This is a genomic window from Collinsella ihumii, assembly GCF_900046475.1.
Lineage (GTDB): Bacteria > Actinomycetota > Coriobacteriia > Coriobacteriales > Coriobacteriaceae > Collinsella > Collinsella ihumii.
The window spans coordinates 1-115,140 of sequence record NZ_FCOU01000008.1; the positions used below are offsets into that span (position 1 = coordinate 1).

The window sequence follows — 115,140 nt, forward strand, 5'->3', positions numbered from 1 at the left end:
GCACGTCGACGCCGGCCGCGGCGCCGTGGGGCGCGACGATGACCGTGCATCCGGTCGCGGCTTCGCGGTTTGTCCAGTGGCCGAAGGAGAACCCTTCGACATCGGTTATGGAAATCGGCTCCAAAGAATCGCTCATGGTCAACTCATTTCTCAACAGGCTCAGCGGGCGCGGAAGGACGGATGCAGAGAGGGCCGGATTGCGTCAGCTGCCGGTCGCCAAGGCGTAGCGGCGGATGGCTCGGACGGTCTTGGCGATGGGGAGGCCCACGACGTTGTAGAAGTCGCCATCGATGCCGCGGACGAGCAGGCGTCCGCCGACGCCCTGGATGCCGTAGGCTCCCGCCTTGTCGAGCGGCTCGCCGCTCGCGACGTAGGCGTCGATCTCCTCATCGGTCAGGTCGTAGAAGGTCACGTCGGTGACGTCGACGAACGAATGGGGCGCGCGGGCGCTGTCGCCGGCGACGATCAGGCATACGCCGGTCGCCACCTGATGGGTGCGCCCGGACAGCTCGCGCAGCATGCGGTGGGCGTCGGCGGCGTCCGCAGGCTTTCCCAGCAGCTCGCCGTCGATGGCGACGATGGTGTCTGCGGCGACGACCAGCTCGCCGGGCTCGGCGACGGTGCCCGCGATGCACGCGGCCTTTGAGACGGCCAGGCGCTCGACCAGCTCGAAGGGCGTCTCGCCCTCACGCGGCGACTCGTCGATATCCGCGGGGGCGACCCGGAAGTCAAAACCCGCCTCGCGCATGAGCTCGATGCGGCGCGGGGATTGCGATGCCAAGATCATGGGCGCGTCCTAGAGCTGGATGCCCTGGCGGACCTTGTCCACCGCCACGTCGCCCGCGATGTCGCCGAGAACGGCCAGGGCGAAGGGGAGCGCCTGCCCCATGGCCGATGCCGTGATGATGTTGCCGTCGACCACAACGGTCTTGGGACCTGCGAAGGTGCCCTCCGGGAAGGTCTTCTCGTAGCCGGGGAAGCACGTCGCGCGGCGCCCCTCGAGCAGGCCGAGCTCGCCCAAGATCGAGGGCGCGGCGCAGATGGCGGCGACGTGCTTGGTCGCGGCGAACTCGCGGACCAGGTCGCATACGCGCTCGTCGGCGCGCAGGTGGGCGGTGCCCGGCATGCCGCCCGGCAGCACGATGTAGTCGAACTCGGCGAAATCGATCTCGTCCAGGGTGCAGTCGCAGGTGACGGAGATCTGCTGGGCGGTCACGACATCGCGCGTCGACATCACCGACACCAGGGCCACGCGCACCCCGCCCCTCCTCAGCACATCGACGATGGTCAGGCACTCGATGGTCTCGAAGCCATCAGCGGCAAGAACGGCAACGGCGGACATGATGCATCCTTTCATCGGGGATATTGACTGTTTATACCCTGTTTCGCGCGGGCGAGTATGGGGGTGCGGCAACGTTGGGGGAGCGTCCGGCCACCGGGGACCCGGGCGCCCCTAGGCGCGGGTGAGATGGGCGACCGTCTCGCAGTGGAACGTCTGCGGGAACAGGTCGACCGGCGTGGCGGAGACGACCTTGAAGGTGCCCTCGTCGAGGAAGCGCCGCAGGTCGCGCGCGAGCGTGGCGGGGTCGCACGAGACGTAGGCCACGTCGCGCACCGACGTGCCCGCGATCAGGTCGATGGCGGCGGGGTCGAGTCCCGCGCGCGGCGGGTCGACGACGAGCACGTCGGCGTCCTCGTCGGGGAACTCGCGCACCGCGTCGCCGCCGATGGGGTCGACGTTGTCCAGTCGTGCGATCTCGAGGTTACGGCGCAGGTCACGGATGGCGGGGCCGTAGGCCTCGACGGCCGCCACGTAGGCGCAGCGGCGGGCGAGCGGGAGGGTGAACGTGCCGGCTCCGCAGTACAGGTCGATGGCGACGTCGTCGGCACCGGGGTCGAGCGCGTCCATGACCAGCTCGATGAGGATCTCGGCAGCAGCGGTGTTCACCTGGAAGAACGAGGGAGCGGATAGGCGCATCTCGCCGTCGGCGATTTTCTCGGTCCACGAGCCCTCGCCTGCAAGCGCCTCTACGCCGGCGACCTTGCGAGCGCGCCGGTCGCCCTTGGACATGACGCGCACGACGCTCGTGGGGTGTACGGCGTCGGTGAGCACGCGCGAGACCTGGGCGCGCGGGAAAGCGCCGGTGGGGGTCCACAGCGCGATCTCGAGGGCCTTGGTCCTGCGGCTGGCGCGGATGCCGACGCGCTCGAGGCCCAAATCGCGGGAATTGCCGAGATAGGACAGGGCGCCGGCGACCGCCTTCACCGCGCGCGGGTACTTCTTCTCAAAAAGCGGGCAGCTGTCCACCTTGATGATCTGGTCGGGGTCGACCCCGTGCATGCCGAGGCGGAAGCGGTTGTTGTCCCACGAGGGCGCAAGCTCGACCTTGTTGCGGTAGCCCCAGGCGTCTTTCGCATGGCGGATGGGCCTGACGATCGCGTTGACCTCCTCGTCGGAGAAGCGGCCGATGCGCCGCAGCGTCGAGCGCAGGTTGCCCTCCTTGGCCGCGCGCTGGGCGTCCATCGAGAGGTTGCCCCATGGGCAGCCGCCGCAGATGCCCACAAAGGGGCAGGGCGCCTGCACGCGCTGGTTCGAGGGCTCGAGGATCTCGGAGACGACGGCGCGGTCGAACGAGGAGCCCGTGCTCACCACGTCGGCCTCCACGACGTCGCCCACGACACCTCCCGACACGAAGACGGCCTTGCCGTCCTCGGTGCGCGCGAGGCCGTCCGGGCCGTAGGTCATGCTGTCGACGGTGAGTTTCATGAGGGAACCTTCCATTACGTGATATGTGCTATGCGCAGCTTAGCGAAAGCGCTGGTAGATGTCGACGGATTCACGAGCCGACCACGGATTTGCCCGCCCTGTTCGCGTCATCGGCGCCTCCCCTCGGTCTCGATGGGTTGAAGCGAACCCGTCCCCAACGAACCCATGGGTGCCAAAACGAGGCCGCCCGCGCGGGGGAGCGCACGGGCGGCCGATGCGGTGCGGAAAGCGGGCTTATCGCTAGCGCATGTCGCGCTTCTTCTGCTTCAGCTCCTTTTTCTGCTGCTTGAGGGCCTTCTTCTGCTGGTCGAGCATCTGCTGGCGCTGCTTTTGCTGCTGCTTCTGCTGGCGCAGGGCCTGCTTGCGCTGCTTGTTCTCGATCCGCTGCGCCTTGAGCATCTGGTCCTGCTGGCGCTGCTGGATGCGCTGCAGCCTCTCGGCCTCGCGCTCATGCTCCTGCTTGCTGCCGAACAGCAAGGTCTTGAAGCCCATGCCGATGAGCGCGAAGCCCGTGGCGACGCGGCCGATGCGGCGGATGACGATGGTCTTCGTGCCGCCGTCCTTCTCGTCGAGATCCTCGTCGGCCTCGTCGGCATCCTCCTGCGGGTCGATGATCGTGGCCTTGACCGACGTTGCGCGCGGCTGCGCGGGCTCAGGTTCGGGCTCGGGCTCGAAGGCGGGCTCCGGCGTCGGCCTGTCTCTTATACACATCTAGAGGTGTATAAGAGACAGGTTATGTCCGGCGTCATCGGAACCGCCAGACCGTCACGGTCACGACGGCGGTGCCCGCGGATATTCAATGCTCTTTTGCACAGTGTGGATAGATTTGACTCCATATATGCCGCCTAGCTGCGGCCTCCTCCATAGAAGTCCCGGTACCTCAGCGTACCGGGGCACTCCATGGCGCGACCGAGCACCATCGCGGCCTTCTCCATGGCGCCTGACGGCGGGTTGGCGATGACGCTGAACAGGTCGAGCCATCCCTTCAGGTCGGCGCGGTCGAAGCCCTTGTGGGCGTCCAGGAACGACTTCAGCAGGAAGTGCAGCCGGTTCACGTCCGCCAGCGGGTTCTCCCGGTCGGGCAGGCTCTTCAGCCGCCTCGAGTCGTACTCGACGCTGGCGAGCCCGAGCTCGCGGACCAGGGCGCGGTGGGACTTCTCCTTGTCGTGCAGGAGCGTCGAGCCCCGCGCGACGTGGCCCGAGTAGGCCGCGAGCGCCCTCCGCGCGCTCGGCTTGCCCCGTCCGCACGGCTCGAAGGCGGACCGGCCCCGGCCGTCGGTCGCGACCGCGATGCACAGCTTGTTGCGCGACAGGCCCCGCTTGAGGGAGCCGTCGGCGTTGCGCTCGGCCTCCGCCGCGGGGACCGGGTAGTACGTCTCGTCAATCTGGACGCGCCCGGAGAGGACGGTGCCGTCCTGGATCCCGTCGAGCACGAGGAAGAGCTTGGCGAGCCACCAGGGCGGGGTGGTCGGCGACCTGCGGTTCGAGCGGGCTATCTCGCGGACGCTGTCGAAGGAGAGCAGCTGGATGACGAACTCGCACCAATCCGAGACCGGCACCTTGCGCCCCTCGAAGATGGTCCCCGTGGCGGGCGTGAACGTCCTGCCGCAGGACCGGCAGGCCCAGCGCCTGACGCCGCGCGAGTCGAAACCGTCGCGCACGATGTCGGGCGACGCGCACCGCGGGCAGGATGCCCGCTCGTACCCGTTGAGGAACTCCGCGTCCCCGGCGGTCGGGGCGTGCCTGGCGGCGTAGGCCTCGCGGTGGGCCCGGGCGACGAGCGCCTGGGCGGGCGTGACGTCCGATTCGGGGACGCCGTCCCACGGCGTCGCGGACGCCGAGGGCATCTTCTTCCTTGCGCGCATGGTGGTGGTCCGATCCCGTCCCGCGGGATGCCGCGCGATCCGGACCACCACGTCGCGAGAGCGCGGCACCCCGCGGGACGCTCTCGCGGGCGTGCTATGTCATCTCGGATTATACGACCGAGGCAGTCGGGACGGCGAATCTATCCACACTGTGCAAAAGATCATTTTTTCTATTTTGCTGTCAGCCAACCCGGATGAGGGCGCCCGCCTTGGCCGTCATGTCCGCATCGGCCGCCCATGACGCGGGCGCCAAGGTCCCAAACGCCTCGAATACGGCCTCAACAGGGTGAGCGGCGGCGGCGCGGCGGGCCTTCGGGCCCAATCGCGCGGCGCCGCTACAGCAAAACAGAAATTTCTAGCCACTTTCGCCGGAAGAGGGTGCAAACGGGGCGGCGCAGGAACCGCGGGCTCGGCATCGGACCCTACCCGAGGGCGGCGAGCGCCTCCGGGAACGGGGCCAGGCTTCGGCGCAGGATGCCGTGCATGTGTGCGATGGCCACGCCGTAGTTCGTCATGGGCACCCCCGCCTCGGCGGCCGCGGCCTGGCGGCTGCGCATCTCGCGCGCGTTCAGCATGCACCCGCCGCAGTGCACCACCGCGTCGAAGGCGGACAGGCCCTGCGCCTGCGGGAACTCGGTGCCGCTCGTGAATGCGAAGTCGAGCCTTGCGCCCGCATGCTCCTGCAGCCAGCGCGGCATCTTGACGGTCCCGATGTCCTCGCATTGGCGATGGTGGGTGCACCCCTCGCTGATGAGCACCCGGCTGCCCTCATGCAGCCGATCGAGCGCGGCGGCGCCGCGGACCGCCTCCACCAAATCCGCCTTGTAGCGCAGCATCAGGATGGAAAACGACGTGAGCGGCACCCGCTCGGGTACGGTACGGGCGACTTGGCCGAACACCTGCGAGTCGGTCACCACGAGCGCGGGCGGGCGAACGAGCGATCCGAGCGCGTCCTCGAGCTCCGTCTCGCGGCACACGACCGGCAGGCAGCCGTGGTCGAGTAGATCGCGAATCGTCAGCTGCTGGGGCATGATCAGGCGCCCCTTGGGTGCCGAGGCGTCGATGGGGCAGACGAGCACCACCGCAGAGCCCGTGTCCACGAGGTCCGCGACCACACAGCGCTCGCGCGCCGACGGCGTCGCCATATGCGCCAGGCGCTCCTTGAGCGCGTCCACCCCCGCGCCCGTCTGGGCGCTGACGGCGATCGCATGCTCCGCGAGGTCGGTATCGCTCGCGGCAAGCGATGCCAGGCCCTCGCGCGCCTGGGGCACGTCGCACTTGTTCCACGCGATGGCAAAAGGGACCTGCCGCGCCCGAAACTGGCCGATCAGCTCGCGGTCCGCCCTTGTGAGCCCGCGCCCGCCATCGACCACGAGCACCGCGATATCGCAGCTCGCGAGCATGCGGCGCGCCCGCTCGACACGCTTTTGACCCAATTCGCCCTCGTCATCGATACCGGGTGTGTCGATGATCACCACCGGCCCCAGCGGCAACAGCTCCATCGCCTTCTTGACCGGATCGGTCGTGGTGCCGCGCACGTCGGACACCACGCAGAGCTCCTGCCCGGTCACCGCGTTCACCACGCTCGACTTGCCGGCGTTGCGCACGCCGAAAAACCCGATATGCACGCGCTCCGCCGAAGCGGCGTCGTTCAGCCCCATGTCGCCCACCTCTCTCGTCTTTCACCACGTCGTATACGGACGGGAACTCCGCCCCCCCGGCGACACCGCGACGCCGCCGGTGCCGCCCTAAAACCTGAAATCGCGACGGTTGGAGTTGCGGATGTCCGCGATGTGCTCGGTTGCGATCGCGCGTGTCTTGTCCTTGGGGATGCGCCCCAGCTCTCGCTCGATCAGCGGCCAGCCGACCGCGGCGGTCTCGGGAGACGCGTAGTCGACCAGATATTCGGCGAGCGTCATGAGCGCGTTGGGGTGGCAGCAGTTCAGGATCTGCCCGCTCTTGCACAGGCTCATGAAGCGGTCGCCGGTGCGGCCCTCGCGATAGCACGCCGTGCAGAAGCTCGGGATATGGTCGAGCTGCATGAGCCAGCGCACCACCTCGTCAAGCGAGCGCTGATCGGACACGTCGAACTGCTCCGAATCGTGCGGACGGACCTCCTCCTCGTATCCGCCCACGCTCGTGCGCGAGCCGCCCGAGATCTGCGAGATGCCCAGCTCCAGCGCGCGGGCGCGCACGGCCTCGTTCTCGCGCGTGGAGATGATCATGCCCGTGTAGGGCACCGCGATGCGGATGCACGCGATGATCTTGGCGAAGATGTCGTCGTCGATGCCGTTGTCGAACTCGTCGGGATCGATATCGTCGGCGCGCTTCAGGCGCGGCACGCTGATGGTGTGCGGCCCGACCCCGTGCACCGCCTCGAGGTGCTCGGCGTGGCAGAGGAGCCCGGCGAACTCGTAGCGGTATTTCTCCAGGCCGAACAGCACGCCCAGCCCCACGTCGTCGATGCCGCCGTCCATGGCGCGATCCATCGCCTCGGTATGGTAGTCGTAGTCGTGCTTGGGTCCTGTCGGATGCAGCTCCAGGTAGCTCTTCTTGTCGTAGGTCTCCTGGAACAGGATGTAAGTGCCGATGCCCGCGTCTTTGAGCATGCGGTACTCCTCCACCGTCGTGGCCGCGATGTTCACGTTCACGCGGCGGATGGCCCCGTTTTTGTGCTTGATGGAGTAGATGGTGTCGATGCACTCCAGGATGTACTCGATGGGGTTCATCTTGGGATCCTCGCCCGCCTCGATGGCAAGGCGCTTGTGGCCCATGTCCTGCAGGGCGATGACCTCGCGACGGACCTCGTCCTGCGTGAGCTTCTTGCGCGCGATGTGCTTGTTCTTGGCGTGATACGGGCAGTACGTGCAGCCGTTCACGCAATAGTTCGACAGGTAGAGCGGCGCGAACATCACGATGCGGTTGCCGTAGTAGGCCAGCTTGATCTGACGCGCGAGCTCGAAGATGCGCTCGTTCAGCTCGGGGATGTCGCAGGCGAGCAGCACGCTGGCCTCGCGGTGGTTCAGCCCCGCGCACCGGTACCCGTTGCCGGATCGGCGCGGCTTCGCCTTCTCGAGCAGGCTCTCGATGAGCTCCCTGTTGTGCTTGTTGGCCTCCGCGTAGTCGAGCGTCTCGCGGATCTCACCATCGTTGATGAACTCCTCGGCATACCGGGAGCCCAGATCGAACTTCGCCATATGTTCCTCCCCTTCGCGGTCAGGCGAAAAGCCTTCCCTCTCAGATTCGTGCGCGGCAGGCGATTGCCGCGAAAGCGGTTAGTCGGCGCTTCCCTCGCGCCCCGCTTCCATGCGACGCTTTGCGTCCCCGCGATCGACCACCACGCGATAGCCGATCGCCTCCATGCGCCGCGACAGGTCGGCCAGCCCCTCGGCAGCCTCGCTTCCGGCGCACGCCTTATTATCATACAGCTCGTACTTTTTTCGAACGTCGGTCGGCGAAAGGTTGGGCATCACGACGTTCGCGCCCGCCTGCATCCCGCGCTCGCGGCCGTGCGGATCGATGGTGCCGAGGGCCGTCGTGGCGGGCAGGAGCAGCTCCGGACCGATCAGGCGCAGAAGGCTCAGCAGATAGCAGGTCATATCCGCCGTGCCCGCGGGTTCGTGCGCGAACGGCGTCGCATGATGCGGCACGAACGGCCCGATGCCGACCATCGCCGGCTGGAACTCCTCGATGAACTTGAGATCCGCCGCGAGCGTGGCCGGCGTCTGGAAGGGAGACCCGACCATGAAGCCGCATCCCACCTGATACCCGATGTCCTTGAGGTCGCGCAGGCACGCCATGCGGCGGTCCCATGAGAGGTCCGCCGGATGCAGGCGCGCATAGTGCGCGGGGTCCGCCGTCTCATGACGCAGCAGGTAGCGGTCGGCCCCGGCATCGAAGAGCGCCTGGTAGCTGTCGCGATCCCGCTCACCGAGCGAAAGCGTGAGGGCGCAGTCGGGGTGTGCTTGCTTGATCGATGAGACGATGCCGCACGCGACCTCGTCGGTAAACGCCGCATCCTCCCCGCCCTGCAGCACGAACGTGCGGAACCCGAGCTCGTATCCGGCGTCACAGCAGGCAAGGATCTCCTCGGCATCCAGGCGGTACCGCTCCGCCATGCGATTCGAACGGCGCAGCCCGCAGTACAGGCAGTCGTTTTTGCAGTAGCTCGAGATCTCGATCAGCCCGCGGATGTAGACGTCTGTGCCGTAGACCTGGGTGCGCAGCTCCACGGCGCGCTCGGCGGCATAGGCGGCGATCTTTGGCGTGAACCCCTCGACTAGCTCCTCGTATTCCTTGAGATCCAAGCGATGCTCGACCGCAAGCCGGTCGATGAGCTCGCGGGTCCGCGCGGGAGCGCTATTCCGCATCGGCGCCGTCCCCCTCGGACACCACGTTGGAATACAGGGTCTTGACGCTGACGCCCGGCAGGGCGCCGATCTTGCCCGCCAACGCCGACGTCTTGTCCTGCGGGGCGTCGAGCGCCACCGACATGACGCTCACCTGACGCTGACGGTACGGCACGCCCATACGCCCGATCACATAGCGGCGGTACTCGTGCAGCAGCTCGTTGAGCTCCTCCACCGCGTCCATGTTCTCCACGATGATCCCCATGATGGCGACGCGTGTCTTCTCCATTGGATCCTCCGCTCATTTGCTTCGTGTTGTCTGACAGCGCGATTATACCCATGCCGCCCCCCTGCGGCGGGCTGTCGGCCATCGGACGTGGGAGTGCGGATGCCGGGAATGCCCGGCGCACCCGGCGCCATGACCCCGACAATATGTATAACCGCAAGATGTACCCAAAAGTCCCTTTTTTGTTTCGTCACCGGTGCCTTGGCGATGCTTCTAGAGCAGAATGCCCGTCATATGGGTATCAGCACCATAAGAATCGTGCGAGGGGAGGCGCCATGAAACCCCGTCCACCGCAGCAACGTCGAAAAACCGCCGTTATCGCCATCATCGTCGCGGCCGTCGCGCTGGCCGTCGTCGGCATCGGGCTTACCCGGGGATTCCTCCTGCCGGGCGGCCCGCCTCGCCCCGCATTGAAGGCGACCGAGCTGACCCGCGCGAACAGCGGAGGCGCTCCCGCCGTGGACGGCCCCCATGACGACCAGGGCGCCCGCGCCCTCGCGGGGCTCGGGATCGCCTCCTGCAGCAAGAGGACGCCGTTCAGGCGGCGGACAACGCCCTCGTCTCCCCCATCTCGATCGCAAGCGCTCTCGGCATGACGGCGAACGGGGCGGAAGGCGCCACGAAGGAGCAGATGGAGTCCGTGCTCGGCATCGAGACGGACGCGCTCAACGAATACCTTGCGGCCCTGCGGCTCGACTCCCCCAGCGAACCGGAACAAGAAGGCGACCCCGCGCTTCGCCTCTCAAACTCGATCTGGCTGCGCGATACGCCCGAGCTCGACGTCGAGCAGTCGTTTTTGGATGCCGCCTCGGCGTGGTACGCAGCATCGGTCTTCAGCGCCCCCTTTGACTCCTCGACCGCACACGACATCAACGAATGGGTCGGCTACGGGACCGACGGCATGATCGACCGGCTTCTCGACGAGGATAAGCCGCTTCCCGAAGACGCCATGCTCTACCTCATCAACGCGCTGGCCTTCGAGGGCGCATGGCAGGACCCCTACAGCGACGCATTCGTTGAGACGGCACCTTTTACCTGCGAGGACGGATCCCAGCAGCGCGTCGACCTCATGTATAGCTACGAGGACACCTATCTCGAGGCGGACCTTGCAAACGGGACGGTCGCCACAGACGGACAGGCCTCCGCCGCGATTCCGGACGCATCGCGCATCACGGGCTTCATGAAGCGCTATCAGGGCGGGACCTATGCGTTCGCGGCGCTGCTGCCGCCCGAAGGGACCACGGTCGCCGACACGGTCTCGCGCCTGAGCGGCGAGGTGCTTGCCTCCATGCTCGAACAGCCCTGGTCGACACCGGTCGATGCCTACCTGCCCGCGTTCAGCTACGATTACAGCACCGATTTGGCCGAGTCGCTCAAATCCCTCGGCATGACCGACGCGTTCGACCGGTACGTCGCGGACTTCTCCGGTATGACGGAGAGCATGCCGCTCCACATCTCGAAGGTGCTGCACAAGACCCATATCGACGTCGATCGCAAGGGAACGCGCGCCGCCGCCATCACCTCGGTGCAGATGGAAGCGGGGGCGTCCGCCCCGGGAGAGCCGGTCGAGCCGAAGACGGTGCGCCTCGACCGCCCGTTCATCTACCTGATCGTCGACACGCGGACCAACACGCCGCTGTTCATCGGCACATACCTGCATGGCGATGAAGGCGCCGCCTGATTCGACCCGCACCCTTCGCCCCGCGGCCCTAGTGGGAACATGGGCGAACACGGCCCCGTCCAACGCGTCCCAAAACGTATCAGCCCCCGTGTCTTGCATGGGACACGGGGGCTGGTTTCCTAGTTGAACTTGAAAATCTTGCTCGCAAGATGGTATGCACCGATGGTCAGCTTGTCGCCGGCGCGCGTGGGAAGGTTCGTCCCTACGCCCAAGACGCCGTATCGCGCGTGGCGATACATCCGCTCGTCATAGGCCTTGAGGTCATGCCACAGCTCGCGGATCCAAGTCTTGGCCTCGGGGTTGTCCGAAAGCTTGGAGAACACCGAGCAGATGGTCATCATCATGGTGAAGTAGTGCATCATGTACGAGCGCAGGCGCGCGGGCTCCACGTCGTCGTAGAGATGGTAGGCCTCCATCATGATGCGCGTGATGCGGAACTGCTGGTCCAGACGCCTGACCATCGTGGCCTCGTTGACGCTTTGGCCCTCGCGGCCGATGAAGTACCGGTACAGGTCGATATCGGCGTAGTAGAGCGTCTTGCAGCGCGGCAGGGGCACGTACGCATAGATGTTATCCACGTAGAACGTGTGCGCGGGAAGCGGGAGATCGGCCTCGCGCAGCACGTCGGTACGATAGCACAGGCTGTGCATGAGCAGGTTCTGGTCGGGGCGGAAGCGTCCCACCTCGTCCCACGAGAACACGCGCTTGCGCGGCAGCGCCGAACGGTAGCTGATCGCCGTATGCGTGCCCTCGTGCAGCTTCTCGTACACGTAGTTCGAGATGAACAGGTCGACGCGGTTGCCGCGCTCCTCGAAACCGCGCAGGATCGTGAGCATGGTCGACAGCGCGGACGCATCGAGCCAGTCGTCGGAGTCGACCACCTTGTAATAGGTGCCCGTCGCCTCGCGCAGGCCGGAGAGGACGGCGATGCCGTGACCGCCGTTCTCCTGATGCACCGCGCGGATGATGCCCGGGTAGCGGGCCTCCCACTCGTCGGCCTTGACGGGCGTCTCGTCGACGCTGCCGTCATCGACGATGATGATCTCGACGTCGGACGCATAGCTGGACCCCTCCAGGATGGAGGAGATGCAGCGATCCATATCTCCCGCCGCGTTGAACGACGGGATGCCGAACGTGATGACCTTGTGCGAAGCGCTCTTAGGCATGGCAGGCAATAATCTCATCCGACAGCGTGAGGGCGGAATCCGTCACGGCGTCCATGTCGTAGTAGCGGTACTCGGCCAGACGGCCCACCGGGTGGAAGTTCGTGAGGTTCACCACGCGGTCGAGATAGCGCTCGTACAGGGCGCGGTTCTCGGGATCGAGGATCGCGTAGTACGGCGTCTGGCCGCTTCCGGGCTCGTAGGAGTGGCTGTACTCCTTCATGATGGTGGTCTTGCCGGGCACGACCTGGCCGGTCATGTTCTTGAACTCGGTGATGCGCGTGAAGTCCTCGCTCGTGGTGTAGTTCACGGTGCCTACGGGCTGGTACTGGTCCATGTCGAGGGTCTCGAACTTCATGTCGAGCGTGCGGTACGGCAGCGCGCCGAGGTCGAGGCCGAACAGCTCGTCGAGCGGGCCGGTGTAGACGATCTCGCCGCCGTAGACCTTGCCGCAAACCGACACGGTCGTCTCGCCGATCTCGAAGATGTCGCGGGCGTCGACGTCGCAGAACACGTCGATCAGGTCATGGTCGAGCATGTTCTCGAACATATGGGTGTAGCCCTTGGCAGGCATGCCCTGGAACGGGGCCTGCGGGAAGTAGCGATCGTCGTCGCCGATGAAGATGGGCACGCGACCGGTCACCGACGGGTCTATCTGGTCGGGCGTCTGGCCCCACTGCTTCATGGTGTAGTGCAGGAAAACGTTCTCGTACACGTAGTCGGCGACCTCGACGAGCTCGGGGTCGTTCTTGGCGCGCAGCTCCATGATGGGGACCTTCTTGTCCTCACCGAAGGTCTCGACGAGCTTGCGGTACAGCTGCTCGCCGCGCTCCTCGCCAAACGCGAGCTTCAGGCTCTTGTGGTTGAACGGAACGGGCATGAGGGTGCCGTGGATGTTCGCAAGGACCTTGTGCTGATAGTCGGTCCACTCGGTGAAGCGCGACAGGAAGTTGTGGACGCGCTCGTTGAACGTGTGGTAGATGTGCGGACCGTACTCATGGATGAGGATGCCCGCATCGTCCAGGCAATCGTATGCGTTGCCGGCGATATGGTTGCGCCTCTCGAGCACGGCGACGCGGAAACCAGAGGTCTCGGCCAGGCGGCGAGCGCACACCGCGCCTGCGTATCCGGCACCCACGACGATCATGTCGTACGAATCGGGATTGAACGTCTCAGGTAGACCAGACGTGATCTGCATCGAAGCTCCTTGCAAATAAGTCCCTATACCAAAAAACACTTGCAACGCATCTCGCGGCAAAATGTTTCAAGGATTATAGCGCTCAAATCCTATAATGAACCTTGCCACACAAGGAAAGCTCAACACGCTAACAATCGTGCTGGGCGCTGTACATGAGGAGAATCATGAGCGATTTCCTGAACCGTATGAAGGCCGCCGCCAAATCCGACCTCAAGACCATCGTGCTCCCCGAGGGTGAAGACCCCCGCACCATCGAGGCCGCCAAGAAGATCGTCGAGGAGGGCCTGGCGAAGCTCGTCATCCTCGGCAACCCCGAGGAGATCGACATCGAAGGCGTGACCGTCATCGATCCGACGAGCGCCGACGCCCCCAACCATGAGGCCTATGCGCAGAAGTTCGCCGAGCTCCGCGCCAAGAAGGGTGTCACCATCGAGCAGGCTCGCGCCCAGATCATGGACGCCACCTACTACGGCACCATGATGGTCAAGATGGGTGACGCCGACGGCCTGGTCTCGGGCGCCTGCCACTCCACCGCCAACACCCTGCGCCCGGCGCTGCAGATCCTGAAGACCGCCCCGGGCACCAAGCTCGTCTCCGCCTTCATGGTCATGTGCACCAAGACTCCCGAGTTCGGCGCCGACGGCACGCTCGTGTTCGCCGACTGCGGCCTGAACATCGACCCGACCTCCGACGAGCTCTCCGAGATCGCCATCGCCTCCGCGAACTCCTTCAAGACCTTCATGGGCGACGTCGAGCCCAAGGTCGCCATGCTCTCCTACTCCACCATGGGCTCCGCCGGCGGCGACACCGCCAAGAAGGTCCAGGAGGCCACCGCGTTCGCCAAGGAGAAGGCGCCCGAGCTCGCCGTCGACGGCGACCTGCAGCTTGACGCCGCCATCGTGCCGAGCGTCGCCGCGCTCAAGGCTCCCGAGTCCACCGTCGCCGGCCACGCCAACGTGCTCGTGTTCCCGAACCTTGAGACCGGCAACATCGGCTACAAGCTGGTCCAGCGCTTCGGTCAGGCCGAGGCGTACGGCCCCATCCTGCAGGGCATCGCCAAGCCGGTGAACGACCTGTCCCGCGGCTGCTCCGCCGACGACATCGTGGGCGTCGTCGCCATCACCGCTGTCCAGGCCCAGATGGCCGAGTAGCGCACCGCACGACTCGCACTGACCAGCGCCCCGAGAGCTTGCTCTCGGGGCGCTTTTTCTTTTGGGGACGCCGGCTTCGCTGCCGACAGCTCGATACGGGTATCGCCGCCCATTCGTTCATGAATGAGTGACGACTTGAGCCCGGGGTGTCGGTCGGCCTCCTGTCCGCGCCCGCCGACCGCCCTCAAGCAGGAAGCGGCCCCGACCGGACCCCCGCGAAGGAGTGAATACGAGTTTGTCATTGTTTTTGAGTGCCATCTCGCCACACGCGCTGCACCCCTCGACATTTCCGCAGAATTCAACTGGGGAAATGTCGAGGGGTGCGGCGCATGTGCAGAAAGGGCACTCAAAAACAATGAAAAACTCAACCTATGACCCTTATGGGTTTTATTTTGAGCAGATTATAATGCATTATCGAGACGTATCGAGACGGAAATATGCAGTCTGCGCCACGAGAGCTCTTCAGTCGGCTTCCCGACCATCGGCCTTGGCGTTTTACGCACGTCGCAACAGGCTGAACACGCAATATCGAGTACGGTCATCAAGCTGGATGAGCGCATTCGTTAGCGCACCGGTCGCCATTGGTGCACGGCATTCCGATCCTGCGGACCTGTCGGCATTCTGGCACGTAGAATCATCGATAATGCTCGCGACGCGCCCGGTGCGCGTCCGCATCGTCCAATACGGAAACGAGGTCGATTTCATGAAACTCAAAGACGGATTCGTGCTCCGCGAGGTCGCGGGTTCTTTCATGGTCGTCCCCGTGGGCAAGCGCACCGCCGAGATCCCCGGCGTCATCGCCCTGACCGAGACCGGCGCCGTGCTCTGGAAGCTCCTTGAACAAGGAGCCACCGAGGACAAGCTCGTTTCCGCCCTGCTCGACGAGTACGAAGTCTCTGCTGACCAAGCCGCCGCCGATGTGCATTCCTTCATCGAGAAGGCGGGTGCCCAGGGTCTGCTCGAGGAGTAGCGCATGGACTCCATCGAGGAGCTCACTTGGCATGGGCTCAATGATGAGCTCTGGCTCAAAGCCCGTCGTGAATGCCTTCCCCTGTCGGGAACGTTCGAGCTGCTCCCTTTGTGCAATTTTCGGTGCCGCATGTGCTATGTGCGTCTTGACGCCGAGAAGGTCGAGCAATTCGGACGCATCCGCACAGGAAAAGAATGGCTCGACCTTGGACGTCAAGCTCAGCAGGCTGGCGTGCTCTCACTCACCCTATCTGGAGGAGAGCCGCTCTTGCACCCAGACTTTATGGAAATCTATACCGGCCTATCACAGATGGGATTCATGGTCTCAGTTCTCAGCAACGGCTCTCTTGTCACCGACGAGCACCTGAAACTGTTCACCGAGTATCGACCCACCCGTATCCGATTCACCCTGTACGGTGCCTCGAATGAAACCTATGAGAGACTCTGCGGGGCACCCAACGGTTTCGACCGCGTCATGAGCTCCATAAGGAGGCTGCTCGATGCCGGCATGCCGTTATCGCTTTCGTTCACCGAGACGCAAGAGAATGTCGACGACTTCGACGATGTCATGGCCATCGCCAAACAGCTCGATATCCCTCTTATGGTCTGCACCGATCTCGACAACCCGGTACGCGGAGCCGTTAGCGATGCCGCAAATCTTCGCGTTCCCCCACAAAACCAGCGCCTACCTCAAGATGACGAGCGGCTTCAAACGGCACGAGCGAATCACCTGATCAAACAAGCGCAGAAAGAAGGCCTTCTTGACGGTCTTTTCAGCGATTGCAAGCCGTATCGAACGAGCTTCTTTGTCACATGGAACGGCCACATGGAAAACTGCGGATCTATGTCGTATTGCCGCAGCGCCCCTTTTGAAGATGGGTTCATGGCGGCATGGGCCGATATGCACGATAAGCTATCCCGCCTGCAGCTTCCTCAACCCTGCAGGACGTGCCCCTCTCTTCACTTCTGCACCGCATGCCCGGCAAAACGGGATGCGGAGACCGGAAGACCCGATGGGATTCCCCGACGATACTGCGAGGAAGCCCATTGGTGGCAACAGCAATCATTCCATACGTAACTAGGAGGTGAGCATAGATGAAGAAAGACTACACCGCTCCCAACATGGCGGTCCTCGAGGTCCGCGCAGACGAGCGGTTCACCGCCGAATGCGGCCCTGTCAAGGAATTCGGCAACGTTGGCGATACGGTTAACCGCTGCACGATCACCCATGGTGGTCCCCAGTACATCCCGAATAACTCCTAGAAGCGTGTCCGGGAAATCAAAACCGTCCGCACATTCAACCTCAGACGGTTTTCAATTGAGGTCCGCAGGGTTTCTGGCATCCATCGCAATGCCTCCTGTGGACCTCTCCTGAGCACACTGGTTTATTCCAGCACTATCCTTCGTTCACAACAGTATCGAGTTGTCCATTATTGCAATAGAAGCTTCATAAAATGAGAGCCTAGCATCCTGCTGGAACCAAAGATTACGCGGGAGGCGAGACATGGGACAACTCAAAGCGATGGGCTGGAAGGGCTTCAGCGGTGACATGTGGGCCAACGCCCGCAGGAACTGCATACCGATTTCCGGCACGTTCGAGCTCACCCCGCTGTGCAACTTCCGTTGTCGCATGTGCTATGTGCGCTTGGATGCCAGCGAGGTCGCCCGGCATGGTCGACTTTTGAATACCGAGGAATGGCTCGATATCGCCACCCAGGCGATGGAGCTTGGCACCTACCACCTCACCCTCACCGGCGGCGAGGTGCTCACACGGCAGGACTTTCCGGAACTCTATCGCAAGCTTATCGAGAAGGGGCTGTTGACTTCCGTTCTGAGCAACGGCTCGCTGGTTGACGACGCGATGGTCGAGCTCTTCCGCACATACGCGCCGACCCACCTCCGCTTCACGCTCTACGGATCGTCCAACGAGACCTACGAGCGCCTCTGCGGCATCTCGGACGGATTCGACCGCGTCATGGCATCGCTGAAAGCGCTCAAACGCGCCAAGGTGGCGTTCTCCCTCGCCTTCACGGTGACCACGGAAAATGTCAACGATACGGAAGCCGTGCTGGATATTGCGGAATCCCTCGGGGTCAACATCGGGGTCACCGCAAACCTGCTCCCTGCCGTGCGCCACGCGAAAAGCGACGCCGAAACCCTACGTCTGTCTCGAAGCGAGGAGCCCCGGATCACGCGGCCCATAGACAACTATCGCCCCAATCCCCTCGGAACCCATCGGCATGAGCTGGCAGATGACCTGTTCAGATGCTGCAAATCATATAGAACGTCGTTTTTCGTTGACTGGAACGGTCGGATGGAAAGCTGCGCGTTCATGAGCGGTCACGGAGCGAACCTGCTGAACGAACCGTTTGAGCTCGCATGGAAACATCTTAACGACCGCCTTTCGTCCCTCATCGTCCCCGAAACGTGCCGCGCTTGCCCGGCATGGGAGCGATGCCCGATATGCCCGGGAATGCGCCAGGCAGAAACAGGGTCGGCGAATGGGATTCCTTCCAGCCGGTGCGAAGAGATTCGCGCCCAGCTGAGGAATAGCGAATGTACATGCGATCCCAAGGAGGTGAACTGCAATGAAGAAGACGTACGTGACACCGGAGCTGGAGCTGTTCTCGGTTAGGCCTGACGAGCAGATTGCCGCTACCTGCATGTGGGAGAACAACGGCTATGACCCAAGCGCCCCCGGAGGAGCAAGCGGCTACGACTGCTTTATGGGAAGCGATCCGGGTCTTAACTACGGAATGCAGGGCTCATGATCAGACGGATCAGGCCGTCCGCAACACGCATGCGGACGGCCTGATGCATCCGCATAGGGGATGCCCAGACGATTGCCTGCTATTTCCGAAGCGGCTTCGATATCGACGTGTGCAGGTGGACGAATTCGCGGCAGTCGTCCTCCCAGCGCAGCACCGCGGTGACATATTCCGTGTACCTGCAGGGCGCCTCGCCTTGATAGCCGTCTTCGAGCTCGATCTTTCCGGCGACGACGCGCAAAGGGCCGCTCGGGACCGTCTCCTCGAAGCACTCGTCGACGATCTTGAAGCCCCTAAACGAATCGCGGCGCGCAATATAGACCTCTTGCGCTTGAGCGCGGTCGAGGCACGACTCCTCCTCCGCCAGAGCGATCCAAATGAAATCTTCCGCAGTCGCACCGACAAGCCAGTCGAGCCCGTCGCCTTCCCACAATGCGTGAACGAACGCGCTCGTCATCTCGGTTGGAGACCGATGTGCCAGTGGTACCCGCATGCCGCCCCAATAGTTCCATGCGCATGCGACGCGCACGCCCGTAGACAGGCGGCCGCAAGCGCCTCCCAACAAGACGGCCCGCCGCACAACGCAAGCACTGAGACTCTGCGGTACAAACGGGCCGCCCTCTTTCCATCACTTGGAGTCATTGTAACCTACGTTTTTCTTCCCATTGCAATGATTGGTATTAATTTGCGGCAAAAGGCACTATTTTTAGCTTACTTCAGCCTTACAAAACCATGATGTTCGCGAAACAATGCGCCGCCCTGAAGCGGTCGATCATGCAAGCACGCCGCATCCATTTCAAGGTTTCCGCACGAATGCAACGCAAGACCCCTTGCTCGTCAATGCACGAGCAAGGGGTCGGGATGCACATATCGAATCGCTCAGCCGGCAACCGGTTGATTACCGACCGTCCGTCTCACATGGGTCATCGAGCTGCCCCAAGTTCCGCTGGGAGACCCCCCCCCGCCTATCACTAATTGGCGAAGCTGCTCGATCTTCTCGCGCACCTTCATCGACCTGCGGACTGGTATGGGGATCTCCACGCCGCCGGTCAGGCGGACCGAATCGGCATCCCACGAGATGACATGCAGGATGTTCGCGATGCTTCCGCGCCGCACCTCAAAGAACCGGTCGGCAGGGAACTTCTTCGACAGCTCGCCGATGCCCTGACGCGCGCGCAGGGTCTTGCTCAGGCAGTGGATCATCGTGTATTGACGGTCCGCCTCGAGATACACGACGTCGAACGTGCGCAGCACATGGGTCGCGCCGCCGATCTCGCGCACCTCGATGCTCTCGCGATCGCTGTACTGGCTCGCGAGCATGCGCACGTAGCGATACGCCTCGCGTGAGAACCCTACCGGAAAGTACTCCCCTTTCCTCGAGATCGTCACCGGATTCGACATGTGCAGATGCACGATCTCGAACGGCTGGTCGCCGACGAGGTCGCGCAGGATCACCGTCAGGCGCTGGCGCGACCCGAACGCCGAGCCCATCTCGGGATTGTTAATGCCGTAGTACCATCCCGTCACGACCGTGACGCCGCCCTCCGAGGCAATCGCCTCATAGCTCTCATCGACGAGCACGACCTCGGGCGTGCTCTGGCAGATGTTGCGGTACAGGTCGACCGACTCGTCCCGATCGAGCCGGTACTGGTCCTCCTGGGCCGCAATCCAGACGAAGTCCGCGGCGAGGACCTTCTCGAAAAACGCGAAGTCGTTACTCCAGAACCTGTGCATGAATTCACGGACGAACGACTCCGCTGCGCGACAATGCTTTGCCGTATCCATCTTCATCACTCCCGACCTATCGTGTCGACTACAGTTTCCCACCTTTACTCCCCTGTTCGCTGCACAGGGGAATGAAGGGCGGGGAATTAGAAATAAAAGACGGCCCGAGGCGCGCCAGCCCCTCACGAGGTGGGGACGGACTCCTCCACCAGGCATCCCCCGCCATCCGGCCCCGAGCGCAGGGCGAGCACCCGGTCGCAGAAGGGAAGCACCTCCCGGCGATGCGTGATGAGCACGCAGGTGGGACGGGGCTTGCGCTCTCTCAGCGACCGCATGATCGAAAGCTCCGTCGCCTCGTCGAGCGCAGAAGTCGCCTCGTCGAGCAGCAGAAGCCCCGATCGCCGCAGCAGGGCGCGCGCGATGGAGATGCGCTGCGCCTGACCCTCGGACAGCCCGAGCGCCCGCTCGCCGATGCGCGTGCCGAGCCCCTCGGGCAGGCCGCGCACGAAGTCGAGGGCGGATACGTCCGCCAGCGCGCGCTCGATCTCCCCGTCACTCGCATCGGCGTTCCCCACCTGCAGGTTCTCGCGAATCGTCCCCGAGAACAACGTGTTGCCCTGCGGCACGTAGCCCACACGGGGACGCGCCTCGATGCAGGATTGCGGCACGCCGTCGCACGTGAGGGTGAGCGTGCCCGACGTGGGCTCAAGCAGCCCGAGCAGGAGCCGAACGAGCGTCGTCTTGCCCGCACCCGACAGACCCATGAGGGCAACGATCTCACCAGGGGCGATTGAGCAGGAAAGGCCGCTGAGCACCGCTTGGCTCTGGCCTCCCGCGCCGCCTGCGCCATAGGAGAAGCCCATATCGCGCGCCTCGATACCCAACGCGGGCCAGGACGCACCGCTCGGGGCATCCGTGCGCACGGGGGCCTCCTGCTCAAAAGCAGCCACCTCGCGCACGCGCGCCACCGAGGCCATGACCGACGCGGCGCGCGGAAGGATGCCGCCCAAGCTTGCAAGCGAGGACTGCACCTGCGACACGAGCGACAGGAACGCCACGAAGGTGCCGTAGGTGACCGTGCCCCCCATGATGCCCAAGATCCCGTGCAGGAAGGCGAAGAGATAGGCGCCCACGAAGGTGAACGACATGACGCCGTTGGCGACGGCAGACAAAAGGGCGCGCTGGGCGACGAGCCGCTCGTGCTCCCCCTGCAGCTTCGAGAGGGTCTCGGCCTCGTCCGACTCGGCTCCGAACGCCTTGACGACCTCGACGTGCGCGATGGTCTCCTGGGCGCGCTGGCGGTAGTCCGCCTCGGCTTGCTGGACCTTCTGCTGCAGCATGCGCAAGCGGATGCTCAAGACGGCGCTCGTCAGCACGGCGACCGGCGTGAGCACCGCCACAAACAACGCGAGCGACGCGTCGTAGTGGATAAGGAGCGCGAAGGCGGCGACCGCCTGCACGACCATCGCCAGCAGACTCACGGCGGTGCCGGTGAGCCCCGACGAGATGGAAGACACGTCGCTGGTCAGCCGGCTCAGCAGCTGCTCGCTATGGTGGCCCGTCAGGGCATCCCACCGTCCGCCGAGCAGACGGCGGTAAAGCTCTTCGCGAAGATGGTTGGACAACCGCTCGCCGAGCATCGTGGAGAACCACGACAGGCCGATCGAGACCGCGCTCGTCGACACCTGGACGACGATGAACAGGCCGATGGCGAGCCAGATACCGTCAGCGTGAGACACCGCCGCATCGATGACGCCGCGGTTGACCGCCGCCGAGGCGACGCCCAGCAGCACCGTCAACGTGCGCAGGGCGCTCAGCAGACCCAAGCGGGCGCGGTAGCCGCCGAGCATGCCGAGCAGCCAGCGCGCGGCGCCAATCCAGTCATCGGGAAGCTGCCCGAGCTTCTGATCCAGCCAGCCCTTGAGTTCGCTCATGCGCCGCCACCGCCCCTCACCAGGCTTCCGACGCGGCGCACGGCGCGCTTGATCGGCGCCGGCAGCCTCCACAGCCGGCTGCGGATGGGCAGGCAGCGCAGCCAGAGCGCGCCCCAGACATACATGATGCCCGTCCGCATGGGCAGCACGCGGCGGCCGCGCTTGACGCGCTCGACGACGGCGAACACCCGGGCGCGCGGGACCTCTTCGCACCAGAGCTGGCCGTCGCCGTTGATGCGCAGGATATCCGGCGCCGCCATGCCCACAATGCGATGGAGCACCACCTGGCTCCCGCGCCAGAAAAACACGACGTCGCCGATGTGCAGGGGCTCGTCGGCGTCGACGGCGCGCAGGTAGACCGTATCGCGGCCTTCGCGGAGCGTCGGCACCATGCTGGTGCCCTTCACCACGAGCGGGCACAGCGCGCCATCCGCCCCGAGCGCCGCGACCAGCGCGGCGAGCTCGTCTGCGCGATATGCATGGCGCTCGATATGTCTGTCGCGGGCGCCCATCGCTACGCTCCGAACACCGCATCGCGCGTCATGCGCGCCGCCTCCTCGTCGGGACGACATGACAGCAGGTAGATCGGGACCTCCTTCATCATGGCATCAAGCGTGGCGAGCGAGGCTTCCGTTGCCGCCTGATCCCAGAACGGATAGCGGATGTTGTTGTAGAGGCGCGGCATCATCTCCAGGGCGCCCAGCGGACGAATCCGGTTGCGCGGCGCCTGCTCGAGCACGACCACGGCCGCCAAAGGGGCCCACACGTTGCGCACATAGGGCGACGAGCCGGACCACGGTGAACCGTAGGCGTTCCATTGGCCGTCGATGCGGCGGATGAATGCGCGGTCGCCGTTCATGATCTGGGCCCCGAGGTGCTCGACCCACAGGTCGGCCTGCGTCGACTTTCCGGTTCCCGACGCCGCCGTGAACGCGACGGCGCGCCCGTCGTACTCAACCAGCGAGGCATGGACCAACAGGGTCTCGGCGCGCGACACGACCGGCAGCAGGGAGAGCATCACCATGTTGAGAACGGAGCACTCCCAGGTGCGCGGGCCTATGAGGACGGTGGCGCGGGCGCCGTCGAACTCGAGGGCGGCGGTGCGGTCGGACATGCCCTCGTAGGTGTTCCAGCCCACGAGGACATCGCCCCGATGCGCCATGGCCGTGACCCCCGTCACCACTTCCGGCTCCGGAACGTCGGGCAGGGCGTCTACGGAGCGGCCCTCGATGATTGAGTATTCGTCCGCAGAGAAGCCACTAAATATTGCCAACTGGAGCCGGGGGTATTGCGCGTGAGAGCCGGGCGCGGTGCCGCAGGGAGCCGCGCCCGGCATCAGCTCGTCAGCCGGATCCGCTGCCGAGCTTCCTCCTCATGTTGAGCTCGCCCATCTCGACCCACGCGGTGCCGTGCACGATGCGGTCCATGATCGCGTCGGCGTGCACGCCGCCCCCGAGCCGCGCGTGCCAGTCCTTCTGCCTGAACTGGGTGCAGAGAACCGTCGAGCACGAGCCGTAGCGCGCCTCCATGAGCTCGAGCAGGAAGCCCCGGAACAGCTCGCCGGGGCGGTCGAGCAGCCACTCGTCCAGCACGAGCACCTGGAAGGCGGCGTACTTGCGGGTGAGCTTGCGCTCGCCGCCCGTTCGCTCGCGCGCCTCGCGCCACGCCTCCTCGAGGTCGGGGCAGCGTATGTAGCAGGCGCGCATCCGTCGCTGGCAGGCGGCCTTCGCGAGCGCGCAGGCCAGGTAGGTCTTCCCCGTGCCCGTCGGCCCCTGGAGCACGACGTTCTGGCCGCGCTCGGCGAACCCGCAGGTCGAAAGCTCGGTGACGAGCAGCCGGTCGAGCCCGCGCTCCTCCGAGAAGTCTATGGAGCGCACGTCCGCCTCGGGATAGCGCAGGCCCGCGCGCTTGGTGAGGTTGCGCACCTTGGACGTCAAGAAGGACGAGTGGGCCTCGTCCACGGCCATCTGCACGCGCTCGGCGCAGGTCATGCCCATGCACATGCCCTCGTCCTGCGCCGCGAAGGCGTCGAGCAGGTCGGATGCGCCCATGTCGCGCAGCTTGCGCCTGGTCTCCACGGAGAGGTCCATCTCCCTACACCTCCCCGTAGAAGTCCGCGCCCCGGACGTATCCGGCCTCGTCCTCGCCCGGCCCGCCGTCGTCGCCCGCCCGGGCGTCGGCGAGCCTGTCCTGGTTGCTCCTGAGTATCGGCTCCACATCCCGGTAGCGCGGTGAGCGCCTCCCCGTCGCCAGCGCCATCTCGCACGCCCTCTCGAGCCGCGGGGCGGAGTACTTGTGCGAGAGCCTCAGCACCGCGAGCGCGGCGTTGAACCCCTGCTCCTCGAACTCCACGGACTGGAATATCCGCTCGACGACGCCGGCGCACGACGGGCCGACCCTCTCCGCCCAGCGCCGGATTCGCCCGGCGTCCCAGTCCGAGTACGACCCCCCGTCCGGCAGGTCGGCCTCGTGCGTCGAGTACCTGTTGCGCGCGTATGCCGGGAACAGCGGGTGGGTCGCGAGCCGCTCTCCGCCCAGGAAGACCTCGACGGTGGACTCAGTGACGCGCAGGTCGACCGTCCTGCCGACGGCGAGATGGGTCACCGAGTAGAAGTTGCGCTTGTACGACACGTGGCAGTTGCGCTGGACCTTGCGCCCGTACACCCACTCGCAGACCTCGTAGGGGACGGCCGGCAGCGGCCTCAGGAGCGGGCGTTCCTGCTCCTCGAAGACCTGCCTCCGCGTGCCCTCCCGTTTGGAGAAGGGGCGGGAGTTGTGCTCGTCGACCTTCTTCCTGACGGCCTCCTTGAGCGCGCCGAAGTCCGTGAAGACCGTTTCGCGCAGCGCCGCTATCACCTCGGTGGCCGCCTGCCACACCTCGTTCTCCACGCTGGGCTTGTCGCGCGGCCTCCTCACGCGCGCGGGCATCACCGCCGCCCCGTAATGGGCTGCCATCTCCCGGTATGCGTCGTTGATGACGACCTCGCCCTCGCGGGGATGGCGCTTGACGCCCGTCTTGAGGTTGTCCGGCACGATGCAGGGAGCCGCGCCGCCGAAGTAGCCGAATGCGTGCACGTGGCAGCGAAGCCATGTATCCTGCTTCATGTCGAGCGTCGGCTCGACCCACGACATGCGGCTGAAGGGCAGGCAGGCCACGAACAGGTAGACCTTGGAGACCTCGCCCGTCGCCGGGTCGACGACCGCCATCGTCGGCCCGGCCCAGTCGACCTCCATGATCCTTCCCGCCTTGTGCCCGACGCGGCTCACGACGCTTTTCCTCACGGTGAACTCGCGGTAGCGCTTGCAGAAGCGGTCGTAACCCATCGACGCCTCGCCCCTCGCGGAGCACGCGTCCCGGTACTCGGCGTGCAGGCGCTTGAGCGTCACCCCGTCGCGGGCGAGCTCCCTGTGGATGCGCCCCCAGTCGGGATCGGGGTAGACGGTGGCCTCGTGCGCCCTCTCGGGGAAAAGGCGGTCGTAGACCTCGCGGTCCGAGAGCGGGCGGGCGTCCTCCCACCCGAAGCCCTCCCGCTTGGCCGCGGCGAGCACCGCGGTCACGCTGTTGCGCGACACGCCGAGGGACGCTGCGATGGTGCGCCCCGACAGCCCGGACCCGTCGAGCCTCAAGATGTCCTTGGCCCTGATTCTATTCGCCATGCTGAAAACCTCCTTCGTCTTGACTCCGACATGGCAAGACGAAGGTAGCAGCAGGCGGCTCCCTTGCGAAATATCGATGGCTCTCTATGCCAATATCTGACGTTGGCCACCAGCGGCTCCCATTCGCAATATCGCATGCTCTGAAGCGGGCGATTACTCAATGATCAACCGGGGACGGTCGTGCCCCGCATCGGCCCGGCCGAAGACCGCCAGATCACGCGGGCAGTCGGTGCCCCTCCATTCAATAGGTATGTCGCAAAGTGTCAAGTACATATGCAACCTCTTGCGTCATGTCCTCAACGATAACCGGTCAAAACTGACTCATAGCAGAACGACTTTCGTGTTTGAATCATTGTATGTACGCAACCTTGAGCCGACCTTAAGACTGAAAAGGTGTTAACGAATGTGTGGCACGGCCGAAACGAATGGGCGCCCCGAAACCCCACATGGGGCGGATTCAAAACCAGATGAGCCTCGTTCGTATCGTTTCGCCTGTACAAAGGGCCTGATGATGAACGGCGACGACTTGAATTTGAAATCTGCGCCGAACGAACGGTCAGCATCTCGAGAGACGAAGGGCATCTCGTTCGTTCACAATTGATAACGTTCGTTCCTGTAGGCAAGAACGGGCCGCCGGTGCCCGGTGCCGGGCGAGGAAGCGGTTAGTCGGCGCTTCCCTCGGATGCAGCGGCCTCGCTTGCGCGCTCGATGAACGTCGCGCGCTTGAGGCGCAGCTCGCGGCGAATCTCCTCGGAACGGCGAGAGGGCAGCCTCACCGTCACGTCACCGGTAAGCAGCACCTCATCGGCATTCCAACCTCGCACATGGGCGATGTTGGCCACGCACCCGCGCCTCAGAAGAACGAAGTCGTTTTGAGGAAGACTGCTCCCGACGGCACCGATGCCCATTCGGATGCAAAAGGACCCATCGATGCAATGAACGTATGTGCGCTGCCGGTCCGCCTCGAGCCGAACGATGTCAAACGGCCTCAGCACATGGGACCGCCCCGTCACGTCGCGCATTTCAATCGACTCGTCATCATGGTACTGCGCGGCCAGCAACGCGATATGCCAGTATGAATCCTTCGATAGGTCTAAGGGCAGCTCCTTGCCCTTGTGCAGGAGCGCCGTCGGATTCGACGCATGCTGATGCACGAGCTCGTAACCGTCCTCGGTCTCGCGCAGCACCGCCGTGGTGCGCTGGCGCACGCGATATGCATGCCCTTCCTTCGGATTGCTCGTTACGACAAATGTCCCGATCACCACATGCACGCCGTCTTCAGATGCGATTTCACGAAAGTCCTCGTCGGAGATCACGACGGCCGGAAGCGTCTTTGAGATGCCCCCTTCGTACATAGCCTTCGTCTGCTCGCGATTGAGCAGGTACTGGCTCTCGAGAGACCCCACCCATGACAGGTCCCGTGCGGCCAGAAACGCATCATCCCAGTCGATCGCCCCGGTCCAGGATGCCCTGCAGAATGAACGCACCAGCTCAACGGGCTTGCTGCTCCTATCGGATTCGCGCATACACCTCGCCTCTCATGCAGGCATGCCTGCACACCGCATCGTTTTCCTATGCATACCAAAAGATGGCTCGCGCGCCTCGCGTTATGTCAGCCATTCTAGAAGAATCCTATACGCAACCGCATAAAAGCGATATGCACGACACGGGAATGAAACCGTTTGCCGCTCCAAGGGGGGCGCGAAGATGCGCACCCTTTGGGCGCCTCTCACGTTTCGGGGGTCATGCGCTCGTCAAATCCCGATGGTCCCCATCAAAGCCCTGCAGATCCCAAGAGCTTCCCGACACCGATTTTCGAAGGTCCTCGATTCGCTCGCGAACCTCGGAGGACCGGCGAATCGGAATGGGGATCTCGATATCGCCGGTGAGAACGACTTTGGCGGCATCCCACGACAGCACGTGCAAGATGTTCACGATGCAGCCGCGACGCACCTCGAAGAAGCGATTCGCCGGAAAGCGCTTGGACAGCGCGCCGATTCCCTGGCGGGAGCGCAGGGTCTTCGAAAGGCAGTGGATCATGGTGTACTGACGGTCCGCCTCAAGGAACACGACGTCAAAGATGCGCAGCACATGCATGGCGCCCCCGATCTCGCGTACCTCGATGCTCGCGCGGTCGCTGTGCTGGCTCGACAGCATGCGCACGTAGCGATATGCCTCGTGCGAGAAATTCACGGGATAGTACTCCCCTTTGCGCGAGATCGACAGAGGATTCGAGATATGGAGGTGAACGACCTGAAACGTATCGCCGGGGGCGTCGCGCAGCACGGCGGTCACGCGCTGGCGCGCGCTGAAGGCGACGCCGGAATCCGGATTGCTGACGCCGTAAAACGAGCCCGACACGACCGTGACCTCGCCTTTCGTCATCACGGTGGTATAGTCCTCGTCGATGATGGCGATATCCGACACCGAGCGCATCAGGTCTCGATACAACGCAAGCGCCTGGTCGCGGTCGAGACAGTATTGATCATCCTGCGCCGCGATCATCACGAAATCGCTCGCCGCGACGCGCTCGATGTACGCCTCGTCGTTTTCCCAAAATCGACGAAAGAAGTCGCGTACGAACGCCTCCGCCATCTGGCGCTTGTCCACCATCTCAGAGCGCATACCTTCACACCACCTTTTATTTCGACCAGATGTACGTTGCAACGCGAGCGGCATCGAGCTGCCCGCCGGCACCGACGGCGGACTTATGCAGATGGTCCGCCCTGCGTAAAGATCGAATCTCGTCAAGGCACGTTTGATTACCTCATGTTCTTACCCACCGGCGCGCGTTCTGGTTCAGCAAAACGCCCGACAACACAAGTCGGCCCATCGCGACGCATGGACTCCAACCTGGCGCAGACCCGCGCATCGAGCCTCGGAATTGGTACGCGTGCTATGACGTGTGCCGCATGTTTGCGCCCCGGACCGCTTCCAACCATGTTGACCGTGCGTAAGGGCGCTTGGACGGCCCGTCCAAGCGCCCTTTGCTGTAATTTGGTATCAACAGTCTTCCGGTTTTCGGCCGTTGGCCGGAACCAGGCGTCCTTTAGCCCATGGTCGTTTTGCGTTACCGCAGGTCATACGGTATGACACATCGATGTGCCCCGTACCAAGGCGGGAGATTTGATACCAGATTTCCCCAGATGTTAAAACCATCACCGCACGAAACGGCAAAAGGGCTTTTTACGCCGTGCTATGCAGACCCTTGGTTCATCGTTCCGAACGTGCAAGAACAGTCGCTCGCGCCACCAACCAGAATCTCCGAACAGCCGTCGACGATCTGCGTATAGCAGGATCCTCCGTAACACGCCGCCGTAACGCGTTCGTCCGCGTCAATCACATAGATTTTCATGATAGGATCCGTGTATTCCCTCTTCATGCTCTTCAACTCCTTTCTTGAGGCGTCCAACCTCTTGTGCCAATGTTCGAGCCGCGCTGCACATCCGATCGCACACGCACTCAGGTGAGCCAGTTTCTGCCTCCAAAACGCCCGGACACGCAGCACACAGATATCGATGATTGCAGTCCGCGCATTCGCTGGGAGACCGGATGCCGTCTAGGTACTCGAGAAGCTGCCGCCATGCAAGCGCAAACCCATCTTCAAAGGGCTTGGCTTTACATGAGGACATGAAGCTGCACATCTCCATATCCCCATTCCAGTCAATCCAAAACGAGTTGCGATACGAACGGCACCGCGCGAACGGATGCATAGCAGGTAGCCTATCCTTACAATCGCCCCCAGTCCGATTCGTTCCAAACGAAACGTTGGATCGAAGTACCTTCGGCTTCTCAACCCGCAGGTTATCGACTGAATTCGCCGCGCCCCGCACACCGGGAACAAGTCCTGTGCCAAAAACAATCGGAACATCAAAATCTTGCGCTATGGCGCACACGCCATCGAAATCCTGAATATTGATGGACGTCTCGGTAAACGCAAGAGAAAACCTGATGCCGGCATCCTGCAACATGCGCAAAGCGCTCATCACTCGGTCAAATCCGTTATCGACCCCGCAAAGCAGCTCATACGTCTCGTTCGAAGCGCCGTACAGCGTGAAGCGCAGATGCGCTGGAGGACGCGTGGAGAACAGCCTGACGATGCTCCCATCGACCAGGGACCCGTTGCTCAAAACCGACACCAGGGCACCCTGATCGACGATTCCCTCGTAAATCTCAGCGAAATCCGGACGGGTCAACACCTCGCCGCCGGTCAGCGTGATTCCGATCGCTCCGGCGCTCAAGACCTGCCGCGCCATATCGATCCACTCGTCCGCCGTGCGCAGGCGACCGAGCTCACGCATGCGCCCCGGATCGAGCCGAACGTAGCACATCTTGCAGACGAAGTTACACAACGGCGTCAGCTCGAACGTTCCGAACGCCGGCGTACCGAGCTCGCGTGCCTGGCTGCGCACGTAATCCTGGAACTCGACCCATCCCTTGTCCGAGAAGTCGAACATCGCTAGTCCTCCAGCCAGCCCTTGTCGGCGAGCTCTGCCACAAAGCCGCGAACCCCCGCTTCGGCACGCTGCCTATCCACGTCATACTCTGCGAGCAACGCATCGACAAGCTCTTCCTCGGTGGCACCGTTCTCCAGTTTCCGCCAAATGAAGTCTCCCGTTTCTGAAAGCGCTATCACACCGGGGATGTCTTGTGTCCGCATGCCGACCGGCACAACCATGTACGAATCGCCGACCGCCCGACGAACGAATCCTTTGGCAATTTTCATAGGCACCTCCTTCCGAGGAGCTGGTGAATTCATTGTATGGATGGTCGAAGTCGACATCGTGTCACATTATTCGACGTGACACGGATGGTGAGCAATTGCGAAACGAACGGCAGCCTGTCCCTAAAAACATAGGAACCCGTGTGGACAGCTGAGCTGCAGATGCCCACGTCATCTTCCGCAAACATACTCCTCAAGTCGCAGTTCCCAGTCGGGCGCGCAGAATCCCGTCGCCTCGATCTTCGACAGGCTGAGCGTCGAATGCGTGGGACGAGGCGAATACGGCCCCGCAATGCCCGAGCGATAGCGCTCGGTATTCACGGGAACCACCCTTTCCTCATTCTTGTGCTTCAAGGCAAATACACACCGCGCGATATCCGCCCACGATGCAACCCTGCCGGTATTGGTCATGTTGTAGATGCCATAAGGGGCGGATGTGTCCAGAAGATGCATGATTGCCCGAGCCAAATCCGATGCAAACGTCAGGCGCCCAAGCTGGTCGTCAACAACCTGCACCTCATCCAGCCCATCATCTTCGTCCGCGCAGCGATCAGAGAGAGATTCCATGGTCCTTACGAAATTATGCCCCTCACCGACCACCCATCCCGTGCGAACGATGTAATGATGCGGGCAGACCGAAACCGCAGCGTCTCCCGCGGCCTTGCTCTGCCCATACGCGCCGAGCGGCGCAGGCGGCTCACGTTCGTCATGGAGGTCTCTCACGCCATCGAACACGTAGTCGCTCGAGATGTGCACCAAGATGGCACCGCTTTCTGAGCACGCGCGGGCAAGCAGGGCAGGCCCGGTCGCATTGGCTCTCCAACAGGATGCACGGCCCTCTTCCGTCTCGGCACGGTCGACGGCCGTCCAAGCCGCGCAATTGATAACCGCGCCGTACCTACTCCAGACAATGCGGTCGTAGGCCGATGGATCAGCGATATCGAACGTATCGATATCGACGAAATCGCAGCGCCCCGCCTCTCCCCGCAATTCGATCTCGCGTCGCAACGCACGGCCAACCTGCCCAGAGCATCCCGTAACAAGCATGCGACGAGGAGCCATGGGCGCCACCTCGCACAAAGGCGGATGATGCCGGTCCGCCGCGGACAACGAGCAACGGTCAAGCGGAATGGGCCATGGGATCTTGAGCGTCGGGTCGGCAAGATTGACATATGTATACAGGCCCCTGCTGTCTGCAGACCAGTGGTCGTTGACCAGATACGAGTAGATCGTCTCGTCCTCGAGCGCTTGGAATGAGTTCCCGACGCCGCGCGGGACGAACGCCGCGCGACTCGGATCGAGAACGCACGTGTACACCCGCCCAAAGCACGGGCTATCCTCCCGCAGGTCGACCCACGCGCAAAAGGCAGAACCACGTGCCAGCGAGATAAACTTGTCCCACGGCTCCGCATGGATGCCGCGCGTCACTCCCCGTCGGAAGTTGAAGCTGACATTGTTCTGCACCGGCCTGAAGTCCGGAACACCAAGCGCCACCATCTTCTCCCGCTGCCAATTCTCCTTAAACCATCCGCGCTCATCACCATGAACGGGGAGCTCAAGAATCATGAGCCCGGGGATGTCCGTTTGCTCAGCGCTCAGGCGCTTTTCAAATTCCCATGACGTCATCCGTGCCACCTGATCTCTATTACCGCTGTTCACCGAATGATCTCCCCTGCTGCAACGCGTTCGAGATGCCTGCCGTACACGCTTTTTCCGTACGCGTGCGCCGCATTCAGCAAATCCTCGGTAGAAATCCACCCGTTTTCCCAAGCGATTTCCTCCGGAACGCTCACCGGAAGCCCTTGACTTCGCTCGACGGACCGAACGAACTCGGAAGCCTCGTGAAGGCTCTCCATCGTCCCCGTATCCAACCATGCGAATCCACGCCCGAGTGTCTCGACGGAAAGAGCCCCTGCCTTGAGATATAGTTGGTTCAGATCTGTAATCTCAAGCTCCCCGCGCGCTGAAGGCTTCACGCGACGCGCGTAGTCGCACACGCGCTCATCGTAGAAATACAAGCCGGTCACCGCATAATGGGATTTAGGCTGCTCCGGCTTCTCCTCGATGGACACCGCCTGCCCGCGCTCGTTGAACTCCACGACGCCAAAACGCTGCGGATCGTCGACGTGGTAGCCGAAAATCGTAGCGACACCCTGCTGCGCCCGCGCCACGGCGCTGCGCAGCCTTGCCGACAGCCCGCCTCCATAAAAAATGTTGTCTCCGAGCACGAGGGCGCACGGTCCTCCACCGGCAAACTCCTCACCGATGATGAACGCTTGGGCAAGGCCGTCCGGCGAAGGCTGCTCGGCGTAGCTCAATGAAAGACCGAACCGAGCGCCGTCGCCGAGCAGCCTCTGGAAATTCGGAACGTCCCATGGCGTCGAGATAATCAGAATGTCTCGAATGCCCGCAAGCATGAGCGTTGAGAGCGGGTAGTAGATCATGGGCTTATCGTAGACGGGCAGAAGTTGCTTCGACGTCACAAGCGTGAGCGGATACAGCCTCGTACCCGTTCCGCCCGCTAGAATGATTCCCCTCATGAGACCTCCCTGCTGATGGGGTAGACAAGAGAATCCGACGGCCTGCCATGCGCCCGTCCGCCCGCTCTGCGCGCACGACGTTTCCTGCGTCCACGTGCGCAGCCGTTTTCGAGGTAGGACCGGCTATCGATGTGTGAACAGGCGCACAACGTAGGAGCGCTCTCCTTCGTTGGAAGAAACTGTCCAGAACACGGCAACAAACGCAACGACGTACATCGCGCCGAAAAGAAGGAAGGCGAGCCAACCAAGGTGCTCGCATGGCACAACGGCACGCAGGACAATGAAGGAAGCGACCGTTGCGACAAGCGGAGCTCCCACCGAAAAGATCTCCCGCCAGAACAATCCGATATCGACACCGAGCTTGACTGCGTAATACCAGTTCATAACGATGCCATTGCCGACAATCATGCAGAGCGCAGTCACCACCACAACGCCGATGATGCCCGAAGTCGGAGCGACAACCAAACAGGCGACGATGTTGATGACTGATAGCGAGAAATACACGACGCCGCGGAATCGGTATCTATCGAGAACCTGCATAATCGTAATGCCCATGTTTTGGACGACCTCGATGGTCATCGCACCCATGAGTATCAGCGCAATCCAAAATGCGTCCTCATACCCAGGGCCCGCCCAAAGATGGACAAAATCTCTTCCGAGCACCGCGAAGCCGCCAAGAATAAGCATGCAGACAACAAAAGCAACGCGCCCAACCCGAGCGAACAGCGAAGAAACCGCCTTCATATCGTGATTATCATGAATCAGCTCGGTTACACGTTGAAAGAACACGCCGCTGACCGTGAGACCGGCAGATTGGTAAGCGGTATAAATCTGAGAGCCCACACCATAAACCGCAACAGCGCCTGCTCCCAAATAGTAGCCTATGATTAATTTTCCCGAATTCCAGAACAGCTGATCGGCGGCACTCACCAGCACCACAGCAGACGAAAAGCCGAGGATGCATTTTACGAGCTGGCGATCCCATCCGTGGAACGTGAACCGGGCCTGCAAAACATGACACACATACAAGCGCTGAACAGCCGACCAGATGGCATTCGTCGCAAACGCGACAAGAGCGATGGTCAACGCGTGCGGATACCATTGCGTGAGGACCAAGATCAACAACGGCTGGGAAATAAGCCCCACGAGCTGCGTGACTTTGGGAAACGTGAAGCATTCATGAGCGGTGGCCACGGCAAGGCTGATGGAATTATGAAACGTCACGACCATGTTGGCAGCCAAAACGGCAAGCATGGCCACGCATTCGTTAATCTGAGACTCGGTAAAGGACGAGGAGTAGACGAATCGCACTGCCGGAATCAACGCCGCGATGATCGCAACGGCGACAAAGGAGACGCCCCAGAACAGACGCCTCGCGATTGCAAGCGTATTCTCCATCATGCGGGTGTCGCCGTCGGCAGTATAGATACTGTAGAACCGCCCGACGCTCGCAGACAGCACGCCGTTGACCGAAACGAGATACGCCATGATAGACCCGACGAACTGGTAGAGTCCGTACTCTTCCTGCCCGATCGTCGAAAGCAAAAGCGGCACATAAGCGAGATTGACGACGATCTGGACCACCATATTGACATACGAGGCAATGACGCCCCGTTGACGCCGCACGGACGCATCGGGCAAGGCGCCGCCACGAACCGTCATCTTTCACCCTGCCCGAACAGCAGATAACGGATCTTGCGCAATTGCTCGTGAGGATGCGCAATCGCTTTCGACAGGAACATCGCTATGCGCGCAAAGGGGAAGAGGGGGCGCAGCAATCCTCGTTGCGCAAAAGGACGCAACGAGCGAGGGCACGCCTCTTCAGGTGAAAAGAATCGTCGGATCTCGGAAAAGAGCATGTTGCCAGATTTGGCTTCATCGGATTTCCGCAGGAGACGCAAACGAAACTGTTCGTCCTCCGTGCCGTACGTGCCGCAGGCAATCATGTAATGCAGCGCACGCTCCGCATCTTCATCGAATGGCCCGTCCGCCACTACCGCACATGCCAGACTCCATAATTCGCGCTCAAAATCGAGCAGGCCGAGCACCGCGAGCTCGCGATGGACATATTCCATGTCGAGCTCATGTGTATATGCCCGGCGATAGGCGATTACATCTGCCAGTATCCGAATCCCCGCCCCGCTTCTCCTGAAATGCTTTGCCGCATGGGTGACGAGGTAGACGTAATGATCCTCAAGAGAGAAATGGAATTCTCCGGATACGTCCCCCGGCGTCCCGTCTGTTTTGCGGGCGCGTCTCCATGGGTTGGCATAATAGGAATAGAAGGGGGAATCGATCTCCATCAACGCATGATGCAGCTCAAAGGACAAAAACGGCGGCTTGGCAAAATGAATGTCGCATGCATCGGGAAGCTGCTCAACAACTGTATACCCCAGTTCTCCCATTATCTTTTGCACAGTGACCTGGGAACGTTCGATCGTGCAACGTCGATCGCGCTCGGTCATTCCTGCAACGCGATACTCCCCCGACGATGGATCTGCTTCAATGATGCCATACAGGATATCGTTATCCGCCATGGAACGCTGCTCCATGGCGTCGTATGCCCCAGCAACAACCGGCCCCTTGATGACGACGTATCCGAAACCGGCACGCGCAAGCGATTCGCAGACGACAGCCCGTTCCGCCTCGAATTGCACCGCGCGGAGCATGGTCATGTTCGCGGATGCGGCCCATGCGGACGCGACATCGTCCGGGATCGACGATACGTGTTTTATGGATGAATAGAGAAGACCTGGGATGCTGTTCTGGCAAGCGAGGTCGAATATGGAGCGCCATGTGCAGCTGTCAGGCAGATCACGCGCCGTCGCCCCCGAAAACGCGCACGATACCAGGTGGATCAGATACCGTTCCGCAGGATTCAGACCTCCTCTGATTGGACTGCTAGACACGGGCATCCTCTCTGTCCCCATGCAACGAGAGACTCACGACCGACTGTTCCCGCTCAGCTTGCTTTGCATCGACGCTGGAGAATTGCGTAACCCCCGGAAGCGGGGATGCGCAATTGAGCACGATGCCGACATGCTCAACGTGAGCGCGGCGCAGTTGCTTGGTCGCTGCGCGCAGATCCGCTTTCGTCGAGTGGCCCTCGCGAACCACCAGCAGCACAGCATCCGCTTGGAAGGCAAGCAGGGACGCGTCTGCATACGCGTTGAGCGGAGCGGTGTCGATGACGACATAATCGAATCTCTTTTCGAGCGCATTCATCATGTCGGCAAAGGCCGTCGAGGCGATGAACTCGGTGGGGTTCGTGATGCGAAGCTCAGCATCCAACAGATACAGGTTCTTCTGTCTCGTCTTCGATACGGAATCGAGCACGACTGTCTCACCCGTCGTGAGCCCGATCATGCCTTTCCGCGCATGAACATCGAGAAGGTCTGCAAGGGCGGGGTCACGCAGGTTGCATTCGACGAGCAACGTATTGCTCCCGCCACGTGCCATGGCCTGAGCCAGCAAAAACGCGACGGTCGATTTTCCCTCGTCTGCCGCAGGTGAACAGACGACAACGCTGCACGGTCTACTCCCCTCTTTGAAGAACAGCAGGTTTGCCAGCAATCGCCTCGCCGCGTCTTGAATGTCTCCTATTGTGGCCACATGTTTATTCGTCTTCTTTTTTGCGTGGCCATCCGTTACCGCAAGACGAGGGATCAAGCCGAGCAGGGGGAAACCGCTTATGTTCTCCACCGTACGACCATCGCGAACCTTTTTGTCCAGCGCACCCGCAAGACAAATGCCCACCACAGAGAGTCCCAAACCACCGATTGCGCCAAGAACTACATAGCGAATTCTGTTCGGTCCACTCGGAGACCGAGGCTCGGTCGCCAAATCGATGACATTTATGCTTCGAACACCCATGATATCGCGGGCAAGTTCAGAAGACACCTCTCCGATGGCGTTTGCGACATCGGCAACGCCAACGGAATCATAGCCCGTTACGTACACGCGCAGGATGCGTGAGTCCTCGTCGCCGGACATAACAGAGATGCTATAACCAGATAGAGATGATCTACCAAGCAGCTCAGCCGCCTGGCTTCTTACCCGATCGCTTGAAATCAGCTGTGAAACATCATTTGAAATCTGTGCGCTCACGCTGAAATTGTTCGACAGAAGATTGTACGCTGCTTCCTCGGAATAGTCTTGAGATATAAGGACATACAGTGTCGTTGATGCTCTATAGGTATCACGCAGCATGGTATATGCATAGGCTCCAGCTGCCAGAGCACCAAGCATCGTTACGATAACCACGAACGCCACGTGCTTTCTGAGCAAGCGCAGATAATCAAGAACGGTCATATCGACTCCCCAAAGTCATTATTTGGTCATCCTCCACGCTGCAATCGCACCATACGGAAACGAGCAGACCGTCTAGCATCAAATCGTTAGGGAGCTTCAGCATCTCCCACTCCCCCCGATGCGACGGGCCGCATGTTTCATGCAAACCAAGGCATCCGTCACGCCCAATCTCCCCGCAAGTAGCGCACGAACTGCCATCACCTTATCTGCGCGCAGCCCGCTGACTCGACGAATCGCGCGAGCGCGGCCCATTCCGTCAAGCGAGGCGATCTGCCGATACAGCTCCAAACGCTCCCCGCGATCAGGTACGGTCTCTCCAATAGCATGCAAACCCGCATATACGATGTCATACAGCAGCGTATCGCGTTCCCCGCTATCGACTCCGAGACTACGGGCATACGGTTCAACTAGATCCTCGACATACAGCTGATCGATCAGATTGTTGATTGAGAACCGTTTTCTGGTTATCGACTGGTCACTAGGTCGATAGAAGTAGAACAGCTCGTCGATAAGGGCAACGGATGAACTGCTACGTAGCAAATCGAGCGTCTGGAATCGGTCTTCAACCATCTGAAGGCGCGGAGGATCGTCCAACACGGTCGCCACGGCGCGTCTGTACGCTTTGAACGCGACGCTGTTGATATCGTAATGCGTGCAGAAAAACCTTGCGACGGTTCTTTTATCCATAAGGCCCTGTCGAGTCCCGGATATTCGTCGGTAATCGATATAGGGGGTCCGATCGACAAGCGACCTGGTCCCGTTGAACATCACGATGTCGCAGCCCAGGCGATTAAACGTTTCGTGAATAATCTCCAACGCCCGGTCGTCCATGAAGAAATCATCGGCATCAAGAGGGCAGATCGCAACGCCGCGTGCGCATTTCAGCAACCTCATGCGCGTCGACAACAGCCCTTCATGAGGACCGCGAATAAAGCGGTAGCGTTCAGGGGGCAGAATTCGTTGCGTTTCGCATATGAGTGACGTATCGTCAGTCGATCCGTCATCGTACACGACGACTTCCCAGTCATTGAACGACTGCTTCGCGACGGATTCAAGCGCCTCGAGCACAACGGCGCCGCAGTTATACACAGGAATGCAGATAGAAAAAAACGGCTCATGAGCAGCAACGGTTGAGAGCTCCTTCATTGCCAGACCCCCAATATGTCGGAAACATACGGCAGCGTATCGTGGTTGCCCCACACGACGATCTGGAGGTACCACAGGCCAAGCACGATGAAGACGATCGCCGCAATAGCCATGAACTCGCGATCGACGACACGCAGCAGGTACCCCGCGCGCGACCGCTCCGCTGGCGCAAGGCCGACAACACCCAAGATCAATGGATACATGAAGTAGGTTCCAAATCGCCACAGATGCTCGGAGTAACTCACGAGTAGATACATGACAATTCCGTAGAGAAAGGCGAGTGCGGTGAATCTGCCCTCGATGACTCTATCCCGTTCAATCCATTGAATTCCAAGAATGACCAAGTAGGCAACGATCAACGATTGAGGCAATGCGGTACCCCCGCCGGTGAGGTAGATCGTGAACCGCTCCGGAACGATGCCCAACGACTCGGCAAACGACATGACAGACGCGAAAGATACGGAAAACACGACCGGCAACGCCACCATACCCGTAAGCATCAAAGCACGCGCGGGCCTCATGTGAACGATATGCTTTCTGTCGAAGGTGAGCATTTCGATCAAATAAAGGATTGGCGGGTACATCAGTCCAATCACCGCGCTCAGGTGAAACCCGATTCCGCACAGCAGGCAGGCGGCATATAGCGCGAACCGACGTTGATACAGAAACGCCAGAGCAAGTAGAAGGAAGCCCATGGCAAGCGACTGGCGCATCATGTTAAGCGACTCATTGAAATGGAGAAGCAGGTAGAGAAGATACCCAAGGGACATACCGCGCCCCTTGCCCGTGACGTAAAGCGCGGCGACCACGGTCACGCAGTTAAGCAGCTCCATGAAGAACAGGGGCGCTTCAATCGAGCCGAACATGTTGACGCTGCAGTAGACCAGCAGAAGGAAGAGGGGTTCGAAGCGTGCGAGCTGATCGGCGAAAAATGCCGGCAGCGAGGACGCGGAGCCCGCAGCGTCATACAGCTCGACCACATACCCGCTGGTATCGGTCCCCACTGACGTGCTGCGCAGACCCGCCACAAGCGAGGGGATGAGGACGGCGCAGCCAAGCAGCACGAAACCCCAGGCGCGCTGTTCACACCGCTGCAGCGCCGTCGCGATGGAGGCGCATATTGCAGCGAGGGCAAATGTCGACAGATACAGAATCATCGGGTCACGCGCGGCCTTCGCACCAAGAGTGCCGTCATATGGATCGTGCTCCCATACGCACGCTCTCGACTACACCGAAACGAATGTCTTCATGTTCGCTTTCAATCGCAGCAGCACTGCAGCCTGGAATAGCGCGCTCGGCAAGCCACGTTTCCAGAAGCCATACTTGCATGCAACCGATATCCTGCGGAGGACCCCACACTGGGGCAATCTTGCGTAAGCGGAAACGACCTCACGCGCATCGTTCGGCATATCATTTCCGTATATCTCTAAAAACGATACGGCCTGCCGAACGGAAGACACCGCAAGACGTCGCGAGAATGCAAGGTTGCCAAGCTTGCTGAGCAAACGGTCTTCCACGGCACCGGCCTCGTTCGCACCATGCTGCCTGTACTGAACCAGCTGATCGTCGATTCCAACCAGCTTTCCAAATGATGCGGCGAGCAGCGCGAGCCACCAGTCATGCATGACCATATAGGACTTCGCGGGAGTCGCACGGGCAAGCTTGACGAGCGCAGCATTCATCATAGAGGCGCATCCGGTGACAGGGTTTCTCACCAAAAGGTCGGAAACTGCCGTACGCTTCGAATCGAGACCGGTAAAGCTCCAAAAGGATGGGGAAATCCTTCTCAACTTGTCATCGACGACTTCAAGATCGCAAAACACCAGTACGGGAACTTCAGGGTCCTGGGATTCGGCTTTTCGCATGCAATCGAGCATTGCCTCGATTTTATGCGGAAGCCAGACATCATCCTGATCGCATAGCATGACATAGGGAGCATCTGACAACGTAAGCAAATGCATGAAATGCGCGCGAGCAGAACCGAACGGCTTGTGCTGGGGAAGCACCCGGATGCGCGTATCATCGTCCCCCGCTGTGCGCGCCACATCAAGCGTGCCATCGCTCGACCCGTCGTCAGAAATCAATAATCTCCAATTCCTATATGTCTGAGCTCTGATCGAAGCGATTTGCTCGGCAAGGAACGGTGAGCCGTTGAATGCCGCCAGCAGAATGTCCACACGATCAGCCATGCTGCGCCCCTTCAAAAGCCGGAACACGTTCCGCGCACCGGGGGATATAGGGATCAACAGCGGTCGCCCTGCCGTCACGAATGCCCCTCATGAACTGCTTGAGCTTCGCCCTCTTGTCGCTCTCGAACAACAGTGTCAGGATGATCTGGACGGCGATTTGCCTTGTCCCCTCAAAGCCCTTGTTGCCTCCGCACAACCGGTATTTCTTGGTGAACAGCACTCTGTTTCGAGCTTTGTAATAGCAGCGGAACGCCTCATGTCCGAACGTGCAGAAACGTTCAAGACACCAGCGCCCGTCCTGCCCCCTGCGAGGAACGATAAGAAACGTCGGCACCGCTTTGCCGCATTCGTGAAGGAGATAGGTCTCCCCTGTCCTGATGAGGCTAAACCCCTCAAGGAGCAACCGCTTATTCAAGTCATAATCCACGTAGTCGATGAAAAAGCGTTCGTCATAACCGCCAACGAGGAAAAAAGCCCTCAGGTCAACCAAGGCCCCCGATGTGATGATGCCCTTACGCGCAGCCGATGCCACCTTGTACGTCTTGCGATCGAGGCAGGCGGCGGGGTCGGAAGCACCCTCTTTATTCCGATCGACAATCTGGGGAGCCACAATTGCGATACCAGGGCCTTGGTATCGCGCAAGCACCCGAACCATTCCGGGGGCGGAGACGCTGTCCTGATCAAGATAGAGCATTGAGCGGGACCCGTCTCGCACGGCCTGCCGCGACGCCACGTTCATCGCGGCAGCCAGGCCTCGATTCTCATCGAGCTTTATCAGCGCGGCATTTTCATACCCTTTTACGAGCAAGGCGATCTCATCGGCGTTTTTCGATCCGTTGTCAACGAGGTACACAGCATGCACCTGCGGCGATATGGCATCGAGATTCTCTTTGAGACGATCGATGCCAGGGTTGAACGTTACGATGCTTGCACTGATACGAGTCACGGTAAGCACGCTCATCGACCGCTCGGTTTATAGAACATGACGGAAAACGTCTTGAAGAAGATCCGGACATCTCGACCGATTGAGGGGCAGGCGCAATACGAAAGCTCAAGCTTCTGCCGCTCTCCGCTTTCAAATGACGCATCAGTCCGAACGCCGACCTGCCATTCGCCCGTGATTCCACAAGGACAGGAAAGCAGCAGGCTCGCGTCGTCGCCGAACCAGGAGAGCTCTTCGCGCGTGATGGGACGCGGACCGATAACGCTCATATCTCCTTTGAGGACATTGATGAATTGCGGGAGCTCATCGAGACTCATGCGCCTCATGACAGCACCCCAGCGTGTTATCCGTGGGTCGCCGTCGACCTTGCGTTCGCTTTTCCACTGAGCCATCTGCTCGGCATCCAGGTATTTTTCAACGTTATCAGCATCGCTCACCATCGTTCGTAGCTTGTAGATGGAAAACGACCGCCCGTATTGTCCGATACGTTCTTGGGAGTACACCGGAAACGCTTTTGAGGATATCGCTGTGATGGCTAAAACTAAGACGGTTATGGGAAGCAGAATCACGCACAACGCGACGAACACCATGCTGAACGCGATATCGAACCCGCGTTTCACCACACGGTAGCCACGCGTCCTTCTGTCTCGCGATCTACTTACCCGAGCGAAACCATCGCTTCCGATTGCGAATTGAGAGCGCGTGCCTCCTGCATGCGCAGCATGAGTCCCTCGATATTCCACGTGCAATCGTTCGGAAGGCGAACAGCCCTTAACGAATGCAGCCTCTCCGGCAAACATGATGGCTGGCAATCCGGAATCGAACGGCGCCGCTTCCGCGACGTTAGAGCGTTTTTTTGACAATTTCCAATCCGACTCTGATCGATTTAGTTCTGCCCAAGATGTGAATCTCGAGCGTCGCCAAACGCTTATGGCGATCTATCTTGCGAATCATGCCTTCGAGGCCCGCCAGCGGGCCGCTTTGCACGATCACCTTGTCGTGCTCGATAATCCCCTGCGAGATATCGATGACCCGGTGACCGACCTTCGTCAGAGCATCGATCCAAGCAACTTCGTCCATATTGAGAGGAACGAACGATCCGTTTGTGCCGAGCAGGCGCGTGAACGCCGGAACCTCGTGCAGCGCATGCGCAACATGCTCGATGTCCTGCGAGACGACGAACAGGTAGCCGGGCGTCAACTTCTTTTCGACCATGCGCCACTCGCGCTTATAGCTCTTTTTGACGACATAGGTCGGATAGAAGCACTCCTCGACCGAGGGTGCCCCCACCATGCGCTCGACAAGATGCTTCACGTGGCGTTCTTGACCGTTGATGGTCTGAATGACGTACATCCCCATGAGGCACCCCTTGCTTCTCATGTCGCATAGGCACGCCTACGGCCACGACCTGGGGCCCTTGCGACAAACGGATATTCATCCTCTCTTGGACGATGTGCAACGTGCTCAAAGGCAGCGATTCCACGGTCCGCAAGATATGTAAAGCCGGTTGCCCGTCTATCGCAGCACTCGAACGCGCTGCAGGTATGGCAGGAAAACCAGCTCACAAGATATTATGCAGCAGCGGTAGCAGGCCCGCTTTGCTCGAAAACGAATGAGGGGTGAGGAGAAAACCAATGTATTACGTACTGTCGTTCACACTCAAAACCGCCACTTCCATGCGCCGAAGCCGCGCGCGATTGCGGCCGCGCCTCCTCGGCGCATAAAAAACGAGCCCCTGCGTCATCGCAGAGGCTCGTACGGTGAGCTTCAGATGCGGGCTGTACCCTACTTGCCCAGCAGCTCCTCGACGTCGAGGGCGATCATGAGCTCCTCGTTGGTGGGAACCACGAGGACGGTGATCGCGGAGTCCGGCGTGGAGATGACACGCGGCTCGTCGGAGCGGATCTTGTTGAGCTCGGGGTCGATCTCGACGCCCATCCACTTGAGGCGCTCGGCGACGCCGGCACGCATGGTGACGGAGTTCTCGCCGATGCCCGCGGTGAAGGCCATGGTGTCGACGCCCTCCATGGACGCGGCCATCTCGGCGAACAGCTGGGAGGTGCGATAGTAGAACATGTCCATGGCCATCTGGCAGTTGGCGTCGCCGCTGTTGGCACCCTCCTCGATGTCACGGGAGTCGGAGGACTTGGCGGAGACGGCCAGCAGACCGGACTGCTTGTTCATCATGGTGTCGATGTCGTCGATGCTCATGCCGGCGACGCGGTTGAGGTAGAAGACGGTGGCCGGGTCGACGGTGCCGCAGCGGGTGCCCATGATCAGGCCGTCGAGCGGGGTGAGGCCCATGGTGGTGTCCATGCACTTGCCGTCCTCGATGGCGCAGAGGCTGGCGCCGGAACCCAGGTGGCAGGAGACGAGCTTGTGGGTCTTGTCGCCCATCATCTCGTGCACGGTGCGCCAGATGAAGCGGTGGCTCGTGCCGTGGGCGCCGTACTTGCGCACGTGGTACTTGTCGACGACGTCACGCGGAATGGCGTAGCGCCAGGCCTTCTCGGGCATGTTGTAGTGGAACGCGGTATCCGGGACGATGACGTTGCCCAGCTCGGGGAACATCTCGCGGCAGATCTCGATGACGTCGGCCTCGGCATAGTTGTGCAGCGGCGCGAGGGGCGCGACCTCGCGGACCCAGCCGAGCGTCTCGTCGGTCACGACGGCAGACTCGGGGAAATACCAACCACCCTGAACGACGCGGTGGCCGATGCCCTCGATGGGAGCGTCGACGGTCTTCAGGATGTCGAACACGTGCTTGATAGCGGTGCGGTGATCGGGCAGCTCGACCTCGAGCTTGTCCTTCACGCCGTTCTCCTCATGACCGATGAAGGAACCGTCGATGCCGATACGCTCGCAGTTACCCTTGGCGAAAACCTCGCGCGTATCGGTGTTGAGCAGCTGGTACTTAAGGCTCGAGCTGCCTGCGTTGACAACGAGAACGTTCATGGATCTCCCATCTCATCAATTCTGTTCCGCCATACATCCGACGGATAACACAACACCTTTTATCATACGCCCATTTGGGGCTTTGCGTCCAAAAAGAACCACGCCCGGGACAATTTGATTACCGAAACCGCGCTTCCCCCTTACCGAATGGTACAGAGCGCAGCACACGGTGCGCAGCGAGAGCTACAGCAGGTTCTCGCCCAGATCTTTGCCGCCCAGCACGTGCATGTGGAAGTGCATGACGGTCTGACCTGCCGCAGCGCCCGTGTTCGCGATGACGCGGAAGCCGTCGTCGAGGCCCTTCGCCTTCGCGACCTCCTGGATGGCATGCGTCATGGCCGCAAGCGTCTCGGCGGGAACGCCGTCGACGATGTTGGCGTAGTGCTGCTTGGGGATGACGAGCGTGTGCACCGGGGCCTGGGGATTCAGGTCATCGAACGCCATGACCAGGTCGTCCTCGTACACGACGGTCGAGGGGACCTCGTGCGCCGCGATCTTGCAGAAGATGCAATCGTCCATGATTCGTCCTTTCTGTCGAATGACGGCTCCATTGTATAAGAGCAGATGGGTTGAAACGAACCCGTCCCCAACCAACCCATCTAGGGTTTCCCTAGAAACTCAGGCGATCGGAGGTGTCCGCCGCCTCGCCCGCCACGAGCTTATCCGTACCGTCGACATCCTTGAGCAGCACGCTCACCTTCTGCTCGGCGTCCTCCAGACGCGCGCGCAGGCTGCGGAGCAGCTCGACGCCGCGCGTATAGCTCTCGAGCGACTCCTCGAGCTCCATATCGCCGGACTCGAGGTTGCGGATGATGAGCTCGAGCTCCGTGGAAGCCTCCTTGTAGGTCAGCTCGTCGACGTTCTTCTTGCTGGTTGCCATATCTATCTCCAATCTCGGGTCGCGCACGGGCGCGCGTCCCCGTTGTCCTTTTCCACCGAAAGGGCGCGAGCGCGCACATCTCCATCAGCGAGCCTGATGCGCAGCTCGTCATCGGGCTTGACGTCGGCGGCGCTCGTCACCACCCCGGACGGGCCGTAGGCGATGGAGTATCCGCGGGCGAGGACCTTGAGCGGCGAGAGCGCGTCGAGCGAAGCCGCCCGGGCCCCCAGCTGTCTCTTCTCCACACCTAGATGTGTATAAGAGGCCGCTCCCGTCGTCCTCCCCCCCGCCGTCTTCATCCCCCACATGCCGCCGCCACCTCCTCCCCCGCCCCCCCCACCACCACTCCGCCACCCCACCCACTTCCTCACCGTCCTCTACGGATAGCACCCACTCCACCACACCCACCGCCGCACCGCCTCACGCGCCTCCACGCTCCACCCCACCTCGCGCCGCAGCGCCGCCCAGGCGGTCTGCGCTCTGCTCGAGGTCCGCGAGGCGACGGTCGACCATCCATGCCGGATCGCGCAGGCACGGCCGTGCGGCCGCCGCATCGAGCGCCATGGCGAGCCGGCTCATGTAGCCTCCGAATGCGCGGTCGGCGCGCTCGCGGAGCGCGGCGACATCGGAGGACGCGGCACGCACCGTGCCCGTGAGCGCCGTCACCATACGACGTTCACGCGCATCAAGCACATCGACCAGGTCGCTCATGGCAGGCGCCACCGACTCCGCCGCCGCTGTGGGCGTCGAGCAGCGCCGATCGCTCACCATGTCGCAGATCGACGTGTCGGGCTCGTGTCCGATACCGGTCACCACGGGCACCGGGCAGGATGCCACGGCGCGGGCGAGCGCCTCGTCGTTGAAGGTCATGAGATCCTCGAACGAACCGCCGCCGCGCACGAGCAGGATGCAGTCGGGCGCGGGATCTATGGCCGCCGCGCGCGCAAGCCCCTCGATGAGCTCGGCGGGTGCCCCGTCGCCCTGCACCTTCGCGCCGACGCAGATGAGCTCCACGAGCGGGTTGCGGCGGCGCAGCGTGCGCTTCACGTCGTCGATAACCGCGCCCGACAGCGAGGTGACCACCGCCACACGCGTGCAGAACACGGGGATGCGGAGCTTGCGGGCGTCGTCGCACAGGCCCTCGAGCCGCAGCTTCTCGGCAAGCGCCGCGACCTGCTGGCGCAGCAGCCCCTCCCCTGCCAACGTGAACGACTTGGCCACGAAGCTCATGCGGCCGGTCGCCTTGTACAGGTTGAAGTTGCCCGTGAACTGGACCTGCATACCGTCGCGCAGCTCGAAGCTCCGCTTGGCGTACGATCCGCGCCAGATGATGCAATCGACCGCGCAGGCATCGTCTTTGATCTGGAAATAGCAATGGCCGCTGCGGGCGTTCGGGCCGCGGAACCCCGTGACCTCGCCGATGACCGTGAGCAGCGGAAGCGCGTCGAGCGCCGATGCCGCCATCTCCACCGCCTGCGAGACGGACAGCGCCTCGTCGCCCTCGGACGCGCCCTGGGCGCGCGGGGCGGTGCCCGTTAGATTCCATCCCGGCATGGTTCCCCCTTTCATCTGATCGATGGGTCCGCTCAACGATACCGCGTCGCGCGGACATGCTCCCCGCTCGACGCGCGCACGCTACTCGGAATCGTTATTCGTGCGTCCGAGCAGGTAGAGCAGCTGCAGGATGGAGGTGAGCGCCGCCGCGACGTACGTGAGGGCCGCCGCGGTCAGGACCTTGCGCGCCCCGCGAACGTTGATTTCGCTCATGCCCGATTCGCGGATATAGGCCACGGCCCTGCGGCTCGCGTCGATCTCGACGGGCAGCGTCACCACCTGGAACAGGACCGAGAAGGCGAACAGGATGATGGCGAGCGTGGTCAGGCCCGCGATGTTCATGGCGACGCCCGCGATGAACACGATCATCCACATGCTCTGCGAGAAGTTGACCACCGGCACGAGGGCAGTGCGCACGCGCATCATGAGAAAACCGCGCTCCCGCTGCACGGCGTGGCCCGCCTCATGGCAGGCGACGGCGACGCTCGCCACCGAACCGCCCGACAGGTTATCGTTCGAGAGGTAGAGGTTGTTGTCGCGCGGATCGTAATGGTCGGTGAGATGGCCGGCGACGCGCCTGATCCCCACCGTCGAGCAGCCGCTCTCATCGAGCATGCGGCGCGCGACGTCGGCACCGGACTCGCCGTCGCTTCTCACCTTGGACCATGTCCGGTACGTGCTGTTGATGTAGCTCTGCGTGGCAAGTCCGAGCACGAGCGAGACCACCACGAGCACCAGGTAGGACGGGTCGATTCCAAAGCCGTACCCGAATCCATAGCCCATATACGGCATATTGAGCACCTTTCATAGAGCGTTTCCTTGCACCCGTTGTACCCAAACGACGCGCCCGTCGGGACCGGCGTTGAAAAAAAAGGCACGGTTCGGCAGGGCGCCGGGCGCCTCATACCGGGGTGGGCGAACACGGCCCCGTCCCAAAACGAGCTGGCTTAGAGGATCTCGACGGCGCCGTCTTTCACGGTGAGGCCGATGTTGCCGGCGAGCAGGTCGTCGAGCAGCGATCCCACGAGCTCGAAGCGCCATCCCTCGCGCAGGCGGCTGCGCGCGGGCTGTTCGATGTAGTCGAGCAGCTCGTCGCGGCTCGCGATGAACGCGGTGGCGACGCCCGAACGGTCGGACACGAGGCGCAGCAGCGCGTAGAGCAGGTCGCATACGCTCTCGGCTTCGGGGCTCGGCGCGTGCCGCGCATGACCGGGCGTCGGCATGTTGGCGACCGGGCATCGGGCCCCGTTGGCGATCGCGGTGAGCGCCGCCTCGACATCGCGGTCGCTCAGCTGCTCGGTCCCGCGCACGCGACGGAAATCGCCCGCGTCGCGCGGGGCGCGCTTGACGAGCGCCACGAGCACCTCGTCCGAGATGATCCACTTGCGCGGCACGTCGTTTTGGATCGCGCGCCGCTCGCGCCAGGCGGCGAGCTCGCGCGCGATCGCCAGCTGGCGCCGCGTGCACGCGTTGATGCGCTTGACGCGCTTGTAGGCCTGACGGGGCTCGACGACGTAGTGCGCGGCGTTTTTCAGCGGTCGCATCTCGTCTTCGACCCAGCCCATGCGGCCGAGCTTGGAAAGCCGCTGCTCGATGACGGCGTACGCCTCGATGAGATAGCGGACGTCATCGAGGGCGTACTCGATCTGGCGCTCGGTCAGAGGACGGCACGACCAGTCGGTCAAAGACTCGCTTTTGGGCAGCGTGACGCCGCAGAACGCGTGCACGAGCCCGTTGTAGGAGATCTGCACGCGCTCCCCCAGAAACGCCGCCGCGATCTGCGTATCGAAGATCGGCGTCGGCAGCACGCCCAGCGTATGGTAGAGCACCTCCATGTCCTGCGAGCACGCGTGGAAGACCTTGACGGTCTCGGGACGCACCAGCAGGTCGGATAGCGGCGAGAGGTCCTCGATCGCCATCGGATCGATGACCGCGCACTCGTCGTGCGTCGCGACCTGCACGAGGCACAGCTTCGCATGGTAGGTCTTCTCGCGCAAAAACTCGGTATCGATGGCGACGGCGGGAACCTCCCCCGCGCGTCGGCAGAACGAATCCAGCTCCTCGTATGTGGAGATATACATACCTCACCCGTAGTTTGGCTCAACCTCCGCATGGAGGGTATAACGACATTCATCGACTACTATACTCGGCTTCACAAGATCGGGAAACACATGCGCTGCCTCATCATCCATAACCCAGCATCCGGCCCCAGCTCCGACGAGATCTTCGCGTTTTCCCGCGCCCTCTCGAGGGCGGGCGACGAGATCTGCATGCGCTTCATCGGCGCGGGCATGGAGGCGAGCGACGCGACCGCCGACGCCACGTCGTTCGACCGCATCGTGGTCTCGGGCGGCGACGGCACCGTATCCAACGTGCTCGACTGCCTGCGCGGAACGCATATCCCGCTGCTGGTGTTCCCCTCGGGCACGGCGAACCTGTTCTTCAACAACATCGGCAACGCGCCCGAGGCGGCCGCGCTCGCCGCCGCATGCCGGCGCGGGTGCACGGCGAGCGTCGACATGGGAGAGCTGTTCTGGAAAGACGAGGCGGGAGACATCCAGCGCCACGGCTTCATCATCATCGCCGGCTCGGGCTTCGACGCCGCGATCATGGAGAAGGCCGCGCCGAGCAAAAACGACATCGGCGAGATAGCCTATGCGTTCGCGGCGCTCGCCACGCCCGAACCGCAGGTCGCCCACTTCACCATCGAGCACGACGGCCAGATTGACGAGCTCGACGGCATCGGCTGCATGGTGGGCAACACCGCCGTCATCCAAAACGACATCAACCTGTTCCCCGACTGCCGCATGGACGACGGCCTCATCGACATCACGGTCATCGAGCCGGCGAAGACCGTCGAGCTGCTGCCGACGCTGCTCGCCGCGGCGCTCGACCCCGTGGGCAAGGGTCTCGGCAGGCCCCAGTTCAAGATGTTCCAGGCCAAGGAGGCGCGCATCACCTGCAAGCCATCGCTCGGTATGCAGTTCGACGGCGAGCTCATTCCCAACAACTCCGGCGTCTTCGGGGCGCGCGTGCTCCCCCGCTGCCTGGACATCATCATCGACGACTTCTCGAAACTCAACGCGCGAAACGCCGGGTGACGCCCGGAAAGACGCCGCCGAGCAGGCGCACCGTAACATCGCGGAAATAATCCCCTGACCGGCCTTCCTTGAGGCGCTCCACTGTGCTATAGTGCAGCGCAACACAAACTACCTCGTGATTTCCCGAGTTACCGAAAGGAGCCACCAGAATGAAGACCATGAACCTCGCTCTCAACAACTGGTGGTGGCGTGATGCGATGTCGGCTGGTCGACGGTGAGTCCCTCACGCCTCCTTTGTATGTAGCGCGCAGAAGGCCTCCGGTTTGACCGGGGGCCTTTTTTCGTTCGCGCCCGCGCCGCCGCACCGCATCACGCGCCTCCACGTTCCACCCCACCTCGCACAGAACAGGATGATCACCATGGCACAGTCCCCCAAGTCCTCCCAGGCCCGCTCCGTCAACACCACCGACCACGGCAAGCTCGACATCAAGGCCCTCGTTCTTCTCGCCGTCCTGCTCGCAGCCGGCTTCATCCTCAACATGACGCTCGGCAAGGCGATCGGCGCCATGTCCGCCGGCATGATCAACCCCGAGTTCATCATCTCGGCGTTCTGCATCACCATCCTCGTCGTGCGCCCCGGCGTGCTGCAGGCCCTCGTCATCGGTCTGGTCTCCGCCGCCGTCATCCAGCTCACCACGAGCCTCCCCGGCGCGGACTTCGTGGCCGAGGGCGTGGCCGCCATGCTCATGGCGCTCATCGTCAACGCGGGCATGAAGACCGGCGCCAAGGCGATCATCCCCACCGTGGGCACCTTCGTCACCACCTTCGTCTCGGGCTTCATCTTCATGCTCATCCGCATGGCCCTCATGCAGTTCGACATGAGCATCGCCGCCGCCATGCTGCCCGTCGTCGCCCTCACGGCCGTGTTCAACGCCATCCTCGTCGGCGCCCTGTACGTGCCCATCAAGAAGGCCCTGAAGCTCAACGACTAGGACCGGCCGGCGCGCATCGCGCGTCCGACCCGGCGGCCGATCGCCCCGGGTGCTGCGGCACCCGGGCATCGGAAGAAGCATCAGCTCGAACATCAATCAATCGCACCACACGCTCGCGAACGCGGAACGTGAACGACTCGCACGTCTTCCGGCTCGCTCCCTGACGCATACCCATTTCCCTTGAGAAAGGATTCCATCATGACCCAGCGCACCGTCACCGCTCGCTCCGGCGCCCTCGACATCTCCGCCCTCATCCTGCTCGCCGTGCTGCTCGCGGCAGGCCTCATCCTCAACATGACCCTCGGCAACGCGCTCGCCATGACCGGCATCAAGCCCCAGTTCATCATCGCCGCCTACGCGCTGGCGATCCTGCTCACGCGCGGCGGGTTCGCGCAGGCCGCCGTCTTCGGCCTCATCTCCGCCGCCGTCATCCAGATCAACACGTCCATTCCCGGCCTCAACTTCGCGACCGAGGTCGCCGGCGCCCTCACCATGGCGGCGCTCGTGCGCAGCGACATCCGCATCGCCGGGCGCTCCGTCACGCCGCTGGTCGCCGCCTTCGCGGCCACCCTCGTCAGCGGCGCGCTGTTCGCGGTGGCGGGCACCGTGCTTTCGGGCTTCGCCATCGAGGCCGCCCTCGTCAAGGTGCCGATCGTCGCGGGCACCGCGGTCTTCAACGCCATCGTGGTCCAGGCGCTGTATCTGCCCCTGCGCGCGGCCCGCAGGCAGTAACACTCGGGTATGATGGAGCGGGCGCCCCGTGCGCCCGCGTTTCCACGCGCCGCGCCGGCAGGCGCACATATCGACGGAAAGGCACTCATGTCAGCAATCATCGAGATGGAAGGCGTCTCGTTCAGTTACGGTTCGGATGCCGCCCACGCCCTCGACAACGTCTCGCTCACGGTCAACGAGGGGGACTTCATCGGCATCATCGGCCCCTCGGGCGCCGGCAAGTCGACCCTTGCCGCCTGCCTGTCAGGGGCCATCCCGCACCACTACACCGGCGAGCTGTTCGGCACCACGGTCGTCGACGGCGCGGACACCTGCGACATCACGCTGACCGACATCTCGCGCATCGTGGGATCGGTCAACCAGGACATCGACGCGCAGATGGTCGCCTCGGTCGTCGAGGACGAGCTGCTCTTCGGCCTCGAGAACTTCGGCGTGCCCCATGACGAGATCGAGGGCCGCATCGAGCGCACGCTTGCCACCGTCGGTATCTCCGAGCTGCGCCATCGCGAGATCGCCACGCTGTCGGGCGGCCAGAAGCAGAAGGTCGCCATCGCCGCGATCCTGGCCCTCGAGCCCCGCGTGCTCGTGCTCGACGAGCCCACGGCGGCGCTCGACCCGGTCAGCTCGCGCATCGTCTTCGAGACGCTCGCCGACATCAACCGCCGCCTCGGCGTCACGGTCATCGTCATCGAGCAGAAGGTCGCCCTGCTCTCCACCTACTGCAGCCGCATCCTCGTCATGGACCACGGCTCCATCGCGCTCACGGGCACGCCGCACGAGGTCTTCGGACACAGCGGCAACCTGCGCGCCATCGGCGTCGACAGCCCGCGCACCGTCCGCATCTCCAACAGCCTCGTCCGCGACGGCCTGACCGACCGAAGCGAGCCGTGCCTGAACGTGGACGAGGCCTATGGGCTCATCCGCGACATCCTGGCCGGCGTCGAGGGCATCGCGGACACCGCGGCCGACGCTCCCGAGCCCTCGCCCCACACGCCCGCGCGACCGCATGCGGACGGTACCGCCCCCATCCTCACCCTCGAGCACGTCGGGTTCACCTATCCCGGCGGCGGCGCCAGCGTGGAAGACCTCTCCATGACGGTCTATCCCGGGGAGCTCGTGGGCATCGTCGGCCAGAACGGCGCCGGCAAGACCACGCTCACCAAGCTGCTGAACGGCCTGCTCAAGCCGAGCGCCGGCACCGTGCGCGTCGCCGGCCTCGATACGCGCGAGACCCCGGTGTCGACCATCGCCGCCCACGTCGCCACGCTGTTCCAGAACCCCGACCGGCAGATCTGCAAGAACACGGTCATCGACGAGGTCGCCTTCGGACTCGAGCTCACCGGCGTCGACGGCGCCGAGGCGCGCGAGCGGGCCCGCGCGGTCATCAAGCGCTTCGGCCTGCCCGCCACCGAGGCGCCCTTCTCGCTGTCGCGCGGTCAGCGCCAGATGGTGGCGCTCGCGGGCGTCGTGGTCATGGAACCCGAGATCGTGCTGCTCGACGAGCCCACGAGCGGCCTGGACTACCGCGAGTGCATGACCGTCATGGAGACCGTGAGCGACATGGCCGACCATGGCTGCGCCGTCATCATGGTCTGCCACGACATGGAGGTCGTCAGCGACTTCGCCGAGCGCATCGTCGTCATGGCGAACGGGCGCATCCTCGGCCGCGGCCCGGCGGCCCCCCTGTTCGCCGACCGCGCCCTCATGGACCAGGCGAGCGTCACGCCGCCGCAGGTCATCGACCTCTCCGAACGCCTGGCGCGCGACGTCTCGCCCGCGTTCGCCCACATCACCGAAGTCAGCGACATCGTGCGCACCGTAAAGGAGCTGATGGGCCGTGCTTAACGTCATCGATTACGTCCCCGGCGACACCCTGCTGCATCGCCTGAACCCCGTGACCAAGCTCGCGCTCGCCGCGGCCATCATCGCGGCGACGTTCTTGTCCGACGGCTATGCCGCGCTCGTGGGCCTGCTCGTGCTCACGCTGGCGCTCGCCGCCTATGCGGGCGTGTTCGGGAGGCTCGCGCGCCTGCTCAAGCTGCTCGTGCCCGTCGCGCTCATCATGCTCGTGCTCCAGCTCGTGTTCGTGCGCTCCGGCACCGCGCTGCTCGCCTTCGTGACCGACGAGGGTCTCATCACCGGCGGCAAGGCCTGCCTGCGCCTGCTCGGCGTGGCGCTGCCGCTCGTGCTGATGCTCATGGTCACCAAGCTCACCGACCTCGCTAACGCGTGCGTCGAGAAGCTGCACATCCCCTACAAGTACGCGTTCACCTTCACGACGGCGCTGCGCTTCGTGCCGGTGTTCTCGCAGGAGATGAACGCCATCATGGAGGCCCAGACGGCGCGCGGCGTGGAATACGACACCAACAACCCCTTCAAGAAGATGCAGCTCATGCTTCCGCTGTGCATCCCGCTGCTCATCTCGAGCGTGAGCAAGACCGACGCGACGGCCCTTGCCGCCGAGCAGCGCGGCTTCTATCTGCGCACGCGCGAGAGCAGCTACCGGCGCTATCCGTTCTCCGCGGCGGACTTCGCGGCCTTCGCCCTGTGCATCGCTCTCATCGCCCTCGGCATCGTGCTGTAGACGGCCCGTCGGCACCCGCACGCACAACCCCGCACGCACGAACAGCCCCGTTGTGTTTCAATGGGGCTGTTCCTATTGAGAGCACACGCTGCCACGACCATCTGGAGATGCGACATGCCCGAACTTGAGATTCCCGCCTTTGTGCGCCAGCAGATTGCCGAGAGCTACGGAGCGGACAAGGCGTCGCTCGTGGAGCGCGGCTTCGACGAGGCGTGCACCCGCCCGGTGACGCTGCGGGCGAACACGCTCAAGGCGCAGCCGGACGATATCGCCGACGCGCTCGATGCGGCGCACATCGCATACCGCCGAGTCCCGTGGTACCGCGACGCGTTCGTGCTCGAGGACGTGCGCGAGAAGGCCGTCTGGAATCTGGACATCTACCGGGAGGGCCGAGTGTACCTGCAGAGCCTCTCCTCCATGATGCCGCCACTCGTCCTGGAGCCCCGCCCGGGAGCCGACATCTTGGACATGTGTGCCGCACCGGGCGGCAAGACCAGCCAGGTCGTCGCGCTGTCCGACGGCGCCGCGCACATGACGGCCTGCGAGATGAACGGCCCGCGCGCCGAGAAGCTCCAGTACAACCTCGACAAGCTCGGCTGCCGCAACGTGCAGGTCATGCGCGTGGACGCCCGGCGCCTCGACAAGTTCTTCTCCTTCGACCAGATCCTTCTCGACGCCCCCTGCACCGGATCGGGCACCATCTGCTCAGGCGACGAGCGCGCCGGCAGGCGCATCACCGAGGCGCTGCTGAGCAAGGTCACCCGCTCGCAGCGCGCGCTGCTCGACCGCGCGCTCGACGTGCTCAAGCCCGGCGGCACCCTCGTCTACTCGACCTGCTCCATCTTCCCCGCGGAAAACGAGGAGCAGGTCGCAGCGGCACTCAAGCGCCATCGAGACTGCGAGGTCGCGCCCGTGGAGCTCGCCGGCGCCGACGGCGAAACCGATGCCCCGATCATGCTCCCCGGCCGCATCGAGGGCACCTGCACCATCTGCCCCTCGCGCCTGTACGAGGGATTCTTCATCGCGCGCATCACCAAGAAGGACCCGAAGAAGCGCAAGCGGTAACCGGGATGGGTTGATTGGGGACGGGGTCGTTTCAACCCATGGCAGCGAAATGCTCAGCCGTGGGTTGAAACGACCCCGTCTTGCAAAGTACCAGTACGCGTTAGCGGCTGTGCTTGCCGCGATAGGCCGTGTCGGAACGCCTCGGCGCACGGTGGGCGCCCGGCGTCTGGGGGCGCGGCGAGCCCTGGCTCCTATAGGCGCGCCAGGCCTCCTCTTCCCGCCTCTGGTCTGCCCGCTCGCGCAGCTTCGTCACGATGGAATAGGCGATCGCGGCGACGATAATGGCCCCGATGCACAGCGCTATCGGCACAATAGCTCCGGCCTCCACGTGATCACCGCCTTCCTTCCGCCTTCTTCGGTCCCGACAAGCTTACCAAATCGGCCCTGCCGCGCCCATGCGCTCGATAAAACAACAGGAACCGCAGGAGCGTCCCATGCGGGCCCAACGTAAGCAGCTTGTAAACCTGATTGGGAGGTGTGGCGCCCGGGTACAAGAGGGGCGCCGCCATACGGTCAAATCAATCGCTGACATGAATCACGAGGTTGCCATCATGAACCCGAACGATATGCATACGCCCGTGCCCGTCTCGGCCGACGTGCCCGAAAACGTCGAGGCGTCCGTGGACTTCTCCGAGATCGACATCGCGCCGGAGTTCGCCGAGCCGGCACACGCCGTCACCCCGGCCGGCGTGCTCCCCATGGAGCCGGCGCCCATCGAGGGACACCTGCGCAAGGCGGCCCTGCGCGTCCCCGAGGGCATCGAGGAGACCGGCGGCTTCACGCTGTTCGGCCGCCGCATCAAATCGATGCTCTACTCCACCGACGTCGCCGTGATACGAAACGCCAACGCCGACGCGGTCTTTGCCGTCTACCCGTTCACGGCGCAGCCCGCGATCACGCAGGCGCTGCTCACCGCCGCCGAATGCCCGGTGTTCGTGGGCGTGGGCGGCGGGACCACCCAGGGCAAGCGCTCCGTCCAGCTCGCTGCCGTCTCGGAGATGCAGGGGGCCGCCGGCGTCATCGTGAACTCGCCTGCCTCCGCTGACCTCGTCGCCCAGATCGCCTCCATCGTGGACATCCCCGTCATCGCCACGGTCGTGCGCGCGGACGACGACGCCCACGCCAAGGTGCAGGCGGGGGCGAAGATCCTGAACATCGCCGCGGGGCGCGACACGCCGCAGGTGCTGCGCGAGCTGCGCGCGACCTACCCCAACCTGCCGCTCATAGCCCCCGGGGGCAAGACGCCCGAGACCATCCTCGAGACCATCCAGGCCGGCGCGAACGCCATCATCTGGACGCCGCCGTCGGCCCAGATGCTCCAGGCGGACATGATGCAGCGCTACCGCAAGCTCGAGGGAGAGGGCGCAAACCCCGTGCCCTCGATCGACCCGGTGTCCGCCGGCGAGGTCAACCCGCTCGAGGCGCGGCCGGACATCCCCTTCCCCGACGAAGTCGTGGACCGCATGAGCGCGGAGCCGACCCGTCGCACGCCTTTCCCGCGATTCTTCTCACGCAACCGCACGCGCCGGTAGCGCCCCGTCCGCACGCGATGCCGCGCGAGACCGCGGCCGGATTCGCACGGCGTCGCGGCGAAGGCATGCCGTTGGGCTATCATTGGTGCTTGAATGATGACCGTCCACGCTGCAACCGACCGCGTTTCCGGAGATGAACGATGCCGAGGCTATCTCAAGAGAAATCTGATGCGCGCCGCGCCGAGATCATCGACGCCTGCGAGGCGCTCTACCAGTCAGAAAGCTACCATGACATCACGATGTCGCAGGTGGCAAGCGGCGTCACGTTCGGGCGCGCCAACATCTACAACTACTTCCAGTGCAAAGACGAGATCCTGCTCGCCCTCCTGCAGCGGGAGCACGACAAGTGGACGGCGAGGCTCGATGAGCTGGCGGACGATGCCGAGAACCTGGACGACGAGCGCGTCGCCGAAGGTCTCGCGCAAAGCCTCGCCGAGCGCAAGCAGATGCTGAAGCTGCTCGCCATGAATCTTTACGACATGGAGCAGAACAGCCGCCTCGAGAAGCTCGTGGAGTTCAAGCGCTCGTACGCGCGCGCCGTCGAGGCGCTGCAGCGCGTCATCACTCGCGCCAAGCCGTCGTGGGGCGAGGAGCGCCGCATGCGCTTCCTGTGCAGCTTCCTGCCCTTCCTGCAGGGCATCTACTCGTATGCATTCCATTCCGAAAAGCAGCTCGATGCCATGCGCGAGGCGGGGGTCACCCCCTACGACCTGGACATCCGCACGGCGACGCGCGATCTTGTCTTGAAGCTCCTCCAAGAGGACTGACGCCGCGCTTCGGGCGGAGCCCCTTGAAGCCGAAACGCTTACCTGGGAAGCACTGATCAATTGCTTCCGCGGCGGTCTGCCCTATGGCGGGTGCCCGCGGTTTTTCGCACCGCGCCGCCCCGGCCGCGCCCTCTTCCCGGCGAAAGTGGCTAGAAATTTCTGTTTTGCTGTAAGCCGGGCCGGGATGGAGGGGTCGGAAGCCCGCCGCCGGCACCGGTTTCCCCCGGACAGCGCCCGATTCGAGGGCTTGAGGGGCCTGAAACCGGCTTCGTAACCGGCCAACAAGGTCAAGACGGCTTATCTGGACATTTCCGCAGCGCCCGGCTTACAGCAAAACAGAAATTTCTAGCCACTTTCGCCGGAAGGGATGCTCTCTGGAATGGGTTGGTTGGGGACGGGTTCGTTCCAACCCACGGGTTGGAACGAACCCGTCCCCAACCAACCCATTTGCACAGCAAAAAAGACCCGGCCGAGCTGAAAACTCGACCGGGTCGCAAGCTAGTCGACGCGCGTGTCGCCCATGAAGAACAGGGCGACGGTGCCGGGACCGGTATGGGCGCCGATGACCGTGCCGATGTCGCAGATCTCGACCTTGCCCTTGAGCGCCGGGATCTTCTCGCCGACCAGACGGGCGACCTCCTCGGCATCCTCCAGGCAATCGGAGTGAGAAATCGTGCAGCGGCCGGTGTAGGCGGAACCGTTCTCAACGTGATCCATCATGTCGTCCACCAGGCGGACGATCGCCTTCTTCTTGGTGCGGATCTTCTCGCGCGGGATGAGCTTGCCCTCGAAGTTCACGTTCATGACCGGGCAGATCTTGAGCGCCGTGGCGATCAGCGCGCTCGTGGAGCTCACGCGGCCGCCGCGCTTCAGGCAGTCGAGATCGGACACGAAGAACCACTGGTTGACGTTCATCTTGTGGACCTCGGTCCACTCGGCGAGCTCATCGAAACCCATGCCCTCGTCGCGCTTGTCGGCCATGACCTCGACGAGCAGGCCGAACCCCGCAGAGGCGCACAGCGAATCGATGACGCGGATCTTGCGCTCGGGGTATTGCGGCGCGAGCGTCTCGGCGGCAAGGCAGGCGGAGTTGTACGTCCCGGAGATGCCCGTGGACAGCGAGACGTGCAGGATATCGAGCCCCTGCTTGAGATAGGGCTCCCAAAACGCGACGTACTCGCCCGTACCGACCTGGGAGGTCTTGGCCTGCGCACCACCTTTGAGCGTGCCGAAGAACTCCTGCGGCGTGGTGGACTGATAGATGTCGTCCGTGTAAGTCGCGCCGTTCATCTCGTAGTGGAAGCAGACGTAGCCCACGTTGCGCTCACGGTAGAACGAAAGCGGCATGTCGGCCGTCGACTCACAGGTGATCATGTAATCGCTCATGCATTCTCCTTCGCAGACACGAATCGGATACCCGCCCTATAGCATTATCGCACCTGACGCCCTTATCTCCTAGCTGGTATTGCACACGAGCTGGCGTAGTATCGAAAACATGCTGCAGGAGGGCGCAGAAGAAAAAGCCGCCGAAAGACCACGTAGGCCTTTCGGCGGCTCGGTGCGAGGGCGATCGACGCCACCTGCGGGAAGACGCGCATTGCGGCAGGCGGGGCGATCGGGGCTCACGCCTCGATGTGCGACAAGTCGACGTCGAGCTTCATCTCGGGCACATGTGCGAGTTCGGACAGCGTCACGCCGTCGACGTAGTCGTCGATGGCCGCCTCGAGCCCCTGCCAGAACCTCACCGTCGAGCACAGGTCGGAGCGCACGCAGGAGCCCTCGAGCCCGTCACAGGCGACGGGTGCCGTCGCGCCCTCCGCCGCGCGCAGGATGTCGCCGGCGCGGATCTCCTCGGCCGGCCGGGCGAGCATGTAGCCGCCGCCCTTGCCGCGCACGCTCTTGAGCAGGCCGGCGGCCATGAGCGGGCGCACGAGCTGCTCCAGATACTTGAGCGAGATGCTCTCGCGCTCGGCGACCTCGCGCAGGGCGATCTTGCCCTCCTCGTCACCGAAGGCGGCGATGTAGATCATGAGGCGCAGCGCGTAGCGGCCCTTGGACGATATGAGCATGGAGTGCCTCCGTACCCCTCGATATGCAAAAAGACGACCAGCGTCCGGTCATAATCTTAGTGAATTGCTCGGAATTAATCTTGACTCTTTTCCGGTACATCTTATCCTTATCCCGAGAGAATTCCTAGGGTTTATCCCGGGGACACACCGTCCCCTTGCATTCGAGGAAGGACACCCGATGCCACAAAGCGCACTCCTCAGCGTGAACAACCTGACCGCCTCGGTCGACGAGAAGACGATCCTGCACGCGGTCAACCTGTCTGTCAACGCGGGCGAGACCCATGTCCTCATGGGCCCCAACGGCGCCGGCAAGTCCACCATGGGCCATGTCATCATGGGCGACCCCGTCTACACCGTCAACGACGGAAGCATCACCTTCGACGGCACCGACATCACCGAGCTCTCCTGCGACAAGCGCAGCCGCGCCGGGCTGTTCCTGTCGTTCCAGGCGCCCGTCGAGATCCCCGGCGTGCCGCTGTCGAGCTTTTTGCGCGCCACCATCGCCGGCCGTCCCGGCCTGGAGATGAAGGGCAAGGAGTTCCGCCGCCGCGTGAAGGAGCTCGCCGCCCAGCTCGACATGGACACCGCCTACCTCAACCGCGAGCTCGGCGTGGGCTTCTCCGGCGGCGAGAAGAAGAAGGTCGAGATGCTGCAGCTCCTGCTGCTCCAGCCCAAGCTCGCCATTCTCGACGAGACCGACTCGGGCCTCGACGTCGACGCGCTGTCCGTTGTCTCCCGCGGCATGGACGCCTATCGCGCGAGCTGCGACGGCTCGCTCGTCATCATCACCCACAACACGCGCATCCTCGAGCACCTCGAGGTCGACCGCGTGCACGTGATGGTGGGCGGGCGCATCGTGCGCGAGGACGATGCGAGCCTCATCCCATGGATCGACGAGCACGGCTTCGAGTCGTTCGAGCGCGAGGCCGCCGACGCGGCAGCCGACGCGCGCTAAGGAGGCCGGCTCATGGCGAAAAAGCGTACCGAGGTCGCGGACATCGACCGCAGCCTCTACGATTTCAAGGACTCCGAGGAGGGCTTCGAGCGCCTCGACGCGGGCCTGACGCCCGAGATCGTGACTGAGATCTCCCAGCGCAAGGACGAGCCGGACTGGATGCTCGACTTCCGCCTGAAGTCCCTTGAGATCTACAACTCCATGCCGAACCCGACGTGGGGGCCCTCCATCGCGGGCCTCGACATGGACCATATCGTCACCTACGTGAAGCCCAACACCGACCAGAAGGCCGACTGGGAGTCCGTGCCCGACGACATCAAGAACACGTTCGAGCGCCTGGGCATCCCCGAGGCGGAGCGCAGCTATCTCGCCGGTGTCGGCGCCCAGTACGACTCGGAGCTCGTATACCACAACATGCAGGACACGGCCTCCAAGATGGGCATCGTCTACTCCGGCATCGAGGAGGCGCTGCACGAGCCCCGCTGGGAGGAGATCATCCGGGACAAGTTCATGACGCTCATCCCGCCCACCGACCACAAGTTCGCGGCGCTGCACGGCGCGGTGTGGTCGGGAGGCTCGTTCGTCTACGTGCCGAAGGGCGTCAAGCTTGACTTCCCGCTGCAGAGCTACTTCCGCCTGAACGCCGCCGGCGCGGGCCAGTTCGAGCACACGCTCATCATCGTCGAGGACGATGCGGACCTGCACTTCATCGAGGGCTGCTCGGCGCCCAAGTACAACGTGGCCAACCTCCACGCCGGCGCCGTCGAGCTGTTCGTGGGCAAGCGCGCGCACCTACGCTACTCCACGATCGAGAACTGGTCCAAGAACATGTACAACCTGAACACCAAGCGCGCCCGGTGCGACGAGGAGGGCGAGATCGAGTGGATCTCGGGCTCCTTCGGCAGCCACGTGGGCTACCTCTACCCCATGAGCGTGCTGGCGGGCCGCAGGTCCAAGTCGAGCTTCACCGGCATCACGTTCGCCGGCGCCGGCCAGAACCTCGACACCGGCTGCAAGGTCGTGCTCGGCGCCCCCGAGACCACGGCGACCGTCGAGACCAAGGGCATCTCCAAGGGCGGCGGCATCCAGACCTTCCGCAGCTCGATCGTCGCCACGCCCGCGGCCGAGGGCTCTGCCGCCACGGTCTCCTGCCAGTCGCTCATGCTCGACGACGAGAGCCGCTCCGACACCATCCCCGCCATGGACATCCGCGCCAAGAACGTCGACATCGGGCATGAGGCCACCATCGGCCGCATCGGCGACGACAAGATCTTCTACCTCATGAGCCGCGGCATCTCCGAGGAGGAGGCACGGACCATGATCGTGAACGGCTTTGCGAACCCGGTCTCCAAGGAGCTGCCGCTTGAGTACGCCGTCGAGATGAACAACCTGATCAAGCTCGAGATGGAAGGGGCGATCGGATAGTGGAGGCCCTGAAGATCAAACATGCCAGCGCTATGCCCGCCCCCACCTGGGGCTGGCTGCGCATGAACGACGCCACGATCGAGATCCCCGCCGACCTCGCGCGCGCCCGCGCCGTCACCGTGGAGGCCGACGAGGACCTCACCGAGAACCACGCGAGCTTCGAGGGCGCGGTGGCCGAGCTGCAGGAGCGCATCGACGCCGCACGCGGCGACGCCTGCGACACGTTTCCTTGGCTATGACGTCTGCAGCGGCCTCGCGTACGGCGCTGTATCTTATACACATCTAGATGTGTATAAGGGACAGGCGTCGACGACCTCGACACCCCGGCGCTGTCCGCCTACCAGAAGCGCGCCACCCGCGAGGAGATCGCGGGCGATGTCGCCGCCTCCTTCGAGACGGGCATCCATATCGACGCGCGCTCGTATCTGAACTTCCTCGCCGGCAGCACCGTCGTGCTCGCCACCGAGAAGGGAGAGACCGAAAGCGCCGTGGTCCGCGTCGACGGCGAGCCCGGCCACGCGGCGGGCGCCTCCGTCGACGTGGTGACTGCCCCCGACTCCACGCTCGACGTCACCATCTCGCTCGATGGCGACGCGTCCGGCAGCAGCAAGGCCGGCCTCATCGGCTCCGAGCTGCGCGTGTTCGCCGGAGCGCGCTCCCGTGTGAACGTCGTCGTCTACGTGACCGCCGACGCGCCGTTCACCGTGATCGACGATTCCGGCTACGTGCTCGACGAGGGCGCGCGCGTGAACGTCCGCCACATCGTGCTCGGCGGCGGCCGCACCTACACCGGCCTCGCCCCCGACCTTCGCCGCGACACCGCCCGAATCGACCTCGACACCCGCCATCTCCCCCCCGGCGAGGATGCGCGCGACTTCAACTACATCATCCGCCATCGCGGTCGCAAGACCTTCTCGAACATGGACGCCAACGGCGTGCTGACGGGCACCTCGCGCGACGTGCTGAGCTCCACGCACGGAATCGCGCTTGCCCACGGGTGCAAGGGCTCCGAGGGCTCCGAGCGCGAGACGGTGCTTCTGGCCAACCAGGGCGTGGACAACAAAACCGTCCCGACCATCCTGTGCGACGAGGACGACGTGGCGGGCAACCACGGCGCCACGATCGGGCACGTGCGTCCCGAGCAGCTGTTCTACCTCGGATGCCGCGGCCTTTCCCAGGAGCAGGCGGAGTCCCTGTTCGTGGCGGCGAAGCTCGAGGACGCCGCCCTTTCCGCACCGACTGACGACATCCGCGAGAACGTGGTGCGCCTCGGTTCCGCCCTCATCGATGGTTTCGAGGAGGAGATCGCATGATCGATATCGACGTGAATCCCTATAAGGCGGATTTCCCGCTGCTTGCGGGCAAGCCCGACATCGCGTTTCTGGACAGCGGCGCCACCGCCCAGCGCCCTGCCTGCGTGCTCGATGCGCAGCGCGCGTTCTACGAGACCATGAACGCCAACCCGCTGCGCGGCCTGTACTCGCTCTCCGTCGAGGCGACCGAGGCCATCGCCAAGGTCCGTTCGCAGATCGCCGCGCTCATCGGAGCGGTGGACGACCGCGGGCGGGCGCAGGCGAACGACATCGTGTTCAGCCGCAATGCGAGCGAGTCTTTGAACCTAGTGGCCAAGTCCTTCGCCCCGCTTGTGCTCAAGCCCGGCGACGAGGTCGCCATCACCATCATGGAGCACCACTCCAACCTCATCCCCTGGCAGCAGGCGTGCGCCGCCGCCGGCGCCAAGCTCGTCTACCTCTACCCCACCCCCGAAGGCGTGCTCACCGACGAGGAGATCGCCGAGAAGATCGGCCCCGCGACCAAGATCGTCGCGGCCGTGCACGTGTCGAACGTCCTCGGCGTGGTGAACCCGATCGAGAAGCTTGCCAAGGCGGCCCACGACAACGGTGCGTACCTGGTCGTCGACGCCGCGCAGTCCATCCCGCACATGTCGATCGACGTGCGCGAGCTGGGCGCGGACTTCATCGCGTTTTCCGCCCACAAGGCGTTCGGCCCCATGGGCATCGGCGTGCTGTGGGGTCGCCACGAGCTGCTCGAGCAGATGCCTCCCATGCTCACCGGCGGCGAGATGATCGAATCGGTCACCGAGCAGGGCGCCGTCTGGGCGCCGGTGCCCGAGAAGTTCGAAGCGGGCACGCAGGACGCAGCGGGCATCTACGCCACGGGCGCCGCATTCGACTACCTCGTGAACACCGTGGGCTACGACGCGGTCCGCGAGCGCGAGGGGGCGCTCATCGCCTACGCCATGGACCAGCTCAAGAGCCTGCCGTATATCCAGATCATCGGCTCGCTTGATCCGGCCGACCATCACGGCGTCATCAGCTTCAACGTCGAGGGCATCCATCCGCACGACGTCTCGAGCATTCTCGACATGAGCGGCGTCTGCATCCGCGCCGGGCACCACTGCGCGCAGCCGCTGCTCGCCTGGCTGCACTGCGAGAACCTTGCGTGCTGCCGCGCCAGCTTCGCCTTCTACAACGACAAGGCGGACATCGACCGCCTCATCGCCGGCCTCAAAGCCGTCTGGTCCACCTTCCATCCGGGCGAGTAGGCCGCTTCCACCAGCATCCCAGACCGCGGCGGCGCAGGAACAGCGCCGCCGCATTCGTTCGCCAAGGAGTCTTCCATATGGGCAACCTCTATACTTCGACCACCTTCATGGAGCACAACTCGCATCCCGACTACAAATACGAGATGGACGCCCCCACCCACGAGCACGACGGCATCAATCCGAGCTGCGGCGATGAGCTCACGCTGCAGCTGCGCATCGAGGACGGCGTCATCGAGGAGGCGAGCTTCACCGGCCACGGCTGCGCGATCTCCCAGGCATCGGCCGACATCATGGCCGACCTCATCACCGGCGAGACGGTCGAGGAGGCCAAGCGCCTCTCCGGGCTGTTTTTGGCCATGATCCGCGGCGAGGAGCTCACCGAAGAGGACTACGAGGACCTCGACGAGGCCGCGCAGCTGCGCGACATCTCCCACATGCCCGCCCGCGTGAAGTGCGCCGAGCTCGCCTGGCGCACCCTGGACGGCATGCTCGGTGACGACAAGGCGGAGTAATTGCCGCGTGGGGCCAATGGGTCAATTGGGGACGGGTTCGTTCCAACCCATCGGCGGCTTACACTGCCGCCGATGGGTTGGAACGAACCCGTCCCCAATTGACCCATTCAGTCGGCGAACCCGCTGCCTGCGTGCCGCCCAAGGGGGCCGGCTGACGACACCGTGGGCCGCAGAGCCGCCTCGTTATTCATTCTGTAGGCTCGCTGTACCGCATGGCGCGAAGACCGGCTTGCGGCTACACTGCTTTGGAGACATCGATTCAACGGGAGGGCGCATGGCGCAAAAGCATACGGGCGACACCGACTCCAAGCGCTCTGCCGTCGTGAAAGGCGAGCCCGCCGAGGCGCGTCGAGGAAGCGCGCCTAAGCTGCATGTCGGCAGCGCCACGTCGGCCCGCGACCGCGATGCCGACCGCTCCTCCATGAAGCAGGTCAGGATAACCTTCGTCTTTCTTGGTATCGTCGCCGTCATCTACGTGGCCTACCTGTTTTTCAGCGGCCAGATCGACGACTTCTTCCGCGCGCTCGCGGGCGTCGACCTCGGCTGGATCGCCACGGGCATCGTCTGTTTCCTGTGCTATTACGTCTTCGGCGTCCTCGCCTACGCCGTGCTCGCGTCGACCGACCATAACTCCCCCGTCGGCTTTCGCGACCTCATGAGCGTCGAGGCATCCGGTGTGTTCTTCATGCGCCTCACGCCCGGAGGTGCCGGCGTCATCCCTTCGCAGATCTACCGCCTCACGCGCGCCGGCCTTTCCCTGACCGACGCCTCCGCGCTGCAGTTTGTCCGCTTCACGCTCTACGAAGCGGGCGAGGGCATCTTCGCCGCGCTCATGCTGCTGCTGTGCAGCGGATACTTCCTCGAGACCTTCTCCGACGTCAAGATCCTCGGGCTTGATGTGACCTTTATCGGCATCTTCATGTTTGCCTATAAGTTCGTGCAGGTGGGCGGCGTGCTTTTGCTCTGCCTGCTCCCCGGCCCCATCCAGAAGGTGGGCGGCATCCTGCTTAAAATCGGCCGTGCGCTGCACATCCTGAACTCCGAGCGGCACGATCGCTTCAAGAACCTGCTCGACACGCAGGTGAGCACCTTCTCGAGCGCCTTTCGCGCCGCGGCGGCACACAGGCGCGCGCTTTTGGCGGCGGAGGTCATCACCCTGCTGCAGCTCGGTTGCATGTACGCTCTTCCCTATTTCGTGCTGCGCGCCTTCGGCCTCGAGGCCGATCCGATCGTGTGCCTCGCTTCCGGATCTATGGTCGAGCTCCTCGTGAACGCCATCCCGCTTCCCGGCGGCGCAGGAGGCGCGGAGGTCGGGTTCTCCTACCTGTTCGGCGGCATGTTCGGCTGGCATCTGTCCGCTGGCCTTGTGATCTGGCGCAGCGTCGAGTATCTGCTGCCGGTGCTCATCGCCGCTCCCTGCATGGGCATGCGCTCCACCTCGAACGAGAGTATCTACCGGCGTTGGACGAGAAGGTTCCGGAACATGGAGCGCGTCGCGCGCGGCCAACGGGGTTCGCTCGAGCGGCCCGCCGGCATCACCTACCGTCCCAAGCGCAAACAGCCGACCGACAAGTCGGGGCAGTCGGGGAAATAGCACGGGGTTGGGCAGAGCCGGGAAACACCTTCTGCCGCGCAAAACCCCTCTGGATTCCATCTGCTCCGACTAGAACCAAAAGGGGCAGTCCTTTTTTGGCAGGGCAGAGGGTCCATATACACAGCTCGTAGATTACTTAAAAACGAAACAACCTAGGCATGGTTTTTGGAAGCTTCCCGCGCAAGCCGAAGGATGAGCGGCGCGTTGTTGTGGACAAACGTATCGAGATACGCCATGTCATCATCGGTGAAGCCCTCGATATCCGACCACTCGAACGCCGGGAGCACACAACGGGCGCTATCGAAGCCCAGCTCAATAGGGCGCTCGATCGAGACCTCGACGACTCCGTCGTCCAAAACGTTGGAATAAGCTACCTGCGTCCCATCCTCAAGCTCAGCATAGTCGTAAAACATGATGCACCTCCTAACGATTCAAAGTATATCTCGTATTACCCCATGCCCGTCGCTCTTACAGCCCATCCGGAATACCTTTTCCGCCTTTCATTACCAAACATAACGCAGCCATAATGGACCAAGGGGTCCTCTGCATCCCCTCTCCATCTGTGGCAACCTGGCGGCAACCGATGAACGCGCACTAGAGCACGAACCCCATGACGGCACCGAGCAACGTGGCGACCCAGGGGATCGTGAAGTCGCCCATATAGAGCATGGGCGCCAGAAACAGCCCGCTTATCGTCGACGAGGGAAACAGCAGCACCGTTGCCCACATGAGAACATGCAATGCAAGTGCCGCGATGTTGACCACCTTCACGAGACGAACGACGCGCTTGCTCTCCCCCACGTTGTTGAACAGCGATCCCACGAGCAGCGCCGACGAATAGCAAAACGCAGGCCATGCAACCAGTGAGTGCAGCGCCGCCGGAAATGTACGAAAATGCATGGCGGCCCAGTCAGCGAGCACCATCCAGTACAGCACGATGTAGGAAAGCGATGCGACGGTCACGACGGCGGCGATGATGCGAATGCGCTTCATGGCTCCTCCCCGGCTCGGATAGCTTCATTCTACCCACGGGCGCGCTCCGCGATAAGCGATCCCCTCCGCGATGCCCCCGCTCATGAAAAAGGGCCGTCCGAAGACGGCCCCGCATGCAAGCTGCAGCACGTTTTGCTACATGACCACCGGCGTCACGACGTTGTCGTCGGCGTCGAACTCGAGCGGCGCGGGCTCGTCGAGCGCCTCCACGCCGGGATACTTGCCCGCCTTGACGTCCTCGTAGTAGGCAGCGGACAGCATGATCTGCCCGATGTGCAGGCTGTTGGCGATACGCACCATGCGGACCGGCTTGCCCTCGATGCCGTTGCAGGTGCGGATGCACAGCTGGATGGCCTCCTTGTCGGTGGCGACCACGCACGGAATGCACGCGCTCTTGAGCACCGTCGAGGTCAGGCAGTTGGGATACATGGCCTCGATGTCCATCACATCGAAGATCTTGGAGGTGATGGCGCTCGCCAGGCCGACACCCAGCGCGTTGCCGTGGCTGATCTCGGAAAGGTTCAGAAACGCCGTGCGCTGGACCTGGATGCCGCCGTGCGCGAAGTCGGTCGAGAACGTGCCGGTGATGTTGGGGTCGACGCCCGTGCCGGAATAGTTCTTGCCGATCTCGTCGACCACGAGCACGTCGCCCTCGCCCACGATAAGCGACGGCATGTTGGCCTTGGCGACCTCGAGCAGCTCCGCCTCGCGCTCGAGGATGTTCTCGGGCAGAATCGCCTCGATCATGGCCGTCTCGTCGTAGGCGTTCTCGATGCACGGAATGGCGAACAGGATCGGTGCCTTCTCGAGCACCACGGCCGCCATGGTCGGGATGTTCTGGCCGATCTTGCCCATGCCGTCGGAATGGACAGTCTGGGCGCCCACCTGCTTGCCGAGGCCGACGGTCATCATCTTGCAGGGACCGGACTCATGGGTGCCGCGGAACGCGTTGTGGGGCTTCAGGCGGCAGGAGACGATGATGCCGTCGGACTCGTAGGCGTTCTTGTCGAGCACCACGCGCTTGCCGAGGCTGGAATACCCGAGCTCGACGACCTCCATGGAACTCTTGATGGGGCAGCCCATGGCCTCCTCGGTGATGCCGAAGCCGGCGAGCATCTCCTTCTGGCCCTCGGCGGTGGCACCGCCGTGGCTACCCATAGCAGGTACGATAAACGGGTTGGCGCCGCGACGCTTGACCGCGTCCACGACGGCCCTGGTGATGATGTCAACGTTGCGAATACCACGGCTACCGGCGGTAATGGCGATGTTCATGCCCGGCTTGATCTTCTCGGAGAACTGCGGCTGGGCAATCTGCTCCTCGACGATGCCGGGAATGTCCTCCGGCGCGATGGACTGACGCGGGAACGTCTGACGCGCATGGAACATCTCGGGAATCTCGACCCCGGCGAGAAGCTTGGATACGGTACCGCCCTTGGTCACCTTCATGGTAAACCTCCCTGATTCGTATCGTTCACGATACTGCAATGCTAGTCTCCGGACAGAACGCGCCAATGGTACGAGGAACATAGTTGGACAAACGGCATCAGGCCCGCCGCCCTCGGCACAGCAGGGCTGAGCTCTTGCGCTGGCGATACATGGCGACAGCGCGTTTCCCGCACGACGACAGCTCAATGCGCGGCCGTCGGGACTCCTCCAGAGGGCTTTGCCATGGTCAAAACCATCACTCCCATTGCAAACTTGCACACATGCAGCCGTTCGTGGTCAATCGGTGCGTTCCCATTGCAATTCCTGGAACAGATCCGGCTCATATTAATATACAATATTGTTGTCCTTGTACGGTGGCCTCTCGAAATACGCCGCTACGGCAAAGCGAGTAGAAATCAACCGCATATTACAATATTTAATATTGCGCCCTTCAAAAGCAGCTCCATGCAATTGCAATGGGAGCGCACCGATTGACCACAGATGGCTTCACGTGCATCGGATCGCAATGGGAATGCAGTTTTTGGCCATAGCGCGATCTTCCGACCTGCCGTGCAACGATAAAAAGCACCGCCCGGGCGAATGCCCGGACGGTGCTAGCGCGACAATTCGATATGTCGGAGAAGCCTACTCGTTGAGAGCGGCGTTCACAGCGACGGCGCAAGCGACGGTGGCACCGACCATGGGGTTGTTGCCCATGCCGATGAGGCCCATCATGTCGACGTGCGCAGGCACCGAGGAGGAGCCGGCGAACTGGGCGTCGGAGTGCATACGACCCATGGTGTCGGTCATGCCGTAAGAGGCAGGGCCGGCAGCCATGTTGTCCGGATGCAGGGTACGACCGGTACCGCCACCGGAGGCCACGGAGAAGTACTTCTTGCCGTCGGCCAGGCGCTCCTTCTTGTAGGTGCCCGCAACGGGGTGCTGGAAGCGCGTGGGGTTGGTGGAGTTACCGGTGATCGAGATGTCGACGTTCTCGTGCCACATGATGGCAACGCCCTCGCGGACATCGTCGGCACCGTAGCAGTTGACCTCGGAGCGAGGACCGTCGGAATACGGGATGGTCTCGACGACCTTGAGCTCGCCGGTGAAGTAGTCGAACTGGGTCTTCACATAGGTGAAGCCGTTGATGCGGGCGATGATCTGGGCGGCATCCTTGCCGAGGCCGTTCAGGATAACGCGCAGCGGCTTCTTGCGGGCCTTGTTGGCGTTCATAGCGATGCCGATGGCGCCCTCAGCGGCAGCAAAGGACTCGTGGCCGGCCAGGAACGCGAAGCACTCGGTGTCGTCGCCGAGCAGCATGGCGCCCAGGTTGCCGTGGCCCAGACCGACCTTGCGGTCCTCGGCGACGGAGCCGGGCACGCAGAAGGCCTGCAGGCCCTCGCCGATGATAGCGGCGGCCTCAGAAGCGCTCTTGGCGCCCTTCTTGATGGCGAGAGCGCAGCCGAGGGTGTAGGCCCACTTGGCGTTCTCGAACGCGATGGACTGGACGTCTGCGACGATCTCGCGAGGATCGATACCCTTGTCCTGGCAGATCTGCAGAGCCTCCTCGAGGGAGGAGATGCCGTTCTCGGCGAGGCAGGCATTAATCTTGTCGATGCGGCGCTCGTAACCTTCGAAGCTAACAGCCATTATTCTTTCCCTCCCTTTCTACTCGTGAACCGGGAACACGGACTCGACGGTGTGGGTCTCCTCGTCGGTACGAGGATCGATGTACTTGGCAGCGGCCTCCCACTGACCATAGTGACCCATGGCGCCAGCGATGGCGTCCTCGGGGGTGGCACCCTTCTTGAGGGCATCGGTGAACTTGCCGAGGTTCAGGAACTCGAACGCGATGATCTCGTTCTTGTCGTTCAGAGCCATGCGGGTGACGTAGCCCTGGGAGAGCTCGAGATAGCGAGCGCCCTTGGCCTTGGTGCCGAACATGGTGCCGACCTGGGAGCGCAGGCCCTTGCCGAGGTCGTCAAGGGAAGCGCCGACGGGCAGGCCGCCCTCGGAGAACGCGGTCTGGCTGCGGCCGTACACGATCTGCAGGAAGATCTCACGCATGGCGACGTTGATGGCGTCGCACACGAGGTCGGTGTTCAGGGCCTCGAGGATGGTCTTGCCGGGAAGGATCTCGGAAGCCATAGCCGCGGAGTGGGTCATGCCGGAGCAACCGAGGGTCTCGACGAGGCACTCCTCGATGATGCCGTTCTTGACGTTAAGCGTCAGCTTGGAAGCGCCCTGCTGGGGAGCGCACCAACCAACACCGTGCGTAAGGCCGGAGATGTCGGAAATCTCCTTGGCCTGAATCCACTGACCCTCCTCGGGGATGGGTGCGGGGCCGTGGTATGCGCCCTTGGCAACCGGGCACATGTTCTCCACTTCTGCTGTGTACTGCATGCCTCTCCTCTCTTTCGTGATCAATCCCAAAAGATCCGCGGCGAAACGGAACACCTTTTGAGCACTGACATGCGTATCCATTTTAGCGCGAAACTGACGCGGCGAATTCGTCGAAGGGCGGTGAATTTGACGCGACCGGTTGGATTTCGCCAAGCGTAGAGTTTCAACCTCAGTGCAACACGCCCCAAGGATTCCAGAACCCAGCGCAACGCGTTGCGCTGGGTTCTGGAATCCTTGGGGCGTGGGGCCGGTCGGCGGCCCCGGCAAGGAGGCCGGAATATGAAGGGCTCGAAGAGGGCGAAGGCCGCCCCGCTCGCCGCGCGGCGCGCCTACCCGAGGCTCACGCTCGACGACAGGCGGGGCATCGAGCGCGGCCTGGACGGGGGCGAGAGCATGCGCGAGATCGCGCGCAGGCTCGGCAGGCCGCCGTCCACGGTGACGCGCGAGGTCAAGAGGAACAGGGTGTACCTGAGGCCCAGGGGCATGGAGGGCGAGCGGTTCCCCGCGGAGGGGCCGGACGGGCTGTGCGGCCTGCTCGCGAGGTCGCCGGGCGTGTGCAACGGGTGCAGGAAGAGGGCGTGCGGCTGCTCGAGGACCCCGAAGGCCGTCTACCGCGCGGCGAGGGCGCACGCGCTCGCCGACGAGGAGCTCCGGGGGGCGCGCAGGGGCGTGGACGAGACCGAGGAGGGCATGGCCATGAAGCTCGAGGTCATCCGCTCCGACCTCGCCCGCGGCCTGTCGCCGGAGCAGATCGCGGCCACGAGGCCGTCGCTCGGCGTCTCGAAGTCGACGATATACCGCTGGGCCGACGAGGGCTACGGGGGCATGAGCAACATGGAGCTGCGGCGCAAGGTCGGCTACAAGCCGAGGAGGAGGAAGGTCCCGCGCAGGCCGACGCCCCACTCCGACCGCAGGTCGCACGCCGCGTTCCTCGCGCTGCCGCGGGACGCGCGGGACGGACGCTGGGAGATGGACACGGTCGAGGGGCGCTCCGGCGACTCCGCCGTCGTGCTGACGCTGCTGAACAGGGCGACGAGGTTCCAGCTGGCGCTGCCGATGGCCGCCCAGACCTCGGCCGAGACCGTTCGCGCGCTGGGCGCCCTGCGCGCCCTGCTCGGGGAGGACGGCGTGCGCCGGGTCTTCGCCGTCGTGCTCACCGACAACGGCTCCGAGTTCGCCGACGAGGCCGGCATCGCCGCCGCGCTCTGCGAGCGGCCGGGCGAGACGAGGCTGTTCTACTGCGACCCGATGCGCTCGGACCAGAAGGGCTCCTGCGAGCGCAACCACGTCGAGATCAGGAAGCTGCTGCCGAAGGGCCGCGGGATATCCTTCGACCGGCTGGCGCCGGCCGACTGCGCCCTGCTGATGAGCCACGTGAACTCCGAGCCGAGGGGCTCGCTCGCCTTCATGTGCCCCTCGGCGATGCTGCTGGCGGCCTACGGGGACGACGCCCGGGCGCTCCTCGACGGGCTCGGCGTCGAGGTGCTGGACCCCTCGGAGCTCGACCTGACGCCGGGGTGCATCGAGCGCGCCCGCGCCGAGAGGGGTGACGGGCCGCTTGTGTTTGATAACGTCTGACTTGCGGATTTGATCACCCGGAGCTTTCGGGAATGGTCACGAAAAACTTTCGGGTTTGGGCATGGGCACGCCGACCATCCCCAACGGGGCCTAACGTTGTCGCTGCTACGGTTGCGACGATGGGAGGCCGGGAAGGAAATGATCGGCGTGGACAAGATCGACGATATCAGAAGGCTCGGGAGGGGCGGGGCGAGCGTCGCCTCGATCGCCCGGGAAACCGGGGTCTCCGAGCCCACGGTGAGGAAGTACCTGAGGGAGACCGACCTCTCCGAGAGGCCGCCGGCGGTCGGCAGGGCGCCCGAGTCGCCCCTGCTCGAGCCCTTCGCGGCGCTGGTCGATTCGTGGCTGCTCGAGGACAGGCGCTGCTGGTACAAGCAGCGCCACACCGCGAAGAGGGTCTTCGACCGGCTCGTCGCGGAGAAGGGCTTCGAGGGCTCGTACTCGACCGTCAGGAGGTACGTGAGGAGGAGGCGCGAGGAGCTCGCCGCCGAGCTCGACGCCCGCGAGGCGCAGGGGTTCCTGCTGCTCGACTGGCTCCCGGGCGAGTGCCAGGTCGACTTCGGGCAGGCCGACTTCCGCGTGCGAGGCGTCGTCACCCGCGGCCACTTCCTCGTGGTCACGTTCCCGCACTCAAACGTCGGGCTCGCGCAGGTCTTCTGGGGCGAGACCGCGGAGTGCGTCTGCCAGGGGCTCCGCGACGTCTTCGAGTTCCTCGGGGGCGTGCCGCTGCGGGCCGTGTTCGACAACGCCACCGAGGTCGGCCGCAGGGTCGGCGCCGAGATGAGGACCTCGGCGCTCTTCCGCCGGTTCGCCGCGCACTACGGGCTCGACTACAGCTTCACCAACCCCTACTCGGGGAACGAGAAGGGCTCCGTGGAGAACAAGGTCGGGACGCTCAGGCGCAACCTCTTCGTCCCGGTCCCGCAGGTCTGGGACGTGAAGGCCTACAACGAGCGGCTGCTCGGGACGTGCCTGGCGCTCTCGGACGGCAAGCCGCACTACCGCAAGGGCGCGAGCGAGTCCGAGCTCTTCGGGGACGACCGCGCCGCGCTCTCGCCGCTGCCCGCGGCTCCGTTCGCGTGCGTGACGTGGCTCACCAGGAGGTGCGACAAGCAGGGCTCGTTCAGGGCGGGCGGCGAGCACCGCTACTCGGCGGGGCCCGTCAACGCCTCCCGCGAGGTCGCCGTCGCGATGGGCGCCTTCGACGTCACGGTCGTCGGCGCCGGAGGCGAGGTCGTCGCCGAGTACCCGCGCGAGTGGGGCGACGCGCCGACGGACTCCGCCGACCCAATGCTGCAGCTGAGGCTGCTCTGCGTGCGCCCCGGCGGCTGGCGCGACAGCGTCGTGCGGGGGTCCCTGCCCGAGCAGCTCGTGGCGTTCCTCGACTCGGAGTCGCCCGCCGACCTCGGAGCCGACCTCAGGGCGCTGCGCGACGTGAGCGCCAGGCTGTGCTCGTCGACGACATCGATGGTCGCGCCGAGGCGCTCGGGGCCACGGGCGGCGTCGACGCCGCCACCCTGGAGCTCGCCGCCGCTAGGGCGGCCGCCGGCGACGCGCTCGTCGAGTACGACGAGCCGGTCGACCTCGCGGGGTACGACCGGGCCTTCGAGCTGCTGGAGGGGGGCGCCGCCAGTGCCTAGGATCCCGGACGCCGAGCGCGAGGAGTTCTCCTCGCGCGCCAGGTCGCTGTTCATATCGAAGGCGACGATAGCGTGGTTCCTCGAGACGGCGACCTCGAGCAGCTCCGCCTCGCGCTCGAGGATGTTCTCGGGCGCGCCCGAGCCGGCGGATGCGCGCCCGGCCGCGGGCCATGCCCGCTTCCCCGTGCCCAAGGCCGTGGAGGGGTTCGACTGGTCCAACGTGCGCTTTCCCGAGGGCTGGGGCCGAGACGAGATGCTCTCGCTCGACTTCGTGGAGCGCGCCGAGGACCTCGTCTTCCACGGCCCGACCGGCCGCGGCAAGACGCACGTGGCGACGGCCCTCGGCATCGAGGCGACCCGGCGCGGGGTGCCCGTGCGCTTCTTCCAGACGGCGGCGCTGGTGCTGCAGCTCGGCAAGGCGAAGCGCGAGGGGACGCTCGACAGGCTGCTGGCGGACGTCGGCAGGGCCAAGCTCGCCATTCTCGACGAGACCGACTCGGGCCTCGACGTCGACGGCGCGCGCCTGCTCTACCAGGTCATATCCGACTCTTACGAAAGGAGGAGCATAGTGTTCACCACGAACGTCGAGTTCAGCCGGTGGGGCACGGTCTTCGCGGACGACAAGCTCGCCGCCGCGATCGTGGACCGCGTCGTCCACCACGGCAGGCTCGTCGAGTTCGGCGGCCCAAGCCACCGTCTCGAGGAGTCACTCATGCTGGGCAAGTCGGGAAGCTAGCGGCGCGCCCGTGACCGAACCCGAAAAAGTTGCGTGCCCAAACCCGAAAGTTTTCCGTGATCATTTCAGAAAGACGGACTTGACCGCACGCATGTGTTTGGTCAAGTCCGTCTTTCTGAAATGATCACGGAAAACTTTCGGGTTTGGGCACGCAACTTTTTCGGGTTCGGTCACGGGCGCGCCGCTAGCTTCCCGACTTGCCCAGCATGAGTGACTCCTCGAGACGGTGGCTTGGGCCGCCGAACTCGACGAGCCTGCCGTGGTGGACGACGCGGTCCACGATCGCGGCGGCGAGCTTGTCGTCCGCGAAGACCGTGCCCCACCGGCTGAACTCGACGTTCGTGGTGAACACTATGCTCCTCCTTTCGTAAGAGTCGGATATGACCTGGTAGAGCAGGCGCGCGCCGTCGACGTCGAAGGGGACGTAGCCGAACTCGTCGAGGATCACGAGCTCGGCCCTGCCGACGTCCGCCAGCAGCCTGTCGAGCGTCCCCTCGCGCTTCGCCTTGCCGAGCTGCAGCACCAGCGCCGCCGTCTGGAAGAAGCGCACGGGCACCCCGCGCCGGGTCGCCTCGATGCCGAGGGCCGTCGCCACGTGCGTCTTGCCGCGGCCGGTCGGGCCGTGGAAGACGAGGTCCTCGGCGCGCTCCACGAAGTCGAGCGAGAGCATCTCGTCTCGGCCCCAGCCCTCGGGAAAGCGCACGTTGGACCAGTCGAACCCCTCCACGGCCTTGGGCACGGGGAAGCGGGCCTGGCGCAGCAGCCGGGCGCGCTTCGACCGCTCGCGGGACTCGAGCTCGCGCGCGAGCATCCCCGAGCACGCGGCGAGCTGGCCCGGGGTCGCCGTCTCGAGGAACCACGCTATCGTCGCCTTCGATATGAACAGCGACCTGGCGCGCGAGGAGAACTCCTCGCGCTCGGCGTCCGGGATCCTAGGCACTGGCGGCGCCCCCCTCCAGCAGCTCGAAGGCCCGGTCGTACCCCGCGAGGTCGACCGGCTCGTCGTACTCGACGAGCGCGTCGCCGGCGGCCGCCCTAGCGGCGGCGAGCTCCAGGGTGGCGGCGTCGTCGCCACCTGCGGCCCCGGCGTCCTCATGCCCCAGGTCGCCGCCGCCGCCGCCTGGCGCTCACGTCGCGCAGCGCCCTGAGGTCGGCTCCGAGGTCGGCGGGCGACTCCGAGTCGAGGAACGCCACGAGCTGCTCGGGCAGGGACCCCCGCACGACGCTGTCGCGCCAGCCGCCGGGGCGCACGCAGAGCAGCCTCAGCTGCAGCATTGGGTCGGCGGAGTCCGTCGGCGCGTCGCCCCACTCGCGCGGGTACTCGGCGACGACCTCGCCTCCGGCGCCGACGACCGTGACGTCGAAGGCGCCCATCGCGACGGCGACCTCGCGGGAGGCGTTGACGGGCCCCGCCGAGTAGCGGTGCTCGCCGCCCGCCCTGAACGAGCCCTGCTTGTCGCACCTCCTGGTGAGCCACGTCACGCACGCGAACGGAGCCGCGGGCAGCGGCGAGAGCGCGGCGCGGTCGTCCCCGAAGAGCTCGGACTCGCTCGCGCCCTTGCGGTAGTGCGGCTTGCCGTCCGAGAGCGCCAGGCACGTCCCGAGCAGCCGCTCGTTGTAGGCCTTCACGTCCCAGACCTGCGGGACCGGGACGAAGAGGTTGCGCCTGAGCGTCCCGACCTTGTTCTCCACGGAGCCCTTCTCGTTCCCCGAGTAGGGGTTGGTGAAGCTGTAGTCGAGCCCGTAGTGCGCGGCGAACCGGCGGAAGAGCGCCGAGGTCCTCATCTCGGCGCCGACCCTGCGGCCGACCTCGGTGGCGTTGTCGAACACGGCCCGCAGCGGCACGCCCCCGAGGAACTCGAAGACGTCGCGGAGCCCCTGGCAGACGCACTCCGCGGTCTCGCCCCAGAAGACCTGCGCGAGCCCGACGTTTGAGTGCGGGAACGTGACCACGAGGAAGTGGCCGCGGGTGACGACGCCTCGCACGCGGAAGTCGGCCTGCCCGAAGTCGACCTGGCACTCGCCCGGGAGCCAGTCGAGCAGCAGGAACCCCTGCGCCTCGCGGGCGTCGAGCTCGGCGGCGAGCTCCTCGCGCCTCCTCCTCACGTACCTCCTGACGGTCGAGTACGAGCCCTCGAAGCCCTTCTCCGCGACGAGCCGGTCGAAGACCCTCTTCGCGGTGTGGCGCTGCTTGTACCAGCAGCGCCTGTCCTCGAGCAGCCACGAATCGACCAGCGCCGCGAAGGGCTCGAGCAGGGGCGACTCGGGCGCCCTGCCGACCGCCGGCGGCCTCTCGGAGAGGTCGGTCTCCCTCAGGTACTTCCTCACCGTGGGCTCGGAGACCCCGGTTTCCCGGGCGATCGAGGCGACGCTCGCCCCGCCCCTCCCGAGCCTTCTGATATCGTCGATCTTGTCCACGCCGATCATTTCCTTCCCGGCCTCCCATCGTCGCAACCGTAGCAGCGACAACGTTAGGCCCCGTTGGGGATGGTCGGCGTGCCCATGCCCAAACCCGAAAGTTTTTCGTGACCATTCCCGAAAGCTCCGGGTGATCAAATCCGCAAGTCAGACGTTATCAAACACAAGCGGCCCGTCACCCCTCTCGGCGCGGGCGCGCTCGATGCACCCCGGCGTCAGGTCGAGCTCCGAGGGGTCCAGCACCTCGACGCCGAGCCCGTCGAGGAGCGCCCGGGCGTCGTCCCCGTAGGCCGCCAGCAGCATCGCCGAGGGGCACATGAAGGCGAGCGAGCCCCTCGGCTCGGAGTTCACGTGGCTCATCAGCAGGGCGCAGTCGGCCGGCGCCAGCCGGTCGAAGGATATCCCGCGGCCCTTCGGCAGCAGCTTCCTGATCTCGACGTGGTTGCGCTCGCAGGAGCCCTTCTGGTCCGAGCGCATCGGGTCGCAGTAGAACAGCCTCGTCTCGCCCGGCCGCTCGCAGAGCGCGGCGGCGATGCCGGCCTCGTCGGCGAACTCGGAGCCGTTGTCGGTGAGCACGACGGCGAAGACCCGGCGCACGCCGTCCTCCCCGAGCAGGGCGCGCAGGGCGCCCAGCGCGCGAACGGTCTCGGCCGAGGTCTGGGCGGCCATCGGCAGCGCCAGCTGGAACCTCGTCGCCCTGTTCAGCAGCGTCAGCACGACGGCGGAGTCGCCGGAGCGCCCCTCGACCGTGTCCATCTCCCAGCGTCCGTCCCGCGCGTCCCGCGGCAGCGCGAGGAACGCGGCGTGCGACCTGCGGTCGGAGTGGGGCGTCGGCCTGCGCGGGACCTTCCTCCTCCTCGGCTTGTAGCCGACCTTGCGCCGCAGCTCCATGTTGCTCATGCCCCCGTAGCCCTCGTCGGCCCAGCGGTATATCGTCGACTTCGAGACGCCGAGCGACGGCCTCGTGGCCGCGATCTGCTCCGGCGACAGGCCGCGGGCGAGGTCGGAGCGGATGACCTCGAGCTTCATGGCCATGCCCTCCTCGGTCTCGTCCACGCCCCTGCGCGCCCCGCCGAGATCCTCGTCGACGAGATCGCCGTCGGCGCGGTCGGCTTCGTGGTCCTCGAGCAGCCGCACGCCCTCTTCCTGCACCCGTTGCACACGCCCGGCGACCTCGCGAGCAGGCCGCACAGCGCGGCCGACGCCGCCGCGATGAACCGCCCCGCCCTGCTGCCCCTGGGCCTCAGGTACACCCTGTTCCTCTTGACCTCGCGCGTCACCGTGGACGGCGGCCTGCCGAGCCTGCGCGCGATCTCGCGCATGCTCTCGCCCCCGTCCAGGCCGCGCTCGATGCCCCGCCTGTCGTCGAGCGTGAGCCTCGGGTAGGCGCGCCGCGCGGCGAGCGGGGCGGCCTTCGCCCTCTTCGAGCCCTTCATATTCCGGCCTCCTTGCCGGGGCCGCCGACCGGCCCCACGCCCCAAGGATTCCAGAACCCAGCGCAACGCGTTGCGCTGGGTTCTGGAATCCTTGGGGCGTGTTGCACTGAGGTTGAAACTCTACGGCCAACCCACACGGATTGTAGGGACACGGCGAAGACGAATTTGAGGGCTGGACAGACGGCGCATGCCGCTATACTAGGCCTTGACCATTAAGCGCAGTACGAGATGCTCGCATGGAACCAACATATCCGCGATGCGGAAATAAGCCTTTCTATGTGGATGTCTCACCGACTGCGCTGGGGCATCTATTTTTTATGGCGCGACCGGGCCTTCGGGCGGGCGCGCGCCGCGACCATCAGGGAAGGAGTTCGATGAGCACGCCTACACCCAAAGCCGTCATCATGGATGAGGCATCCGTCTCGCGTGCGATGACGCGCATCGCGCACGAGATTCTCGAGCGCAACGAAGGGTGCGAGAACCTCGCCATCGTGGGCATCGTCACCCGTGGCGACCTTCTGGCCAAGCAGCTCGTAGACCGCATCAAGGAGATCGAGGGGGTGGACATCCCGCTCGGCAGCCTCGACATCAGCTTCTATCGCGATGACTTCCTGACCCACTTCTCGCCCGAGGTGCACGCCACGCACATCCCGTTCGATGTCGACGGGAAGCGCATCGTGCTGGTCGACGACATCCTGTACACGGGCCGCACGATCCGCTGCGCGCTGGACGCCATCATGGACCTCGGCCGCCCCTCGCGCATCGAGCTCGCCGTCCTCGTGGACCGCGGCCATCGCGAGCTTCCCATCTGCCCCGATTTCGTGGGCAAGAACGTTCCGTCCTCGCACGAGGAGAACGTCCGCCTGTATCTCAAGGAGGTCGACGGCCGCACGGCCGTTGAGATCTTCGACGTCGCGCCCGGGGCACACGTGGGCTCCGCGCCTCTGGGAGGTGAGTAGCCGCATGGCTTTCAATCACAAGCATCTGATCGACATCCGGGAGTACTCCGATACCGATCTCATGACCATTCTGGAGACGGCGAAGGCCTTCTCCCAGGTCAACGAGCGCGCCATCAAGAAGGTGCCGACGCTCAAGGGCAAGACCATCGTCAACATGTTCAACGAGCCCTCCACGCGCACCCGCAGCTCCTTCGAGCTCGCCGAGAAGCGCCTGTCCGCCGACAGCCTGAACTTCGGCGGCTCCTCGACGTCCACCGTCAAGGGAGAGAGCCTCATCGACACCGTCATGACGCTCAACTCCTATAAGATCGACATGGTCGTCATCCGCGACAAGCACGCGGGCGCCCCCTACATCGTCACGCAGCATTCTCCCGTGTCGGTCATCGACGCGGGCGACGGCAAGCACGGCCACCCCACCCAGGCCCTGCTCGACCTGTACTCCATCTGGGAGCGCAAGCACACCTTCGAGGGTCTGAAGGTCGGTATCGTGGGCGACATCTCGCACTCCCGCGTGTGCGGCTCGCTCATCCCCGCGCTCAAGATCATGGGCGCCGAGGTGACGATCATCGCCCCCGGCACGCTCATCCCGCCCGCGCCCGAGGTGCTCGGCGTCGACCACGTGAGCTACAGCCTCGACGACGCGCTCCCCGAGCTCGACGTCGTCTACATGCTGCGCATCCAGCGCGAGCGCCTCGAGGGCGCCCCGTTCCCGAGCCTGCGCGAGTACCACGAGCTGTACGGCCTCACGCGCAAGCGCGAGCATCTCATGAAGCCCGACGCCATCGTGTGCCACCCCGGCCCGATCAACCGCGGCGTCGAGTTCGACTCCTACATGGCCGACCATCCTGAGCGCTCGGTCATCTTGGACCAGGTCTATGCCGGCATCTGCGTGCGCATGGCCGCCCTGTATCTGCTGCTTGGAGGTGCCGATAATGGCCTTGCTTCTTAAGAACGCCCACATCGTCGACCCGTCCGTCAACCTTGACGGCGTGGCCGATGTCGCCATCGAGGGCGACCGCATCACCGCCGTCGGCGAGAACCTTGCCGTCGAGGGCGCCGAGGTCATCGACCTTTCCGGCAAGTACCTCGTGCCGGGCCTCGTGGACATGCACGTCCACCTGCGCGACCCGGGCTACGAGCACAAGGGTGACATCGTGAGCGAGACCCGCGCCGCTGCCAAGGGCGGCATGACCGGCGTGTGCTCCATGCCCAACACCGACCCGGTGACCGACAACGGCGTGGCCGTCGAGTACGTGAAGTCCGTCGCCGCCGCCAAGGGCCACTGCCGCGTCTATCCGTCCGGCGCCATCACCAAGGGCCTCAAGGGCGAGATCATCTCCGAGATGGGCGACATGGTCGCCCACGGCTGCGTCGCGTTCACCGACGACGGCCGCGGCATCCAGGGCGCCGGCATGCTGCGCCGCGCCATGGACTACGGCAAGATGTTCGGCAAGGTCTTCATGAGCCACTGCCAGGACGAGGACCTCGTCGGCGAGGGCCAGATCAACGAGGGCGCCGTGTCCACGCGCCTCGGTCTTCTGGGATGGCCCGCGGAGGGCGAGGAGCTCCAGATCCAGCGCGACATCATGATTGCCCGCCTGACCGGCGCCAAGCTGCACATCCAGCACATCTCGACCGCGCGCGGCCTCGAGATGGTCCGCGCCGCCAAGGCCGAGGGCCTTCCGGTCACCTGCGAGGCGACCCCGCATCACCTGTTCCTCACCGAGGACGCCATCGACGAGACCTACAACACCTCCCTCAAGGTCAACCCGCCGCTGCGCACCGCCGCGGACGCCGAGGCCCTGCGCGAGGGCGTCGCCGACGGCACGGTCGACGCGATCGTGACCGACCATGCGCCCCATGCCGACTGGGAGAAGTCTCGCGAGTTCGAGCTGGCTCCGTTCGGCATGATCGGCATCGAGGGCTCGCTGGCGCTCGTGCTGACCAACCTGGTCAAGACCGGCAAGATCACCTACCAGCGCATGGTGGAGCTCATGTCCATCGCCCCGCGCCGCATCCTCGGCGTCGAAGAGGTCAAGATCGAGGCCGGCTCGCTTGCCGACATCACCGTGTTCGATCCCGAGATCCGCTGGACGATCGGCGAGGACGGCTTTGAGTCCCGCGCCCATAACTGCGGCTTCACGGGCACCGAGGTCTGCGGTCGCGCCACCGACGTGTTCGTGGGCGGCAAGGCGACCCTGCGCGATGGCGTCGTCTGCTAGCCGCGCGCATTTGCTACCATAGGTACCAACCGTTAGCTGCGGGCCGGGTGCGCCATCTCGCAAGAGGGGTGCCTCGGCCCGTTGAGTTTCGCTTATCAAGAGAGGAGACGCGTATGCCCCAGCCTTCTTCGGCTCGGCTGCATGAGTTCAGGATCGTCTCGAACGACAAGATCGCCGACGACACCTATGCGCTTGTCATCGAGGCCCCGGCGCTCGCAGCCGCCATCAAACCCGGACAGTTCATGAATTTCGAGGTTCCCGGCAACGCCATGAGCCTGCTGCGCATCCCGCTGTCCTACGCCCGCGCGGACGCGGACGCCGGCACGGTCGAGATCTGGTACGCGGTGGTGGGCGAGGGCACCGAGCGCCTGTCGCAGATGCGGCCCGGCGACACCTCGACGGTGCTCGGCCCCGGCGGCCACGGGTGGAGCGTGCCCGAGGGCTGCTCGCGCGCGCTGCTCGTCGGCGGCGGCATCGGCGTCCCCCCGCTGGTTCCGTTGGCCGAGCAGCTGCATGCCCAGGGCATCGAGTTCGACGTGTGCCTGGGCGCCAAGACGGCGACCGCCGGCGTGGGCAGCTCGGAGCTCGACGCGCTCGGCGCGCACGTCATCGAGATCGCGACCGATGACGGTACGGACGGCTACCACGGCTTCGTGACCGACCCCGCCGCCAAGCTGCTCGACGAGAAGCGCTATGACTACGTCGCCACCTGCGGCCCGGGCGTCATGATGTCCAAGGTCGCCGAGGCCGCCGCCAAGGCGGGCGCGTACTGCGAGGCGTCGCTCGAGCGCATGATGAGCTGCGGGTTCGGTGCCTGCAGTACCTGCAACGTCGAGACGACGGAGGGTATGAAGGGCGCCTGCATGTGCGGTCCCGTGTTCGATGCATCCAAGGTGGTGGTCTGGTGAGCCAGGTGAATATGGCCGTCGACTTCGGCGGCATCAAGATGAAGAACCCCATCAACACCGCGGCCGGCACGTTCGGCCAGGGTTGGCAGTTCGAGCCGTTCATCAACGTGAGCGACCTGGGCGCCATCACGACCAAGGGCTGCGCGGCCGAGCCGTGGCCCGGCAACCCGGCGCCCCGCATGTGCGAGATCCCCGGCGGCATGATGAACTCCGTCGGCCTGCAGAACCCCGGCGTCCGCGGGTTTGCCGAGGAGTCCGGCGAGTACCTGGCCGATCTTACGGCCAAGGGCACGCAGGTCATCTGCCAGGTGGCGGGCCACTCCACCGAGGAGTACGTGCGCGCGCTCGAGCTGTTCTGCGAGCTGTGCCCCTGGGCCGCCGGCTTCGAGATCAACGTGAGCTGCCCCAACATCTCGGCGGGCGGCGCCGCCTGCGGATCGACGCCCGAGGGCGCCGCCGAGGTCATGCGCGCGTGCCGCAAGGTCACGGACAAGCCGCTTGTCGTCAAGATGGCCCCGGTCCGCGTGGCGGAGATCGCCCGTGCGCTCGAGGCGGAGGGCGCCGACGGCCTGTCGGTCATCAACTCCATTTCCGGTATGGCCATCGACGTGCATACGCGCAAGAGCCGCCTGTCCAAGCCCACGGGCGGCATGTCCGGCCCGCTGTGCCACCACATCGCCGTGCGCATGGTTTGGGAGGTCGCCAACGCGGTGGACATCCCCATCAACGGCGTGGGCGGCGTCATGACCGGCGAGGACGCGGCGGAGTTCATCCTTGCCGGCGCGACCTGCGTGTCGGTCGGCATGGCCAGCTTCGTCGACCCGACCGCCTCGGTGCGCATCCTGCATGAGCTCGAGGACTGGGCCGCATCGCAGGGCGTGTCCGACATCAACGAGCTCCGGGGGGCCGTCATATGCTAGATTCCGATGCCCGCGACCGCGTGATCGTCGCCATCGACTGCGGGCGCGAGGAGGCGCTCGACCTCGCCGACCGCCTGTCGGGCCATGCCCGGTGGCTCAAGGTCGGCATGACGCTGTTCTACGCCGAGGGCCCCGCGATCGTGGCCGAGATGCGCGAGCGCGGCTTCAAGGTCTTCCTCGACCTCAAGCTTCACGACATCCCGCATCAGGTGCGCGGCGCCGCCGAGGCGGCTGTGCGCACCGGCGCGGACCTGCTGACCATCCACGGCCTGGGAGCCGGCGCCATGATGGCCGCCGCGCGCGAGGGCGTGGAGGCGGCCGCCGAGGGCGGCGAGCGCGCGAAGGTCATCGCGGTGACCGTGCTCACGAGCATGGACCAGGCCGCGCTGTCCTCCATCGGCGTCGAGTCGCCGGTTGCCGACGAGGCCGACCGCCTGGCCGGCCTGGCCGCGCAAAACGGCATCGACGGCGTGGTGTGCTCGCCGCAGGAGGCCTCTCGCATGCGTGAACTTCTGGGTGAGGGAGCGCTTGTCGTGACGCCCGGCGTGCGTCCGGCGGGCGCGGCGCTCGGAGACCAGAGCCGCGTCGCCACGCCCGCTCAGGCCATCGCGCGAGGCGCGAGCCATATCGTCGTCGGCAGGCCCATTACCAGCGCGGACGATCCCGTCGCCGCCTATGAGGCCATCGTCGCCGAGCTCGTCGAGCAGGCCTAGTTTCTCCATGTCGTGCCGCGCCTATCGCGAAACTTTCGTGGAGCGAAGCCGAGAATGTCCATTCTTCCTGCGGTTTTGCTTGAAGTTTGGGAACACATCGACTAAGGTATTACGGCGCATGAGTGCAAAGACCGCAGGTCACGCGCTTGCGTTCAATGTTTTATGGTAAGTAACCCTACGTAATTGGAGGTATCATGGCGCTTCCTCAGCTCACCGATGAGCAGCGCAAGGCTGCTCTGGAGAAGGCTGCTGCCGCCCGTCACGCCCGTGCCGAGCTTCGCGAGAAGATCAAGAAGGGTGAGATCTCGCTCGAGTCCGTCCTCAACTCCGACGATCCGATCGCCTCTCGCATGAAGGTCTCCACCCTCATCGAGTCGCTCCCCGGCTACGGCAAGGCCAAGGCTGCCAAGATCATGGACGAGCTGGGCATTTCCGCTACGCGTCGTGTCCAGGGTCTCGGTGTCCGCCAGCGCGAGCAGCTCCTCGAGCAGCTCTCCCGTTAAGTGAGCGGCTACACCCCTAAGCTCTTTGTGATTTCCGGACCGTCAGGTGCAGGGAAGGGGACGCTGGTTGCGCGCATCCGCGACCGGTATCCTCGGCTCGGCCTGACGGTTTCCGCTACCACACGGGAGCCACGCGAGGGCGAGATCGACGGCAAGAGCTACTACTTCCTGACCGATGAGGAGTTTTCCCGCCGTGTCGAGGCGGGGGAATTCGTCGAGTGGGCGCATGTGCACGGCCATTGCTACGGCACGCTCGTGAGCGAGATCACGTCCAAGCTGGACAGCGGCAGCTCCCTGGTGCTCGAGATCGATGTGCAGGGCGCCTTCCAGGTCAAGGAGCGCTTCCCCGACGCCGTCCTCGTGTTCATCATGCCCCCTTCGCTCGCTATACTGAAACAGCGCCTGAGCGACCGCGGAACCGAGACCGACGAGTCGCTCACCTTGAGGATGGCCAACGCCGAGCGCGAGATGGCGCTCGCCGACCGCTACGACGACGTGGTGGTCAACGACGACCTCGAGCGCGCGACGGGCGAGCTGTTGGGTGTTATCGAGAAGCATGAAAGGAACTGAGACGTCATGTCCGTAATCAAGCCCCGTATCGACGACCTGCTGGAGAAGACGGATAACAACCGCTTCCTTCTGGCATCGCTCGCCTCCAAGCGCGCCTGCGACATCAACAGCATGCTGCGCGGCCAGCACAGCCGCGTTCTGGCCGTCCAGGATGTCGACGATATCACCATCGCACTGTCCGGCGCCGACACCATCTCCATGGCCATGGATGAGATCCTCGACGGAGACATCTCCTACGACCACGAGCGCTACGTGTCGGCCCTGCAGCACGCCAACCCGGAAGCGTAGCGCGTATGGCGAGCCGCGTTTGCCTGGTCCATTATCACGAGATCGGGCTCAAGGGTAAAAACCGCGCGCGTTTCGAGCATATTCTCATGGATAACCTGAAGGCGGCCTTGGCCGCCTTTTCCGTGGCGACGATCGCGCGCATCTCCGGCCATATCCTCGTGACGTTCTCCGTCGCGGGGGAGGCCGAGCGCGCGTTCGAGCTCATCGCACGCGTTCCGGGCGTCGCCCGGGTCTCGCTGGCGTTCCACACCAACCGCGAGGCGCATGAATACTGCCAGGCGGCGGTGCGCGCCCTGCGCGAAGCAGGGGAGTTCTCCTCCTTCAAGGTCGCCGCGCGCCGTTCGAACACCGACTACGAGCTCACCTCGATCGACCTCAACCGGCAGGTCGGCGAGGTGCTGTGCGAGGCCTTCCCCGACAAGAAGGTCCTCATGCACGACCCCGACATCCAGGTTCACGTGCTTGTGGTCCAGGGCAGCGTCTACGTATATGCCAAGAGCATCCCCGGCGTGGGGGGTCTGCCGCAGGGGAGCGCGGGCAAGGTCGTGACCCTGCTCTCGAGCGGCATCGATTCCCCGGTTGCCACGTGGATGCTCGCGCGGCGCGGCGCCACGCCCGTCCCGGTGCACTTCTCGGGCCGTCCCCAGACGGCCGACACGAGCGAGTATCTTGTGCAGGATGTGATCGAGGCGCTGGCTCCCGCCGTGAAGATCCCGCGCCTCTACGTCGTCCCGTTCGGCGATTGCCAGCGCGAGATCTCGCTTGCCTGCCCGAGCGACCTGCGTGTGATCATGTATCGCCGCGTGATGTACTCCGTGGCCGAGCGGATCGCCAGGCTCGAGAACGCCAAGGCCATCGTGACGGGCGAGTCGCTCGGTCAGGTCGCCTCGCAGACGCTTGAGAACATCATGGCGGTCAACGAGGTCGCGAGCCTTCCGGTGTTCCGCCCGCTGATCGGTTCGGATAAGCAGGAGATCATCGCGCGCGCCAAGCAGATCGGGACCTACGACATCTCGACGCAGGATGCTCCCGACTGCTGCACGCTGTTCATGCCCCGCCGTCCCGAGACGCACGCCAAGATGGACAAGGTGCACGAGGCATGGGACATGTTCGACCACGATGCGATGATCGAGCAGCTCGTGCGCGATGTCGAGCACATCGATTTTCCGCGTCAGCCGTAACGGGGAAACACCCGCCGATTCATCCTACGCCCGGCACAGCGTGCCGGGCGTTTTCGGTTTCAGCACGGATACGGAGCCCGTCCGTGCCTCCCGCTGCGACCGCCATGCGGCACGTGGCATACTCCTATGATCGCGCGCCTTACCGGAATCCAACGCGCCCGTCGGATTCGCGGCAAGCGTCCGGTAAGGTCGCACGCCAGTATTCGAGATTTTTGACGCCTGCCGTCGCGTCCCATGGTTGCATGGGGTGCAGGAGGTGGCTCGTATGGCTCAGTTGGGATCGGATGCACAGCATCCGGTGGAGGCGGCAAAGCGGCGCGTTCGTCAGAATCCCGCACTTCTGGCGGCGCTTCTCGTGGCGGCGGTGACGATCGCGGCGGTGTGCGCAATCGGCATCTGGCAGGCGACCGGCGACGGCGTGCTCATTGAACAGGGGACGGCGCCGGTGCCCGAGACGGATGGGGTGCAGGGAGATGTGCCGGATGCAGACGGGTCGGGGGAGGACGGCGCGGATGCCGTCGATGATCAAGACGTTGCGGCGACGCCCTCATTGCTTGTCGTCGACGTGGACGGCGCCGTCTCGAATCCCGGCGTCTACGAGCTTGCCGCGGATGCGCGCGTGAACGACGCCATCCAGGCCGCCGGTGGTCTTACGAGCGAGGCCGATGCCGCGGCGATAAACCGCGCCGCCCTTCTGACCGACGGCCAGAAGGTCTACGTTCCCCATGTCGGCGAGGAGGTCGAGACGACCGCGGGAGCGGCGACGCCTGCAAGCCCGGGCGCCGCATCGTCTGATGCGGGCCCCGTCAACATCAACACTGCCTCCGTCGACGACCTCGACACGCTTCCGGGCGTCGGCCCCTCCACGGCGCAGGCCATCGTCGACGATCGCGCGCAGAACGGGACGTTTGCCAGCATCGAGGACATCATGCGCGTCTCGGGAATCGGCGAGAAGAAGTTCGAGAAGCTGAAGGGCCTGATTTGCGTGTAGGGGCCGCGCCCGCAGACGCCGGACTGCCGCCGCGCCCCTATGTCCCGCCCCTGTGCGCGGGCGCGGCCTCGGCGTGTGCGGTCTGCGCCCTGCTGCTTGACCGCGCGTGGGCGAACCGGTCCGCGTCATGGAGACCCGTCCTCTGTCCAAGATGAAGCGTTGGCGTCTCGTCGAGATCATCGAGCGCGCTAAGTAATCACCAACCGTACGCTTCTGCGATGACGTGCGCCGCGCCGGCGCAACCCGCCACATAGGCCGGCGCACCTCTCATCGTTCTCTCATTCGGAGGAACTACCATGATTCAAATGCAAACCATGCTCACGGTTGCTGACAACTCCGGTGCGCGCAAGGTTCGCTGCATCAAGGTGCTCGGTGGCTCCAAGCGTCGTTATGCCGGCATCGGTGACGTGATCATCGCCGCCGTCCAGGAGGCCACCCNGGCGCGGCCCTCGTCGTGCTGTCGGCCGCCCCCTTCGCGCGGCGCGCCGACTATGCGCGCGCCGCGCTGTTCTGGGCGGGGATCCTGTGCATCGCCTCGAGCCTTTCGAGTGCCATCTGGATCCAAGGGCTTCAACGGGACGGCGCATCGTTTGCGGGCTCGGCCAGCCGGTACCGGTATGAGGTCTGCTCCGATGCCAGCCACGGTGCGTTCGGCGTCTCGTTTACCGCCGAGGCGTACGATGACGAGGGTCGTCGCGCATGCCGCGTACGCGTCACGGCGCAGGAGGCGTTCGCTGCGGGAGACGTGCTGTCGCTGGTGGGGCGCATAGAGCCGCTCGACGACTCCGAGTGGGGCCGCTCCCGTTTCATGAGGGGCGAGATCGCCACGGTGCGCGCCGTGCGCGTGACCGACGTGGTCTCAGGAGGCTTCGACCCCGTTCGCGCGCTGCGCCAGGCGGCCGTCGACGCCATCGATCCCGCGCGCAGCGCCGCCCGGGCGCTCGTGGCGGGGACCGTGTGCGGGAGCGTCACGGATCTCAACCAGACAGATGCGTCGGATGTGTTCTCGGCGACCGGCCTGTCCCATCTCGTCGCGGTCTCGGGAAGCCATCTCGCGCTCATCTCGGCGTTCGTCTCGAAGCTACTCGACCGCATCGGGTGCTCGCGCACGGCGCGCTTCGCCGTGGTCGGCGCGCTTTCGGTCGCCTACGTCCTGTTCACCGGGTGCGCGCCCTCCGCCGTTCGTTCGGCCATCATGGTGTGCTTGGCCATGACGGCGCAGGGAGCGGGGCGTCGCGGCCACGGCATATCGGCGCTCGCGCTCGCCGTCTGCGGGTTCGTGCTCATGTGTCCGGGTGTGGTGTTCGACCTCGGCTTTCAGCTCTCCGCGATGAGCGTGCTGTTCATCTCGCTGTTCGGGACCTATGTCGCCCATCTGCTTCGGCGCGCGGGGCTGCCGAGGGCGCTCTCGGACCCGCTGTCGCTCACGCTTGTGGCCCAATGGGCGACGCTTCCTCTGACGCTGCCCGTGTTCGGCGAGCTTTCCCTCGTGGCGCCTGCGGCGAATCTCGTCGTCGGACCCCTGATGAGCGCCCTGCTCGTATGCGGGCTCGCGCTCGTCTGGCCCTGTATCGCGTTTCCCCCGCTGTGCGCGCTCATGGCGATGCCCGAGGCGCTGGCGAACATCTCCATCTTCGCCGCCGAGCTGCTGGCGTCCGTTCCGTTCGCATCCGTCCGCGTGTCGGCGGAGGGCCCTATGATGGCGATTCCCTATGTCGTGGCCGGTGCGGTCTACGTGCGCTGGCCCGACCCTAAGCGCTGGCAGCTTCTCTTCAGCGCTTCGCTGACGGTCGGCTCGTGCGGCTGTTGGCTTGCGTACTGGCAGGTGTTCGCCCCGCCGGCGATCACCGTGCTCGATGTCGGACAGGCGGACTCGATCCTCGTGCGCGACGGATCGCAGACGCTGCTGGTCGATGCGGGCGTGGATGAGGCGGCTGCCGAGGCGCTCGCGCGCAACCATGTGCTGCAGCTCGATGCCGTGCTCATCACCCATTGGGACCGCGACCACTGGGGAGGGCTGCCCGACGTGCTCGCGACCGTCGAGGTGGACCGGATCCTCGTGGCGCGGGGCGCCGCGGCCCGCGTCCCGTCCGAGCTTCTCGATCTGCTGCCGTGCGCATGCACCGAGCTCTCGGCGGGCGACAGCATCTCTGTCGGCGGCTACACTTGCGATGTCGTATGGCCGCGCGAGGAGGTGGCGGGGGAGGAGAACGCCGACTCGGTGGTGCTCGACGTCTCGTACGCGGGGCCGGCGGGATCATACAGCATGCTGCTCACCGGGGACACGGAGGTCGACCAGGAGCTGGCGTACGCCGACGCGGTGGGAACGGTCGACATCTTGAAGCTCGGGCATCACGGGTCCGCCTCGTCGGTCGACGGGGAGGTGCTCGCCCTGCTCGACCCGAGCGTCGCCGTGGCCAGCGCGGGCAAGGACAATGCCTACGGCCATCCCGATTCCGCCTGCGTGCAGGCGGTCGAGCGGCACGGCGCGGCCTTCGCGTGCACGAAGGATGCGGGGGATCTGGTCGTGGAGCCCCATGACGGCGGGTTCCGCGTGAGGGCGCGGGGCACATCGAGGTAGAATGGGCCTTTAAGGAAACGCGCGTCGATTCATGCGGCATCCGCCGCGAGATCAATCGACCAGCGTTTCCGTACGATCGAAAGGAGCCGCCCCATGCCCGAGGCGTCGCTGCTACCCGCCTACCTTATCGTCGGCGCAGATGAGTACAAGCGCTCCCATGCCGTGGAGCGCATGAAGGCCCGTCTCGAGAAGAGCGGTATGGCCGAGTTCAACCTCGACGAGCGCGATATGACGCGCGATCCCGCCATCGACGATATCGTCGCCTCGCTGAACACGTTCCCCATGGGTGCGGATTTCCGCCTCGTCATCCTCGACGGCTGCGATCGCCTGCCGAAGACCGTGAGCGAGCCGCTTGTTGAGTACCTCGCCAACCCGTCTCCCACCACCGTCTGCCTGATCGTGGCGAACACGCTGGCCAAGAACACGAGGCTGTACAAGGCGGTCGCGAAGATCGACAAGAAGGCGATCGTCGACTGCACGCCCAAGAAGGCCTGGGAGATGCCCAAGCAGGTCGTGTCCATGGCGCGCGCACACGGCAAGGTCATGAGCCTGGCCGCCGCCGAGGCGCTGGTCAGCCGCGCGGGCGAGGCCTCGCGCATGCTCGACAACGAGCTCAAGCGCCTTTCGCAGATGATCGAGGGCCCCGAGATCACCGTCGACGATGTCGAGCGGCTCGTGATGCGCACAGCCGAGGTCAAGCCGTGGGACTTCCTGAACGCCGTTTCCGCCCGCGACCTGCCGCGCGCGCTCGAGCTGTTGGCGCTCCAGCCGGATCGCAGCGAGGTCCGGCTGTTCTCGCTGCTCGTCACCCGCTTGCGGGAGCTCATCGTGGCCAAGGCCCTCGATGCGCGCGGGGCGGGGCGAGAGCTCGCGGCCACCCTCGGCGTTCAGAGCTGGCAGGTGAAGAACCATCTCACATGGGCGCGCCGCTACAAGATGGCTGAGCTCGTCGATGCGCTCTCCGCGGCCGTCGATGTCGAGGCCGCCCTCAAGGGCTCGCGCGATTCCGTCCTCGCCCTGCGCATGTGGGTGATTCAGATCTGCTCGCCGCGCAACGAGAGAAGGGCCGGCTGACCGCCTACGCGCGCGTCTGCAGGGCACCGATGACACAAAACGTACCGTTTGGCACGCAAAGGGGGTCAGTAAAAGCCTTTAGCGTGCCAAACGGTCCGCTTTGTGTCATTTCTCGCTCATGCTCGCCCTTCTCGGAAGGTGCGGCGGTGCATTCGTGCGAGGTCGCGCCGCCCTCGCGCCATGAAAAAGGGTCCCGCTGGCGAAAGCGGGACCCTTGCGATCAACGTTGTACCGTTGAGAAGTTACTCCATGGAGTTGACCAGGTGCTGCACGCCGGACTTGCGGTTGGCGGCCTGGTTCTTGTGGATGACGCCCTTGGCGACAGCCTTGTCGAGCGCGCGGTTGGCGCGGGTCGCGGCAGCAGAGGCAGCAGCCTTGTCGCCAGCCTCAACGGCAGCGTGAACGTGCTTGATCAGCGTCTTGAGCTCGGACTTGATCGCCTTGTTGCGGATGCGGGCAACCTCGGCGGTGCGGATACGCTTCTTCTGAGACTTGATGTTTGCCACTTGCAGAAATCCTTTCAAATGCTTCGATAAGCCTTATGTTCACGGCCTCTGAGACACGGTGAGGTCACAACTCGGTGAGTATAGCACGCGTATGCAGGGAAGAAAAGCGTATTCGGTGTGGAATAGGCGTGATGCTCACGAGATGTGCACGAGTGGACACTCGCGTGAGCCCTCGGCGTTCGGGTATGATAGGCCCCATGGATACGACTAACACCTCACATATCAGAAACTTCTCCATCATTGCGCACATCGACCACGGCAAGTCGACGATCTCGGACCGCATCCTCGAGCTCACGCACACCGTGGACGAGCGCGACATGGAGTCGCAGCTGCTCGACTCGATGGACATCGAGCGCGAGCGCGGCATCACCATCAAGAGCAACGCCGTGCGCGTCATGTACACGGCCGACGATGGCGAGGTCTACCAGTTCAACCTCATCGACACGCCGGGCCACGTCGACTTCACCTACGAGGTCTCGCGCTCGCTCGCCGCGTGCGAGGGCGCGGTTCTCGTGGTCGATGCCACCCAGGGCGTCGAGGCCCAGACGGTCTCCAACGCCAATTTGGCCATGAACGCCAACCTGGACATCGTTCCGGCCATCAACAAGATCGACCTTCCGAGCGCCCATCCCGACGAGGTCAAGACCGAGATCGAGGACGAGCTCGCCATCCCCGCCGACGACGCGGTCTGCGTCTCGGGAAAGACGGGCGAGGGCATCCACGACCTGCTCGAGGCCATCGTGTTTCTCGTCTCGCCGCCGACGGGCGACGCGAAGGCGCCGCTGAAGGCGCTCATTCTCGATTCGTATTTCGATGAGTACCGCGGCGTGGTGGCGACGGTGCGCGTCTTCGACGGCTCAATCCGCAAAGGCGATACGCTCACCATGATGCAGACCGGCGAGAGCTTTTTGGTCGACGGCGTGGGCATCAAGCGCCCCGCCGAGATCCTCGTCGACGAGATCGCCGTCGGCGAGGTCGGCTTCGTGGTGACGGGCCTCAAGGATCCGGGGGCGGTGCACGTGGGCGACACGCTGACGTACCGCGACCGTCCGTGCCCCGAGCCGCTGCCGGGCTATCGCGAGGCCAAGCCCATGGTCTATACCGGCCTGTTCCCGATTGACAACAAGGATTACGAGAACCTGCGCGACGCCCTCGAGAAGCTGCGCGTGAACGACCCGTCGCTCACCTGGAGCCCCGAGACCTCCGTGGCGCTCGGCTTCGGCTTCCGCGTGGGTTTCCTCGGCCTGCTTCACATGGAGGTCGTCAAGGAACGCCTGGAGCGCGAGTTCGACCTCGACCTCATCGCGACGAGCCCCAGCGTGGACTACCACGTCTACAAGACCGACGGCACCATGGTCGACGTGCGCAGCCCGCAGGATCTTCCCGACGTGACGCGCATCGACCATATCGAGGAGCCCTACCTCGCTGCGAAGGTCATCGTGCCGCCCGAGTACACCGGCGCGGTCATGCAACTCGCCATCGAGCACCGCGCGGTCATGACCGACATGATCCACCTGTCCGCCAAGTCGGTGGAGATGCATTTCGACATGCCGCTCGCCGAGCTCATCTTGGACTTCTTCGACCAGCTCAAGAGCCGCACCAAGGGATATGCGAGCCTCGACTACGAGTTCTCCGGCTATCGCACGAGCGAGCTCGTCAAGCTCGACATCCTGCTTTCGGGCGACGAGGTCGACGCGCTGTCCTTCATCGTCCACAAGGACAAGGCCTACCCGCTCGCGCGCGGGCTGTGCGACAAGCTCAAGGAGATCATCCCCAGGCAGCAGTTCGAGGTGCCCATCCAGGGTGCGATCGGCAACAAGATCATCGCGCGCTCGACGGTCAAGGCGGTGCGCAAGGACGTGCTCGCCAAGTGCTACGGCGGCGACATCTCGCGCAAGCGCAAGCTGCTCGAGAAGCAGAAAGAGGGCAAGAAGCGCATGAAGGCCATCGGCTCGGTCGATGTGCCGCAAGAGGCGTTCCTTGCGATTCTGAAGGTGGACGAGTAACCGCGTGAAATTCTAGGGACAGTCCCTAGAATTTCATTGCGTGCAAAGGGGATTCATGGGGTTTTCCGACGACCTGCGCGCGGCCTATGCCGAGCAGCCGTTTCTGCTGGCACCCATGGCGGGCGTGACCGACGCGGCCTACCGAATCATGTGCCGTCGCCGCGGGGCGGCCATGGCGTACTCCGAGATGGTGAGCGTCGCCGGGCTGGCATACGCGAGCAACAAGACCTGGCGCCTCGTGCTGCCCGAGGACGAGGAGCCCCAGATCTGCGTGCAGCTGTTCGGCTCCAAGCCCGAGCAGTTCGCGGGCGCCGTCGATGCGGTGCAGGAGCGCGTGGGGGACAAGCTCTCGCTGATCGATATCAACATGGCGTGCCCCGCGCGCAAGGTCATCACCAAGGGCGAGGGTTCCGCCCTCATGGAGACCCCCGAGCTAGCCGCGGATATCGTGCGCGCCGCCGTCGGGCGCGCCCAGGTGCCGGTGACCGTCAAGATGCGCATCGCGTTCCGTACGGGCGAGCGCACCGCGCCCGAGCTCGCGCGCATGCTCGAGGACGCGGGCGCCGCCGCCGTGGCGGTTCACGGGCGCACGGCCAAGCAGCTCTACACCGGGGCCGCCGACTGGTCCATCATCGACGAGGTCGCCGATGCCGTGGAGATCCCGGTCGTGGGCTCGGGCGACGTGTTCTCGGCCGAGGACGCCGTGCGCATGCTCAAGACCACGAAGGCCGAGGCCGTGTTCGTGGCGCGCGGCACCTACGGCAACCCCTGGGTCTTCGACGATGCGCGCGCCCTCGCCGCGGACGGGACCGCGGTGCCCGTCCGCTCGGCGCACGAGCGTCTCGAGGCCCTCCGGGAGCATCTGGGCCTCGTGCACCACTACCTGCCGTTCATGGCGCGCGCCCGCACGTTCGCGACGTGGTATCTCAAGGGCATGCCGCATGCCGCTGCGTGGCGCGGGCGCGTGGTCAAGTGCACGGACTTTAGGGACTTCATGGACCTGGTCGACGAGATCGAGGCGGACGTGGCCGTTTGCGAGGAGATCCTCGCCGCGGGCGGCACCCTGCCTCCTCTCGCGAGCGCGTAGCGCTCGGCGCCCATGCTTCCAAAGAGCGCCATGGGAGCGCATCCGGGCGAATAGCGCTCCTGTGGCGTACACTCGGTCGGTGGACGCTCCATGTGCGCGCCGTGGACGTGCGGAAGGGGAATGCGAATGGTCGATGCGCTCTATATCCATGTGCCGTTTTGCCATGCGAAGTGCCTGTACTGCGATTTCGATTCCCGGGCATGCCGGGACGCTTCGGCCTACGATGCGTACGTCGCATCCATGCGGGAGTGCATCGAGCGGCTGGGGGAGACGGGCGCGCTGTCGTCCTGCCGGACGGTCTATATCGGCGGCGGCACGCCGAGCGTTTTGGGCGACCTGCTGATCGAGCTCGCGCGATGCGTGCGCGAGGCTGCGCCCGGCGTCGTCGAGTTCTCGTGCGAGGCGAATCCCGAGTCGTTTTCGGCGGGTCTGGCGGAGTCGCTCGCGGGCGCAGGCGTGACGCGTGTGTCGCTCGGGGTCCAGAGCTTCGTCGACGACGAGCTCCGTGCGCTCGGGCGCCTGCATTCGGCGCGCGGCGCACGCGAGGCCATCGACGCGGCGTGTGCCGCGGGGCTGGACGTGTCGTGCGACCTCATGTGCGGCATTCCCTTGCAGACGGCTGAAAGCTGGGAGGCCACGCTCGATGCGGCCGTCGCCGCCCGGATGAATCACGTTTCGGTCTACCCGCTCACGATCGAGGACGGAACGCCGCTCGCCGCGAAGGTCGAGCGCGGCGCGCTCGCCGAGCCCGACGAGGACTTCCAAGCATGGTGCATGGAGGGGGCGAGGCGGCGGCTCGGGTCCGCCGGCATGCGCCCTTACGAGGTGGCGAGCTATGCGCGACCGGGCAAGGAGTGCGCCCACAACATCGCCTATTGGACCGGGAAGAGCTATCTGGGGCTCGGGCGGTCTGCGGCGAGCATGTTCGACCGTAAGACGTATGGTGAGCTGCGCTGCGTCCTTTCGCTGCCCGAGGTCGGGGAGGATGCCGCGAGGATCCGCTTCGTCCAGACGACCGACGCGCTGCCCGGCGGAAGGCGCGTGCCGGCTTCCTTCGATATCGAGCAGATGCGCGCCCGCGAGGCCGTCGCGGAGGACCTGATGCTCGGCATGAGGATGTCGCGCGGGGTGGGCTGCGGGCTGCTCGTACGCGCCCGCGAGGAGATCGGGTCGGATGCGGTCGACCGCGCCGTCGACCATGCGCTGTCGCGGGGGCTCGCCCGCTGGTGCGACACGGCGGGCGGGCGGCGCCTGGTACCCACCCACGACGGCTGGCTTCTCGGCAACGAGCTTTACGGCCTGTTCTGGGACCTGGCCTCCGCATGATATTCTAGGGACTGAAATTCTAGGGACAGTCCCTATAATTTCACATTCTGACAAGATGCCCTGGGAAGAGAAGATCGCCTACGTGAAATTAAAGGGACTGTCCCTAGAATTTCACCGCTCTCGTTGGTGTACGGACGTGCAGGTATCGTGGGGTGTGCATATTAACCGTGCGGTTCGGTACAATAGAGCAACTGAAAAAACCGCAGGAGGTTATGTCGCCATATGGCAACGATGAACGAGAAAGACTACTACGCGATCCTCGGGGTTTCGAAGGATGCGTCGGCGCGCGAGATCCAGAAGGCCTTTCAGCAGAAGGCGCGCAAACTTCACCCGGACGTCAACAAGGCACCGGATGCCGAGGAGAAGTTCAAAGAGGTATCCGAGGCTTACGCGGTGCTGTCCGACGAGCAGAAGCGCGCCCGCTACGACGCCATGCGCTCGGGCAACCCCTTTGCCGGCGCTCCGACGTCCCAGCCCTATGGCGGCGGGTATTCCGGCAGCTATACCGGCGGCGGGTACGGGGGCTTCCCCTTCGGCGGCTTTCCGTTCGACAACGCGTACGGCCAGCGCCGCCGCAGCGGTTCTGCGTACAACCCCGAGACCGGCGCCGACGTCGTGGTCGATGTCGACCTCACCGCGGAGCAGGCCAAGCAGGGCGCGCGCCGCGCGGTGAAGTACCGCCGGTATGAGCCGTGCGACCGCTGCCACGGGTCGGGCTCGGTCTCCTCGGGCGAGGCCCATGCGTGCCCCTCGTGCCACGGCACCGGCACCATCGACGTCGACCTGTCCTTCATGTTCGGCGCGGGTACGTTTCAGACGGTCTGCCCCGAATGCGGGGGCTCGGGGCGCGTGATCGCCGACCCGTGTCCCGACTGCGGCGGCTCGGGAAGGACGCCGGTGGTCACCGAGGCGGTCGTCGAGTTCCCTGCTGGCACCCACGACGGCGACACCGTCCGCGTCTCGTCTATGGGGCACGCGGGCACGAACGGTGCGGCGGGCGGAGACTTGGTCGGTCGCGCGCACGTTGCGGCCGAGCGCCTCGAGGGTACGCCCCGCACGGGCTTCTACCTCGTGGGATTCGTCCTGCCCTTCCTGATTCTCTCGGCGGTCCAGGGCGTGTTCGGCGTGTTCGCCATCCTGTGCCTCGTGCCGTTCTTCATGGGGCTCTCCATGATCATTCGCTCGGATCTCAAGAGCCGCTCGAAGATCTGGTGGAAACGCGGCCTGTCGCAGGTGGTCAACGGCATGGCGAACGGCCTGCTGCTGGCGCTCATCTCGGTGTCGTTCTCGTCGTGCATGATGCGCCCGTACTACTATCTCTTCTAACGGCGACCGGCCGGTACGTTTTGGGGTGGGGCCACTATTGATAATGGCCCTCGAAACGGGGTCCACGATCAAAAATGACCCCGTCGCAAAATGTAGCGCCTACGAGTGCTGCGCGTTGGGTATATCTTCTTGGGTCGGTTTTCATCCGGCCCTTCGCTTTGCTGTGTTGCTGAGGATTTCTGGGAAGGAAGTTCGCTGTGGCGGATAAACGGGACTACTACGAGGTACTGGGCGTCGACCGCGACGCCGACCAGCGTACGATCAAGCGCGCGTTCCTGAAGAAGGCGCGCGAGGTGCATCCGGACGTGTCCGACGATCCCGATGCGGAGGCCAAGTTCAAAGAGGTCAACGAGGCGTACTCGGTCCTTTCCGATGAGCAGAAGCGCGCGAACTACGATCGGTTCGGCACGGCGGACGGGCCGGGCATGGGAGGCGGCTACGTCGACTTCTCCGACATCTTCGGCGGCATGGGCATGGACGATATCTTCTCGTCGTTCTTCGGCGGCGGGGCAGCCGGTTCGCGCGGAGGCGCCAGCGCGCGTCGCACCCGCGGCCGCGACATGGCCATCACGCTTACCGTCACCCTCGAGGAGGCCGCGCGCGGCTGCACGAAGACCATCAGCTACGACCGCCTGGCCACGTGCGAGGACTGCCACGGCACCGGCGGCGCCGACGGCGCGCAGGAAAAGCAGTGCCCGCGCTGCCACGGCACCGGCTTCGTGACCACGGTCCAGCGCTCCATCTTTGGCCAGGTCCAGTCCAGCTCGCCGTGCCCCGATTGCCACGGTGAGGGCACCGTCATCGACCATCCCTGCGAGATGTGCGACGGCCAGGGCCGCACGCCCACCCATGAGAAGATCGATATCGACGTGCCAGCGGGCATCGCCACCGGCCGGCAACTGCGCGTGCGCGGCTACGGCGAGGCCGGATTCCGCGGTGCCGCATCCGGCGACCTCATCGTCACGGTCCAGGTATCCGAGCACGATCGGTTCCAACGCAGCGGCGACGACCTGTACTGCACGGTCGAGGTCCCCATGGCGAGCGCGGCGCTCGGGTGCACGGTCCAGGTGGACGGCATCCTCGACGGCGAGCGCATCGATGTCGAGATTCCGTCGGGCACGCAGTACGGCGACGCCATCACGGTGGACGGGCGCGGCATGCCCCGCTCCGGCGGAGGCGGCTCGCGCGGGCGCCTGATCGTCCGCGTCGCCATCGTCGTCCCGCGCAAGATGAGCCCCGCCGCCCGCGAGGCGCTTGAGAGGTTCGCCCGTGAGATGGGTGAATCGCCGACGCCGCGCAAGACGATGGGCGACCGCATCCGTGACGCCATCGACGACATCTTGGAGTAGCTGCCCGTGCCCATGCCCTTTGTGAGCGTCGTGAACCTCGGCTGCCGCGTCAACCGGGTCGAGAGCGACCGCATGACCGTAGACTTCGCCCGCGCCGGCTTCGGCCTGGTCGATGAGGACGAGGCCGATCTCGTTGTCATCAACACCTGCGCCGTCACCGGCGAGGCGGAGGCCAAGACCCGCAAGGCCGTTCGCCATGCGGTCAACCTGCCGCGCAAGCCCTACGTGGTCGTCACGGGATGCGCGGTCAACCTGCACCCCGACTCCCTCGCCGAGCTTTCCGACCGCGTGGTGATCGAGCCCATGAAGACCGACGTCGCTGCGCGCGCCGCGGACCTCCTGGGATTCGGCGAGACCGGAGCGTGCGATGGCGGCCTCGATTCCCGCGAGCTCGCCGACCTGCTCGGCCGCTCGAGGCTCGGGGTCAAGATCCAGGACGGCTGCAACAACCGCTGCACGTACTGCATCGTCTGGAAGGCCCGCGGGCCCGAGCGCTCCGTGCCCGTCGACGTCGTGCTCGAGCAGGTGCGCGAGGCCTGTGCCGCGGGTATTCCCGAGGTCGTGCTCACGGGTGTGAACCTGGGAGCCTACGACGGCATGGGTCCCGACGACGACCACGTCGAGATCGACGAGCTGCTCGACGCCATCCTGACCGAGACGGATATCCCGCACGTGCGCCTGTCGTCCATCGAGCCGATGGATGTCAGCGAGCGCCTGGTTCGCCGCATGGCCGCAGAGCCTCGGCGCGTGGCCCCCTTCCTGCACCTTCCCGTGCAGTCCGGTTGCACCGCCACACTTCAGCGCATGGGCAGGCCGTATTCCGCGGAGGAGTTCGTGCACACGGTCGCGCGCATTCGCGAGATCCTGCCGGCGGCCTCCATCTCAGGCGACCTGATCGTCGGGTTTCCGGGCGAGACGGACGAGGAGTTCGAGCAGACGCGCGCGTTCGTGGAGCGCGTCGGGTTCTCCCGGCTGCACGTCTTCCGCTACAGCGCACGTCCCGGCACGATTGCCGCCGAGATGCCCGACCAGGTGGCGCCCGAGGTCATGGCGGACCGGTCGCTTGCCATCCGAAAGCTCGTCGAGCGCACGGCTCGCGCGGACGCGCAGGCCCGCATCGGCACGACCGAGCGTGCGGTGGTCGAATATCCCGGGCGCGGGACGTTGGGGTCGTTCCATCGCGTCGTCCTCGATAACGCCCCCGACCTCGCGGTCAAATCGATCGTGGACGTTGCTATCATGTATATGGATGAGGAGGGCGTGCTGCACGGCCGTCCGGTCCTCGACGCTGACGAGTAAACCGGGGCGAGTACCGACGCGCTTGGGCGCGCCGGCGCCCTGCGGCGGATAAGGGGGAGCATGGATACCGCGAAGGTGCGCCTGTCCATTCCTGAGCATATCGATCCTACGCGCATCACCGGTACGGGCGATGCGCTTCTGCGAGCGGTCGAGGACCATACGAGCGCCTCGATCGTCGTGCGCGGAACGGCCATCTCGCTTTCGGGCACGCCCGACGAGGTCGAGCTGCTCTGCCGCCTGTTCACCCATATCATCAAGCTCGCATCTGCCGGCGAGACCCCCAGCGAATCTGACGCCCTGCGCGCGCTTGACGCCCTGCGCGCCGAGCGCTCGGACATCTCGGGCCTCTCCGACGACATCCTACTGACGTATCGCGGCCACGCGATCAGGCCCAAGACGATCGGCCAGAAGCGCTACATCGACGCCATCCGCAACAACACCATCACGTTTTGCATGGGTCCGGCGGGCACCGGCAAGACCTATCTGGCCATGGCCATCGCCGTGGCCGCGCTCAAGCGCCATGAGGTCGGCCGCATCGTGCTCACGCGGCCGGTCGTCGAGGCGGGCGAGAACCTCGGGTTTCTCCCCGGCACCCTTGAGGAGAAGATCGATCCCTATGTCCGCCCGCTGTTCGACGCCCTGTTCGACATGACCGACATGGAGCGCGCGACGACGCTTGTGGAGCAGGGCATCATCGAGATCGCCCCGCTCGCCTACATGCGCGGCCGGACGCTGAACGACGCCATCGTGGTGCTCGACGAGGCGCAGAACACCACGCCCGAGCAGATGAAGATGTTCCTGACCCGCCTGGGGTTCAACTCCAAGTTCATCATCACGGGCGACACGACCCAGCGTGACCTGCCCGGCAGGCGCGGCGGCCTGACCGATATCGAGGACATCCTCTCCGGGGTCGATGACATCGCCTTCATCCACCTCAACCGCGCCGACGTGGTGCGCCATGCGCTCGTCGGCCGCATCGTCGAGGCGTACGACGCATACGAGGACGCGCATCCTGCCGGCGCGCGCCCGCAGAAGGGAGGCGGCCATGGCCGTGCTCATCAGTAACGATGCCGAGCTGGACACGCTGATCGCGGCGTCCGAGATCGAGGAGGCGGTCCTGTGCACGCTCGAGCACGAGGGCGTCGAGCGTCCGGTCGAGGTATCGGTCTCGTTCGTGGACGACGAGGAGATGCGGGGGCTCAACCGCACATGGCGTGAGATCGATGCCCCGACCGACGTGCTGTCGTTCGAATGCGACTCGCCTTTTGACGAGGACATCCCCGCGGAAGAGGCGGTCGAGCTCGGCGACGTGATCCTCGCGCCCGGCGTGATCGCCGCGCAGGCCGCCGAGTTCGGCAACACGCCGGCGGAGGAGTGCCGCCTCATGCTCGTGCACGGCCTGCTCCATCTTTTGGGCTACGATCACCTCGAAGATGCCGAGGCCGCCGACATGGAGGCGCGCGAGATTGAGGTCCTGCGCGAGCTCGCCCGCCGCCGCGGAGACGATCCCGATGACGTGAAGATCGGTCCCACGACCCGCCACCAGGGCGAGTAGGAGGGGTTGAGATGATTCCCGGTTCCAACAAGGACCACCCGTCGTTCATCCGGTCGTTCGGATACGCCCTCGAGGGCTTTGTCACGGCGGTGCGCACCGAGCGCAACATCAAGGTGATGCTCGCGCTGGGCATCGCCGCGGTCGTGGTCGGCTGCGTCCTGAAGATCGACCTGCTCTCCTGGTGCCTGGTGGCCCTGTGCTTCGGTCTCGTGATCTTCGCGGAGCTGGTGAACACAGCGATCGAGGCCATCGTCGATCTCGCCACCCAGGAATACCATCCGCTTGCCAAGCGCGCGAAGGACATCGCCGCCGCAAGCGTCTACACGCTGTCGATCACCGCGGCGATCGTCGGCATCATCGTGTTCGCCCGTGCGCTGGGATTCATCGCCTAGCGTCCAAGAAAGACGAGGAACCATGACTGAGTTGGATAAAGACCTGCTGGAGACGGCTGAGGCGCTCGACGACGCCGAGGATGTCCTCGACGAGAAAGACGGGCTCGATACCGACGAGGAGCTCGAGGAGTTCGACCCCTTTGCGGACCTGAGCGACGACGAGCTCGATGCGCTCGTCGAGTCGCAGGGCGGCGTCGGCGCCGAGCTGGGCCTTGTGGCGGGGGACACGCCCGAGGGATTCCGCAGCGGTTTCGTCGCGCTGGTCGGTCGTCCCAATGCGGGCAAGTCCACGCTGCTCAACGCCTGCATGGGCACCAAGGTCGCCATCACCTCGCCGGTCGCCCAGACGACGCGCCGGCGCATGCGCGCCGTCGTGGACCGCGACGAGTTCCAGCTCGTGTTCGTCGACACGCCGGGCATCCATAAGCCCAAAGACGGGCTCGGCTCCGAGCTGAACCGCTCTGCGCTCGCGGAGCTTTCCGATGTCGACGTGGTCGCCTTCCTGATCGATGCGTCGGTGCCCATCGGGCGCGGAGATGCATGGGTCGCCGAGCGCGTGGCGGCGTCTTCCGCGGTCAAGGTGCTCGTCCTCACCAAGGCGGACAAGGTCGATCAGACCAAGATGATCAAGCAGATCGAGGAGGCGCGCAAGCTCGTGGACTTCGACGACGTGATCGTCGTCTCCTCCACGGAGGGGTTCAACGTCGAGCCCTTCATCCAGCTGGTCGCCGACTACCTGCCGCAGGGTCCGCGCTGGTACCCCAAGGGCATGGACACCGATACCGACGACGCGACGCTCGTGGCCGAGTTCGTGCGCGAGAAGGTGCTGCTGCGCACGCGCGAGGAGGTGCCCCATTCGGTCGGCGTCGTATGCGACTCGTTCGAGAGCACATCGAAGCTCGTGCGCGTCCACGCCACGGTCTACGTCGAGCGCGAGGGGCAAAAAGGCATCCTCATCGGGCGCAAGGGCGAGATGATCAAGCATATCGGCACCGATGCGCGCCATGACCTGGAGCGCCTGTTCGGTCGCAAGGTGTACCTGGAGCTCGCGGTGCGCGTGAAGCAGGGTTGGCGCGACGACGTCAACGAGATCCGCCGCATGGGCTACGCCTTCGAGGAATAGCCGAGAGGGGCTCCTTCCGTGGCGGGATCGCGTACATATCGCACGCGCGCCGTCGTGCTCGACAAGGTCAAGCTCAAAGAGACCGATTTGATCTTGACTCTTATGTCCGAGAAGGGACGCCAGATCCGCGCGGTCGCCAAGGGCGCCCGCAAGCCGGGGTCCCGCCTGGCGGCGCGCTGCGAGCTGTTCTGCACGGTCGATGTGCTGCTCGCCCATGGCCGCACGCTCGATGTCGTCTCGCAGGCCGAGCTGCTCGCGGCCCCGCTCGGCGCGGGCGCGACCTATGAGCGCATGTGCGCCGCCAGCGCGATCGCCGAGGTCGCGAAGCTTTGCAGCTACGAGGATTCCGAGGATCCATTCACGTTCGCCATCACGGAGCGCGCGCTGTCGCTCGCGGGCGACGAGGCGTGCGACGACGTGCATCTCGATGCGCTGGTCGCCGCCTTCGTGTTCAAGCTGCTTTCCCATGAGGGGTATCGACCCGATCTCTCGTCGTGCGTGCTGTGCGGGGACGCTGCGCTGAGCTACTTTTCCGCTTCGGCGGGCGGCCTGCTGTGCGCGTCGTGCGCCTCGAGCGTGCCGGGCGCCGACGAGGTCGACGCCAATCAGGTGCGCTGGCTCCAGTCGCTGCTGGCGCTGCGGTTCGATGAGCTGGTCGAGGCCCCTGTCGACGGCATGACCGCGACGTTCATGCTGGCTCTTGCCCATGTGTGGGCGGCGACCCATCTCGATGCGCGCCTGAGGTGCCTTGAATTCATGCTGGGTCGCTGATCATCGTTCCCTTTGCGGGGAAATGCCGGTCGACTTCGCCGCTTCGCGCGCGGCCCATGCTGCCCTCTGAGGAAAAGTGGCTAGAAATTTCTATTTTGCTGTTACGAACTCCGTGTGGGCGGGTTCCGATCCGCCGTCTGTGGCTGCTTGCCCACCCTGACAGGTTCCGTTTTGGGGCATTTGAGGCGCTGACGGCAGTATCTCAGCCAGATTGACCTCCTTCGTCTGGCTCGTCTAACAGCAAAACAGAACTTTTTAGCCAGTTTGGCCGCAACGGGTGGAAGCCCGAAGCGACTCACGCCGCAGGGTGCTTCGGGGCGATGCCTGCAAGGGCGTTTTCCTCAACGAGTTCCACCGCAAGGGCCTTGTTCGGTGTTACCTTTGGGGTCGTTCGAGTATCGCTGCAGAAGGGGTAAGTTTCATGAGGACTAAGCAGAGCCTGTTTGCCGAGGACGAGCGGCGCGATATCGCCGCCTGCGGTCGGTCGCTTGCATGCTCGTCTCCTGCCGCCCGCAGCGCCGAGGGGGCTCACGAGCCGACTCCTACGCCGTATTTCGTGCTCGACGAGCTGTTCTCCCATCTCGCGTTCGACGAAGGCTCGCAGCTTCTCGACGTTGGATGCGGCACGGGGCGCGTCCTCGCGTACTTCGCGTCGCGCGGCTTTTCGGGCGCAGCGGTCGGCGTCGAGCTCGACGGCGACCTCGTGACGCGCGCGTCCTCTTGGATCGGGCGGTTTCCCCGGCTCTCTGTACGATGCGCGAACGTGCTCGACGAGCCGCTCGGCGCCTATACCCACATATACCTGTTCAACCCTTTCGACACCCCGGTCCTCGCGCGCTTCCTCGACAAGATCGAGGAGGAGATCGCGCATCCGGTCACGGTGATCCATATGTCCGATAACGGCGAGCGTTACGCCTACGCGGGTCGACCCGGATGGAGCATCGAGCGCCAGGGTTCGTTCCAATGGTTCGAGGGTGTCCAGGTGTTCGGCTACCCGCAGACCTACACCATCTGGTCGTATAGCGGGCGCGCCGTCTTGTCCGCTCTGGACAATGATAAAAAAATATTAGACTGAACTCGAGCTCGGTGCATCGCGAAGTAAACCAACACATACCCAACGGCTCTCTCCACGAATACTACGGAAAATTCTACCTGCGATAACGCTTACGAGACGGAATCGTCCGTCCATAGGGTTGTGCTGGCCAAAACGACCTCCAATGCAATAAAAAGTTATTGTACATAGTAGAGGGGAGTACTTATGGCACGACTTCATGTCATGGAGCGCAGCCATGCCCAGGCCGTCATGGACGACCTGCATGATGCACTCGGTCGGCGTCTCGCCGCTCGATCGCTCGCGCCGTGCCCGGTCGAGTTCACCGCGGCGCTCGTCAACCTGTGCGCCACGCAGAGCTGCGGCAAATGCACGCCTTGCCGCGTGGGACTCAGGGCGCTGTCGGATCTGCTCGAGGATGTGCTGGAGAACCGCGCTACGCTCGAGACGATCGATCTGATCGAAAAGACCGCGAACACGATCTACCTGTCGAGCGACTGCGCGATCGGTTACGAGGCGGGCTCGATGGCGCTCATGGCCGTGCGCGGGTTCCGCGACGACTTCGAGCATCACGTCCGTGAGCACGCCTGCGGGTTCGCAGAGAACGAGCGGGTTCCGTGCGTTGCCGGATGCCCCGCCAACGTCGACATTCCCGGGTACATCTCGCTTGTTGAGGCGGGCCGCTACACCGATGCGGTCAGGCTCATCCGCAAGGACAATCCGCTGCCCATCGTTTGCGGCCGCGTGTGCGAGCACCCGTGCGAGATGCACTGCCGCCGCGGCATCGTCGATGACCCGTTGAACATCCTGGCGCTCAAGCGCTACGCCACCGATCACATGGAAGAGGACTACCGTCCGTGGATCGCCGAGAAGACCGGTCGGCGCATCGCCGTCATCGGCGGCGGCCCCGCGGGCATCAGCTGTGCGTACTACCTGGCCATCATGGGGCACGATGTCACGATCTTCGAGCAGCGCAAGCACTTGGGCGGCATGCTGCGCTACGGTATCCCGAGCTACCGCCTGCCGCGCGAGGATCTCGACCAGGAGATCCAGTGGATCCTGGACTGCGGCATCAAGGTGGAGCTCGAGCACGCGGTGGACGGCGCCGAGCTCGAGCGCATGCGCGCTGACTTCGACGCGGTCTACCTTGCCATCGGTGCGCACAACGACAAGAAGCTCGGCCTTCCCGGCGAGGATGCCGAGGGCGTCGTCTCCGCGGTGCAGATGCTGCGCGCCATCGGCGACGGCGAGATGCCCGACTTCTCCGGTGAGCGCGTCGTGGTCATCGGCGGCGGCAACGTCGCGATGGACGTCGCCCGCTCGAGCGTCCGCCTGGGTGCCGAGAAGGTCATCATCGCCTACCGCCGTCGCATCTGCGACATGACGGCGCAAGATGCCGAGATCGCGGGCGCCGAGGCGGAGGGCTGCCAGATCATGGAGCTCAACGCACCGGTCCGCGTGGAGACCGATGAGGCCGGGCGCGTCGCCGGCGTCGTCGTGCAGCCGCAGATCATCTGGGCGCCCGGCCCCTCGTGCCGCCGCCGCGCCCGAGCAGCTCATCGCGTGCGACCGCGTGATCGTGGCCATCGGACAGGACATCGATTCCGCTCCGTTCGAGGCCATGGGCGTGCCGTGCAAGTGGGGCCGCGTCGTGACCGATTCCGACGGGGCCGTGCCCGGATTCGAGGGCCTGTACTCGGGCGGCGATTGCCAGACCGGGCCCGCGACCGTCATCCGCGCCATCAATGCCGGCAAGGTCGCTGCGGCGAACATCGACCGATACCTCGGCTTCGACCATCAGATCCTGCTCGAGGTCGAGCTGCCGCCCGTCCAGTTCAAGGGCAAGCGCCTGTGCGGCCGCTGCGAGCTCAAGGAGCGCGACGCCGCCGAGCGCATCGGTGACTTCGAGATGGCCGAGATCGGTCTTACCGAGGAGGAGGCGCACCAGGAGGCATCGCGCTGCCTGCGCTGCGATCATTTCGGCTTCGGCGCGTTCCGTGGGGGGAGGAATTTCCAGTGGTAAAGCTGATTATCGACGACCGCGTGGTCGAGGTGCCCGAGCACACGACGATTCTGGACGCTGCGGCGAGCGTGGGCATCAAGATCCCGACGCTGTGCTATCTGCGCGACCTCAACGAGGTCGGGGCGTGCCGCGTGTGCGTGGTCGAGGTCGAGGGCATCGACCAGCTCGTGGCCGCATGCAACAACTACGTGCTCGACGGCATGATCGTGCACACGAACAGCCGCAAGGCGCGGATCGCGCGCAAGGCGAACGTCGAGTTTCTGCTCTCGCAGCATGATTCCGAGTGCACGAGCTGCGCCCGTTCGGGCAACTGCTCGCTGCAGAGCCTCGCGAACGACCTGGGAATCACCGATCTGCCGTATCCCAAGCATCTCGAGGGGTTCCGCTCCGATCCCGCCTTCCCGCTCATCCGCAACAACGACAAGTGCATCAAGTGCCTGCGCTGCATCCAGATCTGCGAGAAGGTCCAGGCGACGGGCGTATGGGACCTCACGAGCCGCGCGAGCCATGCGTCGGTGAACGTTGCGGGCGGCAAGGAGCTCTCGCAAACCGATTGCGCCCTGTGCGGCCAGTGCATCACGCACTGCCCGACCGGCGCGCTGCGTGCCCGCGACGACACGGAGCGCGTGTTCGACGCCCTGGAGGACCAGGAGAAGATCTGCCTCGTGCAGATCGCCCCGGCGGTCCGCACCTCGTGGGGCGAGTCGCTCGGCCTCACCCATGAGGAGGCGACCGTCGAGCGCTTGGCGAGCGCTCTGCGCGCCATGGGCTTCGATTACGTGTTCGACACGAACTTCTCGGCGGACCTCACCATCATGGAAGAGGGCTCCGAGCTGCTCGAGCGCATCAAGAAGGCGAGCGAGCCGGGCGGGGAGGACATTAAGTTCCCGATGTTCACCTCATGCTGCCCCGGATGGATCCGCTACGTCAAGTCGCACTATCCGGAGCTGCTCGACCAGGTCTCGACGTCCAAGTCCCCGCAGCAGATGTTCGGTGCGGTCGCCAAGACCTACTATGCCCATGCGCTGGGCGTGGACCCCTCGAAGATCTTCAGCGTGTCCATCATGCCGTGCGTGGCCAAGAAGGCCGAGGCCGCGCTGCCGACCATGGTGGGCGAGACTGGCGACCCCGACGTCGACGTGGTGCTCACGGTGCGCGAGGTCGACCGCATGATCCGCGCGTCGCATATCGATGCGGGCGCTCTTCCCGAGCAGGAGCTCGACCAGCCTCTCGGCGTCGGCACGGGTGCGGCGGTCATCTTCGGTGCGACCGGCGGCGTCATGGACGCGGCGCTGCGCTCCGCCTACTTCCTCGCGACGGGCGAGAATCCCGATCCCGACGCATTCTCCGGCGTGCGCGGCCTCGACGGCTGGAAGGAGAAGACCTTCGATCTGGCCGGCACCCCGCTGCGCGTGGCCGTGGCACACGGTCTGGGCAACGCCCTCAAGCTTATCGAGGCCCTGCGAGCCGGGGAAGTTTCATACGACTTCGTCGAGATCATGGCGTGTCCCGGCGGGTGCGTGGGCGGCGGTGGCCAGCCCATTCACGACGGCTGCGAGCTCGCCGGCGAGCGCGGCGACGTGCTGTGGGGCCTTGACGCGCAGGCGCCCATCAGGTTCTCCCACGAGAACCCGAGCGTGAAGCTCGTCTACGACGATTTCTTTGGCCATCCGCTCTCCGAGCGCGCCGAGGAGCTTCTCCACACCGACCATACCGCGTGGTCGATGCCGAAGTAGGATCTTCGCGGGACGATTCGCGTTGCTCTTCTTCGTTGTATTCCGCGGCCGGCAACCTTGCCGGTCGCGGTTTTTTTCTGCCGCCTGCCGACTGGTTCCACAGTGCGCGTAAACAATCGTGGTAACGAGGGAAACTCCTGCTAAGAGTTCCTAGTTGTATTACTGATATATGTGTTGCACGAGCAAAAGGGGGACACGATGCTTTCGGTGGTTCGCGTTTGGCGTTCATGTGACGAGCGGGAGAGGAGAGCCGTTGTAAAGCCCTTGCTCGTCGGTTCAGCTTGCGCGGTCATGTGCGGTGTCCTTGATGTAGCCTTGAATGCGGCAGTCGATTCCGGTCGTATCTCGTTGAGCGATACGGGCGGGTTGCTTCTCCTTGCGCTGCTCGGCTTGCTGATCGCATGCGTTGTCGTAACGTTGGTTTATGCAAGCCGGATGCGGCCGGTGGCGTCCAATTGGATGCAGCGCTGCGGACTGAGCCCTCAGACAAGAGCTTTCGGGAGATTGACGCTCAAGACGATGGTGCCGCTGTCGCTTTCATTTCTCGCGCTTATGCCCTTTTTCCTTGTCAGAATGGTGATAGATCTTTTTGATCGCTCCTTCGACGTCAGATTTTATATTTGTCCAGTGCTGATTCTCATTCAGGTGCTCGTGACGCTACGGTGTTTGGCCGCAGAGTTGGGAAAACGGGAGGGGAGGACATCATGAGCTCCGTCAAGCGGTATTGGCGCGCGCTCGGCGATGCACCGAGGGCGGCGATCAAGAAAGTCATCCGTTTTCAGATTATTCTGTTCTTGGCGACGACCGTCGTGTTCGGCTTGCTTGCGTACTCGGTGCTCCACGGCGCCGGGTCCGATGACCCGGTCGGCGCGTTGAGCCTCGTGGGCTTCACGTGGCTTCTGGTCGTCGTCGTGCTGGGCTTTTGCGTCTACGGGTTGGTGCTTGCGTCCAGGGCCTATCGGGCGGTCAAGTCATGGCTGTTTGATCTTGAGGCGCAGGGATATCCCACCAGGGAGACGTGGTCGCGGCAAGATGGCCTGCTTCTCGGTTTTGCGTTGCTGGGATTCACGGGCCTGCCCGTCGAGATAGCGGGCCTGCCGCTTCTCATTTTCTTGCAGGACTGGTCATCTCTTCCCGGAACCATATTGTGGATCGTCCTCGGCATCGTCTTGCCGCCCATCGCCGCCCGCCGCTTCATTCCCCTGTGAAATTCTAGGGACAGTCCCTAGAATTTCAGGTTTGGGGTTGCGCTCGGTTCGGTTGCCGACGTATTTCATAGGTTTGAACTCCTGCAAGGCGTGCTAGAGTGGATAAAGCGTCCCTGGTGGGCGCTTTTGCTGTTTCGAGGGAGAGGAAAGCATGGATCAGTTCTTCAAAATCGGTGACCGCGGGTCCTCGGTGGCAACCGAGTTGCGCGCGGGCCTCACCACGTTTCTCGCCATGGCCTACATCATCGTGGTTAATCCGCTCATCTTGGAGGCGGGCGGGGTGCCCATAGCCGCGGCGGTCACCGCGACCTGCGTCGGCGCGGGCATCATGACCATCCTGATGGGCGTCTGCGCGAACCGTCCGCTTGCCTGCGCCTCGGGCATGGGCATCAACTCGATCGTCGCCTACACGCTTTGCGGCTCTATGGGCCTTGGCTGGCAGACCGCCATGGCCGTCGTCCTCATCGAGGGCATCGCCATTCTGCTGCTCGTGCTCTGCGGCCTGCGCGAGGCCATTATGGAGGCCATTCCGGTATCGCTGCGCCGCGGCATCTCCATCGGCCTCGGCCTGTTCATCGCGATGATCGGCCTCAAGGACGGCGGCATCATCCTGGCCAACGCCGACACACTCGTGTCCCTTGGCAACGTGACCGACCCGACGTTTCTGGTCGGGGTCATCTCCATCGTGGTGACGGTCGTCCTGTACTCCATGAAGGTCAAGGGCGCGCTGCTGTGGGGCATCGTGATCGCCGCCGTCTGCGGCATACCGCTGGGCGTCACCCAGATCCCCACCGGCCTGGTCGCCCCGTTGGACTTCTCGACGTTCGGCGCGCCGTTCATGAGCGACTCCGACGGCGTGATGGGTCTCGTGAAGGCCATCTCCACCCCGACGATCCTGCTGTTCGCCTTCTCGCTCATGATGAGCGACTTTTTCGACACCATGGGCACCGCCATGGCCGTCGCCAAGCAGGGCGAGTTCTTGACCGATGACGGAAGGGTCGAGGATATCAAGCCGATCCTCATCGTCGACTCCGCTGCCGCCGCGGTCGGCGGCATCATGGGCGCCTCGTCCATCACGACGTTCGTCGAGTCCGCGTCGGGCGCCGCCGACGGCGGTCGCACGGGCCTCACCTCGGTCTTCACCGGCATCCTGTTCATCCTCGCCGCGTTCCTCTCGCCGCTTATCTCCTGCATCAGCTCGGCCGCGACGTGCGGCGCGCTCGTGTTCGTCGGCTTCCTCATGATGGGCGATGCGGTCATGGTCAAGTGGAACGACGTGCTCGAGGGTTTCCCGACGTTCATGATCATCGCGGGCATCCCGTTCACGTACTCGATCTCCAACGGCATCGGTCTGGGCTTCATCACCTACGTCGTCGTCGCCGTGGTGAGCGGCCGCTCGCAGTACGTCCGCCCGCTCATGTGGATCGCGGCGATCGCCTTTTTGCTCTACTTCCTGCTGCTGTAGCGACGCATAGGGCATGACGCCCATGCTCCCCGTGCGCATTGTCGTGCAGTTCTGGTGGAGCGTGAAAGCTGTGGTACCATATGCAGCTGTTGGTTACCCGCACTTAGAGATTCGCTGCACCGGCGGTTTCCCAGTGCTGGGCGTACGTGAGAAGAAAGGTGTACATCATGACCGTTTCCAAGGAGCGCAAGGCCGAGCTCACCGCACAGTTTGGCGACAGCCCCGTCGACACCGGCAACCCCAAGGTTCAGGTTGCCATCCTCACCGAGCGCATCCGCGAGCTCACCGAGCACATGAAGTCCCACCAGAAGGACTTCCACACCCGCCGCGGCCTGCTCATGCTCGTCGGTCGCCGTCGTCGTCTGCTCTCCTACATCAAGAAGAACGACATCTTCGAGTACCGTGAGCTCATCAAGGCGCTTGGCATCCGCGACAACATCCAGTAGAGAATCGTGCATGCAGGAGCCCCCTCGGGGGCTCCTTTTCATGTAGGGGGCAGCAATCGCGGTCCCTACACCGCCCGAGGGGGTACCGCCCCGTATCGGACCAGACGTCCCGTGGGCAATGGGGTCCACGGAGTTGAAGGAGAAAAATGTCACTCGTATCCAAAACCTTTGAGCTGTACGGCAAGACCTACACGCTTGAGAGCGGCGAGCTCGCCAAGCAGGCCACCGGTGCCACGCTCGTCAAGCAGGGCGACACCACCGCGCTCGTGACCGTCGTCGTCTCCAAGGAGCGCAAGAACTACGACTTCTTCCCGCTGACCGTTGACTTCAACGAGAAGATGTACGCAGCCGGCCGCATCCCCGGCGGCTATCTCAAGCGCGAGGGCCGTCCCAGCGAGAAGGCAACGCTCACCGCGCGCATGATCGACCGCCCGATCCGCCCGAGCTTCCCCGACGGCTTCCGCAACGAGGTTCAGATCGTGGCGACCTCCCTGGTTGCCGACCAGGTGAACCCCATCGACGTCATCTGCACCATGGGCGCCTCGCTCTCCCTCACGCTCGGCGGCGTGCCGTTCGAGGGACCGCTCGCCTGCGTGCGCATCGGCCGCAACGTCGAGACCGGCGAGTTCATCGTCAACCCCACCTATGAGGAGCGCGAGAACTCCGACCTCGACCTGGAGCTCGCGGGTACGCGCGACTTCATCTCCATGGTCGAGGCCGGCGCCAAGGAGGTTACCGAGGAGGATATGCTGGCCGCCATGGAGTTCGGCCAGGAGGCCATCGGCGCCTTCTGCGACGCCCAGCTCGCGTTCGTCGAGGAGTGGGAGCGCGTCAACGGCCCGATCGAGCCCAAGGAGTACATCCTCGATCAGCCCGTCCCCGAGGTCGAGGAGCGCATCTTCGCCCATTACGACGAGATGTACGCCGCGCTTTCCGATGCCGACAAGCTCTCCCGCATCGCCCACGTCGAGGAGCTCAAGGAGCGCATCCGCGCCGAGTTTACCGAGGATGAGCAGCTCGAGTGGGAGCGCGAGATCCCGGTGAACCTGAAGAAGCTCGAGAAGAAGGCCATGCGCACCATGGTCGTCGAGACCGGCGAGCGCGTCGACGGCCGTGCCGCCGACGAGATCCGCCCGATCATGGTCAAGGACAGCTACCTGCCGCTCGTGCACGGTTCCGGTCTGTTCCAGCGCGGCCAGACCCAGGTGCTCTCCGTGCTGTCGCTCGGCATGCTGAACGAGGGCCAGCGCCTCGACACCATCGAGCCGGTCGAGGGCAAGCGCTACATGCACCAGTACAACTTCCCGCCGTTCTGCACCGGCGAGACCGGCCGCATGGGCTCGCCGAAGCGTCGCGAGATCGGTCACGGCAACCTTGCCGAGCGTGCCCTGCTGCCCGTGCTGCCCGATGAGAACGAGTTCCCCTACGCCATCCGCGTGGTGTCCGAGGTCATGGAGTCCAACGGCTCCTCGTCGATGGCCTCCACGTGCGCGAGCTGCCTTGCCCTGATGGACGGCGGCGTGCCCATCAAGCGCCCCGTTTCCGGTATCGCCATGGGCCTCATCCAGGAGGAGGGCAAGACCGTGGTCCTGTCCGACATCCAGGGCATCGAGGACTTCCTGGGCGACATGGACTTCAAGGTCACCGGCACCGAGCGCGGCATCACCGCCCTCCAGATGGACAACAAGGCCACGGGTCTCACCTTCGACATCCTGCGTGCCGCGCTCGAGCAGGCCAAGCAGGGTCGTGCGTTCATCCTCGGCAAGATGCTCGACGTTATCCCCGGGCCGCGCGAGGCCACGCGCGAGACCGCGCCTCGCATCACCTCGATCTCCATCCCGGTCGATAACATCCGCGACGTCATCGGAAAGGGCGGAGAGACCATCCGCGGCATCCAGGACGAGACCGGCGCGTCCATCGACATCCACGAGGACGGCACCGTGTTCGTGGGCGGTGTCGGCGACTCCGTCGAGGCTGCCATCGAGCGCATCCAGCTCATCGTCAAGGTCCCCGAGGTGGGGGAGGAGTATACGGGCCGCGTCGTCTCCATCCAGCCGTTCGGCGCGTTCGTGAACCTGCTGCCCGGCAAGGACGGCCTGCTGCACATCTCCCGTGTCGCCCAGGGCCGCGTCGATAAGGTCGAGGATGTCCTGAACGTCGGCGACGAGGTCAAGGTCAAGGTCATCGAGGTCGACGACCGCGGCAAGATCTCCCTCGACCGCCTCGACAAGCCCGAGGCTCCCGCCGGTTCCGGTGAGGACTCCGGCGAGAACGGCGGCGGTTTCGGCGGTCGTGCCCCTGTCTCTTATACACATCTAGATGTGTATAAGAGACAGGACCATAC

109 protein-coding genes and 4 pseudogenes are annotated in these 115,140 nt (G+C 64.4%); 59 read left to right on the forward strand and 54 right to left on the reverse strand.

What is annotated here, in order from left to right; genetic code table 11:
* Nucleotides 1-202 precede the first annotated feature (202 nt).
* The 9 genes from BN3789_RS06175 to BN3789_RS06215 all read right to left on the reverse strand — a co-directional run bounded on the left by BN3789_RS06175 (nt 203) and on the right by BN3789_RS06215 (nt 9,270).
* Entirely contained in the window at nt 203-787 is a 585-nt protein-coding gene (locus BN3789_RS06175; RefSeq protein ID WP_066831814.1) for a Maf family protein, read from the reverse strand.
* A 9-nt stretch (nt 788-796) separates the two neighbouring features.
* Nucleotides 797-1,342 (reverse strand): DJ-1 family glyoxalase III, encoded by a 546-nt coding sequence (locus tag BN3789_RS06180; protein ID WP_066831816.1) that lies wholly within the window; start codon nt 1,340-1,342, stop codon nt 797-799.
* Nucleotides 1,343-1,453: 111 nt separating this feature from the next.
* Nucleotides 1,454-2,767 (reverse strand): 23S rRNA (uracil(1939)-C(5))-methyltransferase RlmD, encoded by a 1,314-nt coding sequence (gene rlmD, locus BN3789_RS06185; protein WP_066831818.1) that lies wholly within the window; start codon nt 2,765-2,767, stop codon nt 1,454-1,456.
* A 240-nt stretch (nt 2,768-3,007) separates the two neighbouring features.
* On the reverse strand, nt 3,008-3,478 hold the full coding sequence (locus BN3789_RS06190) for a hypothetical protein (RefSeq protein ID WP_066831820.1): 471 nt from the start codon (nt 3,476-3,478) through the stop codon (nt 3,008-3,010).
* Between the two features lie 134 nt (nt 3,479-3,612).
* Entirely contained in the window at nt 3,613-4,614 is a 1,002-nt protein-coding gene (locus BN3789_RS06195; protein WP_066828416.1) for an IS1/IS1595 family N-terminal zinc-binding domain-containing protein, read from the reverse strand.
* Between the two features lie 440 nt (nt 4,615-5,054).
* Complete coding sequence (gene hydF / locus BN3789_RS06200; protein WP_066831824.1) at nt 5,055-6,293, reverse strand: [FeFe] hydrogenase H-cluster maturation GTPase HydF; 1,239 nt, start codon at nt 6,291-6,293, stop codon at nt 5,055-5,057.
* Between the two features lie 87 nt (nt 6,294-6,380).
* Nucleotides 6,381-7,829: a [FeFe] hydrogenase H-cluster radical SAM maturase HydG gene (gene hydG, locus BN3789_RS06205; protein WP_066831826.1), complete on the reverse strand. Its 1,449-nt coding sequence runs from the start codon at nt 7,827-7,829 to the stop codon at nt 6,381-6,383.
* 78 nt (nt 7,830-7,907) lie between these two features.
* Nucleotides 7,908-9,002, reverse strand: a complete 1,095-nt coding sequence (gene hydE, locus BN3789_RS06210; protein WP_066831828.1) for a [FeFe] hydrogenase H-cluster radical SAM maturase HydE — start codon at nt 9,000-9,002, stop codon at nt 7,908-7,910.
* A complete protein-coding gene (locus tag BN3789_RS06215) occupies nt 8,992-9,270 on the reverse strand; it encodes a TM1266 family iron-only hydrogenase system putative regulator (RefSeq protein WP_066831830.1) in 279 nt (92 codons plus the stop codon). The genes hydE and BN3789_RS06215 overlap by 11 nt, the downstream gene beginning before the upstream one ends.
* A gap of 514 nt (nt 9,271-9,784) precedes the next feature.
* Here BN3789_RS06215 and BN3789_RS06225 point away from each other — a divergent pair.
* Nucleotides 9,785-10,948 (forward strand): serpin family protein, encoded by a 1,164-nt coding sequence (locus BN3789_RS06225; protein ID WP_079989145.1) that lies wholly within the window; start codon nt 9,785-9,787, stop codon nt 10,946-10,948.
* 119 nt (nt 10,949-11,067) lie between these two features.
* Here the strand turns inward: BN3789_RS06225 and BN3789_RS06230 are convergent, their stop codons facing one another.
* Together BN3789_RS06230 and glf are read right to left on the reverse strand one after the other, a co-directional pair.
* Nucleotides 11,068-12,114, reverse strand: a complete 1,047-nt coding sequence (locus BN3789_RS06230; RefSeq protein WP_187119124.1) for a glycosyltransferase family 2 protein — start codon at nt 12,112-12,114, stop codon at nt 11,068-11,070.
* Nucleotides 12,107-13,309, reverse strand: a complete 1,203-nt coding sequence (glf, locus tag BN3789_RS06235; protein WP_066831839.1) for a UDP-galactopyranose mutase — start codon at nt 13,307-13,309, stop codon at nt 12,107-12,109. Before glf ends, BN3789_RS06230 begins: the two co-directional genes overlap by 8 nt.
* A 164-nt stretch (nt 13,310-13,473) precedes the next feature.
* Here glf and pta point away from each other — a divergent pair, with 164 nt between their 5' ends.
* The 6 genes from pta to BN3789_RS12675 all read left to right on the forward strand — a co-directional run bounded on the left by pta (nt 13,474) and on the right by BN3789_RS12675 (nt 18,200).
* A complete protein-coding gene (gene pta, locus BN3789_RS06240) occupies nt 13,474-14,460 on the forward strand; it encodes a phosphate acetyltransferase (protein WP_066831840.1) in 987 nt (328 codons plus the stop codon).
* Nucleotides 14,461-15,163: 703 nt separating this feature from the next.
* Nucleotides 15,164-15,430 (forward strand): PqqD family protein, encoded by a 267-nt coding sequence (locus BN3789_RS06245; RefSeq protein ID WP_066831981.1) that lies wholly within the window; start codon nt 15,164-15,166, stop codon nt 15,428-15,430.
* Between the two features lie 3 nt (nt 15,431-15,433).
* Nucleotides 15,434-16,507: a radical SAM protein gene (locus tag BN3789_RS06250; protein WP_066831842.1), complete on the forward strand. Its 1,074-nt coding sequence runs from the start codon at nt 15,434-15,436 to the stop codon at nt 16,505-16,507.
* Nucleotides 16,508-16,524: 17 nt separating this feature from the next.
* Nucleotides 16,525-16,692 (forward strand): hypothetical protein, encoded by a 168-nt coding sequence (locus BN3789_RS12670; protein ID WP_154018721.1) that lies wholly within the window; start codon nt 16,525-16,527, stop codon nt 16,690-16,692.
* A 259-nt stretch (nt 16,693-16,951) separates the two neighbouring features.
* On the forward strand, nt 16,952-18,064 hold the full coding sequence (locus BN3789_RS06255) for a radical SAM protein (protein ID WP_161938979.1): 1,113 nt from the start codon (nt 16,952-16,954) through the stop codon (nt 18,062-18,064).
* Entirely contained in the window at nt 18,018-18,200 is a 183-nt protein-coding gene (locus tag BN3789_RS12675) for a hypothetical protein (protein ID WP_147569587.1), read from the forward strand. The genes BN3789_RS06255 and BN3789_RS12675 overlap by 47 nt, the downstream gene beginning before the upstream one ends.
* A gap of 79 nt (nt 18,201-18,279) precedes the next feature.
* Here the strand turns inward: BN3789_RS12675 and BN3789_RS06260 are convergent, their stop codons facing one another.
* From BN3789_RS06260 to rnd, 28 genes and pseudogenes are all read right to left on the reverse strand, one after another.
* Entirely contained in the window at nt 18,280-18,690 is a 411-nt protein-coding gene (locus BN3789_RS06260) for a hypothetical protein (RefSeq protein WP_066831846.1), read from the reverse strand.
* 386 nt (nt 18,691-19,076) lie between these two features.
* On the reverse strand, nt 19,077-19,982 hold the full coding sequence (locus BN3789_RS06265; protein ID WP_161938980.1) for a LytTR family DNA-binding domain-containing protein: 906 nt from the start codon (nt 19,980-19,982) through the stop codon (nt 19,077-19,079).
* A gap of 122 nt (nt 19,983-20,104) precedes the next feature.
* Nucleotides 20,105-21,856 carry an ABC transporter ATP-binding protein gene (locus BN3789_RS06270; protein ID WP_066831850.1) on the reverse strand — a complete coding sequence of 584 codons (1,752 nt, stop codon included), beginning with the start codon at nt 21,854-21,856 and terminating at the stop codon, nt 20,105-20,107.
* Nucleotides 21,853-22,368 (reverse strand): S24/S26 family peptidase, encoded by a 516-nt coding sequence (locus tag BN3789_RS12910; protein WP_066831852.1) that lies wholly within the window; start codon nt 22,366-22,368, stop codon nt 21,853-21,855. Before BN3789_RS12910 ends, BN3789_RS06270 begins: the two co-directional genes overlap by 4 nt.
* 2 nt (nt 22,369-22,370) lie before the next feature.
* Nucleotides 22,371-23,018 (reverse strand): hypothetical protein, encoded by a 648-nt coding sequence (locus tag BN3789_RS06280; protein WP_066831854.1) that lies wholly within the window; start codon nt 23,016-23,018, stop codon nt 22,371-22,373.
* Between the two features lie 181 nt (nt 23,019-23,199).
* Entirely contained in the window at nt 23,200-23,946 is a 747-nt protein-coding gene (locus tag BN3789_RS06285; protein WP_066830455.1) for an ATP-binding protein, read from the reverse strand.
* Between the two features lie 4 nt (nt 23,947-23,950).
* Nucleotides 23,951-25,513, reverse strand: a complete 1,563-nt coding sequence (gene istA / locus BN3789_RS06290; RefSeq protein ID WP_066829446.1) for an IS21 family transposase — start codon at nt 25,511-25,513, stop codon at nt 23,951-23,953.
* Nucleotides 25,514-26,175: 662 nt separating this feature from the next.
* Nucleotides 26,176-27,039 (reverse strand): LytTR family transcriptional regulator, encoded by an 864-nt coding sequence (locus BN3789_RS06295; RefSeq protein ID WP_066831856.1) that lies wholly within the window; start codon nt 27,037-27,039, stop codon nt 26,176-26,178.
* Nucleotides 27,040-27,256: 217 nt separating this feature from the next.
* Complete coding sequence (locus tag BN3789_RS06300; protein ID WP_066831857.1) at nt 27,257-28,138, reverse strand: LytR/AlgR family response regulator transcription factor; 882 nt, start codon at nt 28,136-28,138, stop codon at nt 27,257-27,259.
* A gap of 710 nt (nt 28,139-28,848) precedes the next feature.
* Complete coding sequence (locus BN3789_RS06305; protein ID WP_066831859.1) at nt 28,849-29,970, reverse strand: radical SAM protein; 1,122 nt, start codon at nt 29,968-29,970, stop codon at nt 28,849-28,851.
* 2 nt (nt 29,971-29,972) lie between these two features.
* A complete protein-coding gene (locus tag BN3789_RS06310; protein WP_066831860.1) occupies nt 29,973-30,239 on the reverse strand; it encodes a PqqD family protein in 267 nt (88 codons plus the stop codon).
* 168 nt (nt 30,240-30,407) lie between these two features.
* Nucleotides 30,408-31,862 carry a sugar nucleotide-binding protein gene (locus BN3789_RS06315; protein ID WP_066831862.1) on the reverse strand — a complete coding sequence of 485 codons (1,455 nt, stop codon included), beginning with the start codon at nt 31,860-31,862 and terminating at the stop codon, nt 30,408-30,410.
* 29 nt (nt 31,863-31,891) lie between these two features.
* Nucleotides 31,892-32,776 carry a glucose-1-phosphate thymidylyltransferase RfbA gene (gene rfbA, locus BN3789_RS06320; RefSeq protein WP_066831864.1) on the reverse strand — a complete coding sequence of 295 codons (885 nt, stop codon included), beginning with the start codon at nt 32,774-32,776 and terminating at the stop codon, nt 31,892-31,894.
* A gap of 123 nt (nt 32,777-32,899) precedes the next feature.
* Complete coding sequence (locus tag BN3789_RS06325; RefSeq protein ID WP_066831866.1) at nt 32,900-34,438, reverse strand: lipopolysaccharide biosynthesis protein; 1,539 nt, start codon at nt 34,436-34,438, stop codon at nt 32,900-32,902.
* A complete protein-coding gene (locus BN3789_RS06330) occupies nt 34,435-35,685 on the reverse strand; it encodes a nucleotidyltransferase family protein (protein ID WP_161938981.1) in 1,251 nt (416 codons plus the stop codon). The genes BN3789_RS06325 and BN3789_RS06330 overlap by 4 nt, the downstream gene beginning before the upstream one ends.
* Nucleotides 35,678-37,087 (reverse strand): tyrosine-protein kinase domain-containing protein, encoded by a 1,410-nt coding sequence (locus tag BN3789_RS06335; RefSeq protein ID WP_066831870.1) that lies wholly within the window; start codon nt 37,085-37,087, stop codon nt 35,678-35,680. The genes BN3789_RS06330 and BN3789_RS06335 overlap by 8 nt, the downstream gene beginning before the upstream one ends.
* 96 nt (nt 37,088-37,183) lie before the next feature.
* Entirely contained in the window at nt 37,184-38,233 is a 1,050-nt protein-coding gene (locus BN3789_RS06340) for a glycosyltransferase family 2 protein (RefSeq protein ID WP_066831872.1), read from the reverse strand.
* Nucleotides 38,230-39,390 carry an EpsG family protein gene (locus BN3789_RS06345; RefSeq protein WP_066831874.1) on the reverse strand — a complete coding sequence of 387 codons (1,161 nt, stop codon included), beginning with the start codon at nt 39,388-39,390 and terminating at the stop codon, nt 38,230-38,232. Before BN3789_RS06345 ends, BN3789_RS06340 begins: the two co-directional genes overlap by 4 nt.
* Nucleotides 39,391-39,459: 69 nt before the next feature.
* Nucleotides 39,460-40,422 (reverse strand): glycosyltransferase family 2 protein, encoded by a 963-nt coding sequence (locus tag BN3789_RS06350; RefSeq protein ID WP_066831876.1) that lies wholly within the window; start codon nt 40,420-40,422, stop codon nt 39,460-39,462.
* Nucleotides 40,415-41,383 carry a glycosyltransferase gene (locus BN3789_RS06355; protein WP_066831878.1) on the reverse strand — a complete coding sequence of 323 codons (969 nt, stop codon included), beginning with the start codon at nt 41,381-41,383 and terminating at the stop codon, nt 40,415-40,417. The genes BN3789_RS06350 and BN3789_RS06355 overlap by 8 nt, the downstream gene beginning before the upstream one ends.
* Nucleotides 41,380-41,988 (reverse strand): sugar transferase, encoded by a 609-nt coding sequence (locus tag BN3789_RS06360; protein WP_066831880.1) that lies wholly within the window; start codon nt 41,986-41,988, stop codon nt 41,380-41,382. Before BN3789_RS06360 ends, BN3789_RS06355 begins: the two co-directional genes overlap by 4 nt.
* 220 nt (nt 41,989-42,208) lie before the next feature.
* Nucleotides 42,209-42,724, reverse strand: a complete 516-nt coding sequence (gene loaP / locus BN3789_RS06365) for an antiterminator LoaP (RefSeq protein ID WP_202615094.1) — start codon at nt 42,722-42,724, stop codon at nt 42,209-42,211.
* A gap of 426 nt (nt 42,725-43,150) precedes the next feature.
* Nucleotides 43,151-44,320 (reverse strand): acetate/propionate family kinase, encoded by a 1,170-nt coding sequence (locus BN3789_RS06370; protein ID WP_066831883.1) that lies wholly within the window; start codon nt 44,318-44,320, stop codon nt 43,151-43,153.
* A gap of 183 nt (nt 44,321-44,503) precedes the next feature.
* A complete protein-coding gene (locus BN3789_RS06375; protein ID WP_066831885.1) occupies nt 44,504-44,839 on the reverse strand; it encodes a histidine triad nucleotide-binding protein in 336 nt (111 codons plus the stop codon).
* Nucleotides 44,840-44,930: 91 nt separating this feature from the next.
* Nucleotides 44,931-45,200 (reverse strand): exodeoxyribonuclease VII small subunit, encoded by a 270-nt coding sequence (xseB, locus tag BN3789_RS06380; RefSeq protein ID WP_066831887.1) that lies wholly within the window; start codon nt 45,198-45,200, stop codon nt 44,931-44,933.
* A 2-nt stretch (nt 45,201-45,202) separates the two neighbouring features.
* A pseudogene (gene xseA, locus BN3789_RS06390) lies at nt 45,203-46,754 on the reverse strand (exodeoxyribonuclease VII large subunit).
* Between the two features lie 81 nt (nt 46,755-46,835).
* On the reverse strand, nt 46,836-47,546 hold the full coding sequence (locus tag BN3789_RS06395; RefSeq protein ID WP_066831891.1) for a zinc metallopeptidase: 711 nt from the start codon (nt 47,544-47,546) through the stop codon (nt 46,836-46,838).
* A gap of 155 nt (nt 47,547-47,701) precedes the next feature.
* Nucleotides 47,702-48,835 carry a ribonuclease D gene (gene rnd, locus BN3789_RS06400; protein WP_066831893.1) on the reverse strand — a complete coding sequence of 378 codons (1,134 nt, stop codon included), beginning with the start codon at nt 48,833-48,835 and terminating at the stop codon, nt 47,702-47,704.
* A gap of 90 nt (nt 48,836-48,925) precedes the next feature.
* On the opposite strand from rnd, the gene BN3789_RS06405 reads away from it, so the two are divergent.
* Complete coding sequence (locus BN3789_RS06405; RefSeq protein ID WP_066831894.1) at nt 48,926-49,855, forward strand: diacylglycerol/lipid kinase family protein; 930 nt, start codon at nt 48,926-48,928, stop codon at nt 49,853-49,855.
* On the opposite strand, the gene BN3789_RS12680 is transcribed toward BN3789_RS06405, so the two are convergent.
* Nucleotides 49,833-50,015, reverse strand: a complete 183-nt coding sequence (locus tag BN3789_RS12680; RefSeq protein ID WP_147569592.1) for a hypothetical protein — start codon at nt 50,013-50,015, stop codon at nt 49,833-49,835. The two genes, BN3789_RS06405 and BN3789_RS12680, sit on opposite strands and share 23 nt — an antisense overlap.
* 199 nt (nt 50,016-50,214) lie before the next feature.
* On the opposite strand from BN3789_RS12680, the gene BN3789_RS06410 reads away from it, so the two are divergent.
* The 5 genes from BN3789_RS06410 (at nt 50,215) to BN3789_RS06430 (ending at nt 55,168) form a co-directional block, all read left to right on the forward strand.
* A complete protein-coding gene (locus BN3789_RS06410; protein ID WP_066831984.1) occupies nt 50,215-50,787 on the forward strand; it encodes a hypothetical protein in 573 nt (190 codons plus the stop codon).
* Between the two features lie 198 nt (nt 50,788-50,985).
* Entirely contained in the window at nt 50,986-51,519 is a 534-nt protein-coding gene (locus tag BN3789_RS06415) for a hypothetical protein (protein ID WP_066831895.1), read from the forward strand.
* Between the two features lie 87 nt (nt 51,520-51,606).
* Complete coding sequence (locus BN3789_RS06420; protein ID WP_066831896.1) at nt 51,607-53,364, forward strand: ABC transporter ATP-binding protein; 1,758 nt, start codon at nt 51,607-51,609, stop codon at nt 53,362-53,364.
* On the forward strand, nt 53,357-54,103 hold the full coding sequence (locus BN3789_RS06425; RefSeq protein ID WP_066831897.1) for an energy-coupling factor transporter transmembrane component T family protein: 747 nt from the start codon (nt 53,357-53,359) through the stop codon (nt 54,101-54,103). The genes BN3789_RS06420 and BN3789_RS06425 overlap by 8 nt, the downstream gene beginning before the upstream one ends.
* A gap of 114 nt (nt 54,104-54,217) precedes the next feature.
* Complete coding sequence (locus BN3789_RS06430; protein WP_066831899.1) at nt 54,218-55,168, forward strand: RsmB/NOP family class I SAM-dependent RNA methyltransferase; 951 nt, start codon at nt 54,218-54,220, stop codon at nt 55,166-55,168.
* Between the two features lie 100 nt (nt 55,169-55,268).
* On the opposite strand, the gene BN3789_RS06435 is transcribed toward BN3789_RS06430, so the two are convergent.
* Complete coding sequence (locus BN3789_RS06435) at nt 55,269-55,496, reverse strand: hypothetical protein (protein ID WP_147569594.1); 228 nt, start codon at nt 55,494-55,496, stop codon at nt 55,269-55,271.
* Between the two features lie 223 nt (nt 55,497-55,719).
* On the opposite strand from BN3789_RS06435, the gene BN3789_RS12685 reads away from it, so the two are divergent.
* Both BN3789_RS12685 and BN3789_RS06445 read left to right on the forward strand, forming a co-directional pair.
* Nucleotides 55,720-56,700, forward strand: coding sequence for a hypothetical protein (locus BN3789_RS12685; protein ID WP_229254236.1), 981 nt, complete (start codon nt 55,720-55,722; stop codon nt 56,698-56,700).
* 140 nt (nt 56,701-56,840) lie between these two features.
* Nucleotides 56,841-57,467, forward strand: a complete 627-nt coding sequence (locus BN3789_RS06445) for a TetR/AcrR family transcriptional regulator (protein ID WP_066831905.1) — start codon at nt 56,841-56,843, stop codon at nt 57,465-57,467.
* A 498-nt stretch (nt 57,468-57,965) separates the two neighbouring features.
* Here the strand turns inward: BN3789_RS06445 and BN3789_RS06450 are convergent, their stop codons facing one another.
* Both BN3789_RS06450 and BN3789_RS06455 read right to left on the reverse strand, forming a co-directional pair.
* Nucleotides 57,966-58,853, reverse strand: a complete 888-nt coding sequence (locus BN3789_RS06450; protein WP_066831907.1) for a DegV family protein — start codon at nt 58,851-58,853, stop codon at nt 57,966-57,968.
* Nucleotides 58,854-59,089: 236 nt separating this feature from the next.
* Nucleotides 59,090-59,536, reverse strand: a complete 447-nt coding sequence (locus BN3789_RS06455) for an RrF2 family transcriptional regulator (RefSeq protein ID WP_066831908.1) — start codon at nt 59,534-59,536, stop codon at nt 59,090-59,092.
* A gap of 178 nt (nt 59,537-59,714) precedes the next feature.
* On the opposite strand from BN3789_RS06455, the gene sufC reads away from it, so the two are divergent.
* The 3 genes from sufC to BN3789_RS13220 are packed head-to-tail and all read left to right on the forward strand — an operon-like array spanning nt 59,715 to nt 62,155.
* Nucleotides 59,715-60,491 (forward strand): Fe-S cluster assembly ATPase SufC, encoded by a 777-nt coding sequence (gene sufC, locus BN3789_RS06460; protein ID WP_066831909.1) that lies wholly within the window; start codon nt 59,715-59,717, stop codon nt 60,489-60,491.
* A 12-nt stretch (nt 60,492-60,503) separates the two neighbouring features.
* On the forward strand, nt 60,504-61,916 hold the full coding sequence (sufB, locus tag BN3789_RS06465; protein ID WP_066831911.1) for a Fe-S cluster assembly protein SufB: 1,413 nt from the start codon (nt 60,504-60,506) through the stop codon (nt 61,914-61,916).
* Entirely contained in the window at nt 61,916-62,155 is a 240-nt protein-coding gene (locus tag BN3789_RS13220; RefSeq protein WP_229254237.1) for a hypothetical protein, read from the forward strand. The genes sufB and BN3789_RS13220 overlap by 1 nt, the downstream gene beginning before the upstream one ends.
* A gap of 33 nt (nt 62,156-62,188) precedes the next feature.
* On the opposite strand, the gene BN3789_RS13225 is transcribed toward BN3789_RS13220, so the two are convergent.
* Entirely contained in the window at nt 62,189-62,434 is a 246-nt protein-coding gene (locus BN3789_RS13225) for a hypothetical protein (RefSeq protein WP_229254238.1), read from the reverse strand.
* Between BN3789_RS13225 and BN3789_RS06470 the strand changes: the two genes are divergently transcribed.
* From BN3789_RS06470 to BN3789_RS06485, 4 genes are all read left to right on the forward strand, one after another.
* Complete coding sequence (locus tag BN3789_RS06470; protein ID WP_229254239.1) at nt 62,405-63,229, forward strand: SufB/SufD family protein; 825 nt, start codon at nt 62,405-62,407, stop codon at nt 63,227-63,229. The two genes, BN3789_RS13225 and BN3789_RS06470, sit on opposite strands and share 30 nt — an antisense overlap.
* Nucleotides 63,226-64,482, forward strand: coding sequence for an aminotransferase class V-fold PLP-dependent enzyme (locus BN3789_RS06475; protein WP_066831913.1), 1,257 nt, complete (start codon nt 63,226-63,228; stop codon nt 64,480-64,482). Before BN3789_RS06470 ends, BN3789_RS06475 begins: the two co-directional genes overlap by 4 nt.
* Nucleotides 64,483-64,559: 77 nt before the next feature.
* Nucleotides 64,560-64,994, forward strand: a complete 435-nt coding sequence (gene sufU, locus BN3789_RS06480; protein ID WP_066831914.1) for a Fe-S cluster assembly sulfur transfer protein SufU — start codon at nt 64,560-64,562, stop codon at nt 64,992-64,994.
* A gap of 274 nt (nt 64,995-65,268) precedes the next feature.
* The gene (locus BN3789_RS06485) at nt 65,269-66,588 is read left to right on the forward strand and encodes a lysylphosphatidylglycerol synthase transmembrane domain-containing protein (protein WP_079989154.1); all 1,320 of its coding nucleotides are present in this window, start codon (nt 65,269-65,271) and stop codon (nt 66,586-66,588) included.
* 152 nt (nt 66,589-66,740) lie between these two features.
* On the opposite strand, the gene BN3789_RS06490 is transcribed toward BN3789_RS06485, so the two are convergent.
* The 5 genes from BN3789_RS06490 to BN3789_RS06510 all read right to left on the reverse strand — a co-directional run bounded on the left by BN3789_RS06490 (nt 66,741) and on the right by BN3789_RS06510 (nt 71,409).
* The gene (locus tag BN3789_RS06490) at nt 66,741-67,001 is read right to left on the reverse strand and encodes a hypothetical protein (protein ID WP_066831916.1); all 261 of its coding nucleotides are present in this window, start codon (nt 66,999-67,001) and stop codon (nt 66,741-66,743) included.
* Nucleotides 67,002-67,182: 181 nt separating this feature from the next.
* On the reverse strand, nt 67,183-67,581 hold the full coding sequence (locus tag BN3789_RS06495; protein ID WP_066831918.1) for a hypothetical protein: 399 nt from the start codon (nt 67,579-67,581) through the stop codon (nt 67,183-67,185).
* A gap of 135 nt (nt 67,582-67,716) precedes the next feature.
* Complete coding sequence (locus BN3789_RS06500) at nt 67,717-69,027, reverse strand: nickel pincer cofactor-dependent isomerase, group 22 (protein ID WP_066831920.1); 1,311 nt, start codon at nt 69,025-69,027, stop codon at nt 67,717-67,719.
* 624 nt (nt 69,028-69,651) lie between these two features.
* The gene (locus BN3789_RS06505) at nt 69,652-70,656 is read right to left on the reverse strand and encodes a GGGtGRT protein (RefSeq protein ID WP_066831922.1); all 1,005 of its coding nucleotides are present in this window, start codon (nt 70,654-70,656) and stop codon (nt 69,652-69,654) included.
* Nucleotides 70,657-70,674: 18 nt separating this feature from the next.
* On the reverse strand, nt 70,675-71,409 hold the full coding sequence (locus BN3789_RS06510) for an iron-sulfur cluster assembly scaffold protein (RefSeq protein ID WP_066831924.1): 735 nt from the start codon (nt 71,407-71,409) through the stop codon (nt 70,675-70,677).
* 279 nt (nt 71,410-71,688) lie between these two features.
* On the opposite strand from BN3789_RS06510, the gene BN3789_RS06515 reads away from it, so the two are divergent.
* Both BN3789_RS06515 and istA (BN3789_RS13420) read left to right on the forward strand, forming a co-directional pair.
* Complete coding sequence (locus tag BN3789_RS06515) at nt 71,689-72,987, forward strand: IS30 family transposase (protein WP_066831926.1); 1,299 nt, start codon at nt 71,689-71,691, stop codon at nt 72,985-72,987.
* Nucleotides 72,988-73,134: 147 nt separating this feature from the next.
* The gene (istA, locus tag BN3789_RS13420; RefSeq protein ID WP_202615095.1) at nt 73,135-75,363 is read left to right on the forward strand and encodes an IS21 family transposase; all 2,229 of its coding nucleotides are present in this window, start codon (nt 73,135-73,137) and stop codon (nt 75,361-75,363) included.
* A gap of 184 nt (nt 75,364-75,547) precedes the next feature.
* On the opposite strand, the gene istB is transcribed toward istA (BN3789_RS13420), so the two are convergent.
* The 4 genes from istB to BN3789_RS13490 all read right to left on the reverse strand — a co-directional run bounded on the left by istB (nt 75,548) and on the right by BN3789_RS13490 (nt 79,217).
* Nucleotides 75,548-76,303, reverse strand: coding sequence for an IS21-like element helper ATPase IstB (istB, locus tag BN3789_RS06530; protein ID WP_079989156.1), 756 nt, complete (start codon nt 76,301-76,303; stop codon nt 75,548-75,550).
* Between the two features lie 152 nt (nt 76,304-76,455).
* Nucleotides 76,456-77,781, reverse strand: coding sequence for an IS21 family transposase (istA, locus tag BN3789_RS06535; protein ID WP_161938982.1), 1,326 nt, complete (start codon nt 77,779-77,781; stop codon nt 76,456-76,458).
* Between the two features lie 147 nt (nt 77,782-77,928).
* Nucleotides 77,929-78,918: an IS30 family transposase gene (locus BN3789_RS06540; RefSeq protein WP_411431526.1), complete on the reverse strand. Its 990-nt coding sequence runs from the start codon at nt 78,916-78,918 to the stop codon at nt 77,929-77,931.
* Entirely contained in the window at nt 78,807-79,217 is a 411-nt protein-coding gene (locus BN3789_RS13490) for a helix-turn-helix domain-containing protein (protein WP_411431527.1), read from the reverse strand. Before BN3789_RS13490 ends, BN3789_RS06540 begins: the two co-directional genes overlap by 112 nt.
* Before the next feature lie 374 nt (nt 79,218-79,591).
* Between BN3789_RS13490 and pyrR the strand changes: the two genes are divergently transcribed.
* From pyrR to holA, 15 genes and pseudogenes are all read left to right on the forward strand, one after another.
* On the forward strand, nt 79,592-80,176 hold the full coding sequence (gene pyrR, locus BN3789_RS06545) for a bifunctional pyr operon transcriptional regulator/uracil phosphoribosyltransferase PyrR (RefSeq protein WP_066831930.1): 585 nt from the start codon (nt 79,592-79,594) through the stop codon (nt 80,174-80,176).
* A 4-nt stretch (nt 80,177-80,180) separates the two neighbouring features.
* Nucleotides 80,181-81,125: an aspartate carbamoyltransferase catalytic subunit gene (locus tag BN3789_RS06550; protein ID WP_066831932.1), complete on the forward strand. Its 945-nt coding sequence runs from the start codon at nt 80,181-80,183 to the stop codon at nt 81,123-81,125.
* Nucleotides 81,109-82,398, forward strand: a complete 1,290-nt coding sequence (locus BN3789_RS06555) for a dihydroorotase (RefSeq protein WP_066831934.1) — start codon at nt 81,109-81,111, stop codon at nt 82,396-82,398. The genes BN3789_RS06550 and BN3789_RS06555 overlap by 17 nt, the downstream gene beginning before the upstream one ends.
* Nucleotides 82,399-82,511: 113 nt before the next feature.
* Entirely contained in the window at nt 82,512-83,306 is a 795-nt protein-coding gene (locus tag BN3789_RS06560; RefSeq protein WP_229254240.1) for a dihydroorotate dehydrogenase electron transfer subunit, read from the forward strand.
* A gap of 11 nt (nt 83,307-83,317) precedes the next feature.
* Nucleotides 83,318-84,226, forward strand: a complete 909-nt coding sequence (locus BN3789_RS06565; protein WP_079989161.1) for a dihydroorotate dehydrogenase — start codon at nt 83,318-83,320, stop codon at nt 84,224-84,226.
* Entirely contained in the window at nt 84,220-84,939 is a 720-nt protein-coding gene (pyrF, locus tag BN3789_RS06570) for an orotidine-5'-phosphate decarboxylase (protein ID WP_066831936.1), read from the forward strand. Before BN3789_RS06565 ends, pyrF begins: the two co-directional genes overlap by 7 nt.
* Before the next feature lie 194 nt (nt 84,940-85,133).
* Complete coding sequence (mihF, locus tag BN3789_RS06575) at nt 85,134-85,442, forward strand: integration host factor, actinobacterial type (protein WP_066831938.1); 309 nt, start codon at nt 85,134-85,136, stop codon at nt 85,440-85,442.
* The gene (gene gmk / locus BN3789_RS06580) at nt 85,443-86,012 is read left to right on the forward strand and encodes a guanylate kinase (protein WP_066831939.1); all 570 of its coding nucleotides are present in this window, start codon (nt 85,443-85,445) and stop codon (nt 86,010-86,012) included.
* Between the two features lie 6 nt (nt 86,013-86,018).
* Nucleotides 86,019-86,300: a DNA-directed RNA polymerase subunit omega gene (locus BN3789_RS06585; protein WP_066831941.1), complete on the forward strand. Its 282-nt coding sequence runs from the start codon at nt 86,019-86,021 to the stop codon at nt 86,298-86,300.
* 5 nt (nt 86,301-86,305) lie between these two features.
* Nucleotides 86,306-87,481, forward strand: a complete 1,176-nt coding sequence (thiI, locus tag BN3789_RS06590; RefSeq protein WP_066831943.1) for a tRNA uracil 4-sulfurtransferase ThiI — start codon at nt 86,306-86,308, stop codon at nt 87,479-87,481.
* Nucleotides 87,482-87,746: 265 nt separating this feature from the next.
* Nucleotides 87,747-88,472 (forward strand): helix-hairpin-helix domain-containing protein, encoded by a 726-nt coding sequence (locus BN3789_RS06595; protein WP_066831945.1) that lies wholly within the window; start codon nt 87,747-87,749, stop codon nt 88,470-88,472.
* A 106-nt stretch (nt 88,473-88,578) separates the two neighbouring features.
* Nucleotides 88,579-88,668: pseudogene (gene rpsQ / locus BN3789_RS12360) on the forward strand (30S ribosomal protein S17); the annotation flags it as partial.
* Between the two features lie 100 nt (nt 88,669-88,768).
* Nucleotides 88,769-88,909 (forward strand): annotated as a pseudogene (locus BN3789_RS06600) (uL14 family ribosomal protein); the annotation flags it as partial.
* A 17-nt stretch (nt 88,910-88,926) separates the two neighbouring features.
* Nucleotides 88,927-91,053 carry a ComEC/Rec2 family competence protein gene (locus tag BN3789_RS06605; RefSeq protein WP_229254241.1) on the forward strand — a complete coding sequence of 709 codons (2,127 nt, stop codon included), beginning with the start codon at nt 88,927-88,929 and terminating at the stop codon, nt 91,051-91,053.
* Between the two features lie 93 nt (nt 91,054-91,146).
* The gene (gene holA / locus BN3789_RS06610; RefSeq protein ID WP_066831949.1) at nt 91,147-92,127 is read left to right on the forward strand and encodes a DNA polymerase III subunit delta; all 981 of its coding nucleotides are present in this window, start codon (nt 91,147-91,149) and stop codon (nt 92,125-92,127) included.
* 242 nt (nt 92,128-92,369) lie between these two features.
* Here the strand turns inward: holA and rpsT are convergent, their stop codons facing one another.
* Nucleotides 92,370-92,633, reverse strand: coding sequence for a 30S ribosomal protein S20 (rpsT, locus tag BN3789_RS06615; RefSeq protein WP_066831951.1), 264 nt, complete (start codon nt 92,631-92,633; stop codon nt 92,370-92,372).
* Nucleotides 92,634-92,830: 197 nt separating this feature from the next.
* Between rpsT and lepA the strand changes: the two genes are divergently transcribed.
* From lepA to BN3789_RS06710, 20 genes and pseudogenes are all read left to right on the forward strand, one after another.
* Nucleotides 92,831-94,639: a translation elongation factor 4 gene (lepA, locus tag BN3789_RS06620; protein WP_066831953.1), complete on the forward strand. Its 1,809-nt coding sequence runs from the start codon at nt 92,831-92,833 to the stop codon at nt 94,637-94,639.
* A 55-nt stretch (nt 94,640-94,694) separates the two neighbouring features.
* Nucleotides 94,695-95,726 carry a tRNA dihydrouridine synthase DusB gene (gene dusB, locus BN3789_RS06625; protein ID WP_066831955.1) on the forward strand — a complete coding sequence of 344 codons (1,032 nt, stop codon included), beginning with the start codon at nt 94,695-94,697 and terminating at the stop codon, nt 95,724-95,726.
* A gap of 126 nt (nt 95,727-95,852) precedes the next feature.
* Entirely contained in the window at nt 95,853-97,052 is a 1,200-nt protein-coding gene (gene hemW, locus BN3789_RS06630; protein WP_066831958.1) for a radical SAM family heme chaperone HemW, read from the forward strand.
* Between the two features lie 222 nt (nt 97,053-97,274).
* Nucleotides 97,275-98,378 (forward strand): DnaJ domain-containing protein, encoded by a 1,104-nt coding sequence (locus tag BN3789_RS06635; RefSeq protein ID WP_187119125.1) that lies wholly within the window; start codon nt 97,275-97,277, stop codon nt 98,376-98,378.
* A gap of 197 nt (nt 98,379-98,575) precedes the next feature.
* Nucleotides 98,576-99,727, forward strand: a complete 1,152-nt coding sequence (gene dnaJ / locus BN3789_RS06640; protein WP_066831960.1) for a molecular chaperone DnaJ — start codon at nt 98,576-98,578, stop codon at nt 99,725-99,727.
* A 12-nt stretch (nt 99,728-99,739) separates the two neighbouring features.
* Complete coding sequence (locus BN3789_RS06645) at nt 99,740-101,026, forward strand: MiaB/RimO family radical SAM methylthiotransferase (RefSeq protein WP_066831991.1); 1,287 nt, start codon at nt 99,740-99,742, stop codon at nt 101,024-101,026.
* A gap of 60 nt (nt 101,027-101,086) precedes the next feature.
* Nucleotides 101,087-102,091 (forward strand): PhoH family protein, encoded by a 1,005-nt coding sequence (locus BN3789_RS06650; RefSeq protein WP_066831962.1) that lies wholly within the window; start codon nt 101,087-101,089, stop codon nt 102,089-102,091.
* On the forward strand, nt 102,072-102,581 hold the full coding sequence (ybeY, locus tag BN3789_RS06655) for an rRNA maturation RNase YbeY (protein WP_066831964.1): 510 nt from the start codon (nt 102,072-102,074) through the stop codon (nt 102,579-102,581). The genes BN3789_RS06650 and ybeY overlap by 20 nt, the downstream gene beginning before the upstream one ends.
* An 11-nt stretch (nt 102,582-102,592) precedes the next feature.
* Nucleotides 102,593-102,973, forward strand: a complete 381-nt coding sequence (locus tag BN3789_RS06660; RefSeq protein ID WP_066831966.1) for a diacylglycerol kinase family protein — start codon at nt 102,593-102,595, stop codon at nt 102,971-102,973.
* Nucleotides 102,974-103,004: 31 nt separating this feature from the next.
* Entirely contained in the window at nt 103,005-104,096 is a 1,092-nt protein-coding gene (era, locus tag BN3789_RS06665; protein WP_411431528.1) for a GTPase Era, read from the forward strand.
* Nucleotides 104,097-104,114: 18 nt separating this feature from the next.
* The gene (gene recO, locus BN3789_RS06670; protein WP_066831968.1) at nt 104,115-104,867 is read left to right on the forward strand and encodes a DNA repair protein RecO; all 753 of its coding nucleotides are present in this window, start codon (nt 104,115-104,117) and stop codon (nt 104,865-104,867) included.
* 421 nt (nt 104,868-105,288) lie between these two features.
* On the forward strand, nt 105,289-105,942 hold the full coding sequence (locus BN3789_RS06675; RefSeq protein WP_066831970.1) for a class I SAM-dependent methyltransferase: 654 nt from the start codon (nt 105,289-105,291) through the stop codon (nt 105,940-105,942).
* 228 nt (nt 105,943-106,170) lie between these two features.
* Nucleotides 106,171-107,361, forward strand: a pseudogene (locus BN3789_RS06680) (FAD-dependent oxidoreductase); the annotation flags it as partial.
* 25 nt (nt 107,362-107,386) lie between these two features.
* Nucleotides 107,387-107,941, forward strand: a complete 555-nt coding sequence (locus tag BN3789_RS13340; RefSeq protein WP_267872872.1) for an FAD-dependent oxidoreductase — start codon at nt 107,387-107,389, stop codon at nt 107,939-107,941.
* A complete protein-coding gene (locus tag BN3789_RS06685) occupies nt 107,935-109,677 on the forward strand; it encodes a [FeFe] hydrogenase, group A (protein WP_066831971.1) in 1,743 nt (580 codons plus the stop codon). Before BN3789_RS13340 ends, BN3789_RS06685 begins: the two co-directional genes overlap by 7 nt.
* Nucleotides 109,678-109,875: 198 nt before the next feature.
* On the forward strand, nt 109,876-110,385 hold the full coding sequence (locus BN3789_RS06690) for a hypothetical protein (RefSeq protein WP_066831972.1): 510 nt from the start codon (nt 109,876-109,878) through the stop codon (nt 110,383-110,385).
* Nucleotides 110,382-110,885, forward strand: coding sequence for a hypothetical protein (locus BN3789_RS06695; protein ID WP_066831974.1), 504 nt, complete (start codon nt 110,382-110,384; stop codon nt 110,883-110,885). The genes BN3789_RS06690 and BN3789_RS06695 overlap by 4 nt, the downstream gene beginning before the upstream one ends.
* Before the next feature lie 151 nt (nt 110,886-111,036).
* Complete coding sequence (locus tag BN3789_RS06700; RefSeq protein WP_066831976.1) at nt 111,037-112,350, forward strand: NCS2 family permease; 1,314 nt, start codon at nt 111,037-111,039, stop codon at nt 112,348-112,350.
* Nucleotides 112,351-112,517: 167 nt separating this feature from the next.
* Complete coding sequence (gene rpsO, locus BN3789_RS06705) at nt 112,518-112,796, forward strand: 30S ribosomal protein S15 (RefSeq protein WP_066831978.1); 279 nt, start codon at nt 112,518-112,520, stop codon at nt 112,794-112,796.
* 146 nt (nt 112,797-112,942) lie between these two features.
* Nucleotides 112,943-115,140: polyribonucleotide nucleotidyltransferase (locus tag BN3789_RS06710; protein WP_066831980.1), on the forward strand; the 2,198-nt coding region annotated here is incomplete at its 3' end.

Coding starts and splice junctions, on each gene's coding strand:
- BN3789_RS12685 (WP_229254236.1), top strand. CDS start 55,720: ATGAACCCGAACGATATGCATACGCCCGTGCCCGTCTCGGCCGACGTG.
- rpsO (WP_066831978.1), top strand. CDS start 112,518: ATGACCGTTTCCAAGGAGCGCAAGGCCGAGCTCACCGCACAGTTTGGC.
- rfbA (WP_066831864.1), bottom strand. CDS start 32,776: ATGAGGGGAATCATTCTAGCGGGCGGAACGGGTACGAGGCTGTATCCG.
- BN3789_RS06700 (WP_066831976.1), top strand. CDS start 111,037: ATGGATCAGTTCTTCAAAATCGGTGACCGCGGGTCCTCGGTGGCAACC.
- BN3789_RS06270 (WP_066831850.1), bottom strand. CDS start 21,856: ATGAGCGAACTCAAGGGCTGGCTGGATCAGAAGCTCGGGCAGCTTCCC.
- xseB (WP_066831887.1), bottom strand. CDS start 45,200: ATGGCAACCAGCAAGAAGAACGTCGACGAGCTGACCTACAAGGAGGCT.
- BN3789_RS06325 (WP_066831866.1), bottom strand. CDS start 34,438: ATGACGGTTCGTGGCGGCGCCTTGCCCGATGCGTCCGTGCGGCGTCAA.
- BN3789_RS13490 (WP_411431527.1), bottom strand. CDS start 79,217: ATGAAGGGCTCGAAGAGGGCGAAGGCCGCCCCGCTCGCCGCGCGGCGC.
- BN3789_RS06650 (WP_066831962.1), top strand. CDS start 101,087: ATGGATACCGCGAAGGTGCGCCTGTCCATTCCTGAGCATATCGATCCT.
- BN3789_RS12910 (WP_066831852.1), bottom strand. CDS start 22,368: ATGGGCGCCCGCGACAGACATATCGAGCGCCATGCATATCGCGCAGAC.
- mihF (WP_066831938.1), top strand. CDS start 85,134: ATGGCGCTTCCTCAGCTCACCGATGAGCAGCGCAAGGCTGCTCTGGAG.
- BN3789_RS06500 (WP_066831920.1), bottom strand. CDS start 69,027: ATGAAGGTGACCAAGGGCGGTACCGTATCCAAGCTTCTCGCCGGGGTC.
- BN3789_RS12675 (WP_147569587.1), top strand. CDS start 18,018: ATGAAGAAGACGTACGTGACACCGGAGCTGGAGCTGTTCTCGGTTAGG.
- BN3789_RS06285 (WP_066830455.1), bottom strand. CDS start 23,946: ATGGACCTCTCCGTGGAGACCAGGCGCAAGCTGCGCGACATGGGCGCA.
- BN3789_RS06645 (WP_066831991.1), top strand. CDS start 99,740: ATGCCCTTTGTGAGCGTCGTGAACCTCGGCTGCCGCGTCAACCGGGTC.
- BN3789_RS06445 (WP_066831905.1), top strand. CDS start 56,841: ATGCCGAGGCTATCTCAAGAGAAATCTGATGCGCGCCGCGCCGAGATC.
- hydF (WP_066831824.1), bottom strand. CDS start 6,293: ATGGGGCTGAACGACGCCGCTTCGGCGGAGCGCGTGCATATCGGGTTT.
- BN3789_RS06660 (WP_066831966.1), top strand. CDS start 102,593: ATGATTCCCGGTTCCAACAAGGACCACCCGTCGTTCATCCGGTCGTTC.
- BN3789_RS06505 (WP_066831922.1), bottom strand. CDS start 70,656: ATGGCTGTTAGCTTCGAAGGTTACGAGCGCCGCATCGACAAGATTAAT.
- BN3789_RS06510 (WP_066831924.1), bottom strand. CDS start 71,409: ATGCAGTACACAGCAGAAGTGGAGAACATGTGCCCGGTTGCCAAGGGC.
- BN3789_RS06555 (WP_066831934.1), top strand. CDS start 81,109: ATGGCCTTGCTTCTTAAGAACGCCCACATCGTCGACCCGTCCGTCAAC.
- BN3789_RS06410 (WP_066831984.1), top strand. CDS start 50,215: ATGGCACAGTCCCCCAAGTCCTCCCAGGCCCGCTCCGTCAACACCACC.
- BN3789_RS06340 (WP_066831872.1), bottom strand. CDS start 38,233: ATGAAGGAGCTCTCAACCGTTGCTGCTCATGAGCCGTTTTTTTCTATC.
- BN3789_RS06310 (WP_066831860.1), bottom strand. CDS start 30,239: ATGAAAATTGCCAAAGGATTCGTTCGTCGGGCGGTCGGCGATTCGTAC.
- BN3789_RS06395 (WP_066831891.1), bottom strand. CDS start 47,546: ATGCCGTATATGGGCTATGGATTCGGGTACGGCTTTGGAATCGACCCG.
- BN3789_RS06485 (WP_079989154.1), top strand. CDS start 65,269: ATGGCGCAAAAGCATACGGGCGACACCGACTCCAAGCGCTCTGCCGTC.
- BN3789_RS06450 (WP_066831907.1), bottom strand. CDS start 58,853: ATGAGCGATTACATGATCACCTGTGAGTCGACGGCCGACATGCCGCTT.
- BN3789_RS06335 (WP_066831870.1), bottom strand. CDS start 37,087: ATGACCGTTCTTGATTATCTGCGCTTGCTCAGAAAGCACGTGGCGTTC.
- BN3789_RS06375 (WP_066831885.1), bottom strand. CDS start 44,839: ATGGACGATTGCATCTTCTGCAAGATCGCGGCGCACGAGGTCCCCTCG.
- BN3789_RS13340 (WP_267872872.1), top strand. CDS start 107,387: ATGAGGCCGGGCGCGTCGCCGGCGTCGTCGTGCAGCCGCAGATCATCT.
- BN3789_RS06455 (WP_066831908.1), bottom strand. CDS start 59,536: ATGCTCATATCGTCCAAGGGCCGCTACGCGCTGCGCCTCATGATCTAC.
- BN3789_RS06230 (WP_187119124.1), bottom strand. CDS start 12,114: ATGCCTAAGAGCGCTTCGCACAAGGTCATCACGTTCGGCATCCCGTCG.
- pyrR (WP_066831930.1), top strand. CDS start 79,592: ATGAGCACGCCTACACCCAAAGCCGTCATCATGGATGAGGCATCCGTC.
- BN3789_RS12680 (WP_147569592.1), bottom strand. CDS start 50,015: ATGGTCTTCATTCTGGTGGCTCCTTTCGGTAACTCGGGAAATCACGAG.
- BN3789_RS06315 (WP_066831862.1), bottom strand. CDS start 31,862: ATGACGTCATGGGAATTTGAAAAGCGCCTGAGCGCTGAGCAAACGGAC.
- BN3789_RS06265 (WP_161938980.1), bottom strand. CDS start 19,982: ATGGATACGGCAAAGCATTGTCGCGCAGCGGAGTCGTTCGTCCGTGAA.
- BN3789_RS06420 (WP_066831896.1), top strand. CDS start 51,607: ATGTCAGCAATCATCGAGATGGAAGGCGTCTCGTTCAGTTACGGTTCG.
- BN3789_RS06250 (WP_066831842.1), top strand. CDS start 15,434: ATGGACTCCATCGAGGAGCTCACTTGGCATGGGCTCAATGATGAGCTC.
- BN3789_RS06565 (WP_079989161.1), top strand. CDS start 83,318: ATGGCCGTCGACTTCGGCGGCATCAAGATGAAGAACCCCATCAACACC.
- rlmD (WP_066831818.1), bottom strand. CDS start 2,767: ATGAAACTCACCGTCGACAGCATGACCTACGGCCCGGACGGCCTCGCG.
- BN3789_RS06495 (WP_066831918.1), bottom strand. CDS start 67,581: ATGAAGCGCATTCGCATCATCGCCGCCGTCGTGACCGTCGCATCGCTT.
- thiI (WP_066831943.1), top strand. CDS start 86,306: ATGGCGAGCCGCGTTTGCCTGGTCCATTATCACGAGATCGGGCTCAAG.
- BN3789_RS06635 (WP_187119125.1), top strand. CDS start 97,275: ATGGCAACGATGAACGAGAAAGACTACTACGCGATCCTCGGGGTTTCG.
- pyrF (WP_066831936.1), top strand. CDS start 84,220: ATGCTAGATTCCGATGCCCGCGACCGCGTGATCGTCGCCATCGACTGC.
- holA (WP_066831949.1), top strand. CDS start 91,147: ATGCCCGAGGCGTCGCTGCTACCCGCCTACCTTATCGTCGGCGCAGAT.
- BN3789_RS06415 (WP_066831895.1), top strand. CDS start 50,986: ATGACCCAGCGCACCGTCACCGCTCGCTCCGGCGCCCTCGACATCTCC.
- BN3789_RS06190 (WP_066831820.1), bottom strand. CDS start 3,478: ATGTGTATAAGAGACAGGCCGACGCCGGAGCCCGCCTTCGAGCCCGAG.
- BN3789_RS06490 (WP_066831916.1), bottom strand. CDS start 67,001: ATGTTTTACGACTATGCTGAGCTTGAGGATGGGACGCAGGTAGCTTAT.
- BN3789_RS06280 (WP_066831854.1), bottom strand. CDS start 23,018: ATGGCGCATCGGGGCGATGTCCTCGTGGGCTGGAACACCTACGAGGGC.
- BN3789_RS06355 (WP_066831878.1), bottom strand. CDS start 41,383: ATGAGCGTGCTTACCGTGACTCGTATCAGTGCAAGCATCGTAACGTTC.
- BN3789_RS06585 (WP_066831941.1), top strand. CDS start 86,019: ATGTCCGTAATCAAGCCCCGTATCGACGACCTGCTGGAGAAGACGGAT.
- BN3789_RS06295 (WP_066831856.1), bottom strand. CDS start 27,039: ATGCGCGAATCCGATAGGAGCAGCAAGCCCGTTGAGCTGGTGCGTTCA.
- sufU (WP_066831914.1), top strand. CDS start 64,560: ATGGGCAACCTCTATACTTCGACCACCTTCATGGAGCACAACTCGCAT.
- pta (WP_066831840.1), top strand. CDS start 13,474: ATGAGCGATTTCCTGAACCGTATGAAGGCCGCCGCCAAATCCGACCTC.
- hemW (WP_066831958.1), top strand. CDS start 95,853: ATGGTCGATGCGCTCTATATCCATGTGCCGTTTTGCCATGCGAAGTGC.
- BN3789_RS06260 (WP_066831846.1), bottom strand. CDS start 18,690: ATGCGGGTACCACTGGCACATCGGTCTCCAACCGAGATGACGAGCGCG.
- BN3789_RS06430 (WP_066831899.1), top strand. CDS start 54,218: ATGCCCGAACTTGAGATTCCCGCCTTTGTGCGCCAGCAGATTGCCGAG.
- ybeY (WP_066831964.1), top strand. CDS start 102,072: ATGGCCGTGCTCATCAGTAACGATGCCGAGCTGGACACGCTGATCGCG.
- istA (WP_066829446.1), bottom strand. CDS start 25,513: ATGGCGAATAGAATCAGGGCCAAGGACATCTTGAGGCTCGACGGGTCC.
- BN3789_RS06595 (WP_066831945.1), top strand. CDS start 87,747: ATGGCTCAGTTGGGATCGGATGCACAGCATCCGGTGGAGGCGGCAAAG.
- BN3789_RS06300 (WP_066831857.1), bottom strand. CDS start 28,138: ATGCGCTCTGAGATGGTGGACAAGCGCCAGATGGCGGAGGCGTTCGTA.
- BN3789_RS06370 (WP_066831883.1), bottom strand. CDS start 44,320: ATGAACGTTCTCGTTGTCAACGCAGGCAGCTCGAGCCTTAAGTACCAG.
- glf (WP_066831839.1), bottom strand. CDS start 13,309: ATGCAGATCACGTCTGGTCTACCTGAGACGTTCAATCCCGATTCGTAC.
- BN3789_RS06695 (WP_066831974.1), top strand. CDS start 110,382: ATGAGCTCCGTCAAGCGGTATTGGCGCGCGCTCGGCGATGCACCGAGG.
- hydE (WP_066831828.1), bottom strand. CDS start 9,002: ATGCGGAATAGCGCTCCCGCGCGGACCCGCGAGCTCATCGACCGGCTT.
- BN3789_RS06675 (WP_066831970.1), top strand. CDS start 105,289: ATGAGGACTAAGCAGAGCCTGTTTGCCGAGGACGAGCGGCGCGATATC.
- rnd (WP_066831893.1), bottom strand. CDS start 48,835: ATGTATATCTCCACATACGAGGAGCTGGATTCGTTCTGCCGACGCGCG.
- BN3789_RS06515 (WP_066831926.1), top strand. CDS start 71,689: ATGAAGGGCTCGAAGAGGGCGAAGGCCGCCCCGCTCGCCGCGCGGCGC.
- BN3789_RS12670 (WP_154018721.1), top strand. CDS start 16,525: ATGAAGAAAGACTACACCGCTCCCAACATGGCGGTCCTCGAGGTCCGC.
- BN3789_RS06405 (WP_066831894.1), top strand. CDS start 48,926: ATGCGCTGCCTCATCATCCATAACCCAGCATCCGGCCCCAGCTCCGAC.
- loaP (WP_202615094.1), bottom strand. CDS start 42,724: ATGGGGATGTACGTCATTCAGACCATCAACGGTCAAGAACGCCACGTG.
- BN3789_RS06305 (WP_066831859.1), bottom strand. CDS start 29,970: ATGTTCGACTTCTCGGACAAGGGATGGGTCGAGTTCCAGGATTACGTG.
- lepA (WP_066831953.1), top strand. CDS start 92,831: ATGGATACGACTAACACCTCACATATCAGAAACTTCTCCATCATTGCG.
- BN3789_RS06245 (WP_066831981.1), top strand. CDS start 15,164: ATGAAACTCAAAGACGGATTCGTGCTCCGCGAGGTCGCGGGTTCTTTC.
- BN3789_RS06180 (WP_066831816.1), bottom strand. CDS start 1,342: ATGTCCGCCGTTGCCGTTCTTGCCGCTGATGGCTTCGAGACCATCGAG.
- BN3789_RS06175 (WP_066831814.1), bottom strand. CDS start 787: ATGATCTTGGCATCGCAATCCCCGCGCCGCATCGAGCTCATGCGCGAG.
- BN3789_RS06195 (WP_066828416.1), bottom strand. CDS start 4,614: ATGCCCTCGGCGTCCGCGACGCCGTGGGACGGCGTCCCCGAATCGGAC.
- BN3789_RS06255 (WP_161938979.1), top strand. CDS start 16,952: ATGGGCTGGAAGGGCTTCAGCGGTGACATGTGGGCCAACGCCCGCAGG.
- BN3789_RS06550 (WP_066831932.1), top strand. CDS start 80,181: ATGGCTTTCAATCACAAGCATCTGATCGACATCCGGGAGTACTCCGAT.
- BN3789_RS06345 (WP_066831874.1), bottom strand. CDS start 39,390: ATGATTCTGTATCTGTCGACATTTGCCCTCGCTGCAATATGCGCCTCC.
- sufC (WP_066831909.1), top strand. CDS start 59,715: ATGCCACAAAGCGCACTCCTCAGCGTGAACAACCTGACCGCCTCGGTC.
- BN3789_RS06475 (WP_066831913.1), top strand. CDS start 63,226: ATGATCGATATCGACGTGAATCCCTATAAGGCGGATTTCCCGCTGCTT.
- dusB (WP_066831955.1), top strand. CDS start 94,695: ATGGGGTTTTCCGACGACCTGCGCGCGGCCTATGCCGAGCAGCCGTTT.
- BN3789_RS06690 (WP_066831972.1), top strand. CDS start 109,876: ATGCTTTCGGTGGTTCGCGTTTGGCGTTCATGTGACGAGCGGGAGAGG.
- BN3789_RS06350 (WP_066831876.1), bottom strand. CDS start 40,422: ATGGCTGATCGTGTGGACATTCTGCTGGCGGCATTCAACGGCTCACCG.
- sufB (WP_066831911.1), top strand. CDS start 60,504: ATGGCGAAAAAGCGTACCGAGGTCGCGGACATCGACCGCAGCCTCTAC.
- BN3789_RS06560 (WP_229254240.1), top strand. CDS start 82,512: ATGCCCCAGCCTTCTTCGGCTCGGCTGCATGAGTTCAGGATCGTCTCG.
- hydG (WP_066831826.1), bottom strand. CDS start 7,829: ATGGCGAAGTTCGATCTGGGCTCCCGGTATGCCGAGGAGTTCATCAAC.
- BN3789_RS06215 (WP_066831830.1), bottom strand. CDS start 9,270: ATGGAGAAGACACGCGTCGCCATCATGGGGATCATCGTGGAGAACATG.